This window comes from Desulfovibrio sp. Fe33 (genome assembly GCF_028532725.1).
Taxonomy (GTDB): Bacteria; Desulfobacterota; Desulfovibrionia; order Desulfovibrionales; family Desulfovibrionaceae; genus Pseudodesulfovibrio.
In genome coordinates this window covers 1-112,796 of record NZ_JAQKGU010000009.1, presented here as the reverse complement: position 1 = coordinate 112,796, position 112,796 = coordinate 1, and the positions used below count along the sequence as shown (strand labels likewise).

Sequence of the window (112,796 nt, the reverse complement as noted above, 5' to 3'; positions counted from 1 at the left end):
GTTCCCGAAGGCCAGGTTGGCGATGAACAGGGACATGGTGAAGCCGATGCCGCCGAGCATTCCCGCGCCTATGAAATGCTTGAGGGTCACGCCGCGAGGGTAGCCCTCGGAAAAGCGGACGATCAGTACGACCATGAGCACGATGCCGACGGGCTTGCCCAGGACCAGTCCGAGGGCCGTTCCCAGAGCGGCCGAAGCCGCCTCCGGGGCGATGCCGCCGGACAGGACCACGCCCGCGTTGGCCAGGGCGAAAATGGGCATGACGACAAGGTCCACCAGGGGATGCAGGGCGTGTTCCAGCCGTTGCAACGGGGTCTGGGCGCGGGTCACGATATGCTGCATGGACAGCAGGACGGAATGCATGTGCTGATTGGTCAGGACCGACCCGCCCGACTCGACGGACTCGCGATAGTCGTCCAGAAGCCTGGTGGCGTTGAAGGAAAAGGCCTCGGCGTCACAACGTGTCCGGGACGGGATGGTGAAGGCCATGAGCACGCCGGCCACCGTGGAATGAACCCCGGACTTGAGCACGAAAAACCAGAGCAGGCAGCCCGCCAGGGCGTAGAACAGCGGCGAGCGCACGCCCATGCGGTTTCCGGCGAAGGCCAGGACCAGGCAGGCCGCGCCCGCGCCGAGCATGACGAAGGAGATGTCCGCCGTATAGAACAGGGCGATGACCAGAATGGAGCCGATATCGTCCACGATGGCCACGGCGGTCAGGAAAATCTTGATCTGGTAGGGAACGCGGTCGCCCAGCAGGGCCAGGATGCCCAGCGCGAAGGCGATGTCGGTCGCCATCGGGATGCCCCAGCCCGAAATGGACGGTTCGCCAAGGTTCACCAGGGCAAAGATGGACGCGGGCACGACCATGCCGCCGATGGCCGCCGCGATGGGCAGGACGGCATGGCTGCGGGTGGACAGCTCGCCCACGAGGAATTCCCGTTTTATCTCAAGTCCCACGACAAAGAAAAACAGAGCCATGAGTCCGTCATTGACCCACAGGATGACAGGCTTGGACAGGGCGGCCGCTCCGAAGCCCACGGTGAACGGGGTCTGCCACAGCGCGATGTAGGATTCCGCCCAGGGCGAATTGGCCCAGACCAGGGCCGCCGCCGCGCCCAGCATGAGCAGAATGCCGCTGGTGGACTGGGAACGGAAAAACACCTGGAACGGCATGAGCACCTGTTCGATGGGCTCCACGCCGCAGCTTATCAAATCGCGTATGGCCATGATCCTCCTCTGTCCGGGGCGTGCCTCAGCCCAGGCGCTGTCCTTCGAGAAGGCTGTCCACCTCGGGCACGGTCAGCGGCTTGTAAAAGAAATATCCTTGGACGAAGCGGCAACCCTCGCGTTCCAGAAAACCGAGCTGGCCCGCCGTCTCCACGCCCTCGGCCACGATCTTGAGCCCCATGGACTCGCCAAGGGAAAAGACCGTGCGCACGATGGCCTGGCTGTCCTGGTCCTCGTCCACGGCGATGATGAAGCTCCTGTCCACCTTGACCACGTCGATGGGGAAGCGTTGCAGATAGGACAGCGAGGAATAGCCCGTGCCGAAATCGTCGATGCAGATGTGGATGCCGAGTTCCTTGAGCTGTTGCAGAATCTCCTCGGCCACCGAGGGGTTGTCCATGAGGGCGGACTCGGTGATCTCGATGTTCAGGGAATCTGCGGGCAGGCCGGAATCCTCCAGGGCGCGGGAAATCTGGCCCGCCAGCATGGACTGGCCGAAATGCTTGCCCGAGACGTTGATGTTCACGCTCAAAGCCGCGCCCGGCCCGTCCCCGGCCAGCGTCTGCCAACGGCGCACCTGGGCGCAGGCCTCTTCAAGCACCAGGTTGTCGATGGCGTAGATCAGCCCGGTGTCCTCGGCCAGCCCGATGAAATCGCCGGGAGCGATGATGCCGTGTTCGGGATGACGCCAGCGGACCAGCGCCTCGAAACCGCACACGCGCCGGGTCGGAACCTCCACGATGGGCTGATAGACCACCTCGAACTCCCGCAAGTCCACGGCGCGCCGCAGGTCCGTTTCGAGCTCCATGAGCTGTAGGGCCTGATCGTGCATCTTGCGGTTGAAGACCTTGAAGCGCGACTTGCCGAGTTCCTTGGCCCGATACATGGCCGTGTCGGCGTCACGCAGCAGGGCCTCGGGCCGGTCGTAGCCGTCGGTCTTGAGGACGATGCCCAGGGATGCGGAAGTGAAGACCTCGTTGCCGCCGATATTGAACGGCTGGCGCACGCCTTCGAGAATGCGCCGCGCGATGGCGATGGCGTCCTTGGGCGCGGAAATCTCCTCCTGGAGAATGGCGAACTCGTCGCCGCCGAACCGGGCGACGGTGTCCACGGAACGGCCGCACTGCTCGAGTACCCGGGCCACCCCGCGCAGCAGCTCGTCGCCCGCGTCATGGCCGAGGGAATCGTTGACCACCTTGAAGCGGTCCAGGTCCATGTACAGGACCGCGAACATGTGCTTGCGCCGCCGGGAGCGCTCCATGGCCATGCGCAGGTGGTCCAGGAACAGAGCACGGTTGGGCAGCCCGGTGAGCGGGTCGTGGAAGGCCTGGCGCTTGAGCTGATCCTCGGCCTTCTTGCGCATGGTGATGTCCTCGATGGACCCTTCGACGCAGACGACGGCGCCCTTCTCGTCCACGATCTTGCGCGCGTTCTCCGCGACCCAGATAATCCGGCCGTCGCGCTTGCGCACCTTGGACACGAAATTCTTGATCTCGCCCCTCTCCTCGAGGAGGAGCAGAAACTCCTTGCGACGGTCGGGGTCCACATAGATCTGGGTGCCGATGTCGTAGATGGAGCTCATCAGGGCCTCGGGTGTCTTGAAGCCGAGAATACGCGCGAGAGCCGGGTTGGTATCCTGGAACCGGCCGGAAATGGAGGACTGATAGATGCCCTCCACCGCGTTTTCGAAGATGGCGCGATATTTCTTCTCCGCCTTCCGCAGGGCGTCGCCGATGACCTTGCGTTCGGCGATCTCGATCTTGAGCTGCGTGTTGGTGCGCGTCAGTTCACCGGTGCGCTCCTCCACCTTCTGCTTGAGGGCGTCCCGGGCCTCCTGCAACTCGTGGGTCTTCTGCCTGACGCGTTCCTCCAGGTTGCCGACCAACTCGGAAATCTGGCCCGTCATGGCCTCCATGGCCTTGGCCAGTTGGCCCACCTCGTCATTGGAGTCGATGACCGGCACGTTGCCGAAATCCTTGACCGCCACGCGCCCGGCGTACTCGGTAAGCTCTGTGAGCGGCTTGGAGATGTTGACCACGAAGAAGAAAACGAGAAGGAGGCTGGCCCCCAACAGGATGAGCATGACCACCTGCTGCTCCAGCACGGCCTCGTGTATGTTCTTGTCGATGCCCGCGTAGTCCATGCCGATATGCACGTCTCCGGCCAGGCCGGAAAGGATGGGGCTCGACACGTGCAGGTAGCGCTTTCCGTCCAGGATCACATCCCGCAGAATATGATCCTCACGGGCTTCGAGCTTCGGCGTCTCCGCCACGAGGCGCAGGATTCTCGGAGGGATGACCGGAACGAAGGTGTGCGCCAGGACCTTGCCGTTCTCGTCGGCGATCAACACGTAGGAAACGGCGTTGATGGCGAGGTACTGGTCGATGCGCCCTTGGAGGGACCCGGCGTCCTGGCTGAGAATGGTGGCGATGTCGGATTCTGCTACGGACCGGGCCAGCGCCAGGGCCTTGGACTCGTACTCGCGGGTCAGTTCGCGCCGGAGCTGGCTCGAAAAAGTCATGGACGTGACCACAGCGACGATGCCGAAGATCACGACCATCAGCAGGAGCGGCTTGACGAAAAGCTTGGGGGCTTTCATTTCCGCCACCTCTCCCAGCTCTCAATGGCCCGGAAGCGGCCGTCCTTCACCGTGGTCAGGTAGATGGCGTCAAGCCCCTGATGGCGGCCGTGGCCGAAATGCGCGTTGACCCCGATGCCCAGATCGAAGTCCCGAATGGACTCCATCACGGCGGGAATGCGCTCACGCGACGGCTCGTCGCCCATGCGCCGGACCATTTCGCCGAGGAGAACGCCGTTGAGGAACCCCTCGAAGCTCACGAAGCTGAATCTCCTCGGGGAGTACGCCCCGTCCGAAGGCGGATTTCCACCTTCGTACCCGGCCATGATCTCGCGGTAGAAACGCACGCCGGACAGCCCGGTCTCCTCGTAGCTCGGGACCACTTGGGACTGGATCAGGTCGAAGGTATAGTCCCTTCCCCTGCGTCCGCCCTCCTCTTTGAGCAGATCGAGCATCTTGTCGCTGTCGGAGAAGGAAAGGCCCGCGATGGGCAGGGCGCAGCCGAGGTCGCGCGCGTCGCGGATGAACGCCGCCTGGGAGGCGTAGGTTCCGACGACGACGATGGCGTCAACGCCCGCATCCACGAAATGTTGGGCCTCCCGGGAAAAATCCTGCACGAAGGCGGCGCCCCTGTTGTACGCGGCCTCGGCCTCGATGGGCAGCCCACGCTTCTCCAGGGCCCGGCGCACGCCGTCCCAACCCGTGCGGCCATAGGCGTCGGACTGGTAGAACACCCCGATGCGGGTGCGGCCCACTGCCAGGAAGTGGTCCACCAGCGCCTTGGTCTCATCGAAATAGGAAGCCCGCAGATTGAAGACGTACTTGCCGAAGGGCTCGGTCCGCAGCGGCTGTGCGCCGGTGAAGGGAAAAAGCAGACAGATGCGCCGATCCGAAAACCGCTGCAAAAGGGGAAGGACATGTGAAGTCGTGGGGGTGCCCACATAGGCGGCCAGGGCGAAGACATCGTCCTGGACGACGAACTTGACCGTATTCTGAAAGCAGGGGGCGGGATTGTAGCCGTCGTTGGCGGGCTTGACGCGAATGGCCCAACCGTTTTCGCCCACCCTGGCGTTGTAGTATTCGAGGTAGGCCATGAGCCCCCGATAATACTCGATGCCCAGTTCGGCGTTGGCGCCAGTGAAGGCTGCGGACATGCCAAAGACCAGCTCCCGCTTCCCTTCGGCCTCGGCCCTGCCGGGGCAGAGACAAAAGACGGTGGAAAGCGTGAACAAAACGGCAACAAACAGTTTTTTCCTCAGTTTATCCACGGTAGGTTCATGCCACTCCCCAGGCAAAAGTGCAACAGCCGCACAAGATTCTTCCGCCTCTCGAAGCGAAAAAGAGCACTTCGTAAACGAGGCGCGTCCAAGAGGCGGCATGGAGAGGGAACCGAGAGTTAACGAGCGTCGACAAACTCGCACCGAAGCCCGCCGCCGTCATCGACGCGGACAAGGGCCAGAGAGCCGCTTTCGCCAAGGGAACCGGGGTTGACGAGGCGGACACCCTCGACCACGGACCAGTCCCGGATGTGAGTGTGTCCGTAGCAGACCAGATCATAGTCCGGCCCGAAAGCCTGGGCCACCTTGACCGAAACCTGGGAGCGCGGCCCCCAGCCGTGGGTCACGCCCACCCTGAGCGGCCCCACCTGGGCGGAAAGCATGGGCTCCAGCCGCTCGGCCAGTTCCGGGTCCCAGTCGCAGTTGCCTCGGACGCAAAGGAAATTATCGTGTTGCAGAAAGTAGGACCAGGTCGACGCCGAGGTGATGTCTCCGCAGTGGATGAGCACATCGGACGGCCCGAGCCAACGGGCATAGACCTGGTCGAGCCAGGCCGGCGGAGTGCCCATGTGGGTATCCGAGATAATGGCGATCTGCATGGGCTGAAAACGGGGAAAGGTTACTCGGAGACCTTTTTGGCCCGGAAGCGGATGTAGGCATCCCGGACCGCGGCGTACTTGTCCACCGCGCCGGTGGTCAGGGTCTCGTACTCGTTGCCCTCAAGCTGCAGGGAAAGCTCGTTCAGATTCTTGTACGCCCGAATGCCCATGAACTCGACAAAGGTGAACCGGCCATAGGTCAGCGGGTCACAGTAGGCGTCGGCCAGCCAGCCCACGGAGCCTCGGATGGAACTGGGTCCGACCAAAGGCCAGACCAGGTAGTAGCCCGTGCCGAATCCGGCTTTGCCCAGGGTCTGGTCGAAGCCGTCCGCGGTGGGCCGCTCGGGCTCCCAGTTGCGGGGCATCCCCGCGGTGACGTCGCCCAGGCCGAACACTCCGAAGGAGGTATTGGCCACGAACTTGGAAGTCTCCATGTAGGCGGCGTCGAACTTGCCGGTCAGGATGTCGTTGAGGAACCGGACCGGAAAGAGCAGGTTGGTGAAGAAATTGGCGACCCAGGTGCGGGGCCGGGGCGGGACCACCCAGGCGTATCCTTCGGCCATAGGCCGGAACACGCCCCGGTAGAGAATGTCGTTGATGTCGAACCAGACCCGGTTCCATCCTTCGAGGGGATCGCTGACCAGGTGCTGATCCGCGTAGGCGGCGTCGAACTCGTCGAAATCATCAAGACCGTCGGCGTTTTCGTCCGCAGCCGCGGGCTCGCCGCCGAACTGGGCCACGCTGACAGGCTCCCCTTGAGCCTGGGAAGCGGAACAGACCCCCGCGACTCCAAACAGGAGCACGGCGGCCAGCAGTATGGTAATAAGGCGAAAGCCTGTTTCTTCAACCCTCATCACGACGCCGGTTGTCCCTCTTTGCCTTGATTGATCTGCATGATCCGATCCTGGATCGCTTTCAGCAGGTCTTCGCCGGTCCCCTTGTTCAGGACCTCTGCGAACTGGCTTCTATAATTCATCACCAGGCTCACGCCTTCGGCGACGACATCATAAATCATCCATTTCCCTTGAACGAATTTCAAACGAAATTCAACGATTATTTTCTTATCCTTGTCCGTGATGGCCGTCTGAACCTTGGCGTTGCCGCCGGAAACATCCTCCCGCGTGTACTCCACGTTCTGGCCGCCGTAGGCCGGGATGCTCTTCAGATAGGACTGCTCAAGGAGCTGCATGAAGGCGTCCTGCAACTTGACGCGCAGGTCGTCGGACATCTGAAGCCAGGGCCGTCCCACCGCGAACTTGGTGACCAGTTCGAAGTCGATGTAATCCTCGGCCACGCGGAGCAGCCGCCCGAGCGCCTCGTCATGCCGCGCCGGGTCCTGCATGACGGGATCGGACAGCGTTTCGACAATACGGTCCACCCCTTCGCGCACGCGGTCGGTCGGGGACTGCCCGGCCACGGCGGCGGAAGCGCCGGCGGCCGCCAGGCAAATCAGGACAAAAGCCAGTATGGTTCTCTTCAAAGACATGTGCGTTACCTATCCCCGACGGGCGTTGATGCGCCCTAGACCGAACCGAAAGCGAACTTGCTTATCAGGTCTTCAAGGTCAACCGCGGGCTGTGTGTCAAACAACGTATCGCCCGGCTTGACGGGTTCGCCAAGTCCCCCGGGCACAATTTTCACGTATTTGTCGCCGATCAGGCCGTTGGTCTTGATCGCGGCGATGGCGTCATCCGTGAGTTCCACTTCCTTCAAAACCATCATGGAAACCTCGGCCACGCCCTTTTCCTGGTTCAGGCCGATTTTGCTGACAAACCCGATGTCCACGCCGTACATCTGCACCGGGGCGTTGACCTTCAGCCCCGAGATGTCGGTAAAATTCGCCTTGACCACGTAGTACTTGTCCGAAAACAACTGCACGTTGCCCAGTTTGACGCTCATGTAGACAACGGCCAGCAGTCCCATGATGACGAAGATACCCACTGCGGTTTCTTTCTTTATTTTAAACATCGGTCATCCTTCCGAATGGTGTTTTTCTTGCCCAGGACGCTGGAGCAATCGATCTTCATCATGGCCGGGTCGATGGGCGGCAGGGTCAGTCTCGGGGCGTCGCGGTCTTCGGCCGCCCGGTCGAGGAACCGGCGCAGGTACGGGTCCTCGGTCCGCTCCAGCTCCTCGATGGTTCCCTGGAACAGGCACCGCCGTTCGCCCAGGATGACCACGAAGTCGGCCAGGCCGCGCATACTCGCCAGATCGTGCGTGACCACGACCATGGTCATGTCGAAACGGCACATCATCTCCAGCAGGAGCTGATCCAGCTCGGCCGAGAGCACCGGGTCCAGCCCGGAGGTGGGCTCGTCGCAAAAAAGCATCTGCGGGTCCATGACCAACGCGCGGGCCAACCCCGCCCGCTTGCGCATACCGCCGGAAAGCTCGTTGGGGAACAGGTCCAGGGCGTGCCCCAGGCCGACCATGTCGAGCCGGTCCTGGACGATGCGCATGATCTCCGGCTCCTTGAGCCTGGTATGCTCGCGCAGGGGCAGGGCCACGTTGTCCTTGAGCTTGAGCGAGCCGAGAAGCGCGCCGTCCTGGAAGAGCACGCCGGTGCGCTGACGCATGCAGCGGGCCTCCCTTGCGGTCATCCGCCCCAGGTCGAGATCGCCTATCAGCAGGCGTCCGGCCATGGGCGAATGCAGCCCCAGGATGTGCTTGAGCACGGTGGACTTGCCGCATCCGGAGCCGCCCACGAGCATGGACAGCTTGCCGCCGGGAAATTCTATGTTCAAGTCCGAGGCCACGGGCGTCTTGCCGTATCCCACGGTCACGTTTTCCAGTCTTATGCTCGGCGCCGTGCTCATGTCGGTTCCTACCACAGCAGCGAAGTCAAGATGTAGTCCGCCGCCAGGATGACGACGCAGGATTTGACCACGGCGTTGGTGGTCGACTGACTCACGCCCTCGGGCCCGGCGTGCCCGGACCGCAGGTGAGTGTAATAGCCTTCGAAACAGCAGATGGTGCAGACCAGCAGGCCGAAGACGATGGACTTGATGAATCCGCCCTCGATATCGTCCCAGTCGAGCGATCCCTGGACCCTCGACCAGTACACGCCCGCGTTGGCCCCCAGCAGCTTGACGCCCGTCAGCCAGCCGCCCCACAGGGCGATGAGGTTGAAGAACGCCGTGAGGATGGGAAAGCTTATCAGACAGGCGGCCATTTTCGGGGCCACCAGGTAGCGCATGGGGTTGACGTCCATGATGGAAAGGGCGTCGATCTGCTCGGAGATGCGCATGACCCCGATCTCGGCGGTCATGGCCGACCCGGCCCGGCCGGTGAGCATGATGGCGGTCAGCACGGGAGCCAGTTCGCGGACCATGGACAGGGCCACGCCCGTGCCCAGGAAACCGTCCGCGCCGAACACGGACAGCGCGTAATACAGCTGCATCCCCATGACCATGCCGGTGAACAGGCCGATCAGGGCGATTACGGACACGGACTGCACGCCTATGAAATAAATCTGGCGGACGATCTTTGGGAACTGCCCCAGCCCCGCAAAGACAAGCCGCAACGAGTCGACGAGAAAGAGAGTAAGGCTCCCGACCTCGTCCGCCACATCGCGGAATATCTTCCAGGGAAACAGGCGCAACGCCTTCCCGTGCGTCTTCTCCGTCATGCGAATGACTCCAAGCCCTGGGGAATTGGCCCGGCCGTTTCCCCCTTTCGATCATATCCGCCGCCCGAAAGCGACCGATAACCCATTATCCAATTTGGAATCTTTACCTAATATAAATATAAACGGCAAGACCATTAGAAAAACTAATCATTGTGCCGGACCTCATTCCCGGACCGGCCCGAACTCACTCCCCGGACTTGCCGTTCTTGCGCGCCCACCAGTCCCTGTCCGGGCCGAGAAACCACCAATCCTTGTGATCGGTTTCCACTATGGTTTCGGCCAGCTCCCGGCCCCACTGCGTGCGTACCCGCTTCACCGCGCTCTTGAGCCATTCCCCGGCGTATTTGTTGCCCTGGTCCTGCTCCTCCTTTAGGTTCAGGATGAAGTCCAGCTGGTCCGCGTCCTGGGCAAGCTTCGCCTCCAGGGTTTCGGTCTCCTCCAGCTCATTCCAGTAGCCGAGGATGTCCTCGGTCAGCCCGGTTCCCTCGGTGGCGTGCTCAAGGACCCGGGTGCGCTCGGATTTGTTGTAGATGTGGGCCACATAATTGAAATCGCCCGTGCGCGCCTCGTGCAGGTCGTGGAAAAGGCACATATACGTGGTCCGGGGCACGTCCGCCCCGGCCATCAGCGCCAGCACATGGCCGATGACCGCCGTGCGGAACGAGTGCTCGGCCACGTTCTCCGAGCCCGACCCCAGAAACTGGTAACCGGTCCTCGGCGTCTTGCGCAGCATCCCGCATTCGTTGAAGAAGTCCACAATCCTGGTCAGCCTGCCGCGCTCTTTCATTTCAGACATATGCCGCCCCGGCCCAACACCTCTCCCCTCCTGATCCTTTCAGGCCGCCTGCGGCGTCGGGAACGGGTATTCGGCGCGTTGTCGTTAGCTGCGGTAATCCGCGTTGATGGACACGTAATCCTTGCTCAGGTCGGAGGCCAGCAGCATGGAGGAACCCTGGCCGTCGCCCACGTTGATGTGGATGACGATGTCCCGCTCCTTCATGATCGGCTTCAGCAGATCGTCCATGTCGCCCGGTTCGGGAGCGCCGTTGCGGAAGACCAGCACGCCGCCGATCTTGAGAACCAGGTCCTCGGGCTTGAAGTCCGCTCCCGAATAGCCCGCAGCGCAGATGATCCGTCCCCAGTTGGGGTCGGAGCCGAAGAGCGCGGTCTTGACCAGGGGCGAATTGCCCACGGCCCGGGCCACCTTTTCGGCGTCGGCGTCGTTCTTCGCCCCGGAGACCTCTATGAAGGCCACCTTGGTGCCGCCTTCGGCATCCATGACTATCTTGTACGCCAGCTCCTCCAGCACGGAAAGCAAATGCTTGCGCAGCAGGACGTAGTCGTCCTCGGTCTCGATCGCCACCTCGGACTCGCCGTTGGCCAGGGCCATGACGCAGTCGTTGGTGGACATGTCGCCGTCCACCGTCACCCGGTTGATGGTCAGGTTCACGCAGTCGGTCAGCATGACCTGCCACGCCTCGGCCGAAATGTCCGCGTCGCAAACCACGAAGCAAAGCATGGTGGCCATGTTCGGGGAGATCATGCCCGCGCCCTTGCACAAGCCGAGCAGCCGCACCTCGCCTCCATTGAGCTTGAAGGAGCTTTCGGCGAGCTTGTGCACCGTGTCCGTGGTCATAATCGCGCGGGCCGCGTCCTCGGGGTCGGTCTTGCCGAAACTTTGCGCCAGCGCGGGCATGGCGTCGGCCCACTTTTTCATGTCGAACTGCGCGCCGATGACGCCGGTGGAGGCGGGCAGCATCTCGTCGGGGGGAACGCCCAGCGCGCGGGCCACAAGGTTCAGGGTCTCGCGGCAGTTGGCGCGTCCCTCCTCGCCCGTGCAGGCGTTGGCCTGGCCAGAATTGATAAGAAAACCGGACATCCTCCGGCGGTCGGCCAACATATCCTTGCATTGCAGCACGGGCGCGGCCTTGAATTTGTTGGTGGTGAACACCCCGGCGGCCACGGCCGGAGTCCGGCTGACGATGGCTGCAAGATCCAGTTTGCCGGGTTTCTTGAAAGACGCCGACGTGGCGGCGAAGCTATATCCTACGGGTATTTTCATCGGATTCTCCGGATGCTGAGCTTGAATTGCACCCAGCCATAACGCAGAGTCGCCCCTCTGAAAAGGGGGAAGTGGTTGCCTCGGCCCGACGCAAGGAGTATGCCGAACCGCATGGACTCGCTCACCCTCGCCCTCGTCTTCGCCACGTTCTTCTTCGCAGCCTTCCTCAAGGGGACCGCCGGGCTCGGTTTCGCCACCAGTTGCCTGGGCATCATGGCCGCCTATCTCGACATGCGGCAGGCCATTCCATTGGTCATCATCCCCTCCGTGCTTTCCAACGCGCTGGTCATGATCGACGCGGGCGGCTTCCTCCCCATCCTGCGCCGGTTCAGGTTCATGCTCCTGGCCACCCTGCCGGGCCTGGCCCTGGGGTTGTGGATTCTGGGCGGCAGTTCCAGTTCCGTGCCCAGGCTGGTCCTCGGCACGGCCATGTTCCTCTATGGAGGATGGGGACTGTGGGGCGGCGTGCTGCAACTGCGCCAGACACCGCTCCTCGACACCGCGGTGGGCGTCGTCACCGGCGCGGTCAACGGCCTGACCGGCTCGCAGATCATGCCCATCCTGCCTTATCTCATGTCCCTCGATATCACCAAGGACCAGCTCGTCCAGGCCATCAACACCTCCTTCACCCTGTCCTCGGTCATCATGCTCGTGGGCCTCAACCGGCTCGGCCTGGTCTCGACGGAAACCCTCATCGTGTCGGCGGCGGGACTGGTTCCCGTGTTCCTGGGCATCTACACGGGCAGCAAAATCCGACGCAGGCTTCCCGAACCGGCTTTCCGGCAGATCGTCTTCGCCCTCATCGGGCTGCTCGGCCTTGGACTGATCGTCCGCGCCTTCGCATAGCTCTTGCCATCCGCTCCCGAACCGGCATATTCTAGTTGAAATCGGATATCCAAGGAGTCCAAGCCATGCGCACAACGTCCCTTCGCCTGATCACGGCCGTCCTGGCCGTGGCCGTGTTCAGCCTGCCCGCTTTCGCCGGACGCAAGCTCTTCGTCTCGAACGGACAAACCGTGTACGTGCCCATCTACTCCCACATCTACCAGGGTCCCAAGGGCAAACCGTACAACCTGTCCGCCCTGCTCTCCATCCGCAACGTGGACCGCAACCAGACAATCACCGTCACCTCGGTCAAATACTTTGACAGCAAAGGCTCACTGGTGAAGGACCACTTCGCCCAGCCCGTTTCCATCCCGCCCATGTCCACCAAGGAGGTCTACGTTTCGGAACGCGACTCTTCCGGCGGCTCAGGCGCGAATTTCACCGTCAAATGGGAATCCGCCGCCAAGACGGCCGTCCCCATCATCCAGGCGGTCATGATCGGCACGGCCTCCGGGCAGGGAATCTCCTTCACCTGCGACGGCGTCGTGGTCGAGGAGGAATAGCCGCAAGGACGGGGAAACGCATCCGAAACCAAAAAGGGCCGCTCCCCCGGTGGGAACGGCCCTTTTCACATTCAAATAAAGAAGAGATCAGGCTTCCAGTTCCTTCATCAGCCACTCCTTGATGGGCGGAGTCAGCTCAAGAATGCCCTTGATGCCCTTGATATCGTCGAGCAACTGCTTGGCCAGGTCGTCCGGGATATTCTTGGAACACAGGATGGTGGAGCCGTAGTTGTCCATGCGCATGAGCACGACCTTGGGCGCGGCCCAGGTGTCGATGGCGAAATACACGGAATACTCGCCGGAAGTCGTCACCGGCGAACGCATGGCGTCGCGATAGTTGTTGTTGCCCCATTCCAGGTACAGGGTGACGGCATCCTCATGGATCATGTCCCAGTTCACTTCGTTCAGCCACTGCTTGCAGGTGTTGGTGTCGTCGCTCATATTTCCTCCGATGGTGTTCATTACGTCTCGTGATAATAAGTCTCAATTGTACTTCTGTCCACCCTTGGCCTACGGATCGATGCCGCTCTTTCGATTTTCCCGCATGACCCGCACCAAAACGGCGAAGCCGGCCAGCAGCATCAGGGTCGCCAGCTCCCGGACCCACAAGGCCCAGACGGACAGCGAGGCAAGGGCGGCGAAAATCAGCAGGCGGGTCCATTTCACCCGGTTCCATGGGGCGGCGGCCCAGTTCTTCTCCCATTCCACGCCGCGCCGGGCCAGCCGGAACCAGCGGTTGTCCGGCTGATCGGGGAGCTTCAGTTCGAAGAAACCGACGCCGAGCAGCACGAACGAAGCGGCCAGCAGAAGATAGCCGTGCGTCAGCAACGCCAGACAGAACAGGACCAGGGCCGCCACATGCAGGCTCCAGTTCCACGGCTGCCGATGTCTCGACACCGCTAGCGCGAACAACGACGAAGGCGTGACGGTCATGGTCTCTCCTGCCCGACCATACAAACGACCTCGCCGTCATTGCAACCCATTACGGCTTTTTGTAAAAGCGGGGCACGGAGGATCGACATGGACACCTATCTCATTTCAAGAGCCGTCGCCGAAGTGGGCGAATGCCTGCGCGCGCAGGGCCACTTCCTGGCGACTGCGGAATCATGCACCGGCGGGCTGCTTGCCAGCACCCTAACCGACACTCCCGGCAGCTCGGAATGGTTCGCCGGGTCCGTTGTGGCCTATTCCAACAAGGTCAAGAACAGGCTCCTCGACGTGCCCGAAGCCACCCTTGAGGAGCATGGCGCGGTCTCGGAGCCCGTGGTCCTGGCCATGGCCCTGAACGTGCTCAAGACCATCGGCGCGGACGTGTCCGTGGCCATTTCCGGCATCGCCGGGCCGGGCGGCGGCACCCCGGAAAAACCCGTCGGCACCGTCTGGATCGCCTGGGCCTGGCCCGGCGGCTCGCGTGCCCGCCAATACAGCTTCCGGGGCACCCGCGATCAGATCAAGAGCCAAACCGTCATGACCGCCATCAACGGGCTGCTGGGCGTGACCAAGTAGCCTGCGCCCAAGGGTTCATCCCGGACGCCGCATAAAGTAATGAGCCCCCGGCCGTCGATTGCCGGAGGCTCATTGAGAGGAGGTTGGATGGTTTCGGAAAGCGTCACGCCGCGGGGGTCAGCACGACTTCCTTGTTCTCGCCGAAACTCAGCGAATATTTTTTGCCGTATTTGGTGAGAAAGTCCTCTTCGGCGATAAAGGGAACATCCGCCACTTCGATACGCGCGTCTTCATCCTCATCCGGTTCATCGATGCCCAGACCGAGCACGATCTTGGCGTGTCAGCCTCCGCCGACCTGGTATTCACGAAGACGAATGCAGCTTTCCTCGTCCTCGTCCTCCAGCATGTCCCGGAGCTTATCCAGCATCTCTTCGGGAACGGTCAGTTCAAACATGTCGATATCCTCATTCTTGTTGTCCCGGTCGCATCGGGGCCTACCCGCCCGATGACCGGAAATGATGTCGTTCTTTCACCGCGCCGGAATCCGTGCGGCCTGAGCGCTATTCGCCCGCGGGCGTCAGCACGACTTCCTTCTTGTCGCTGAAGCTCAGCGTGTACTTCCTGCCGTGTTTGAGGAGGAAGTCCTTTTCGGCGATGAAGGGCACATCCTCCACTTGCACGCGTTCGTCCTCATCCTCGTCAAGTTCGTCTATGCCCAGACCGAGCACGATTTTCGAATGGCAGCCGCCGCCCGTCTTGTATTCACGCAAGCGAACGCAGCTCTCTTCGTCGTCCAGCATGTCGCGCAGCTTTTCCAGCATCTCTTCGGGAACGGTCACTTCAAACATATTCTTATCCTCACGAGTTCTTGATTCGATTACATTATTGCGGGCTTGAGCCCGCTTCCGCAGGTTCCTTCTGCGCGGCGGCCGTGAATCGCCTCGCCATCCCGCCGCTCGGAGGACTCCAGCAGGAGGCGGACACACATCCCCGCCGCGGCCTCCACGTAATCGAGGCACACTCCCTTGGAATCCGAATTCGGATCGCGCTCCCTGCTCAGTACGCGGCAACAGACGCTGCCGTAGCGGGCGAGAAATCGATCGTGCAATTCCTTGGACGCCTTCCGCACCTGATCGTCGGAAACGTTCCCGGAATCCTTGCCCAGAATCAGGCTTTGAGCCATGACCGCTCCCGAGAGCGCCCCGCAGAGGCACCCCGCATCGCCGATGCCGCCGCAGAATCCCTTGGCAAGGGCCGTCACCAGGTCCGTGGACAACCCGCCGTCGAATTCCCGGTTGATTACGGCGAGCACGGCCTCGGAACAGCACATGGGGCCGTTTCCATAGAGCTGCCGGGCCGCCAAACCGGATTCGGCGACAAGCCGTTCCTCATCGGGGAGAAGATGCATCATGGCCGAGCTCCTTAGACGATCACGGACTTGAGGCCGTGGTCGACAAACCGCTGCCGGACCGCTTCCAACTGTTCCGGCTCGTATTCGCCGGACATGCGGTACTGCCAGCCGAGAGCCGCGTACTTGTTGCGCCCGAAGGCGTGACACGGCATTATCTCGATCTCGTTGCGGCCGAATTCCTTGAAGAAATCCGCCATGGCCGCGATATTTTCATCGGAGTCGTTGAGGTTGGGCATAAGCGGCATACGGATGCGCACTTCCTTGCCGGACGTGAGCGCGGCGCGCATGTTGCGCAGGATGATTCCGTTGTCCACGCCGGTCAGCGCCTTGTGCCGCTCCGGGTCCATGTGCTTGCAGTCGAACAGGAACAGGTCCGCCAGCTCGATGGCCTTGTCGAAGCGCTCCTCGGGACAGTAACCGCAGGTGTCCACGGTCACATGATAGCCCTCGTCCTTGGCCGCCCGGACCATGTCGAGGAAGAATTGACCGCCCGCAGTGGGCTCGCCGCCGCCGAAGGTCACGCCGCCGCCGGAATTCTCGTAAAACAGGGAGTCCTTGCGTACGACCTCCATGACCTCATCCACGGTCATGGTCTTGCCGGACAACTCCCGGGCCTTGCTCGGGCAGGAGTCCACGCATTCGCCGCAGTTGGTGCATTTTTCCAGGTCCCGGCCGAACTTGCCGTCCTTTTCCACCACGGCCCCGTTGGGGCAGGCCTGGGCGCAGGCTCCGCAGCCGATGCACAGGTCCGCGAAAAGCAGCATTTGCGGAGTCGCCTTCTGCGACTCCGGATTGCTGCACCACAGGCAGCTCAGGGGACAGCCCTTGAGGAAAACAGTGGTGCGCAGGCCGGGCCCGTCGTGAATGGACATGCGCTGTATGTTGTAAATCATTCCCTGGCTCATTTTTTTCTCTCCGCAGGTATTTTCCGTTTCGCGATTCTCGCAGAGGGCCTGGAGGTCCCCTGTGGGAGAGGGAGACGCGGGGCGAGGGGTTGGGACCCTCGCCCCGCTTTTTGCCTACCCTGTTCAGGAGCTAGTTCTTGTATTCGGTGCGCTTGATGATCTCGTTCTGCACGCCGCAGTCCAGACGGGTGAAGTAGGCGCTGAAGCCTGCCACGCGGACGACCAGATCGGGGTATTCCTGCGGATGGGCCTTGGCGTCCTTCAGGGTCTCGGAGCTGACGCAGTTGAACTGGATGTGGGAGCCGCCGAAGTCGCAGTAGGTCTTGATGAGGGAGATCAGGGTACGAGCCCCGGCCGGGCCCTCGATGACCTGCGGGTTGACCTTCACGTTGAAGTGGTTCGCGCCGTAACGGACGGTGTCGATGGCCTCGGCGCCGGACTTGATGAGGGCGGTGATGCCTTCATGGTCGGTGCCGGGCATGGCGGAGACGGAGCCGTCGGTCAGGGCGACGCCCGCCTTGCGGCCGTTGGGCAGCGCGCCCATCATGGAGCCGAAGTAGTTGTGGTAGGACAGGGAGTACGCGTCCAGCGGAGTGCGCTGGCCGAAGCAGTCCGGACCCTGCGAGCTGTGGATGGTGTCCACGTCGCGGTAGAACCGCTGCACGAACTTCTCCACCTCGGGGTAGTCGTTGCCGTGCTTGGGCGCGTCGAAGCACATCTTGCGGATATCCTCGTACCCTTCGAAGTTGGCCTTGATGGCTTCGAGGAGCTGCTCCATGGTGATCTTCTTCGTGTCGAAGACCAGGTGCTTGACGGCCAGCAGGGAGTTGGCGGCGTCGATGCCCGCGGTCATGATCGGGTTGACCTGCGGGTAACGGGTGCCGCCCGCCTCTTCGCACATGCCCTTTTCAATGCAGCCGTCGTACATGGCGGAGCGGAAGACGCTCGGGACCACCTGGAGGCGGGCCATCTGGCTCAGGTCGGAGTGGGCGCGGGAGATGTGGAACAGGTTGTCCAACTGCTTCTTGGTCGCGTCGTAGAGGTCTTCGAAGGTCTCGAAGGTGGTGGGATCGCCGGTCTCGACGCCGACCTGCTTCTTGGTGACCGGGCACTTGCCGTTGTTCAGCACGAGTTCGATGACCTTGGCGAGGCAGGGCTGGTCTTCCTGGGTGATGAAGCTGCCCTTGCCGCAAACGCCGGTGGACACGCAGCCGTAGTTGCCGCAGTTGCGGGCGTCTTCCAGGGTGATGCCGTCGGGATACTTGGCGAAGCGGGCCAGGGTGCGCTGGATGACCACGTTGTTGTTCAGGATCTGGGGCTGGCCGGAACCGCCGCGGATGCACTCAACGACCTTCTGCATGTAGGAATCCTTGATCTTGGGATGGTACAGCAGGGTCAGGGTGGGCTGGATGCTCCGCATCTGGATCTGGGTCTCGAGGAGCAGTTCCTCCAGCTCGGTGCAGGCGTCTTCGCCGTTGGCGTCCACGCCGCCGATGGTGATGGACTGGCCGGTGTGGCCGGACAGGGTCAGGGCGTAGGAGTTGCCCTGGTACTCACCGAGTTCGAGGTGGCGAATCCACTGGAACTTGAGCAGGGTCACGACCTGCTCGCGGGTCAGGTTGCCTTCGTCGATGTCCTTCTTGAAGAAGGGATACATGTACTGGCCGTAACGGCCGGGGGACACGGCGCAGGCCATCTGCTCGGTGGCCACGCAGAGGTGGATGAACCAGAAGGACTGGATGGCTTCGCGGAAGTTGCGGGCCGGATGCTCGGGCACGCGGCGGCAGATTTCGGCGATCTCAAGCAGCTCGGCCTTGACCTTGGGATCGGATTCCCCGGCTGCGGTCTGCTCGGCCAGATCGGCGTAGCGATGGGAATGGGCGATGACGGCGTCGAAGGTGATGAGCATGGAGCGGTACAGGTCGATCCGGTCCCTGTCGGCCAGGGTGGTCGGGCACTCGGCCAGACGCTTCTTGACGTCGTCGATGAGGTAGCGCAGGCCCTTGTTCAGAACCAGGCCGTAATCGGCGATGCCGGAACCGGAAGCGACGGAGACGTTCTCGTAGTACATGCCGGCCTTGGCGTACTGCTTCGCGTTCACGCCGTACTTTTCCTTGTACATCGTGTTGTTCTGGTCGACGCAGGTGCGGCCCTTCCAGAGCTTGTAGGTCTTTTCGAGCAGTTCCTGGGTCTCGGCGGGAATCTTCATTTCGCCCAGGGAGGCCATCTTGGCCATCTGCATCTCTTCCTTGATCCAGGAAACGTTCCACTCGGGGTAGGCGTAAACGCCCGCGCGGACACCGGTCAGGGTGCCGACCAGGGGGTTGCCGTCCAGGAAAATCTTCTTGCCGGTCAGGACGCGCTCCAGCAGCTTGGCGCGGATGTAGACAACCGGCTCGCCCTGATGCTTTTCGTATACTTCAAGGAGGAACTTCAGACGTTCCGGATCCATCACCTGCGGCGCGGCCATCAAGTAGTCCTTGAGTTCCTTGGCCCGCTTTTCGGCGGTATCCCAATTGATGCCGTAGCCCTTGGCCTCAGCCTGATTGTCGGTCTTATTCACAACGGAAAGAGTCGTCATTTCCATCTCCTGTTCTCTTGATGATGTTCTGAATCGGATTAATATGTGAAGTTCGTTCGCTTGTTCTTTTTCGCACTAGCACGGGGTGTGCCAGAAGACGCACTTCTCTTTGATTTGTGAATAACGTACTGAATTATTAAATTTTTTAGTTTTTACAAGAAGTGAAATCCGGAGTGAAAAAATTAATTAATAGAAAAATAATTTTCTATTTGTAAAAAAATTTTTCTCTTTCTAAGGTGCTGCCAATGAGTTTATAGGCGAGCATGACAAGCCGCAGACGTTTTTGCGGGGGGAGGAAAATTTGCTTTTTTCCGAAGAGAAATTCACCGATGTCAGCCGGGCAAGCGTCCTGACCCCGGCCATGACCGCCATATGGGACGACCTCGGAGTCGGCGTAGCCGTTGTCGACGCCAACGGCATTTGTGAATATATGAACCCCATCCAACGGCGCGCCGACAGCTTCACCAGCCTGCCGGTGAGGGGACAGCACATCACAAAGCTGTATGTGCCCCATGAACTGGAATGCATCCCCACCATCGAATGCCTGCGAAGCAGCAGGCCGATCCTGAAAAAAAGCTACTTCTACAAGACCACCAACAACTACCTCGCCAGCACGGTCTCGGATTTCTTCCCCCTGTACGATCACGGCAGGAAGGACGGGGTCATCGCCTTCACCATCTGGACCGGCTCGGCCACCCTGAACGACTCCAAGCGGCGTCCGAAAAAACCGGCCGAGCGCTCCTACTCCTACTACACGTTCGACAGCATCATAGGTAAGGACGACAGCCTGGCGGACGTGCTGGCCGAAGCCCGGACAGCGGCGAGAGCGTCGTCCCACGTCATGATCTGGGGTGAAAGCGGCACCGGCAAGGAACTGTTCGCCCAGGCCATCCACTCCGGGAGCGACCGGCGCGACGAGCCTTTCGTTGCCGAAAACTGCGCCGCCATCCCCCAAAATCTGCTTGAGGCGATCCTCTTCGGCACCTCCAAGGGGGCGTACACCGACGCCCCGGAAAAGCCCGGCCTGTTCGAAGCGGCCAACGGCGGCACGCTGCTCCTGGACGAATTGAACTCCATGCCGCTGGGGCTCCAGGCCAAGCTGTTGCGCGTACTCCAGGAAAAACGGGTGCGCCGCCTCGGCTCAAGCAAGGAAATCCCGGTGGACGTGCGGGTCATCAGCATCCTGAACGAAGCTCCGCTGACCGCCGTGGGCAACGGCATCCTGCGCAGCGACCTGTATTACCGGCTCGCCGTGGTGGGCCTCGCCGTGCCGCCCCTGCGCGACAGGAAAGGGGACATCCCCCTGCTGGTCCGCACATTCATCGAGCGCTCAAAACAGGCGCAGGACGGCGCGCCCATCGAAGTGACCCCCGAAGTGCTCCGGATATTCCAGGATTACGACTGGCCGGGAAACATCCGGGAGCTGCAACACGTCATCGAAGGCGGCCTCGCCATGCTGGGCGATCAGCATTCCATGGACTGCCGGACCCTGCCGCGCCACTTCCGCGAGGCGTGCGAGACCACCTGCGTGGCGGAGTCCGCGGAACCCATGGCGGAAACGCCCGGGCCGGACGAAAACGCCGGGCCAAGCCAGAATTATTTCGATTACCGCACGGTCAAACGAAACAGCGTCATCCCGCTCAAGCAATGTATGCAGCGGTACGAAGCGGAATGCCTGTGCAATGTTTTGCGGGTCACTGGAGGCAATGTGGCAAAGGCCGCCCGCATCCTGGAGATCACCGCGGCCGGATTGCGCTACAAGATCAAGCAGCTCGGCATAGAAGACAGATTTTAGGGCGAATCCTGAAAACACGACCGGCCCGCGACATGGCGGACCGGCCGTGCCGGATCAGAACAGGGAGCGCACCAGGCAGACCACTCCGGCCAGCAGGATGATGGCCAGAAGCACTCGCCGGAACGTGTCCTGGTTGACGTGCCTGGTGATCGGAAAGGCGCACAGGGTTCCCAGCATGGTCGCCGGAATCCCGTACATTGCGTACTCGATAACGGCGGAAGTGTAGAGTCCCGCTCCGGCCTGCAGCACGCAGGTCATGGTGCCCCGGATCACGAAGAATACGCCCAAGGTGCCAAGAAAGGTCCTGGGGGACCAGCCCACATACAGCCCATACGCGCCGACGGGCGGACCGTCGAAGGATATGGCCGTGCCGAGCAGGCCCGCGCCGAATCCGGCCGCCCCGCCGTGCGACCACGATTCCCGATGCACCTCGGTGACGCGAAAGGTCCGCTGCCAATATACATAGTAAAGCAGCAACGCGCCCACAGCCCCCTGCAATATGGCTCCGGGAACGAATTTGAGGATGAATAGGCCGACGAATGCCCCGGGCAGGGAACCGGCGAGCATGGGCCAGAGCGCGGACACGCGGCAGTGGCGGAAATGTGCGGCGGCGATGCAGCCGTCCATGACCACGTTCAGGATGCAACTGAGCGGAATCAGCTCATGCATGGGTATGAACATGGCCGCCGCCGGAACCGCGACCATGGCCCCGCCGATGCCGCTGACGCCGGAGACGAATCCGCCGACGAGCCACAACCCGAAGACAAGGAGATGAGTGGGATCGAACATGGGAAGAAACCCGCGTCGAATCAGCGGTGCGCGAGTCCGGCCTCGCACGCCGCCAGAGACTCGTGACCCAGCTTGCGCATCAACAGCTCGTAGCGCTCCCGCACCAGATTGCGGTGTTCCCGCTGCGCGGCTTCGACGCACGCGCAATAGGCTTCGAGAGTGGCCGAGGAATAGGTCTGGAGTTCGCAGCCGAGATAGAGGCAAAAGCCCTGATGCCCCTCGGGATGAATGCACCGCGGGAACTGGGCGGCCACTTCCTTGCGCCACTCGCTCTCCGCGGCAACGATATCCCTGATGACCGGGGAATCGCTGAGGGGAGGAATCAGCCCTTCCATGAGCGCGTATTTCTCGGTCATGAAGTTTCGCCCCTGTTCCGCGGCGGCCTTCAGATCGCCCAGATAGGATTCCAGAAAGGCGTCGGACAGGACCCCATGGGAGATTTCCCGCATGAGGCGAAAGGATTCCGGGCGTTCCTGGCACTGCGATGTGCCGCCCCGGTTCTTGACCGCGAGAAACATCTCCAGTTCGCGTTCAATGATGTCGCCGATAAGATTCTCACGATATTGTTCGTTCATCATTCCTCCTATTGTAATCGTTGGGGAAAGCACCGCAACTGGGCAAAAGCCATGCCGTTTCGGCAAATGAAAAAAAGAACGAGCGGGACATTGCAAGGGCGATGCCGATTCCAAAGGCTGTGGACGCTAATGATAAACGGGTGCACTTACTATTTAACTCACTAGATTTAATGTATAATTCATTTTATCACAAATCATGGAGCACCATGCATTTCGGTCCTGAGCACCGAAGGCCGACACAAGAGAATTTTAAAAAAATGAAAATTTTTATTGGAAAAGAAAAATTTCTATCTGCCTAAAACATCAGCTCATCAGCAAACACACTTTGGATCATCAGCTATTTTAATGGGTTGTTTAGATGGTGAAGATTTTCACGTATTGGCACCCAATTTGCTTTTCTTTGTGACAGCAACACGTGAGGTTGTTTTTAGGAGGTTCGGATTAATAGCGCAGAGGTTTCGTTCGCCCTCTGTAGTTGCGGAAAAAGCCGCGCTCGGCCTGATAGGTTTCAGGATAGGCGCGGCCCGACAGGCACCGAGAACTCACGATCCGGAGCCATCGGCAGGGGCCATGCGGGCAGACGCTACGAGGAAGAGCGCGCTGCCGGAAAGCTGGCCCGCCCCCCAAAAAAACGGGGTCAAGGCTGTCGAAAACTCATTAAATCTGAGAGATGATCTATGTCACAAGAACAGTTGGAACTGAATAAATCCCTTTCCCCGGCCCAGGTGTGGGCATTGGCCCTCGGGTCCATCGTCGGTTGGGGATGTTTTGTACTGCCCGGAGACATGTTCCTGCCGCAGGCCGGCGTTCTCGGCACCCTCATCGGCTTCACCGTCGGAGCCTTTCTCATCTGTTTCGTGGCTGTCTGCTACAGCTATATGATCAAATACGCCCCGGTCGCCGGCGGCGCCTTCGCATATGCCTATGTCGGCTACGGCCCGACGGCGGCCTTCATCTGCGGATGGGCGCTCGTGCTCGGCTACGTCGCCATCATCGGCATCGACGTCGCCGCCCTGGCCCTGATTTTCCGATTCCTGTTCCCGGGCGTTTTCGAATTCGGCCCACTGTATTCGATCGCCGGATGGGATGTGTACACCGGCGAGGTCCTGCTCATGACAGCGGCCACGCTCCTGTTCGGCTGGATGAACTACCGGGGCACCAACTTCGCGGGTAAATTCCAGGTGATTCTCACCTTCCTGCTCGTCATCGGCATCGCCTCCCTGTTCACCGGAGCCGCATCCCTGGAAACCGCGCAACCCTCCAACCTGCTGCCGCTGTTCGCCGAGCACCGCTCCGCTTTCTCCTGCGTCCTCATCATCTTCGCCATCTCCCCCTTCCTGTTCGCGGGATTCGACACCGTGCCGCAGGCCGCCGAAGAGTTCACCTTCGAACCTTCCCGCGCCCGCAACCTCATGATTATCGCCATCCTGTGCGGCATGGTGCTGTACGCCCTGGTGACGCTGGCCGTCGGCATCGCCATCCCCTATCCCGAGATGCTGGCCAAGATGGAAACCATGCGCGCCGCGGGCGGAACCGCCTGGGCCACCGGCGAAGTCGCCGCCATGGCCTTTGGTAAAATGGGCGCCGTCATCCTTGCCTGCGCCGTCATGGGCGCGGTCTGCACCGGCATCAACGGCTTCTACATCGCCACCTCCCGCCTGCTGCTCAGCATGGCCCGCGGCCGCATCCTGCCCGCATGGTTCGGCGAAATCCATCCCAAGTACCGTTCCCCCTACAAGGCCATCCTGTTCACCATCGCCATCGTGCTTCTGACGCCTTTCGCCGGCCGCTCCGTCATCGTCTGGATCGTGGACATGAGCTCCGTGGGCACCGGCATCGGTTACCTGTTCTCCTGCCTTGCCGCCCGCCGCGTCATCCTCGGCAGCACGGGCATCGAGAACCGGGCGCTGAGCCTGTTCTGCTGCGCCATGGGCACCGTGGCCTCCGTTCTGTGCATCGTGCTGCTCCTCATCCCCGGCTCCCCCGCCTACATCAGCGAAGCTTCCCGCTGGTGCATGGTCTCCTGGGTCGGCATGGGCGTCTTCTTCTACTTCTCCAACAGGAGCGAGTGGGCGAAGCTGTCCGAATCGGAGCTGCGTGCAAGCATCCTCGGCCGCAAGGACATCCCCGTCTTCTTCAAGAGCCGCTCCCCCGAAATCGAGGTTCCGGCCCAGGCCGACTAACAACAGCTTCATCGGCAAGCCTCTACCGCCCGCCGAACAATATCGCCCCCGTCTGCATACGCAGGCGGGGGCGTCGTCGTTTGTCCCGGCCGCTTCCTCGAAGCGGCGTCACAACACGCAGGATTTTTCTGAATATATCGATGGACAGCCCCCGCCCGGAAGGGAGGGGACGCGAAAATCAGCCCCGGACCGAGGCGGCTCCTACTCCATACCCTCGTCCTCAAGCAGGTCCCTGCCCGAGGCGGCATTTCTGGCCAGATCGTCCACACGCTCGTTAAACAGGTGCCCGGCGTGGCCCTTGACCCAATGAAAATCGACGTCGTGCTTTTCGATAAGAGGCAGGAGCCTCTGCCAAAGGTCCTGATTCTTGACCGGCTTTTTCGCGGCGGTTTTCCAGCCGTTCCGCTGCCAGTTCTTGAGCCAGCGTTGGGTGATGGCCTGCTGGACGTATTTGGAGTCGGTCCAGAGGTCCACGGAGCACGGCCTGGTGAGGGCGGTCAGCCCCACGATGACGGCGAGCAGCTCCATGCGGTTGTTGGTGGTCCGCTTGTAGCCCTGGGCGAACTCCTTGTAGTTGTCCGCCTTCTCGCCCTTGTATTCGCCGTGGATGAGGACCGCGCCGTAGCCGCCGGGGCCGGGGTTGCCCAGGCAGGAACCGTCCGTATACATGGTCACGCGATCACTCACTACTGTTCTCCTTGTTCAATGAATCGAGTTTTTTGAGGATTTCCACCAGCACTTCCTGAATGGCCATGGGCCAGTCGCCCGCCTCGAAGGACGGGAGCAGGAAAGTGGTTTTGAGAGACTCTATGAATTGCGGCCCGAGGGCCTTGCGCATGAGCGGGGGAAACCGCAGCTCGGCCACGCCGATGGCGGGCGCAAGCCCCATGTACATGGTCTTGTCGTCCAGGTCCGGCACCACGAAGTCGCCGCCGTAGACCTGTATCCGGCACTCCATCCCCCACTTGTCCCGCAAGGCTCCCGTGAACGACACGATCATCTTCTTTTGGTCCTTGGTCAGGACGCCCGTCTCGTCGTAAACGGCGCTCGCCTGATTGAGGACTTCGACAACATGCTCGTTGTTCTTCATGAACGCCCATATCACGGCGGCGAAGACGAGGATCAACGCAAGGGTTCGAACAAGTTTTTCCTTGGGCGTGGAACCGTGCACTCTGGGGATGTTGATGCGCATGGCTGCTCTCTATCGTCTGGGCGGAATTGAGGCAAGCCCGGAAGCCGGGCCCAGCCTACCCCTCGCCGCGAAGCGCCTGAATGGGATCAAGCGACGCAGCCTGCCGGGCGGGCTTGAGGCCGAAGACCAGCCCCACGGCCTGCGATCCGGCCAGGGCCATGAAAAAAGCCTTCCAGGAAAACTGTATGGTCAGGATATCCAGCCGCGACAGGAATTGACCAAGCCCCAGCCCAAGGAACAGCCCAAGCACCCCGCCGAGCATGGTCAAAGCGCACGCCTCCACGAGGAATTGCATCATTATCGCGGAATTGCGCGCGCCCATGGCCTTTTTCAGACCGATTTCCTCGGCCCGTTCCGAAACCGAAATGGAAAAGAGATTGGCCAGGACAAACCCGCCCACCAGCACGGCGATGCCCGCCGTCACACCCAGAAATATGGTCAGGCCGCCCTTGAATATAGCCAGGAACTTGAGCACCTCGTCGGCCGTCAGAATGGTGAAGTCGTCGTCTTCCTCAGGCTGGAGGTGGTGCAGATGCCGAAGCAGGGAACGCAGGTTTTCCGTGTGCGCGGCCATATAATCCGGCTCCGCGAACTTGACCCGCAACGCCCTGAAATACTTGCGGTCCAAATTGTACCTCTGGACCATGGTGGACAGGGGAATGATGATCCGGTTGTCCACGTCGCCGCCTCCGCCCGAAGTCACGCCCCGGTAGGACAGCTTGCCCACCACCTGGAACGGGATGCCCGAAACGTACATGACCCGCCCCACCGGCGACTCGTCCCCGAACAGCTCACGCGAAGGCGTCTCGCCTATCAACGCCACCTTGGCCCCGATGCGCTCGTCTTCGGCCGACAGGTCACGCCCCTCGCTCAACGGCCAGTTCCATGCCTGGGAGTAATTTTCATAGGTTCCCACAATCACCACGTCCTGACAGCTCCGGTTGCCCGCCTTCACCGTCTGGCTGCCCCTGGCGCGCATGGGCAACACCTGATACGCCCCGGGCAACGACGACCGGATGCGCTCCGCGTCGTCCCGGCTCAATATCAGCGTGCGCATCCCCACCGCGCGCTTCTGGAAATTGCCGCCGAACACCAACGCCGCGTCCGGACCGAACATGTCCACCATCTCCAGCGCCTTGCGGTTCGCGCCGTCCACCGCCGTCACGATCAGCGTCAGCGAAGCGATGCCGAACGCCACACCCAAAATGACGAATATGGACCGCAACTTGAAAGCCCATACAGCCTCCAAGCCCATGCTCACTACCCTGGTTATGGTCCGCATCATTTTTTTATGTGCCTCCGGCGGCCGGGGGAAGGGGAAAGGGAACCCCTTTGAAAAGGGCTTTCCCTTTCCCCTTCCCCCGAACCCCCATCCCCTTTCCCTTCCTAAACTTTTCGGGCCGCTTCGCGGAGGGAATCGCAGGGTTGGTCCCGTTCAAGTTACAACGTTCATCCGTTGAAATAACATTTATTTTGAAAGGTTGCCTCTCCCCCCGCCGAAGGCGGCACAAAAAGTTTTGGAGGGTCCAGGGAACCTTTTTCAAAAGGTTCCCTGGCGGGGTCCGGGGCAGCGCCCCGGCCGCCGGAGGCACACCTTTCCCCGTTACACGGCCACGTCCTCGGCGATGCGCCCGTCGTGCAGACGGATGATACGGCCCGCTTCCCGGGCCACGTCCTCATCGTGGGTGACGAGAACAATGGTCTGTCCCGCGTCGTGCACATCGTGAAAGAGCTTCATGATATCGCCTGAAGTGGTGGAATCGAGCTGGCCGGTAGGCTCGTCGGCCAGGAGAATCTGCGGCTTGTTGAGCATGGCGCGGGCCATGGCCACGCGTTGCTGTTGCCCGCCGGACAGGCGCGAGGGCTTGAAGTTCATGCGGTCGGACAGCCCAACGCGGTCCAGAAGCTCCTCGGCGCGGGCGACCAGCTCGCCGCGCGGCCTGCCGGAATAGAGTCCGGGCAGGATGACGTTTTCGAGGGCCGTGGCGTAGGAGATGAGGTAAAAGGACTGGAACACGAACCCGAGGGCCTTGTTGCGCAGATCGGACTGCTGATCGTCGTCCAGGTGCGAGGCGTCGTGTCCCAGAAGGCGATAGGTTCCCGCCGTGGGCCGGTCGAGCAATCCGATGATATGCAGCAGGGTGGACTTGCCCGAACCGGAGGTGCCTTGCAGGGCGATGAACTCGCCGGAGGCGACCTCCAGGGTGATGCCCTTGAGGACCTCGATGCCGGGCCGGGTCTCGTCGTCCTTTCCCTGGAAGAAGGTCTTGGTGATCCCGTCGAGGGAGATGGCCGAGGTCATTACAGGCCCTTTTTGCCGACCTTGGCGCCGGGCAGGACGAGCTGGGTGGCGACCACGTCGCCCTCGGACAGCCCTTCGAGAATCTCGGAATTCTCCAGGCCGACGAGACCGAGCTTGGGGGCGACCTCTTCCGGTTCCCGGGTCGGATCGGTCACGCGGAAACAGACCTGCCGGTCCTTGACCCATTTGAGGGCGTTGTTGGGAACGGTCAGCACATCGTCCTTGGTCTGGACTATGATTTTACACTGCGTGGTCATCTCCGGCCGCAGGAAGTCGGCCTGCTCGCGGGAGACTGTGACCAGTGTGCGGTAGTAGACGATGTTGTCGCGGATTTCGGGCTCGGGATAGATGCGGTCCACGACGCCTTCGAAGATCTTGTCGCGGTAGGCGTCCACGGTGTAGCGCACGGGCAGCCCCGTCTTGACGCGGCCCACGTCGGTTTCGTCCACGTATATCCACATTTCGAGCAGTTCCGGGTTGAGCACGGTGATAAGGTTGGACACGGACAGGCCGGAAACGATGGTCTCGCCCTCCTGGGCGGCCACCTGGCTGACCACGCCGTCGATAGGCGAGTAGATGCTGGTGTAGGAAAGCTGGACTTTGAGGGTGTCGAGCTTCGCCTTGGCGGCGGCCACGCTGAACCGGGCCGTCTCAGCGTCCTGGGTGGCCACGTCCAGGGAATCCTGGGCTTCGAGGCGCTTCTGTACCAGGGTGCGCTTGCGCGGGAGGTTCTTCTCCATATAGTCGAGCTTCGCCATGGCCAGGTCCAGATTGGCCTTGGCCTCCGCTATGCGCGCCTTGAGCTCGCGGGCGTCGATCCGGGCCACGAGTTCGCCCTTTTTCACATGCTCGCCCACCTTGACGGGCACGGATTCGAGCACGCCCGTGGCCTGCGCGCCGATCTTGACCTGCGCGCCCACCTGGGCCTTGACGATGCCGGTGGCCTCAAGGACCTTGGAAACGCTGCCCCGTTTGACCGTGTCGGTCTTGAGGACCTTGATTTTTTCGGCGGTCTGGCCCGCAGTGAAGTACCAGACGCCGCCCCCGGTCAGAATCGCCGCAATGAGGATGAATATGAGCTTTTTCATTTCCGGTTGTCTTGTTCCTGTTCGATTTCCCGGCGCAGTTCGGCGGAGAAATCGGCGGGTTTGAGAGGTCTGCGGCCCAGCAACACGTCGCGAAACGTCACGGCCCTGAAAGTGTAGCCGCAGCCTTTGAGAGTCCGGCCGCCTTGGTAATATAGCGATTTCGACGGATAATTTCTACATAAAGAGAGACGGGACCCGTGACGGATGCAAAGGTTGTCCTCGCCGAGCATGGAGCAGTCGAAGGTCAGGTATCCCTCTTCGTCGCGCTCCAGGGGGATGAAACGGCCGAGCCCGGGGGCCTCTTCCACCAGCCTTTCGAAATCGGAAACATGCCGCAGCCAGCGGCCTTCCTCGGAAAGACGGATGGACCGGCAACACCGGCCGCAACAGAGACATTGCCCGACCACCTCCACCTCGCGGCGGAGGACGTAGGACCGAAAACGGCGGAAGAGTCCGGTCATGCGGTCAACAAGGGCCATGCGGGCCGACTCCTTTTTTTATCCCCGGCAGCGGTTTCAATGCTTTTTCCTTCGGCTTTTCTTGACCTGCCCACGCAATATGCCTACTTGTGTGTCATTATGAATTGGGATTGGGACAAATTACAAAAGCAGCAACAGGGGCGCCCCGGCGGCAAGCCGCCGAGCTTCGACGATTTCCAGGAGCAGTTCGACAAACTGAAAAGGTTTAAACTGCCCGGCTGGAAACTCGTCCTTCCTATCCTCGTCCTCCTCTGGATCGCCAGCGGGTTCTACATTGTCGAACCCGATGAGGTCGGCGTGGTCAAACAATTCGGCAAGTTCAACCGTGTCACCACGGCAGGTCCGAATTACCACATTCCATATCCTGTGGAAAGCGTGCTCACTCCCAAGGTGACGCAAATCCGGCGTGTGGAATTCGGTTTCAGGTCCGTGGGACGCCCCCTGACGCAAAGCTTCCAGCAGGGCGTCAGCCGCGAGGTCAAGGAAGAATCCCTGATGCTCACCGGCGACGAGAACATCGTCTCGGTGCAGTTCATCGTCCAATACCTCATCAAGGACGCCGAACACTATCTGTTCAACGTCAACGACCCCGAACAGACCCTGGCCCACGCCGGCGAGGCGGCCATGCGCGAAGTCATCGGCAACGGCAAGATCGACGACGCCCTGACCACCGGAAAGCAGGAAATCCAGGTCCAGACCCGCGAGCTGATGCAGCGTATTCTGGACAACTACCAGACCGGGCTGTCCGTCGTGGCGGTACAGATGCAGAACGTGCATCCGCCGGATGAGGTCATCGAGGCGTTCAAGGACGTGGCGAGCGCGCGCGAGGACAAGAGCCGCTTCATCAACGAGGCCGAAGCCTATCAGCGCGACATCCTGCCCAAGGCGCGCGGCGAGGCGTCCCGCATCGTCAACGCGGGCCTGGCCTACAAGGAGGCCAAGGTTCGCCGCTCCGAAGGTGACGCCGCCCGATTCCTGGCCGTGCTGACCGAATACAACAAGGCCAAGGACATCACCCGCGAGCGCCTCTACCTGGAGACCATGGAAGCACTCCTGTCCAATCCCGACACGGAAAAGCTGGTCATGTCCGACGACGCCCTGAAGCAATCAGTACCCTATCTCCCCCTGGACAAGCAGCCCCGCCGGGTTGCCCCCAAGGAAGCTCAATAAGGGGAGACTCGATATGAAGAAAACGACCATCATATTCGCCGCCGCCATCATCATCGGGGCCTTTGTGCTGACCTCCGCGGCCTTCACCGTGGACCAGACCCAGCAGGCCATCGTCATCCAGCTCGGCCGTCCCATCGGGGACAAGGCCCTCGGACCGGGCCTGCACTTCAAGCTGCCCGTGGTCCAGACCGTGGTCTTCTTCGACGCGCGCATCCTGGACTTCGACGCCAAGCCCGAGGAGATCACCACCACGGACAAGAAGTACATGAACGTGGACTCCTACACCAAGTGGAAGATCATCGATCCCCTGACGTTCTATACCAAGGTGCGCACCATCCAGGGCGCCCGCGCCCGGCTGGACGACATCGTCCGCTCGCAGCTCCGCGTGGCCCTGGGCCGCTACACCCTGATCGAGGTCGTCTCGCACAAACGGCAGGAGATCATGGACATGGTGACCGAACGGTCCAAGGAACTGCTCATGCCCTACGGCATCGAGGTTCTGGACGTGCGCATCAAGCGCACCGACCTGCCCGCCGAAAACGCCCGCTCCATCTACGGACGCATGAAGGCCGAGCGCGAACGCCAGGCCAAGCAGTACCGCTCCGAGGGACAGGAGGCGTCAGCCAAGATCAAGGCCAACGCCGACAAGGAGCGCGCCATCATCCTCGCCGACGCCGGGAAACAGGCGGAAATAATCCGAGGCGAAGGCGACGCCCAGGCGACCAAAGTCTATGCGGACGCTCTGGGGCAATCTCCCGACTTCTACGAATTCACCCGTAGCCTCGAGGCTTATCGTCAGGGATTCGATAAGAATACCAGATTCATACTGACGCCAAAAAGTCCCTTCCTGAAACACCTTCAATAAGAAAAGCACACTCCTGTTGATTGAGGATGTGGTCACATAACGGCCACATCCTTTTTCTTTTGCAAAAAATAACCTTAAACGATATCATTGACATTATCGGGAGTTTCTCCCAAAGTCCCCGGGAGATTTTCCCTATACGCAGAAAAACGGCGGAACCTATTGTCTGGTCCGGGGGATTACCCCTATTGATAAAATATACTGGACGGCATACAGATGTTACGTTACTCCGATAATAGGGGGAAAGTCACTACGTGCCGCCATCATTTGTTAAGGAGCGACTATGCCCAAGAAGAAACGGAGATGTGACGAAGCGCAGCTCAAGTGGTTCGAGGAAGCGCTTGAGCGCATAAAGAAGGCGACCGGGGCCCGCACCCAGGTCCAACTGGCCGAGGTGCTCGATGTTCGCCAGTCAAGCATATCGGACGCCAAGCGCCGCTGCTCTATCCCCGCCGATTGGTTCCTGAAGCTGTACCGCAGCCACGGATTGGACCCGGATTGGCTGTCCGAAGGCGTGGAGCCCGTCTACATCAACGCCGACAAGGCCAAGGTCCCGGCCGACACCCTGCTCCGCGAGACCCCGGCCCCTTATGGCCGGATGAACTCGCGCGGCCGTCTGGTCGCCGTCTCCACCATGGCCGGCGCGGACAAGGACGCCGCCGAGTGGGAACCGAAGCCCATTGAGGAACTTTCCGTGCCCGAATCCTTCTGCCGCCCCAAGCTGCTGGTGGTGAAGGTTGATTCCGCGAGCATGGACCCGGTCATCACGCGCGGCGCTTTCGTCGGCATCGACCGCGACCAGAGCGAACATCCCGACGGCGACCTGTGCGCGGTGCACTTTCCCCACCAGGGACTGACCATCCGCAGGGTCTTCCACCAGGGCGACACCTTCCTGCTCAAGGCCGACAACGAACAGTATTCCGACCTGACCATCCCCGCTGAAGAGATGAACGACCGCACCGTCGGCCGGGTCATCTGGGTGCTGCAGAACCTCGCCCCGATGTAAATCCGGGCCTGATCCGCACCAAGCAAAAAAGACCGCCCGCTCTCCGGGCGGTCTTTTTTTTGGACATCATATATTCAACTCACGCCGCGAAGCGGAAAAAACCCCGCGCCGAAGGCGCTTACAGGGGATGCAAGGGTGCGGGCCCTTGTCCGCCGGAGGCGAAATCACCCGACTATTGCCGCGAAGCGGCTTTCAGCGCCTGATTTTCCCCATGGCGTCCACGCGTCTTTCAAGACACATGCCCCCCCCTTGACTTGGGACCGCAAGCGGCCCTACTCTCCGGGCCATGACAACCTCAGAGAAGACCATCCCCCAGGCCAAGGCCAAGCCCGTCACCGCCCCGGTCATCCAGGGCATGAAAGGCGGAGCGAAAATCTGCTGCATAACCGCCTACGACTATCCGTCCGGGCTCATCGCCGACCAGGCAGGCGTCGACCTCGTTCTGGTGGGTGATTCCCTGGCCATGGTCGTGCTCGGCCGCGAGGACACCCTGTCCGTGACCGTGGACGAGATGGTCCACCACACCAAGGCGGCCGCAAGAGGCGTCAAGCGGGCGCTGCTCGTGGCCGACATGCCGTTCATGTCGTTCGCCACCGTGGACCGGGCGCTCGACACCGCCCATCGGCTCATGGGCGAGGGCGGAGCCAGGGCGGTCAAACTCGAAGGAGGCCAGACCGTGGCCCCGCAAATCACCGCCCTGACCGAAGCGGGCGTGCCGGTCATGGCCCATGTGGGACTGACCCCCCAGCACCTCGCCAGGTTCGGCGGTTTCAAGGCCCAGGGAAAATCCGCCGAGGCCACCCGCGTGCTCGTCGAAGACGCGCAGGCCGTCGAGGCCGCCGGCGCATTCTGCGTGGTTCTGGAGGCCATGCCGGTGGAGGCCGCCCAGGTCATCACCGAGGCCGTGACCATCCCGACCATCGGCATCGGCGCGGGCAACGTGACCGACGGCCAGATTCTGGTCTACCACGACGCGCTGGGCCTGTTCGACAGGTTCACTCCCAAGTTCGTCCGCCGCTTCGCCGAACTGGGCGATGATTCGCGCAAGGCCCTTGAGATGTATTGCGCCGAAGTCCGGCGCACCACGTTCCCCGGCGACAAGAACACCTTCTACATGCCCACCGACGAGGTGGCCCAGGTCCGCAAGATCAAGATCAAACCCAAAAAGAAGTAAATGGCCATCGACTTTTCCTGGCCGGTACTCTGGAACGGTCTTTTCTGGCCGCTCATCAGGCTGACGTTCTACATATCGATAGCCCTGATGGTCGGCATCCTGATCGAGTCCCTGCGCTGGACCCGATATGCCGCCAAGCTGGCGGACCCCCTGGCGCGGCGCGCCCGGCTCAAGGACGTGTCGGCGGCCAGCTTCACCATGGCCTTTTTCTCCGGGCTCACTGCCAACACAATGCTCGCCGAAGCCCATGAAAAAGGGGAGCTGTCGGACCGAGAGCTGGTCCTCTCCAACCTGTTCAACTCCCTGCCCACTTATTTCCTGCACCTGCCGACCATATTCTTCATCGCCAGCCCGTTCATCGGCTCCGCGGCCTACACCTACGTGGGGCTGACCGCGCTCGCGTCGGTCCTCCGAACCATGGGCATCGTCTTCGCAGGCAAATTTCTGCTCCCGCCCCTGCCGGAGGGGTGTCTGCCATGCAGGCTTTCCGAGATCGACGCGCAGTGGAACAAATCGGGGACAAAGATAACCTGGAGGGCATTCAGGCGACGCCCCGTCAAGGTGCTGCTCATCATCCGACGCCGTCTTTCGGCCACCCTGTCCAAGGCGCTCAGGCAGGCCTGGCGAAGGTTCACCAAACGGCTTCCCAAAATCCTCTATATCACCTGCCCCATCTACACGCTGTTCTTCGTGCTCAAGCAGCTCGGCCTGTTCGCCTGGATTCAGTCGGCCATGGCGGACGGCGTCCCGCTCTTCACCTTCCTGCCGCCCGAGGCGCTGTCCATCGTGGCCTTCCACATGGCCGCCGAGTTCACCGCCGGGCTGGCCGTGGCCAGCGCACTCATCGCCGACACCAGCCTGACCCAGGTCCAGGTCATTCTGGCGCTCATGCTCGGCAATGTGCTCTCCTCGCCCGTGCGCGCCTTCCGCCATCAATTCCCCTACTATGCAGGCATCTTCCGCCCGCGCATGGCCTTCAAGCTCATTCTCTACAATCAGGTCTCGCGCAGCCTGACCATCGCCCTGGTGGGCGCGGTCTACGCCCTGCTCATGAACTGATCCCCGCACACATTGTGCAACGCTGCACATCTTTTTGTGCAATGCACATCACATTGCACAAATGTTGAACATGCAACAAGTCTACAACTAGCTGAAATTACAGGCTTCAATGGTTTGGCACGGCCTATGCTAATAGCAAATCATGATTGATGCAGTTACCGTCACTCTCATCATCCTGGCCGTCGTGTTGTTGCGGCGGCCCCTCCTCACCGACCCGGACGCCGCCCCCGGCGTCCGGGAAGACGGGGAACCCAACGGCTTCGAGGCCAAAGTCCCTGTGCCCGTCCGGATGACAAACCCCCATCCCATCCGGATCAAACGGCGCAACGACCGAGCCTGACAGCATATACCATACCTCCCTTGAAAAGCAGTTTCTAACCTCAAAACCCCTCCTCAAAAGCAGACCTCCAACCCCTGAAAGGGCCGCGCAAGCGGCCCTTTCACCGTTTCCGGCGTAACGGAGTTACGGACTTCGCGCCCGCTTTTCTTGTCAGAACCATCCCAAAAGCGTACATATAAACCAAATCCGCATACTCAAACCGCCGGACGTGCGCGAATGAACAACCCCGACACCCACGCCCAGAACGAAAGCCTGCTCGATATCACCGACGAAGAGCGGCTCGCCCTCGTGGAGGAACGCATCGAGGCAAAATTCCTCGACTACGACGGGTACGACTTTTCCCGGCGGCAAAACATCGCCCTGAACATCTTCTTCGAGCTCTCGCAGGAAATGCGCGGCCGGGAAATGTTCTACGCGGTCTGCATGGCCATACCCCATGCCTTGTTCGGCCTGGAATCGACCATGTACATCCTGGAGGACGAGGAGACCTTCGCCCTGGCCGCCTGCTCTTCCGGGAAATGCGACAAGGAGTCCGTACTGCCTTGGAGCGACGTGATGAACCACCGCCTGACAATCAAGGGCGAGAACATGCACATCCCCATCCGGGGAAACCCGGAATTCAACGACATGCTCGCCTTCGAACCGCCCCACAACGTCCTGGGCTGTTTCGTCATGCGCCCCTGCTCCGGCCTACCCGGCCATATCCGCCTCTTCCTCGAAAAATACGTCAACCGCGTCGGCTACCAGCTTCACCACCGCATCATCCGCGCCCGCAACCGCGAGCATATTGCCTTCATCAAATCCATGGTCCAGGACATCGGGCACAACGTCATCGTGCCCAACATGTACTTCAAGCTCTATTTCAACCGGCTCAAGCGCAAGATCGAGGAGCTGCACCTGACCACCACATCCATCCTCACGGGAATGAACAAGAACGCGAACCCGGATCAAATCCGCGAGGGCAACAGGCTGGCGCAGATCGTCGGCGGCATCGAGGCTCAATACCAGGAAATCTACAGCCACTACGAGTCCACCTCGATGTTCCTTGAGACCCTGCTCAGGCGGCAACATTTCGAAGAGGGGCGCTACGTGCTCGACAAGCGGGACGTGAACCTGCGCACCACGGTCGTCGACCCGGTCGTCGAACGGTTCCGTCACCGCTTCGAAGAACGCAACATACGGCTCTCGCTGGCGCATGAATGCGCCGAGGATCACGTGATACGGCTGACCCTCGACCGGGGGCTCATCGCCCAGGTCCTGGACAATATTCTTTCCAACGCCCTCAAATACACGGAAAAGATGCCGGTGAAAGGCGGCGGCAAGGAACAGCGCGTATCCTACGGCTGGAAGATCATCGACGACTTCTTCGGCCCGAACAAGCCCGGCATCCGTCTGTGGGTCGCCTCCACGGGCAACCCGCTTGACCTGAAGGAACCGCTGGAAGTCTTCAAGCCGGGCTTCCGCGCCAAGAACGTGGCCAGCAGACCCGGCACGGGGCATGGTCTCTACTTCGTCAGGCAGGTGGTCGAACTGCACGGCGGCAAGGTTTCCTACGCCCACACCGAGGAGGGCAACGTGTTCTCGTTCGTCCTCCCCTTCGAGCACTCCTAAATCCGCACAGCCGCGAGGCGGCCCGGCGGCGGCGATTCCCGGGCAAGCCCGACTTGACAAGGAACCGGCTTGTCCTGTCAGATTCAAGATAGGCTTTCCCGCAACCCGGAGCCCACATGGAATTGGATACCTATCTGGTGTTTCTGGCCGCCACCGTGGCGGTGCTGCTCATCCCAGGCCCCACCGTGATGATGGTGGTGGGCAGCGCTCTGGCGCAGGGCAGACGCGCCGCCGTGCCGCTCGCCCTCGGCGTGGGGCTGGGCAACGCCGTGGCCGCCGCGGCCTCCCTGGCCGGACTGGGCGTGCTGCTGGCCGCTTCCGCCGAACTGTTCACGCTCTTCAAATGGGCAGGAGCCGCCTACCTCGTCTATCTGGGCGTCAAGACCTGGCTGGCCGAGCCGAATACCGGCTCGGGTCCGAAATCCGCCCAGCCCGCGAAAAACAGAACCCACCTGCTCAACGCCTGCGTCGTCACGGCGACCAACCCCAAGGCCATCGTTTTCCTGTGCGCCTTCCTGCCGCAGTTCATCACCCCGAGCCGCCCCTATCTGCCCCAGTTGCTCATTCTCGAAGTCACGGTCCAGATTTTGACCATGCTTGTGGCCCTGTTCTACGCCCTCCTCGCCGTCCAGGCTCGCCGCCTTGTCGCCAATCCCGGCTCCATGCGGCTCATAAACAGAATCGGCGGCACCTCGCTCATCGGCGCGGGCATCCTCACCGCCGCCCTCAAACGGGCCTAGCCGGTTTCGGAACAATCCTTTCGACAAGACGCGGCCGAGCCGCTCCATCCCGAAGCGGAATGGAGTAGACAGGACCGGGCGGCGGCGCGACGAGCCGCCCACATCAGTTTGTTTCGGAAGGCGGCTCCGCAGGAGCTTCGGCCGCCTTAACGGCCAGCAGGCGACGATAATAGGAGAGGCAGAGGCACGTCATGGGCAAGGCGATCAAAAGGCCCAAAAAGCCGAGGAGCCTGCCCCAAATGGACAGGGAAAGGAGAATGAGCCACGGGGAAAGCCCCAGGCTCTCGCCCTGGATCTTGGGGACCAGCACGGCGTCCTGGATTACTTGGACCACGGCCATGACCGCCACGGCCAGCCCGATGCCCACCCAAACGGATTCCCCCGCCTCAAGCGAATCGAGCCCGGCCAGGAAAAGAACCGGAATCACCCCGGCCACGCCCAGATAGGGGGCGATGTTCAGGATGCCGATGAGCATTCCCATGACCAGCCCCAAAGGCAGCCCGATGAGCAGAAAGCCGATGGACATGAGCACACCGACGAGGAGGCAGACGATGATCTGTCCACGGAAATACAGGCCCATGGTCTTCTCGAACTCGCCCAGAAAACCCGTCACGCTTTCGCGATACCGGGCGGGCAAATAGTCCTGCCACCCGGCCTTGATACGCCCGAAGTCGGCCAGCAGGAAAATAACGTAGAGCAGGATGACGAACACCCCGAAAATCCCGGCCACGGCATTGATCGCGCCGACGGCCACGCCCCGGATGCCCGGAACGACATTCCCGGCGACGGTCTTGGCCGCATTGAGCGCGCCCTGAGCCGTGAACAAATCCCGGACCTCCGGCGACTGCACGGTCTGACGCACCCACGCCCAGATGTCCGGCGGCAGGTGGGCGGCGACCTTGTCGGCCAGCTCGGTGTTGGAGACCAGACGCGACAACACCTGGCCCATGTGCGCGAATTCGTTTATCATCATGGGCACAACCAACAGAAACACGGCAGCCGTGCCCACGACCAGCACGAGCATGGTCAGAAGCACAGCCACGCCTCGGTTGCCCACACGCTTTTCCAGGAAACAGGTCAGGGGGTTGAGCAGATAGGCCACCAGCAAGGCCGCCACGAACGGCACGAGCACGCCCGACAAATACCCGAGCAGCCAAACCATGCCGATGAAGAAACCGGCCCCCAAAACCATCCGCACCACCGAATCCAGGGTGTATGGCTTATCATTGTCGAACATGGCCCCTCCTGCATATTCTGTCAGTATTCGAGCTCCCCTCCCGTCCTTACCAGCCCTCCCCCGTTTAGACAACGCTCACTTCCGTGACGATGCCTTCGATTCGGCCCGGCCCGCGCCCGCCACCCGAAACGCCTTCGCCGCATGGGACAACACCCCTGCGGCGGCCCGCCTCGGGGAGAGTCCTTTTCCTTTCCCCGGCTATTCATGCCTGCGCCGACGCAATGCCTTTGGGCATGACAGGCTTGTAAAGGAGAGAGGGAAACCCCTTATCCAAAGGGTTTCCCTCTCTCCTCACCAGGCGTTTTTCAACGCCTACAGCACGTCGCGGGAGCGCATACCGATGAGGAAGAGAATGGCGTCGAGGCCGAGGGTGGAGATGGCCTGACGCGCGCCCTGCTTGACCTTGGGCTTGGCGTGGAAGGCTATGCCCAATCCGGCGAGATTGAGCATGGGCAGATCGTTGGCGCCGTCGCCCACCGCGATGACCTGTTGCAGGGAGATGCCTTCCTGGGCGGCGATGGACTGGAGCAGCTCGGCCTTCTTCTGGGCGTCCACAATATCGCCAACGGCCCGCCCGGTGAGCTTGCCGTCCACGATTTCAAGTTCGTTGGCGTAGACGTAGTCGATGCCGTAGCGTCGGCGCAGGATGTCTCCGAAATAGGTGAAGCCGCCGGACAGGATGGCGATCTTGTAGCCCACGTTCTTGAGGTTGGAAATGAGCTTTTCCGCGCCCTCGGACATGGGAAGACGGTCGGCGACCCTTTGCAGCACGGATTCGTCGAGGCCTTCGAGCAGGGAAAGCCGTTTGCGCAGTGACTGCTTGAAGTCCAGCTCGCCGCGCATGGCGGACTCGGTGATGGCGACCACCTGATCGCCCACGCCCGCCTCCTTGGCCAGTTCGTCGATGACCTCGGCCTGAATCAGGGTGGAGTCCATGTCGAATGCCACCAGGCGGCGGTTGCGCCGGAAGATGTTGTCCTCCTGGAAACCGATGTCGACCATCAACTGGGAGGATATTTCCAGGAACTTGGCGCGGAGTTCCGCCACGTCCCGGGGGGTGCCGCGCACGGTGAATTCAACGCAGCCGCGCGAGCACTCGTAGTCGTTGCAGTCGAGGGGCACGCGGCCGGAAAGGCGGTATATGGTGTCGATGTTCAGCCCGGCCTCGGAGACCACCTTGGTGATGGCGGCGATCTGCGCCGCGGAGACCGAACGGGCCAGCAGGGTTATGATGTAGCGCGGCCTGTGCGCCTCGCCCACCCAGGAATTGTATTTATCCTCGTCAAGGGGATGGAGCTTCATGGTCACGCCCAGCTCGTGCGCCTTGAAAAGCAGGTCCTTGAGCACCGGCTGGGAATTGGCAGGCAGGCGAATGAGAATGCCGAGGGTCAGAAAGTTGTGGATGACCACCTGGCCGATGTCGAGCACATCCACTTCGTAGCTTGCAAGGACGTCGGACAGTTCCGCCGTCAGACCGGGCCGGTCGCCGCCCGTCACATGCACCAATATGATCTTTTCCATGAAGAGAACTCCCGTGCGAACTTGGGCGGACCTTCTCACATATCGCCCGCGAGGTAAACAGCGTTGGGACGGGCTTCGCCAGGGATACCCGGGCGCGCCCGGCTGTCAACGGCTTGAAAAACGGTCGGCCCGTCGGCGCATGTGCGTCGGCGGGCCGATCATTCGGGCAACCGGAACGAGCCGGTTACTTCTTGTCTTCTTCGGGCTTGGTTTCGCGGATGTACGCCATGCCGTCGGTGAGAGAACGGATGTGGCGCTGCCGAATCAGTTCGGCCTCACGAGCGTCTTCAGTGGTGAAGGCGACGTATTCCCTGCCCATTGTCTCGATAACTACTTCAAACATCGTAAACCTCCGTTAGGCCCCGCCGTCGTCGGAGCCGGTCTTGGCGACGTCAGGTTCGCCGGCGGCGGGCTCTGTTGCGCTGCCGCCGAAATTCGCAGACACGACCTTGGGCTTGGAGGCCATAGTCTCCGCGCCGGTCATGTGGATGGTCCCTTCGACCAGAGCGCCCTGTTCCACAACAAGGACCGATGTGTCAAGGCTGCCCTTGAGCACGCTGGTCTTTTCGAACACGGCCTTTTCCTTGACGTGGACTTCGCCGCGGATTTCACCACAGGAGTTGAGCTGTCCCACGCGGACCAGCCCCTCGATGTAGGCCTTACGGCCCAGGATGAGCACGCCGTCGGTGGTGATTTCGCCCTCAAACCGGCCGTCGATGCGGACGGTGCCGACGAATTCAAGCTTACCCTTGTATTCGGTACCCACGCCCAGGAAGGCGTTCAATTCGGAATTTTCCTTGGCTTTCTCTTGAGAAAAGAGGCCCATATATAATCTTCCTCACACGTTATCGGGCGGCAGGGCCGTCCCGTGTTGCGGTCATAGCGTCAGAGCAGATTTTTCCTATATACCCGGCCGATGCCGAACGCCACCTCTTTTTGTTACGGTGAATGTTACAGAGTCGCCCTTCCGACCCTTGCTTCCCCTTGACGCGGCCAACCGGCTCACCTAGATAGACGACATGAAACGCAGCGAAATCAACACCCTTATCCAGGACGCCAAGGACTTCTTCGCCTCCTTCCGGTTCGCCCTGCCGCCGTGGGCCTTCTGGTCTCCGGAGCAATGGAAGGGCAAGGGCGCGTCAGAAGTGGTCCAAAACCAGCTCGGCTGGGATTTGACCGACTACGGGGCGGGCGATTTCGAGCATCGGGGGCTGATCCTGTTTACCATCCGCAACGGCAACCTCGCCGCCAGACACCCCAAGAAGTATGCGGAAAAAATCATGATCGTCCGGGAAGACCAAGTCTGTCCCATGCACTTCCACTGGGCCAAGACCGAGGACATCATCAACCGGGGCGGCGGCAACCTGGTTATCGAGTTGTACGGCTCCACCCCCTCCGAAGAGCTGGCCCGGGAACCCCTGGCCGTTTCCGTGGACGGCTTTACCCGCATCGTCCAGCCCGGCGGAAAGATCATCCTGACGCCCGGCGAATCCATATTTCTCGAACAGGGCATGTACCACCGCTTCTACGGCGAGCCCGGCAAGGGCAAAGTCCTGGTGGGCGAAGTTTCGTCCGTGAACGACGACAACACCGACAACAGGTTCCATGAACCGCAGGCCCGTTTCCCTGAAATCGACGAGGATGAAGCTCCGCTTCACCTGTTGTGCACCGACTATCCGAACTATGTGTAGGTTTCTTTCCATCGGATGGAAGGGGAAGGCCGCCTGTATGGGCGGCCTTTTTATTTCTTCTTTTTGGGGCGAGGTGTAGCGCGGGTAGGTGCGCCGCGCTTCGCGTTCGACCGTGCGCGTTCTCACCACGTGTTGTTTCGCCTTTACGGCGACTTCCTTTTTTGCTGGCGCAGAAAAAAGGAAGCAAAAACTGCGCTTTTCGGCCCTTTCGGCTCCCGAAAGCAGTGGCCAAGAGCCTGTAGCGGCTTTCGCTGCCCGACAGGATGTCCGCCTACGGCGGACGCAGTCGGCCTACGCTTCGCCGCTTCAGACAGGCTCTAGGCCCCGACTTTCGAACGTCTACCGCGCAAGCGAGTTACAGTCTTCCAACTCAATAAAACTTATTCCCCGCTCTTCGTCCCCAAAGCCGCTACCCAAATCCATCCCAAAGGCGACCCTATCCAACTAGTCCGCTTACGAGCACTAGCCCTGGATCAGCGGCCTAGAAGCCGACCGCGAAGGAGCGGCGGCTCCGGTGACGAGGAAGGAAGGCCTGGCGAGAGTGGGAAGCGGAGCACCGGGAAAGGGCTTATACTTTTGCTCGGATGGAGCCGACCCGAGCGGATCGGATTCTTGCCGAAGATCCCGGGGGCGGCCGCGCTAGGAAAAGGCCCTTTTCTTTCGTCTATTTCTTTTGGGCCAGCAAAAGAAATGGACCCCGCCGGGAGGGCATGGAGGCTGAAGGGGCAAGGCCCCTTCACTGGCTCTCGCGCCAACGACGCGCTTCTTTCCTTCAAAAAAAAGCCGCCCCTTAGGGTGGCCTTCCATATTTGTTTTTTTGGGAGGAGAGCGCGTGAAGGTGTGCCGCGCTTCGCGGCAGACCGTGCGCGTTCTCACCACGTTTTGTTTCGCCTTTACGGCGACTTCCTTTTTTGCTGGCGCAGAAAAAAGGAAGCAAAAACTGCGCTTTTCGGCCCTTTCGGCTCCCGAAAGCAGTGGCCAAGAGCCTGTAGCGGCTTTCGCTGCCCGACAGGATGTCCGCCTGCGGCGAACGCAGTCGGCCTACGCTTCGCCGCTTCAGACAGGCTCTAGGCCCCGGCTTTCGAACGTCTCCCGCGCAAGCGAGATACCGCCTTCCAACGCGGGAAAACTAATTTTAGGCTCTTCTTTCTCGAAGGCCCTCCCCAAGGCGAACGCAAGGCAAATGGTCTACTACGAGCTCTAGCCCTGGATCAGCGGCCTAGAAGCCGACCGCGAAGGGGCGGCGGCTCCGGTGACGAGGAAGGAAGGACCTGCGAGAGTGGGAAGCGGAGCACCGGGGAAGGACCTATACTTTTGCTCGGATGGAGCCGACCCGAGCGGATCGGATTCTTGTCGATGATCCTGCGGGCGGCCGCGCTGAAAAAGGCCCTTTTCTTTCGTCTATTTCTTTTGGGTCCAGCAAAAGAAATGGACCCCGCCGGGAGGGCATGGAGGCTGAAGGGGCAAAGCCCCTTCACTGGCTCTCGCGCCAAAGGCGCGCTTCTTTCCATCAAAAGAAAAGCCGCCCCTTAGGGCGGCCTTCCATATTCTCTTCTCTTTCAATTTCAAAAGTGAGCTACTGAATCAAAGCTTACTTCCCGAACGGACACTTGGGGAACGAGCAGGTCTTGCAGTTCATGCAGAACCCGCCTTCGCCGAAGCGAGCCAAATCCTTGCGGCGGAGTTCCTGCCCGGCCAGGATGCGGGGCAGGACCACGTCAAAAGCCGTGGTCTTGTAGAACAGGGCGCAGGCAGGCACGCCGATGATGGCGGCATTCCGCAGCTTGCCCACCAGGGTCATGGTGCCGGGCAGCATGGGGACGCCGTACAGGTCTCCGTGCAGACCGGCGTCCACCAGGGCCGCCCGCGTGACGTCGTCCGGGTCGACAGACATGCCCGCCGTGGTGACGACAAGCTCGCAGCCGCCTTCCAGCATGGCCGTGGCCGCGCGGGTGATGGCTTCCCGATCGTCGGGCACGATATCGGTCATGTGTACCGTGCAACCGAGGTGAATAACCTTGGACGAGATAATGGGGATAAACTTGTCCTCGATGAGCCCCTGAAAGACCTCGGTGCCGGTAACGAGAATACCGACCTTGGCGGGCTTGAGCGGCAGAATGGACAGGACCGGCCCTTCGCCAAGGGCGGTCAGGGCGCGGCTGAGCTTGTCGCGCGAGATGTAAAGGGGAATGGCGCGGGTTCCGGCCACGCCCTTGCCTTCAGGCATGAGCGAACCGTCGTGCCGGGTGGCCAGCATGACGTCCGGGGAGAGGTTGAACCTGTTCAGCGCGTCCAGGTCGATGGAGAGCATACCGGCATACTCCGCGAAGAAGTTGATCTTGCCCTCTTCCGGATTCGGATCGTAGGTGATGCCGGGACCGGCCATGCGTTTGGCGAACGCCTTGACCGCGTCGTTCTCATGGACCCACTCGTCGCCGGGAACGGCGTCGCCGTCATAGACGTTGAACTTGCCGATGCGTTGCAGGCGGCAGACATCGCCTATATCGAAAACATCCCCGGCCTTGGTGATCGGGCCTTTGGACTCGCCGGGCTCGATGCCGGTCATGTCGTGCACGGCCTTCTTGCCCACGGCCTCCTCGACGGGCACGGTCTTGAGATCCGGCGCATCATCGACGCAGAACGCCCCTTCCATGGACTCGTAGGGAGCCTCACCCTGGCAACCACGGCAGATGGAGCCGTCGGAACCGGGGTACGCCTCGCCGCAGACGGGACAGACATCGATAGTGGTCATGTGCCCATGTCCCAGGTATTTCTTGGAAATGGTCACGGGCCGAATGGAACAGATGGTGTCCCCAGCCTGCTCGATTTCGGCGAAAAGCCGTTCGGTGTCCTGCTCGGCCTTGGGTTTCTCCTTCATGAACCAGGAGCGAATCTCCGGCCAATCCTTGAGCTTTTCCTGATCCACGGCCACGCGGATTCCCTTGCCGGTGTACTTGTCGTACAGGGACACGGCATATCGGCCGAGAAGCTTGACCTTCATCCAGTTATTGCCTGTGGAGCACAGGGTCAGAAGCTGGACCGCGTCCGGCAGACATTTGCCCGACTCGACCATGGCCTCGAACAGCGTACCTTCGGGAAGACGCGCCTTGGCCGCCTCCACCATGTACCCGCCTATCAACAGGCCTGGAGCTGGATATCCGTGAAATTCCTTGGCTTTCTTCTTGAACTCTTCAAAAGTGTACTGGCCAATATTCATGCTTTCCTCGCAATGCGATAAGGTGCTCGGCGCAACCGCCTCCGGTCCTTCCCCTACTCGCCGATTATTAATGGAGATGCACTATGCCACGCACTCGTCAATGTCGCAACATACGCGAACCTTGCCGATTTAAGCACAATGACTCGATTCCCGACGTCCGTAATCCCGCCGCGCTCCCCACAGACCGCCCCGGCAGCCTTGCCCTACGGCAAGTGCGGTCCGGGCAGGGCGCGCGGTCCGCAAGGCGATTTTCCCAGCCATTCAGGCAATAATCTGCGAACACAGGGCGGGGCAACGCGTCAAAGCGGCTCCGCAAAGGACGCAACGGCTTGCGGACAGGTGTTCCCATAAAAATGGGCCGCCCCGTTTCCGGGGCGGCCCTGTTTCAGCCTAGGTGCCTAGCGAGGTGACGTTACGTGGCCAGGCTGCGCCGAGGCTAGGCTTCGGCCGGGGCTTCCTCAGGAGCGCACTCGCAGGTGTCCTCGGAGGAACAACCGCAGTCCAGCTTCTGGGAATGACCCACTTCGGCCTTGACCTCGGTGGCGATCTTAAAGAGCACCGTCACCACCAGGGCGCCGATGGCGTAGACCATCATGGAAACCATGAGTTCCTTGCCGGTGGGCCAGTACGAGGTGATGGTCTCGAACGGCGTGGGGTTGAACCCGCCGATGAGCAGGCCAAGACCCTTGTCGATCCAGGTCGCGACGATCAGGATGCCGAGAGTCCAGGGCAGCAGCTTGTAGTTGTTGCGGAAGCGCGGGGTCACCAGCAGGGTGATGGAGATCGCGGCAAAGGCGATGAAGGTCCACATCAGAGTGACCAGGCCGGAGCTCGCGTGCTCGAACAGGTAAAGGATCGGGTGCATGTGGCCCGGGATGTTCGAGTAGAACGAGGTGAAGATTTCCAGCGCGAAGAAGAACATGTTCACGCACATGGCGTAGGCGATGATCTTCACGAGCGTGGAAATGGCGTTTTTGGCCATCTTGAAGCTGGTGAACTTCTCCGTGATCATCATGACGAGCAGCAGGATCGCGGGACCGGAGCAGAACGCGGAAGCCAGGAAGCGGGCGGCCAGGATGGCGGTGAGCCAGTAGTGGCGGCCGGGCAGGCCCTGGTACAGGAACGCGGTCACGGTATGGATCGAGAAGGCCCAGATGATCGAGATGTAGATGAACGGCTTGAGCCACTGCGGGTGAGGCAGGTGCTGACGGTCCGCCTGCAGGCAGGTCCAGCCCACGAGCAGGTTCAGGAACAGGTAGCCGTTGAGCACGATCATATCCCAGAACAGAATGGAGTTCGGAGTGGGATGGAAGATCATGTTCATCATGCGGGTGGGCTGCCCGATGTCCACGACGATGAACAGCAGGCACATTATACACGCAGCGATGGCCATGAACTCGCCGAAGATGACCATGTGCTTGTTGGTCTTATACGAGTGGAAGTAGTTCGGCAGCACGATCATGACGCCGGAGGCGGCCAGGCCGACCAGGTAGGTGAACTGGGAGATGTAGAATCCCCAGGACACGTCGCGGCTCATGCCGGTGATCGTCAGGCCGTTTATCCACTGGTCCACCAGGGCGGTGGAACCGATGCCAATGAGAACCAGGAGGAACGCGATCCAGCCGTAGTATCTCTTGGAGCCTTTGAGAGCTAATTCAAGCATTCGGAGTCCTCCTAGATGATGTAGTAAACACTGGGCTCAGTGCCTGCCGAGGGTTTACGACGAATGGTGAACTTCTCGCGAAGCACCTTGCGGACTTCGGAATCCGGATCCTTCAGATCGCCGAAGAACATGGCGCCGTTCGATGCCTCCACACAGGCGGGCTGCTTGCCCACGGCCAGACGCTCGACGCAGAAGTTGCACTTCTCGACGACGCCGCGCATACGGGTGGGGAACTCCGGGTTCAGGTTGGCCATATCCAGGTTCAGCCGGGGATCGCCCCAGTTGAACGAGCGGGAGCCGTAGGGACAGCCCGCCATGCAGTACCGGCAGCCGATACAGCGGTGGTAGTCCATGGCCACGATGCCGTCCGGGCGCTGGAAGGTCGCCTTGGTGGGGCAGACGCGCACGCACGGGGGATTCTCACAGTGGTTGCACAGAAGCGGGAAGACGCGCTCGTGAACCTCTTCCGCCAGATGCGGGTTCTCCTGCTCGGGGAAGGAATGGCCGTAGGTATCGTGCCACAGCCACTTCACTTCCTTCTTGCCCTCGATGGAGGGCACGTTGTGGATGTGGTGGCAGACCTTGGCCAGCTCGTCGATGGCTTCGGCAGTGTGCAGCTTGGTGGTGTCGATGACCATGGCCCAATGCTTCGCATGGGAGGCCGTGGCATTGACCTTGACCGGGGAGTGTCCGCCGCTCGAGGCCAGGACCTTTTTGGGGGCCACGGCCAGACCGGCGGCAGCGATACCGGCAAGCTTGATGAAGGTTCTTCTGCTGTTCTTCATTATTTCAAACCCTCCGGCTGAACGTGGCAATCCCAGCAGTAGGGAGAGACACCCGCGTCGTTGTGACACTTGTCGCAGAAGTCGGCCTTGCTGGTGTGGCACTTCATGCAGGTGTTCTGCAGGGAGATGGAGAACTCCTTGCCAGCGTGGTTGGTATAGGTCCTCTTGCCGTCACGCAGCGCCCAGTCGCGCCATTCGTTCAAGAGCTGCATGTGATTGGTGCGCATGTACTCGGTGGATTCGATGCACTCCTTCTCGTTCACGGGCAGCTTGAGCTCGGGTTCCTTGTACTGCTTGGTCATGGTGCCGAGCGCGAAGGGAGCGGTCAGCATCGCGAAGAAGATGACCAGCCCGGCGACGATAGCAAATCCGTTGTACATTTTCATTTATGCATCCTCCTTGCTCGGGGGCGTCCAATCGTCCTCTTCGTCCTCGAAACCGGGGAGGGGTTCCTGCCGCATGTCCATGGTGCGGACCTCGCCCTCTTCGAGAACCAGGGCGTTTGCGACCAGCTCGTGGGTACCGGCGATGGTCACGCCCGGAGCCCAGTAATCGGCCAGCGGGATCAGGGTCGCACGGTCGATAGCGCAGATGCAGGCCATCAGGTTGACGCCGTGCTTTTCCTGCACGTAGCGCAGGGCGTTGCCGCGGGGCAGGCCGCCGCGCAGACGGATTTCCATGATCTCGTCGGTGTTCAGGCCGGAGCCGCCCGCACAGCAGAAGGTCTGCTCGCGGATGGTCGCGGGGGGCATCTCGAAGAAGTTGTTGCACACATGCTTGAGCACGTAGCGCGGCTCTTCCAGCAGGCCCATGCCCCGGGCGGGGTTGCAGGAGTCGTGGAAGGTGACGCGCAGGTGGTCGTTGCGGCTGGGGTCCAGCTTCAGCTTGTTGTGCTTGATGAGGTCAGCGGTGAACTCGGTGATGTGGAGCATCTTGGTGGCCGCCGCGGTGTCGAACACGGTACCGGTGATGGGCGATTTCGGGGTGGTCATGCCGGACCACTGGTTGTCGCCGTTCATGGTGTCCATGTACTGGTGCACCACGCGCCACATGTGGCCGCACTCGCCGCCGAGAATCCATTTACAGCCCAGGCGCTCGGCCTCGGCGTACATCTTGGCGTTGAGCTTCTTCATGACTTCGTTGTTGGTGAACGAGCCGAAGTTGCCGCCCTCGGACGCATAGGTCGACATGGTGTAATCCAGGTCGAGATAGTCGAACAGGAGCAGGTAGCCCATGAAGGTGTAGATGCCGGGGTCGGCGAACACGTCGCCGGACGGCGTGATGAACAGGATCTCGTGGCCCTTCTCGTTCAGCGGGGCCTTGACCCGGCGGCCGGTGACTTCCTCGATGTCGTCGACCATGAAGTCCACGATATCCTTGAAGGCATGGGGCTGAATGCCGAGGTGGTTGCCGGTGATGTTACAGTTGGAGACCGGCTCCATGATCCAGTTGGTGTTCAGGCCGACCAGGTGCATGAGCTCGCGGGCCATCATGGTCATTTCCGCGGTGTCGATGCCGTAGGGGCAGAACAGGGAGCAGCGGCGGCACTGGGTGCACTGATAGAAGTAGATGAACCACTCCTTCAGGACATGCTCTTCCATGACGCGGGAGCCGGTGAACTTGGACAGGATCTTGCCTGCCAGGGTGAACTCGCCGCGGTAGACCGAGCGCATCAGCTCGGCGCGGAGCACGGGCATGTTCTTGGGATCGCCGGAGCCGATGAAGTAGTGACACTTGTCGGCGCAAGCGCCGCAACGCACGCAGATGTCCATGAACAACTGGAGGGAGCGGAACTTCTTGAGCCGCTCGCGGAAACCGTTGACCACGGTCTCCTTCCAGTTGGGGGGCAGCTTCCAATCGGCGTCGGAAGGCATCCATGTACGCGGCTCGCCCCACAGGCCGGGCAGCTTCTTGTCCATGTAGGCGATCTTTTCGGGCTTGGCGGGGTAACACCAATGGCCCGGCGAGAAGTCTACCGGGGTTTCCATCCATCCGGTCACGGGCGGATTGTAATCTATGCTCTTGAAGAGCTCATCTGCTTTGGGAATGTCGGACATATTCTTATCTCCTCGAATGAAGAAAGTATCACCGGATGGTGAACCCTAGGCCTCGGCCTCGTCTTTGGGCACGCCGTTCTCCGGGTTGTCCAGGGGCAGCCCGGCCTCGGCCATGGGCACGCCGAATTCCTTCTCGTAGTCGGCATAGGCGTGCGCCTTGATGTTCGGATCGTTCCAAGGGTTCACATGGTGCTTGGCGCGAGAGTCGTTCGGCAGGTTGCGGGTCGGGGACAGGAAGACGCCCGGCATGTGCATGAGTTTGCTGAACGGGAAGTACGCCATAAGTACGCTGACCAGGAAGACGTGGACGAAGAAGGAGACGGTGACGGTCTCGGGGACGACGTAGTGGAACGTCACCAGACCCATGGTCAACTCCTTGATCGCGATGATGTCGACCTTGGCGAAGTAACGCATGTAGATGCCCGACAGGGCGACGGCCAGGATCAGGAACAGCGGGAAGAAGTCGGAGACGTAGCTGATGTAGTTGATCTTGGCGTTGACGAGCCTGCGGCCCATGAGCAGGAGCACGCCGGCCACCAGGCCGAGGTCGCTCAGGTACATGACCGGAGCGCCGATCTGCAGGATGCCGTCCACGAATTCGAGCGCGCCCACGGGAATGAACGGGATCGGTTCGAGGAAGAGGCGCAGATGCCGCAGGGCGATGATGAAAAAGGAGTAGTGGAAGGTGATGGCGAAGAGCCACAGCCACTTGCTCGATTTGTAGGCGACTACGGGGTAGTCCTTGCCCTCGTGCAGGGACACGGCGGTGTTCCTGAACAGAGACCGGAACGCGAAGACCTCAAGCACCATGCGGAAGAAGGTCTGAGCGCCGGTCTGGGGACAGTCCAGCTTGTTCTGCTTGAACAGTTCGGGGTCAAAGGATTTGAACTGTCCGCCGGTTGTAGGGATGCGGAACGGCACGGCGCTCCGACCCCAGGTGACGACTTTGTATACAAAGCCGATAATGAAGATGATGAACGCCGTCGTCGGGATGCAGACACCGAAGAAAGTCCTCATGTGTGCCGCATCAACCCCGAACAACGGGATCAACACCAGGAGAAAGACGAACAGAAGTGAGTAAAGAGCATTCATCTACCGTCACCTCGCTTGAAGGTTGGACCGCAGGTACGTACCTGAGCGGCCTGCCACTTTCGGGACGCCTTCGGCGGGGCCGATGTAAAGATGCTGAAGATATGCACAGAAGACGGACCCCGGCCGCATGGCCGGAACCCCCACCCCTCGTCATAACTTCGCCCGGCTTTACACCGTGCGCCACACCCGGCGCGTCCCTAATCGGTCGACTTGTCGACCGTAACGTCCGCTACCAATCCGGCCTTCCTGAGCAGACTGCTCTGCGCGCGCTTCACTTCCTCCACGCGGAACCGGAACACCTCTTCGCGACTCTTGCAATAGATGTCGAAAGACATCATGGCCAGATTGTCCACCTTGGCCTCGAATTTGAGCAGCTCGTCCAGTGTGCCATTCTTCTTCATGGGCTGGAAAAACTCGTCGCGAAGGAGTTTTTTCAGCAGGAACACGAAGCTGATGGCCTGAGAGGGGGTGAAATCCTGCACCGCCCTGATGCGGATGAGCCTATCCAGGCTGACGGCGATCCGCCCCGCATCCTGCCACTCAATCAAATGACCGATCAGCTCCCCGGTGGCCTCGATGATGGCCGCCCCCACGGGGTTCTGAAATCGATCTTTCTGCCGGGACCACACTTTCTGGGTTTCCTTGGGGTAGGTCTTGAGGACCAGTTCCGCCCACTTTTCCGACAGCTCGGCCTTTCTTGCGGCCAACATGGATTCAAAAGTCATCATCAACCTGCAACAATCCGTGAATTGGCCCACTTGCGGCCCGACTCCACAGGGGACGGGCGGGGATTTCACGAAAAGGCTCCTGATAAGTTGTGAAAATCGTCACTTAAAACTCAGAACCATATTCCAAACCCATGGGAAAACGTCAAGGTTTTTTCAAGGAAAAACCGGCCAATGAAAAGGGTTCTCAGAGGTTGACGGCCCCCCGCCGCAAACTTCGGAAAAGCTCCCGCGTCAGCCCAGGACAACCCTGTTGCGACCCATGCGCTTGGCCTTGTACAGGGCTTCGTCGGCCCGGTTGAGGACCTCCTCGACCGTCCTGTCCTTGCCGTCCACCCGCGTAACTCCGACGGAGACCGTGAAGGAGACGCTCTGATCGCCCACCTCCACCACGAGCCCGGCCAGGGTTCGGCGCAGCCTTTCGGCCACTTCGGCCCCATCCTCTATATCGGTCTGGGGCAGTATGGCGGCGAATTCCTCCCCGCCCAAACGCCCGAAGATGTCCGAAGCGCGCAGGATGGACGAGACGGAGGCGGCCATCGCCTTGAGGACCATGTCCCCGGCGGCGTGGCCGTAGGTGTCGTTGATTGACTTGAAATAGTCAATGTCCAACATGAGCATTGTCAGCGGCTGTTCATAACGCTTGGCCCGCTGCACCTCAACCCCTCCGAGGGCAAAAAATTGATGGCGGTTGTTGGCCCCGGTCAAAGCGTCCGTAGTGGCCAGAAGTTTCATCTCCTGCTCCAGCTCGATGCGCTTGGTCACGTCGTGAATGACCGAGTACAGCCGCTGCACCCCCTGGACCATGATCGGTCCGGAATAGACCTCGACATCGCGCAGTTCGCCGCTCGCCAGGCGATGACGCACGATGAAGTAGGTCCGCCCCTCGTCCATGGAACGACGCATCTCCGCGAACATCTCATCCGGGTTCAGATCGTTGATCTGGCTCATGTTCATGGACCGCATGACGTCAAGCGGATAGCCATAGAAGTCCCCGGCCGCCGGGTTGGCGTCGATGATCCGCTCGGACTTGGGATCGGTCAGGAGCATGATGGCGTGGTTGTTCTCGAAAAAGGCCCGGTATTGCTTCTCGCTCTCGCGCAGGGCCTTTTCGGCCCCGATGCGCCGGGTGATGTCGCGGAAGGTTCCTTCCATGCCCACGGGCTCGTTCAGGGAATTGAGGACCTGGTGTGCGTTGGCCTCAATGATGATTATGCTCCCGTCCTTGCGCCGGGCGGTCATCTGCACGCCCCGGACGGCCCCCTTTTCGCACAGGGTCTTCCGAAAAACAGCCCGTTCGGAGGGCTGCCGGTACAGGACATCGAGGTTCCTGCCCACCAGCTCGGACTCCTCGTATTGAAGCAGGTTGCACGTGGCCGGGTTGACCATGAGCACGATGCCTTCCAAATCCGTGACCATGTATCCTTCCTCGATGGTCTCGAATATGCGCCGGAATTTCTCTTCGCTGCGCTTGAGTTCGGCCTCGGCGTGCTTGCGGTCGGAAATGTCGCGGATGACGTGGACCACTCCCAGCGTGGCTCCGTCATCGCCTTTGATAAGCGAAACGGATTGGTCGGCCGGAAATATTTCGCCGTTGCCGCGCTTCAGGGACAGTTCAAACAAGGCGCGCTCCCCGGCCTCGAAGACAGCCCGAATCCTGCCCTGAAATTCCTCGTAATGGGATGCGTTGACGTGCAGGTTGCCCACGGGCATCCCCTGCAACTCCGGCTGGGTTTTCTGGAACATGACCTCGGCCGCGGGATTGGCGTCAAGAATGGTCATGTCCGGCGTGAGAATGAGCACGGCCTCGCCCAGGGCCACGAACGTGCTGCGCAGCCACAGCTCCTTCTCGGCCAAAGCCTCTTCGACGGCTCTCGGCTCGGTAATGTCGATGCCCGAAAGAATCAGTCCGACGGGCAGGCAGCCATCATGTCCCAGAGGCCGCCACCGCCAGCGGACCAGCCGGGACTCCCCGTCCCCGCCGATCACCGGGAAGGTGCGTTCCTCCTCATCTTCCAACTGCCCCGAAAGGACCAGACAGAGGCAGTCCCGAATCTCGTCCCTGCTTTCCGGCCGGACCAGGGCGTCGACCCAGTCCCTGCCCAGGAGTTCCTCCTCGGCGTACCCCAATTCCCTGCAACCGGTCCGATTGACCATGGAAATGCGCCCGGCGGCGTCCAGGACGAAGACCATGCTCACGACGACATCCAGGTAGTGGGCCACCCGGTTGCGCTCGCCCGCCAGCTTCCGCTCGTCTTCAACCCTGTCGGAAATGTCGTCGAGAACCACGGCGTACCCGTCATGCCGATCGGAAAAATCCGAGGTCAGGGAGACGGACACATTGAAATGCCGATCGTCGGCCCGGCAGGCGACGGGCACGTCGAGCCTGCAACTGCCTTCGTCCTCCCGAAAACTCCCGGCCTCAAGCGCGCCCACCAGCCAGGGAGCGAGCCTGGCGAGGGGCACGGACGCATGATCGCCGCGGCACCACGCTTCGAGGCCGTCCGCTCCGGTCAGCTCGACTGCCGCGGGGTTCATGACCTCCACCTCGAAATCCGCGTTGAGCAGCAATACGGGGGTGCGCATACTGAGCAACAGGGTGCGCATCCGCGCCGCCGCGATATCCGGCAGGCATCCTTCGCCGCTGTGCGCGGCCGCATAGCGCCCGGCCAGTTCGGCCTCGCAGAAGGCCGCCCAGAACTCCACGGGATCGTCGCCGCGGCTCATGCGGGCGGCATGAGCCCGAATGCGCTTGCGGAGCAGATCGCCGGAGGTGGGGTGATGCGTCAAAGGCTTTGTCCTCGGTGGACGGCATGGACCGTCGTCGGTAGTCGTTATCCATCATCCATCAGCCTGCCGCGGCAGGCCGGATGCGGGCCGAAAACATACTTCTTCAACCCGCCGTTGTCGAGCGGGGCGCACCTTTTTCCCCTTTTCTCCCCGATAACCGCCGCCCCAAAAACACAAAAAAGGCCCGCTCCGGGAGCGGGCCTCAATAGGACTCTTGCTAAACCTCGAGGGCGTCGGGATCGTCATCCGGGAACGCCTCGCCGGGCAGTTCCTCGGAAACGGGACCTTCCGCGAAGGCGTCGTCCTCGGCGGGCACGGCCTCGGGCCGGGGGCGGGAAACGGGCGGCTCCATGTACCGGGCGAAGACCAGGAAGCCGGTGTGAGCCACCATGCGATCGTCCGGACGCAGCCGGTCGGCCACGGGCTTCCAGCGGCGGACCAGGATCTCGAGAACTTCCAGATCGGCGAAGGGGCCGTCCTCAAGGCCGCGCAGCAGATCGGAAACCTGGTTCACCGTGGGCAGCAGGAAACCGCACATGGCACCGGGGATGACCGCTTCCGGAATGGAATGGAGATATTCCCAGGGGGTGCGCACGTCCAGGAACAGGGCGTCCGCCCCGGAATGCAGGAAACCGTCTTCGATATTGCGGTTGACCTGCTCCACGCGGTCGGCCAGGCCGACCCGTTCCAGGTTCTTGCCCGCCAGCTTGTAGAAATCCGCGCGCCGCTCGTAGGTGATGACCTTTCCGGTATCGCCGACGAACCAGGCCAGGGCGGTGGTCAGGCCGCCGGAGCCGGTGCCGGACTCGATGACCGTGGAACCGGGACCGATGCCCAGCTTCATCATCAGGTAGCCGATCTCCTTGGGGTACATGATCTGCGTCTGGCGCTTCACGCCCTTGATGAGATCATGCAGGGTGGGCTTGAGCACGAGATAGGACTTGCCGAGGTGGGTCTCGACGTACTGGCCGTATCCGGCTTCGGCCACTTCGTCCATGAGCAGCTTGCCATCATGGGTGTGGACCTCGCCGCCCGCCTCGAGTTTGCGCAGGTAGCGCTTGCCCTTGTGGCTGATGAGCAGAATGAGCTTTCCCGGTTCGATCATAAATTATATGCCTCCTGAAAATGATGGCCCTGAGTACGGTTCGCGAGGCCGGAAGTCAAGGGAAAGGGGGTTCACGCGCCCGGCAGCGTCACCCGGACGGAGGTTTTGTCCTCCTCGTCCGAGACTGAAAGCCCGATGTCTCCGCCCATGGCCGAGGCCGCCAGCCGGGCCGAATAGGTCCCGAGTCCGGTCCCGCCCTTCTTGCCGCCGGTGGCGTACTTGTCGAAGAACGAGTCGCGCAGTTCGGCGGGTACGGCGCCGGAGTTGTCGATGGTCAGGACCGCGGGGTCGCCCGTCTCCGCGTGGACAGAGACCGCTCCGTCCCTCGGAGCCGCCTCCAGCGCGTTGAGCAGGAGGTTGCCGACCATGGACTCAAGCAGCAGCGCGTTGGCCGGGACGAACAATTCGCCCCCGGCGTCCGGCGAACCGTCGAGCAGGACCTCCACGGCCAGTCCCCTGCCCTCAGCCGTGGCGGCCAGATTGGCCCGGACCTGCCGCACCACGTCCATGAGATCAATGGACTCCGGCTCGTAGGCGTAGGTGCCGATCTCGATCTTGTAGAGATCCAGGGACAGGGCGATCATGCGTAACGCCTTTTCCGCCTGGAACTCGATGGCCTGAAGCATCTCGCGCAACTCGGCGTCCATGCCCTCCTCTTCCAGGAGCAGATACCGGCACACGTTGACGACACCGATGACAGGGGCCTTGAGATCGTGAACCACGATGCGGTTCACGTCCTCGCGCAGATCTTCCAGCCGCTTTTGCTCGGAGATGTCCAGCAGGCTTACCACCAGGCTCTCCCTGCCGTCCACCGTGGTGGCGACCATACTTTTGAACACCGGCAGCCGCCCGCCGTCCTTGGCCGTCAGCCAATTCTCGTCCACGCACGCGCCGCCTTCCCCATTGAACACGGGGCACAGGGAATTGTCGCCGCATAGAATCCCCCGGCAGGGCTTCCCGACCAGCTCGCCGAGAGAATATCCGCTCATGCGCAGGGCCATGGGGTTCGCACTAATCAAGGTTCGCGTTTCGACATCAACCACAAAGACGCCCACGGGCAGGGTGTCGAGGATGCTCTTCAAACGCCGCCTGGCCCGCTCCAGTCCGTCGGCGTGCTCCTTGCGTTCGGTCACGTCCAGGGCGAACGCGTAAAAATAATAGTTCTTCCCATGCCGGTCCCTGGCCATGGCTATGTCCAGACGAACCCAGCGCACGGCCCCATCCTTGCGCCGCATACGAACGACCAGCCCCTGAATGAAATCTTCGGTCCGCGTCCGCTCCACGATGAGCTCCACGTCCTCGGGCTCGACCACATGGGAAAAGGTGTCGCCTTCCAGCGCCTGAACCCGGGCCATTTCCTCGGGGGAATCGTAGCCGAGCATCCGGACGAAGGCCATGTTGCGCTCCACGAACCGTCCGCCGATGAAACCGTGGGAGATGCCCACAGGGCTGTTCTCGAACAGAATGCGGCGGCGCTCTTCCGACATGCGTCCCTCGGTCTCTGCGCGGCACCGGCGTCCCACTTCCTCCTCAAGCTCCCTGGTCCGGGCCAGGAAATGCTCTTCCAGGTCGGCCTTTGCCCGGTCCAGCCTCTCCTGGACCTCGCCCATGGTCCGGATGGACGGCAGCCAGCGCCACAGCCCGATCAGCAGCAGGACAGCCCCGCCCAGCCTGCCGCCCATATCGACCAGGTAGACGCGCAGGCCGGAACCGCCGAGCTCGGTCCAAGCCGGAATATTCAACGCTTCGGCGATCTCCAGAAAGTTCGCGAACAAAAACACCAAAAAGCCCAGTTTGATAAACAAAAAACCGCGCCGACCGTAGCTGACGCTCCTGTCGACGCGGATAAAAAGCCACAAGGCCAGGCCGATGGCGCAAAATCTCAGGGTTGAAAGGACTACTTCAAACACGACAGGCTCCTCCTGGCGACGAGAATCTGCCCCAACCTACGCAAGTCCCGCCGTGGGAACCATTATTTAATTCCAACCGGACGGATATCACCGACGCGCTTGACAGAATCGCAACGGTACTTAATAAGCTGGCAAGGGTTACGGAATACCCACTGCAAGGAACGCGACGCGACATGGCATACAAATACGTCTTCGGCCCGGTAATGAGCGGACGGCTCGGCCGCTCCCTCGGACTCGATCTGCTCGGCGACCGAATCTGTTCCATGGACTGCGTCTACTGCGAGGTGGGAGCCACCAGGGACCGGACCTGCGAACGCAGGGTGTACGTCCCGGCGGCCGACATTCTCAAGGAGCTTTCCCTGTGGAAGGAAGAAGGGCTGGAGCCGCCCGACATGATTACTCTGGGCGGCCTGGGCGAACCTTGCCTGAACTCGGACATGGAAACGATCATCCTCGGGGCCAAGCGGCTCTTTCCGGGGATTCCCGTGGCCGTGCTGACCAACGCCAGCCTGATGACCGACCCCGAAGTCCGGCGCGAACTCTGCGCGGCCGACGTTGTCCTGCCCAGCCTGGATTCCCTGGTAAGCAAAGAATTCGCCAGGGTTAACCGGCCGGACAAATCCGTTGATCCCGAGGCTGTAGCCCAAGGGCTCCTCGCCTTCAGGAAGGAATTCAACGGAAAGATATTTTTGGAAATTTTGCTTGCCGAAGGAATTAACGATTCCGACGAGAACCTCGGCAGGCTACGCATTTTCTGCCAACGGCTTGCCCCCGACCGGGTGGACGTGGTCACGCTGACCCGTCCCGGAACGGTCAAGGGGGTCCGCCCCGTGGACGGGGAGGTTTTAAGCCGGTGGCGCCTGGCGCTCGGAGGCGGGGAAACCCGCGACAAGGAGCGGCGGGCCGCAGGCGGCAAGGAGATGAGCATGGAGCGGATGACCGCTGCCGTGACCGCCTCCCTGAGCCGCAGGCCCCAGACCGCGGAACAGCTGGCCCTGGCCCTTGGGGCGGACCTCGACAAGGTCCGCCTGGCCGTGGAAGCCCTGGAAAAAATGGGCGACGTCACCCGCCGGGATGACCGGGGGGAGACATTCTACCACGGAACGGGCCATGTCATAGAAGACTAAGGGGCGCGCCGGGACCCGACACCCACATTTCTCGTCGAGAGGTTCCCCATGACCAAAAAGAAACGGCAGAAGATGTTCATCTCCGTGCTGCCGGGAGAACAGGTAGAAGTCGTCATCGCCGAAGAAGGCAAGGTCAACGAATATTACGTTGAGATGGTCCATCAGGCCAAGACCAAGGGCAACATCTACAAAGGCTACATCCACAACATCGACAACGGTCTTCAGGCCGCGTTCATCAACTACGGAGCCGAACGGAACGGGTTCCTCCAGATCGACGAAGTCCATCCCGAATACTACAACACCGAAGTGCCCACCAAGAAGGGCCAGCGCTTCCCGCTCATGCAGAAGGTGCTCAAGCCCGGCCAGGAAGTCCTGGTCCAGGTGGTCAAGGAACCCACCGGCAAAAAAGGCGCTTTCCTGACCTCCTACCTCTCCCTGCCCGGCCGCAGCTTCGTCTACACCGTGGGCCGCAGCCAGATCGGGGTTTCGCGCAAGATCGAGGACGAAAAGGAACGCGCCCGGCTCAAAGCCGCGCTGGAAGGATTCGAAACCACCGAAGGCGTGGGGCTCATCGCCCGCACCGCTGCCGTCGGCCAGTCCAAGGCCGCCCTGGAACGCGACTTCAAGTACCTGAACAGGCTGTGGACCGACATCCGCTCCAACGCCCAGAAGGTCAAGGCTCCCGCAGTGGTCTACGAGGAACTCGGGCTGGCCGCGCGCGCCGTGCGCGACTACCTGACCTCCGACGTCACCGAAATCTGGGTGGACGACAAGGAGACCTACGAGCAGGTCCACCAGTTCGTGAAGCTGGCCTTCCCGCGCAAGAACAACCTGGTCCGGCTGCACGAGGACAACGAGCTCTCCCTGCTTGAGCGGTTCAACCTGGTCAAGCAGGTGGAGGAAATCTACTCCCGCGAAGCGTCCATGCCCTCGGGCGGACGGCTCGTCTTCGACGCCACCGAGGCCCTGACCGCCGTGGACATCAACTCCGGCAAGATCGGCGGCGAAAAGAATTTCCAGAAGATGGCCCTGAAGACCAACGTCGAAGCCGCCCGCGAGATCGCCCGCCAGCTCAGGCTGCGCGACATCGGCGGCCAGGTGGTCATCGACTTCATCGAGATGAAGAACCCCAAGGACTGCCGCGAGGTGGAAAAGGTCATGCGCGCCGAGATGAAGAACGACCGCGCCCGGACCGATGTTTCGCGCATTTCCTCCTTCGGCCTCATGGAGCTGGTCCGCCAGCGGCTCGGCTCCTCCGCCATCGCCATCTCCACCGAGCCGTGCCCCTGCTGCAAGGGCACTGGAATCCGGCGCAACATGGAATGGCAGGCCCTCCAGTCCCTCAAGGACATCCACCGCGACCTGCGCAAGCCCGGCACAGAACCCGTCGAATACAACTGCGAAGAGGAACTGGCCATCTACCTGCTCAACAAGAAGCGCGGCATCCTGGCCGACCTTGAGACGCGCTACGGCAAGTCCGTGCACATCGACATCGAATACGAGTACGACGAGTAGCCGCGCTCCCGAATACGAAGAATAAAAGCCCCCGTCCCGGATCATCAGGACGGGGGCTTTTTTTCGAGAAACTCTCCCACCGCAAAACGAAAGAAGCCCGCGCCGAAGGCGCATACAGGGGATGCAAGGGTGCGAACCCTTGCCCGCCGGAGGCGAAATCTCCCGACCATTGCCGCGAAGCGGCCTTCAACACCTGATTTCCCTCTTCCGACAGTTACGAGGCAGTTCCCTTTCCAAAAGATTCTTGAACAGTCGGAGACGCCCAACCGGCGCGGCCGCCCCGCCTACTGCATGGCGGGCAGGGTGAAGATGAAGGTGGAGCCTACGCCTACTTCGGATTCGACCCAGATGCGGCCGCCGTAGTGCTCGATGATTTCGCGGCAGATGGTCAGGCCGAGACCTGTGCCCTTGGGCTTGTTGACCATGGTGTCGTCGGTGTGGGTCTGGTGGAACTTCTCGAATATCTGGGACTGGTCTTCGGGATGGATGCCGGTGCCGGTGTCCACTACCTCCACGCGCAACTGTCCGAAACGCGGGAATGCGCGCAGGGTGACGAAACCTTTTTCGGTGAACTTCGAGGCGTTGTTGAGCAGGTTGACGAAGACCTGCTGCATACGGTCGCGATCGGCGAAGATGCGCGGCAGGCCGGGCGCAATTTCGGTGCGCAGCTCCGGGGAGGTCTGTGCGAACATGCCGGAAACTGAACTGGCGGCCACCTCGATGACCTCGTTCATGTCCAGTTCCTCGTCGCGCCACCCCATGGAGCCGGACTCGATCTTGTTCAGGTCGAGAACGTCGTTGATGAGCCGCGTCAGGCGCTCCCCTTCGTGGCTGATGATGGCCAGGTTCTCGCGGATGCGCTTGCCCTTGCGGGCCAGAAGGCTCTCCGGGGCTACCAGGGGCAGGAAATTGCGGGTGAATTCCTTGTTCAGGAGCTTGGCGAAACCGAGGATGGACGTCAGGGGCGTGCGCAGCTCGTGGGAGACCGAAGAGAGGAAGGTGGACTTCATTTCGTCCAGCTCGCGAAGCCGCTGGTTGGCCTCTTCGAGTTCACGGGCCTTGTTGACCAGATCCTCGGTGCGTTCGCGGACGAGCTGCTCCAGGTGGCGGTTGAGGTCGGCCAGGTCCTGCTCGGCTTTTTTCCTGTCCGTGATGTCTTCGAGGATGCCGTCCACGAACACGTAGTTTCCCTTCTCGTTGTAGATGGCCCGGGCGTTGAGGGAACCCCAGATGGTATTGCCGTCCCGGCGGTAGTACTCGGCCTCGAACCGTTTGACCTCGCCCTGGTCGCGCACCCTGTCGAAGAACCCCTGCATGTGGTCGGGATTGACCATGATCCGGGAACTCAGGGAGCGGACGTTGGACAGGAACTCGTCCAGGGAATCGTAGCCGAAGATGCGGGCCATGGCCGGGTTGGCCCGGCGGAGCACGCCGTCCGGCGTGGCCTGGAAAATACCTTCGATGGCGTTCTCGAAGATGGACCTGTATTTTTCCTCCGCTTCCTGGAGGGTCTTGTTCATGGTCTGGAGCTTGTTTTCGCGGCCTTCGATCTCGCTGGACATGCGCCGGAACCGCTTGGCGATTTCCAACAGCTCGGCATGGTAGACCTCGCCGAAATCATAGGAAAAGTCACCCTTCGCCACGCGGGCGATGCCGGATTGGAGGACCTTGAGCGGCTTGTTCAGGAAAACGCGCAGGAGCAGGCCGGTGATGGCCAGAATGACGGAGATGGAGACGACGATGATGATGATGGAAACAAACATCTGCTCGTCGAGCCGTTTTTTCTCGCGCTCCAGAGTGAAATCTATTTCGGCCCGGCCGATGGTTCTGCCCTCGAAGACGATGGGACGAACCGCGTTGAAGTCCGCCGGCTCGCCGGAAAATTTCTCGTGGGCGAAAACCACTTCGTTACGCGAACCGTAGATGCGGATGCCCTGGACCATGTCGTCATGGGTGTAGACCGAGCCGATGAGCCGGGCATTGTCGTAGTCGAGGTTCCAGATGGGCACGGCCAGGATTTCGGCCACCGAGGAGATGGTGTCCTCACCCTTGCGCTTGGCGGTGGCCCACATCTCTTCGGACTGCTGCCAATAGATGAACCCGCCAAGAGCCGTGGCGATGAGCATGACGATGACCACCAGACTGAGAGTCAGGTCCCGAGAGATGGACCTGCTGGTCAGAAGAGGCCGTTTTCTCTTGGGCTTGTCTGCTAGCATCTGTTATCCGGGAAACGTGGACTTGGGGGAACGACTCCAGGACCTCACATCCTCCTGAAAGCCTCTACACGACTCCCCGCACACTGTCATCTCAGTTATAAGGGATACCGATTGCGCAGCCGGGTCACGGTTCCGTCTCCGTGGAATCGCTTCAGGACGCGCCTCAGTCGATTCCGCGCGTCGCGCGGCAGGCGCTTGGACACATAGACGTGCACGGGAGCTTCGCCGATGACAAGCGGTTCGCCCAGAAAGCGGCTTCGCACGCCGACCTTCTCGGCGGCGAAGGCCAGCCCCCCGATGGGACCGATCACGGCATCCACTCGCCCGGCCATGAGCATTTTGAAGCCCAGTTCGTGATTCCGGCAGGGGAAACGGACGATCCGCAGTTCTCCGCCCCGCCCGCGGTCAAGCCGCGACCCCCGGACCAAGGCCACGGTTTTCCCTGCCAGGTCCCGCTTGCTGCGCAAGGGGGTCTCCACCCGCCCCCAGGCCACTATGGTCAGGGTCTCCACCAGGCCGATGTTCTCGGCCGCCTCGTCGATCCGCTCGTCCGGCGCGACGATTATCATGTCGGCCAGGCCCAGGACGACTTCCTCCACCCCCCGCGCCAGGGGCACGAGCCGATTGACCGGCTCGAACCCGGCCTCGCGCGCAAGGGCGTTCCCGAGATCGTAGCAGAACCCGGTCGGACGCCCGTCTTCAAACCGCCCGCCCGTACCAAGCTCGATGGTGGCGATGCGCAACGTCTCGCCTTCGGCCCGCGCCTGGTACGAGAGGACGGGCAGCGACAGCACGGCGAGCAGCAGGACCGGAAACAGGTGAAAATGTGCTGAACCATGGACCATTGCGCAATCTAAAATGCATTCCAACAAAAAGCAACGCGTGCCGAGAATGCGGCGCAGTGTTATCCATCTCGCGGTCCGGTCCGGGCGGCGTCTTTCCCCTTGCGCCGCCCGGCGAACCGGTCAAAGACAGGGTTATATTCCGTTGTCAAAAAACAATTGACAACTTTTTTTACTTTTAGGTAAATCAATACTGTCACGCTTTCCAAAACGAAAACATGGACTGACAAAAATGAAAAATTCACTGGATTCCCAAGACAAGCGGCTGGTGGCCGAACTGACCCGCGACGGACAGCTCTCGCCCGGCAAAATCGGAGCCGCCACGGGCGTGACGGCGCCCACGGTCCGATCCAGGCTGAAAAACCTGATGCGGATGGGCGCGCTCAAGGTGGCCGGACTCGTGAACCCCATGCGCGTCAAGGGGCTGACCGTGGCCCTGGTCGGCATCAGCCTGATGAGCCACGAGCAGCTCGGCGAAAAGCTGGACCAGATCGGCGCGCTGCCCCGCGTGAACTGGGCCGCAGTGGTGACCGGGCGATACGACATCATCGTCGAGATCATCTGCCGGGAAGGCATGGACGACCTCTATGCGTTCCTGAACGAGGACCTGTCGCGCGTGGGCGGCATCAACGCCTCCGAATCCTTCGTGGTCATGAAATCCCGGCGCAAATGGCTGCTGTTGCCCGACGCCGTGGTCGATACCTTCACTCAATAACGTTTATCCGCCGGAGAGGGCGGGGAGTTTGCAAAGGAGCATCAGATGATTATCGGTATCCCCAAGGAAATCAAAACGCTGGAAAATCGCGTCGCCATGACCCCCGGCGCGGTTGAATCCCTGGTCCGCCAGGGCAACGAAGTGCTCGTCGAGACCGGCGCGGGTCTGGGAAGCGGGCTGTCCGACGAGGAGTACGTTGCCGCAGGCGCAAAAATGGTTTCCGCCGAGGAAGCCTGGAACGCCAAGATGGTCATCAAGGTCAAGGAACCGCTTCAAAGCGAGTTCAAGTACCTGCGCAATGACATGATTCTTTTCACCTACCTGCATCTGGCCGCCGCGGAAGAGCTGACCAAGGCCCTGCTCGACGCCGGAACCACCGCCATCGCCTACGAGACCGTCAAGTCCGCCGACGGCACCCTGCCCCTGCTCACCCCCATGTCCGAAGTCGCGGGCCGCATGGCCACCCAGGTCGGCGCCCATTATCTCGAGAAGACCCAGGGCGGCCGAGGCATCCTGCTTGGCGGCGTGCCCGGCGTGTACCCCGCCGAAGTGCTCGTCCTGGGCGGCGGCGTGGTCGGCACCAACGCCGCCCGCATCGCCATGGGCATGGGCGCGCGCGTGACCATCCTCGACCTTTCCCACCAGCGTCTCCAGTACCTGGACGACGTCTTCCAGGGCCGCATCACCACCATGATGTCCACCGAGCCCAACATCCGCCAGATGGTCCAGCGCGCCGATCTCGTCATCGGCGCGGTCCTGCTGCCCGGCGCGAAGACCCCCAACCTCATCACCCGCGACATGCTGCCGCTGATGAAGGAAGGCGCGGTCATCGTCGACGTGGCCGTGGACCAGGGCGGCTGCATCGAGACCACCCACGCCACCACCCACGACAACCCGACCTACGTCATCGACGGCGTGGTCCACTACGGCGTGGCCAACATGCCCGGCGCGGTGCCCCGCACCTCCACCTTCGCTCTCGTCAACCAGACCGCCCCCTACGCCCTGCGCCTGGCCGCCAAGGGCGTGGACGCCCTCAAGGACGACGCCGGTCTGGCCCTCGGCCTGAACACCTGGGACGGCAAGCTGACCTGCCCCGCGGTCGGAGCCGCCCTGGACATCGAGTCCATCACCCCCGAAGAGGCCCTCGCCCGCATGTAGCGGCTGCGATCACGCAATAAAAAATGCCCCGGTCAGATGACCGGGGCATTTTTTTCTAGACCGATACCTTTATCCCCGCTGCCTCAACAAAACGCCACGGAGCGAAAAAAGCCCGCGCCGAAGGCGCATACAGGGGATGCAAGGGTGCGAGCCCTTGCCCGCCGGAGGCGAAATCACCCGACTATTGCCGCGAAGCGGCCTACAACCCCTGATTTCCCCTTCAGCAAAATTAAAGAGTTAGTTCCCCAAAAAACGACGACACGGGCGGCCGCGCCAGCGGGCCGAAACACGTTTTTCTTGCCCGCTGCGGGGCAGGGTGCGATACGGAGGACGGGCCTGAAAAGGGCCCCAAACAAGGAGAAACCATGTCCAAAGATATCCTGTTCACCCTGGTGGGCGACTTCACCAGCGGCCTGCGAGGCCCGCTTTACTGACCGGAATGCGCGATCCTGGAAGGGTTGCTCCACTATTATCCTGAGGTCCGGGAAAGGCTCGACATCCGCACCATTCCCTTTGAACGCCCGAGACACGCCATCATCGCCCTGCTGGGCGAGGAGCACCAGGGCTGTCCCTGCCTTGTTGTCGGCGACCCGTCCAGGGCGGACGGCCTGCCCATGAGAACGGCGGGCGGACACGTCTTCATCGACGACCACAGGGCGATCATCGAATACTTGGCGCGCAACTACAGGGTTTCCCGGCCCGCCCACGACTGAGGAGGAATGCAGGCCTATCTGACGAGCAGTTCCTGTCCGGGGTGGATGGTCGCCCGCCTGCCGAGCTTGTTGAGCTTGCACAACTGGGCGAGGCTCATGTCGTGCTCCTGGGCGATGCCGGTCAGGGAGTCGCCCTGCTTGACCACGTAGGTCTCGGGTTTGAGGGTCTCGCGGTACTTGGCCATGAGCGGGTGATACCGCTCGGCGAATTCCCCGGCCGATCCCTCGGGCAGGAAAAGGACATGCTGCCCGGGCGGTACGACGTCGCCCAGGAACTGCGGATTGAGGTCGCGGATGAGCTTGTAGTAAGTCCCCGCCGCCTTGGCCACCAGGGTCAGGGGCGTGGGATACTTGGCCCGCAGCTTGACGCGGTCGAATTTGCCGGGACTGTAGTAGTCCTCAGGATACAAGTCGAAGCCGTAGCGGGACGGATCGGTCAGGATGAGCTTGGCCGCGATGGCCCGGAGAATGTAGCGCTCGGTCTCTGCGGGCAGGTGGAGATGGTAGTAATCGTCGACCTCCTGCTTCTCGATCTGCCGTTCCAGCCCCTGCTCGCCCATGTTGTAGGCCGCGCAGGCCAGGGTCCAGGAGCCGAACCTGTCGTGCAGATCCTTGAGATAGGCCGAAGCCGCCCGGGTGGCGAAATAGAAGTTGCGCCGCTCGTCGATGAACCGGTCTACGGTCAGGCCGTAGTTGGCCGCCGTGGAGGGGATGAACTGCCACACCCCGCGCGCCCCCCGGTTGGACCCCGCCTCCGGCTTCAGCGCGGACTCGATGACCGCGATGAACTTGAGGTCGTCGGGCATGTTCCCGGCCCGGAGCACGGTCTCGATATGCGGGAAATAGCGGCCAGTGCGTTTGAGCCAGAGAATGACCTGGGCGCGGTCCCAGAGCATGAGCAGCAATTCCTTCTCCAGCCGCTCGCGCACCTCCGGCAGATGCAGGGGCACGAATTCGCCGCAGAAACGAAGCGGTCCCTTGATGCGGATGGCCGATTCCAGCGACGGGAAGGCGGCGCTCCGCATGGGCGAAAGCATCTCCACATCCCCCGCCCGGGCCTCGGCCGTAAACGGCGAAAGACCGGACAGCGCAATGCAATGAAGAAGGATTCCCGCAAGCAGCGGGAGGGCTGTCCGCCTCATGGGCATGAAAGCTCCCGTCAAGCCCGCCGGGCGGAAAGCCGCTCCGGACGGTCGGTTACAGTTTCGATTTCAGCACAATGTCCGTGATGGGGCCCCTGGATCGGTCGCCCTTGAGAACCATGTGCGCATAGTTTCTGTACCCCTTGAGCTTGCGGACTGTCCAGTTGAGGCCGTTGTTGGCTTCGTTGAGATACGGGTTGTCCACCTGGCGCGTGTCGCCCAGACAGATGCACTTCACCCCTTCGCCCATGCGCGTCAGCAGGGCGCGGGTTTCGCCGCGCGACAGGTTCTGCATCTCGTCCACGATGACCACCGCGTTCTCGATGTTCATGCCGCGCAGGAAGGCCACGGGCTGAACCTCCAGCTTCTTGGGGTTGAACTTGAACGAGTCTCCCTGCGGGTCGAGCCAGATACGGTTGCAGGGCCGGATATCGTGCAGCTTGATGAGCAGATCCTGGATGTACTTGATGTACGGCAGCATCTTCTCCTCGATGTCGCCGGGCAGGTAGCCCATCTTGGCCCCGATCTCCACCACCGGCTTGACCAGGTATATCTTGCGGTAGGGATTGTCCTTGCGTTCGAGCATCAGATACAGGGCGGCGGCCAGGGAGAGGAACGTCTTGCCGTAGCCCGCCTCGGACTGAATGGAGACCAGGTCTATCCCGTCGCAAAGCATCAGTTCGAGAGCCAGGTTCTGATACACGCTGCGCGGCTTCACACCCCATATCTCATGGGTATAGCTGATCTCCCTGGGACCTTCCGGGCCATAGAAGATCGGCGTGCCGTTCTCCCAGCGGAAGCAGTTGCGCACAGGCTCATCCCCTTCCTCCACAAACCCGGTGTACCGCTGGGATTCGGACCGGAACGGGTCGGAATCGCGGTACTCCTCGGAGGGAATGCCGTAGCACTTGGCCTTGATCTGGAGGATGCGGTCGTTGGTGATGAGCGTGGCGTTTTCAGGCCCGACATGAAGAATTTCCTTCAGGATTCGGTCGTCCATCAGGTTGTCGGTCAGGGTGGCCGCAAAGTCGGGCGGGAAGATGTTGACGGCTTCGTCTTCGAGAATGGCCCGCACCGCCTGGGAGACGATGTGGCCGATGCGCGGGTCTTTTTTCAGTCCGTCCAGTTCATCAAGGACGGTGTAGGGGATGTATATCTGGTTTTCCGCCCCGTTTCTCAGGGCGATGATGCTTTTGGGGTTTTCAATGAGGACGTTGGTATCGAGGACAAAGTGCTTCTGGGCCATAATCCCCCGTCCGGTGGTTGAAGTTGATTCCTGGGCTTTTCACGCCTTGGCACCCATGGCCGGGAATCAGCGAATCAATTTCATTTTGAGCCTCCGTTATATGTGCATCCGGTTATCAGAATCATGACCAGTTTTCACGAGAAAGTCTAGAAGCAACATGCCCGACGCTCCCTGGGGCGTCATGGCGAACGGGTGACGATCGGGCGGCGCGGGAAAAGGCGCAACCGTTTCACGCCCCCCCTCGAAACGCGCCCGGCATGATCGCGCGTCCGCCGGGAATGGCCGCAGTCCTTGCGGATACGCGGCTCCGGCGTTCTCTCCCCGTCAAGCGCGATGGACTGAAACAGCGGAGCAACGCCAACATCGAAAATCCGTCCGTCCACCCTAAGCATTCGCGCCCCGCGTCCGATAAGAGTAGCAACTTCGTGCGCCCGGTCAGGTCCGGACGCGCGGAGAACGCATCCGCACGGTTGCGCAAACGTCGGTCGCAGGGACGCGGCCGGGGCCGGCGCGACGGATGAGGGAGACATCGGGGAAGGCTTCAAACCGCCTTCCCGCAGACTTCAATAACCCAGGGAGGGGTTAATGAAGGGTTATGAAGACAGCCGCGGACGGACCGCGGACGACATCGAGACCGAGCACATGCTCGACGCCTTCGGCGAAGTGTGCTCCGGCCGCCACCGGGACACCGCCGAAGAGCGCGCCAGCAAGATCGCCCGGCTCAAGGCCGAAGTGAATGCAGGCCGATACAAGCCCGACGTCATGGACATCGCCAGGCTGCTGACCTCGGCGATGGACCCGACGCTCTAGGCTTCAATCGACCGGCTCGCGGGGCCGGGGCAGGGATGCGCCCTGCCCCGGCCCCGCGCATTTTTGCCGTGACTCCGGGAGGTTGACCGCCCCGTGATAATCTGGTGAGTAGGGGACGTTCGTCAAAAACGCCTCAAGCCTCCCGGAGGAACGACCATGGGCTCCGAAACCAGAATGGACTGGAACAAGCTGCTCGACACCACTCGCTACGGTTATACAAGCGAGAGCAAGGATATCCGCAGCCCCTTTCAACGCGACGTCGACCGCATCCTCTTCAGCGACCACTTCCGTCGGCTGGCCCGCAAGACCCAGGTCCACCCCCTGAACGAGAACGACCACATCCACTCCCGGCTGACCCACAGCCTGGAAGTGGCTTCCGTGGGCAAGACCCTGGGCGAACTGGCGGGCGCGTTCCTCGAGGAGCGCGGCGAGCTGCCCGGCAGGCTGGAGCCCCGCGACGTGGGCGAGGCCGTGCAGGCCGCCTGCCTGGCCCACGACATCGGCAACCCGCCCTTCGGCCACAGCGGCGAGGAGGCCATCAAAGACTGGTTCAAGGCCAGAAAAGCGGATTTCGGGAACCTCCCCGAGGAGTGCCTCTCGGACTTCACCCGGTTCGACGGCAACGCCATGGCGGTGCGCGTCCTTCTGTCCACCGGCTTCCACCAGACCGGCATGAGCCCCACCCATGCGGTCCTGGGCGCCCTGCTCAAATATCCCTGGTCGTCCCTGGCCGCCGAAAAGGACAAATTCAGCTACTTCCAGACCGAGGCCGAGGCCATGGGAACGGTGGCCGCCGCCCTCGGGCTGATCCCTTTGGGCAACAGGTGGTCCAGGCCGCCCCTGGCCTACCTGACCGAGGCCGCGGACGACATCTGCTACCGCATCATCGACATCGAGGACGCCACGGAACTGGGCATCCTGGACGAATGGTTCATGTTCAAACGCTTCGCGGAACACCTGGGCCTGGAAGCGGGCCCGGGAGAGCGATACGCCTGGGTGCGGGAGTCTCATTTCCGGCAGCGCAACAGCCTGCTCCGGGCCAAGCTCATTTCCGCCGCGACCAATGAAGCCGCCGCCATCTTCCAGGCGCACTACGACGACATCATGACCGGCGCCTTCGACAAGAACTCCAGTTTGATGGAGGAGTCGAAAAACGGCATCTGCCGCCATATCCACGACGTTTACGACAACATCTCGGGCAAGATATTCTTCTCGCGCCGCAAGGCCATCCTCGAACTGGGGGCCCGGAACGCCCTGGGCAGGCTCCTCGACCAGGCCATGGTCGACGTGGGCGGGTTCTGCGATCCGAAGCTCTCGCCCGCCAACAAGAAGATCAAGACCATCCTCGGCGACGAGATCGTCGACGCCATCCCCAAGGACGACGAGCGCTGCCAATACCGCATCATGATGGCCATCGTGGACTACGTCTCCGGCATGACCGACCATTACGCCACGGAACTCTGCCGCCAGCTTCTGGGAATGGGCTACTAGACTTTCGGAGCGGGAACGGCCGGTCCGGCGTCGATAGAACCGGCCGCTCCCCGTAAGGAGGTTCGCGCCCGCCCCGGGGGGACGGACGAGGTCAGGGTATGGAACTGACTATTGCCGCAAACCTAGCACTCCCGGAGGCTGCGCGCCGTTATAATCTGCGCGGCCCCGGTTTTCTTCCGCCGCAGACGCAAAAAACGGCCCCGGGCGCGCCCGGGGCCGTTTCGTTATGCAGTTGCCCCGCCGATATTATTTGCCGGTGGCGACATACCAGCCGCTCGACTTGGTCAACAAATCCTGGACCCGACCCACCAGGGCGTGGGGGTCGGTCAGGTAGCCTTCGAGGAGCAGGGCCGATTCGAAGAGCTGGTTGGCGGCCTGCTCGATGAACGGGTCGTTCTCGTCCCGCTCCATGATGGCAAGCATGTTGCGCACCAGGGGGTGATCCGGGTTGACCTCCAGAATCTTCTTGGGGATGGAGGTGTCCTTGCTCATGACCCGCATGATCTTGTCCATGGACGAAGTCACGTTGCCGTCCGGATTGGCCAGGCAGACCGGGGATTCAGACAGCCTCGTGGACGCCTTGACCTCGGTCACGGCGTCGCCGAGCGCATCCTTCATGCGGGCGAGCAGCTTGTCCAGCTCGCTCTTCTGCTCGTCGGACAGCGGCTCGGGCTTATCCTCCTTCTCCACCGACTCGAACTTGTCGAGCTTGGCCATGTCGGCGTGCTCGGCCGAGACCAGGGAGTACCCCTCGTACTCGCGCAAGGCGTCCATAACGAACTCGTCGATGGGCTCATAGAGGTACATAACCTCCAGATGCTTGCGCCGGAACACCTCGAGATGCGGGGAAAGGCTCAGGGCCTGGCGGCTCGGGCCGTAGGCGTAGTAGATTTCCTTCTGCTCCTCCTTGGCCCGGGAAATGTAATCGGCCAGCGAGGTCAGCGCCTTGTCGTCGTCCAGCGCCGAGGAGTTGAAACGAACCAGTCCGGCGAACTTGTCCTTGTTCAGGAAGTCCATGTAGCCCGCCTTGAACAGCTCTCCGTGGGCGCGCCAGAACTCGGCGTAGCGGTCGGCGTCGTCCTTGGCCATCTTGGTCAGGTGATCGAGCACCTGCTTTACCAGTGTGGAGCTGATCTTGCGCATGAGCAGGTTGTCCTGCAGGGTCTCGCGCGAGATGTTCAGCGGCAGGTCCTCGGTGTCCACGACGCCCTTGACGAAGCCCAGATACTCGGGGAGCAGGTCCTTGTTCTGCTTCTCGATGAGCACCCGGCGCACGTACAGGTCCAGGCCCCGGTTCTCGCGGCCCAGTCCGAACGGATCACCGCCGTCCTTGGGGATGAACATGAGGGCGTTGAACTGCACCGGCGCGTCCACCGAAGTATGCAGGGTGTCGAAGGGGTCCTCGGAATCGAAGGTTAGGAACTTGTAGAACTCCGCGTACTGCTCCGGCTTGATCTGGAACTTGGGCTCGCGCCACAGGGCCTGGATCGTGTTGACCCGCTCGTCGCCCACGTAGATGGGGAAATTGATGAAGTTGGAGTGCTTCTTGACGATCTGCTTGAGATGGGCCTCGTTGGTAAACCGCGAGGCTTCGTCGTCCTTCAGGCGAAGGGTGATCTCGGTGCCGTGGGGCCGGTCCTCGTCCAGATCCTGCAACTTGTAGTCGGTGCGGCCGTCGGAGGTCCAGGACACGACCTTGGCCTCGGGGGCGAAAGCTTTCGTGGTCACGGTCACTTCGTCGGCGACCATGTACACGGAATAAAAGCCCACGCCGAACCGGCCGATGAGCGAATCGAGCGATTCCTTGCCCTCTTCGGCCAGCCGGGCCAGCTCTGCCGTGCCCGAATGCGCGATGGTGCCGATGTTCTGCATCAGTTCGTCGCGGGTCATGCCGATGCCCGTGTCGCTCACGGTCAGCGTCTTGGCGTCCGCGTCGCAGGAGATGCGAATCTCGGGAGCGAGTTCGTCGGCCTTGCCCTCGGCCTGGGTCCTGAAACGGACCTTTTCCAGGGCGTCGGACGCGTTGGAGATCAACTCCCGAAGGAAGATTTCCTTGTTTGTGTACAGCGAGTGCACAAGAATATCGAGGAGTTGGCTGATTTCAGCCTTGAATTTGTGGGTGGTTTTCGTGCCCATGAAAAAATACCTCCGGATGGAATGTAATGCGCGCCCGCCGGGTGCATCGACCAACGCACCCGGCGGGACTTTTTTCTGAGAGAGTGTGTTCGGGAATGGCCTCCCGGGAACAGGGACTAAGTAGATACGGATTTTATCTTGTCAAGCAGGTATTTTTCCATTTCACGCCGGTCTTTGCGCAAACGGACCATCTCCGCCTCCATGACCGCGAGCTTTTCCCGGAGCGCCCGGTTTTCGGCCCGCAGGGACTCGGTCTCCTCCATGGTCACGGTGATGCGCGAAGCGGCCTCCTCAAGCCCCCGGCGCACGTCGGAAACATCGGGAGCGGCCCCGCCTGAGGATTCCAGCGCGGAGCGGATGCCCTCGCCCACGGACCGGGCGATCTCAAGCCCGATGGCCGAGGCCATGCCCATGACCTGCTCCATGGCCCCCGGAGCCTGGAGAGGAGGCTGCCCGCCATCCGTCGGCGCGGGCACGGCGTCCGCCTGCAACGGGTAGTCCCGGGAAAGTTGGTCCATCACATCGCGGGCGGTGTGCCCTTCCTTGAGCAGTCGGGAGATGGCGGCGAAGACATCCACGGCCTCGGGCCGGAAACGCTTCTGGCGGCCGCGCCCCACACTGGGCAGGTGCTGGGCGAACCTGTTCTTCCAGTAATGCACCGTGGATTCGGGCAGGTCGAGTTCGCGGGCGATCTCGGCCACGGAAAGCACTTTCTTGCCGGTCATGTCACGCCCCCTTGGCGGATTGCGATCATTGTCGTTCTTTATTGAAGTACCGGAAATCCGCTCTTTCTACAAGGGATAGCATACTCCATCTAACTCATTTCACATATATTTTTTTCAACCACAACAGACTGCAACCTGTTCCGGCCGATATTCTTGATTTTTTCTAGACTTTTTCAGGAAGGATACCGGCAGCCTGTTCCCGTTTGCGCTCGGGCGCGGAAGCATTTATGGTCGACCGGCAGCCATACGCAGACCCAAAGGGAGCCCCATGAAATCGCCGCTCGCGTCCAAGCCGATCTACATAGCAATCCGCGTGATTCTCGGCCTGCTCTTCGTCTACGCCGGGATGCTCAAGCTCATGAATCCCGGCGGTTTCGCCGTGACCATCAACATCTACGGCCTGGTTTCCTGGCGCATGGCCGGATTCCTGTCCTACGCCATCCCCACAGTGGAAGTCCTCTCCGGGCTCGCGCTCATTTTCGACCTTCGCGGTGCGTTGTCCGTCATTGTCGCACAGTTGTTGGTGTTCATGGCGATCCTGGTCTACGCCCTGCACATCGGACTCGACGCGGACTGCGGCTGTTTCGGCACTCCGAAGAACACCGACAACGCTCCTTCCGGCCCCCTGTTGGCCCTCGTTCGGGACGGCTTCATGCTCGCCGGTTGCGGACTGCTCTATCTCCAGCGCCGCGTGGCAGGATTCCGGCCCAACTCCCTCACGGGGCTTTTCAAGGCAAAACGGTAAGGCCCCCCTGCCGTTTCTAACGGGCTTGGCCTGACGCCCGATACGGTATAAATACGGCTATTGGATATCCGAACACGGGCGGGAGTCTGCAATGGGCCGCCCCGTCCCAGGACATCGACGCCCCCGGGACGCAGCGGCCGGGAATTCTCACGCACGGATCATCGTTCGTGGATTCGCGCCGCCGCCGGAAAACCGAAACGAGGACGCATGAAGAGAGTGACAAACGGCTTTCCGTTCATCGCGATCATGGTGTTGGCGGTCCTGGCCGGGTGCGCTTCGCTGCCCAAGGATTTCGACCGGCCGGATTCATACGCCCTGCCCGACACGGGATGCACCGAACTCGGCAAAGCGGCGCAAACCCTGACCGCGCCCCATGCCGGGGAGTCGGGGCTTCTCCTCCTCGCGAACGGGCTGGACGCCTTTGCCGCGAGAATCCTCCTCGCCGAATCCGCCCAAAAAAGCATCGACGCCCAATATTATCTCCTGCACGACGACATGACCGGCCAACTGTTCACCGATGCGCTCATCAAGGCCAGCAAACGGGGCGTTCGCATCCGCCTCCTGGTGGACGACATGGATATCGTGGGCAGGGACATCGCCGCCACGGCCCTCGGTTCCCTCCCCAATTTCGAAGTCCGCCTGTTCCACCCCTTCGGACGGAACCTCGGCAAATTGACCCAGATCATCACGCGATTCGGGGACGTCACCCGCAGGATGCATAACAAAAGCTTCATCGCCGACAACCGCTTCGCCATCATCGGCGGGCGCAACATCGGCGACCAGTATTTCAGCGCCGGGGCCGCCGTGGCCTTCTACGACCTCGATGTGCTGAGCGTCGGAAGCGTCGTGGACGACGTCTCCGTGGCTTTCGACGAATATTGGAACAGCGACCTGGCCTATCCCGCGCAGGTCCTGGCCAAACACATACCGACACAGCAGGAGCTGGACGCGAAATTGAAGCGGTTCCGTGACACCGTCAACGATGAAACGCACAGGGCGTACCTCGACAAGGTCCGAAGCGCCGATCTCATGAAAACGAAAAATATCGCCGACCTCCCCTTCGAGTGGGGACACGCAACGGTCCTGTACGATCTGCCCGAAAAACTGACCAACACGCGGGACAGGCGGGATCTGCATCTCATCTCGCAACTGACGCCGAAATTCGACGCACTCACCAGGGAGCTGTTCCTGGTTTCGCCCTACTTCGTCCCCGGCCGCTCGGGCGTGAAATATCTGGCCGCACTCTCGAAAAAAGGCGTGAAGGTCCGCATCCTGACCAACTCTCTCGAATCGAGCGACGTCCCCATCGTTCACGCCGGATATTCGCGCTACAGGATGGCGCTCCTCAGGGCAGGCGTGGAGCTGTTCGAACTGAAACCAACCTTCGACGACAGGGACTCGCACGCCACGGGGATATTCTCCGGCTCATCGAGCGCAAGCCTCCACTCGAAAACATTCGTACTCGACCGCGAAAAAGTTTTCATCGGGTCCATGAATTTAGACCCACGCTCCTCCATCGAAAACACCGAAATAGGAATCGTATTCCACTCCCCTTCCATGGCGGAAACCATATGCGACGGTGTGGACTCCGCCCTGTCCTCCAAAGCGTACAAGGTGGAGCTCGTCACCGAAAAAAGCGGCCATGAACGGCTGCGGTGGCGCACGGTGGTGAACGGCGAGGAAAAGACGTATCGGTCCGAGCCGAACGCCTCGCTCTGGAAACGGTTCTCGACCTCGGTGCTGAGCCTGTTTCCCATTGAATCGCAATTGTAAACACCGGGCCGGGAACGGCAATAACGCGAAAAAAGGGCGGGACCACCGTTGGCGGTCCAGCCCTTTCGTTTCGTTTTTTCTACTGTACGAGTTGCCAGGAGCCGTCAGGCTGACGGTAGGCCTTGCCATAGACGGTCTGCGTAGAACCGTCGGCCATGCGGGCGTTGATGGTCACGTCGCGCTCGACGCGGCCGTCGGCGTACTCGCGGGGCGGCTCGGGAATGGCTTCGTAGCGGGTCCGGGTGTCGGGGTTGACCCACTCGGTCGCGTAGCCGGAAGGCGAGGTTTCCAGGGTGTCATACAGACGCGCCTGGTCGGCCTTTTCCATCTCGTTGCCGACGATGTACCCGGCCAGCAGGCCGACACCCGCGCCGATGGCCGCTCCGGACACCTTGTTCTTGAAGGTCAACGCGCCCAGCGTGGCCCCGGCCAGCGTGCCGATTCCGGCAGCGTTCTGCGTCCGCGTGGTCTGGCAGCCCGCCAGCAGGGAAAGCATCAACACCAGGGATATGGCGGTCGTCCAAATGGTTCTCTTCATGATTTCATCCTCCTTAAAGCCTCACGGCAAATTCGGGTTACAGGCCGCTCGGCCTTGCTCTCGATCAGATATGAGCATAGCCCGTGCCACACAGGATGGACTGAATTCATTGGCGATTTCATGTAGAGCGCAAGGATGTGCGCACACAACGTGCGCACAGGGATGCAAGAATTGTCCGGTCGGGGGAGCGCTTACTCGTTTTTTTTTGGGGGAAAGGGGAGGCGTGGCGCGGAGAAGTGTGCCGCGCTTCGCGGCAGACCGTGTACGTCATCCCTACTTTTTGTTTCGCCTTCACGGCGACTTCCTTTTTTGCTGGCGCAGAAAAAAGGAAGCAAAAACTGCGCTTTTCGGCCCTTTCGGCTCCCGAAAGCAGTGGCCAAGAGCCTGTAGCGGCTTTCGCTGCCCGACAGGATGTCCGTCTGCGACGGACGCAGTCGGCCTACGCTTCGCCGCTTCAGACAGGCTCTAGGCCCCGGCTTTCGAACGTCTCCCGCGCAAGCGAGGTCCGTTCTTCCAACTCGATAGACCTTATTCTCTGCTCTTCGCTCCCAAAGCCGCTACCCAAATCCATCCTAAAGAAGACTGCACGGGGTTCGCCCCCCTACGAGCTCTAGCCCTGGATCAGCGGCCTAGAAGCCGACCGCGAAGGGGCGGCGGCTCCGGTGACGCGGAAGGAAGGGCTGACGTGAGTGGGAAGCCGGACACCGGGGAAGGGCTTATACTTTTGCTCGGATGGAGCCGACCCGAGCGGATCGGATTCTTGCCGATGATCCTGCGGGCGGCCGCGCTGGGAAAAGGCCCTTTTCTTTCGTCTATTTCTTTTGGGCCAACAAAAGAAATGGACCCCGCCGGGAGGGCATGGAGGCTGAAGGGGCAAAGCCCCTTCACTGGCTCTCGCGCCAACGGCGCGCACGGCTTAACGAACAAGCACAACATACGGCGCGAAGCTAGCCGCAACCATCCATTATCAATAAATAAAAAGGCCGCCCTTCGGGGCGCCCTTTTCTACAGGACCTTCAACTCGTCGGGCATCTCGGGCATGGCGCCCGGCTGTCCGCAGACATGGGCCGCAACCCTCGCGGCGTGCCTGTTGATATCGTCCAGGGGGTGCCCCTTGAGATAACCGAGCACGAGGGCGGCGGTGAACGCGTCGCCCGCGCCGATGGTGTCCACGACATCCACCGGCTCGCCCGGCAGGTCGGAAACGGCGTCGGTCGAGACGATCAGGCTCCCGGCCCCGCCCCTGGTGAGGACCGCCAGATCGAGGCCGTATCGCTCCATGAGAGCCCGCAGGGCGGGTTGCTCGCCTTCGGGCAGGGAGAACAGCCGTCTCACGATGCCGAGTTCTTCGTCGTTGAGCTTGAGGACATGGGCCGCTTTCAGGGAAGCGATGAGGATCTCCGGGGTGTAGAAATGTTGGCGCAGGTTTATGTCGAAAACCTTGAGCGCCTTTTCCGCGACAGCCAAAAACCGATGGATCGCCCGGCGCGACACCTCGGCGCGTTGCGCCAGCGAGCCGAAACAGACCGCGTCGGCGTTGGCGGCCAGGGTCAGGGCGGCATGATCCAGGGCAAGAAAATCCCAGGCCACGTCGTCGGGAAAGACATAGGCGGCGACGCCATGCTCGTCCACGCGGGCGTCCACCGTGCCGGTGGGATGCTCCGGGTCCAGGGACACCCCGTCGATATTCAGCCCCCGGAGGACCAGCAGGGACAGAGCCTCGCGGCCCAGATCGTCATTGCCCACACGGGACACGGGCACCCCGGCCCCGCCCAGCGCGTTGACCTGGTAGGCGAAATTGGCGGGAGCCCCGCCGAGCAGGCGCGCATGGGGCAATACGTCCCAGAGGATTTCCCCCAACCCGACGGCAAGTATCGGCTTCATCAACGCCCGGCCTTTTCCACGATGAGCCTGAGCCGCGCCTCGGCACGTTCCCGCAGAGGCGAATCCGAAGCCGCGGTCCGCTCCAGAAAGGCGACGAGATTGTCCAGCGCGGACTCCATGTAGGGGTGATCCGGTCCCAGAGCCGCCTCATAGGCCGCGAAACCGCGCTCGAAACAGTCGAAGGCCTCTTCGGCCGCTCCCTGCCCGTCCAGGAACAGGGCCAGATTGCACAAGGCCTGGGCGGTCTCGGGGTGATCCTCGCCAAAAGTCCGGCTGCGAATGGACAGGCTTTTGCGGAAATGCGCCTCGGCCTCCGGAGCCTTGCCCAGACGCTCGAAAAGCAGCCCGGCCAGATTGTGGCTCGCGGCGGTCTCGGGGTGATGCTCACCGTACAGGGCGGCGGTCATGTCCAGGCTTTCCAGGGCGAGGCGCAGCCCGTCCTGCGGACGGTCGAGCGCATCCATGAGCAGAGCCAGGTTGTGCAGGCAGGAGGCTGCGGCCGGATGACGCTCTCCCCCCGAGGCCCGCAGGACGGCCAGGCAATCGTTGAGCGCGGCCTCGGCCCCGGACAGATCGCCGCGCGCCTGCCGGACCATGGCCAAACCGTTCAGCACCGGGATCATGGCCGGATTGTTTTCGGTGAGGATTTCGCGTTGCAGGTCCAGACAGGCGGAAAAGGCCGCTTCGGCGCGGGCCAAATCTCCCCCCGCCTGATAGACCGTGGCCAGCCCTTCCAGATCGGCGGTGATGTCCGGATGACGATCGCCCTTGAGGGCAACATCCACGGTCATGGCCGCTTCCAGCAGTCCGGCGGCTTCCTGATGGCGCTGTCCGTAATAAAGTGTGAAACCGGCCTGATGCATGACCCGGTTGGCGGCGGCGGTATTCACGCCGAGGTCGGCGGCCGCGTCGCGGCAGGCCAGGACGTGGGGAAGAAGCCATTCCACAAGGGGCAGGTTCTGCGGATCGGCGTCGGGCAGGGACAAGTTCAGGGCGTAGATGGCCCGCCCGGCCCATTCGGCCGCCTGATCCCGGTCCATGGCCTCGCGCAGGGTTTCGCGCACATCCCTCGGCAGGGTGAAGACCTGGGCGTCCGGGTCGGCGACGACCAGCCCGCGCTCGATGAGCGGGGTCATCATGGCCGTGGCCGCAAAAAAAGCCGCGGCGGGGTTGACCAGCGCCGGGTTGTGCATGGTCCCCTCCACGGACAGGGCGAAATCGTAGGGCAGGGGCGCATCGGCCAGCATGGCGGCCATGTACAGGGATTCCGCCCCGCCCGGGGCCTCCCGTTCCACCTCCCGGACCAGGGCCATGACGGCCTCCCGGCTGCGGGCGTCGCTTGTCTCCGTCACGTGAAACTCCTTGTTGGCGGATCACGTTCTGACTATCCGCTTTATCCGGGAAATTCAAGGCGGGGCGCGAAAAAGGGCGTCGCCCGGACCGACCGGACGACGCCCCGCGTTGCGATGAAAAAAAGGACTAGCGCTTGATCGAAATGAGGGTGTTCAAAATCGAATCCGAAGTGGTGATGACCTTGGTATTGGCCTGGTATCCGCGCTGGGTCACGATCATATTGGAGAACTCCCTGGCCATGTCCACGTTGCTCTCTTCCAGGGTATTCTGATTAATGAGCCCCCGCCCACGGTCCCCGGCCGTGCCGAGAATGGCTTCGCCCGAGGCCTCGGTGGCAACGAAATTGGTGCCGCCGTCCCGCTGGAGCCCCCACGGGCTGTTGAACTTGTATACGGCCACCTGATACAATTCCTCGCTCTGCCCGTTGGAGAAGTGGCCGCTGAGCACACCCTCCTCGTCCACGCTGACGTAGTTGAGATACCCCCAGGAGTAGCCGTTCTGGAGACTGAACAGGGTGGAGGACGGCAGATCGTAGCTGGTGGTCACGCGGGCGTCGCGGTTCATGGAGTCCATCTCCGGAAGCAGGTCCGCGTTGGTCCCGATGTCGGCGGCCGATGTCACGGCCCCGCCCGACCAGGAGGCCGTGTCGGAGTTGATCCCGAAATCGTAGGAAATATTTCCGGTTCCGCCGTTGCTGGCGAACGTGTAGTTGAACTGCGCCAGGCCCTCCTCGCTGAATTCGGCCGGGACCCAGGCCGCCGGGTCCGTGCCGCCTTCTCCCGATGCGCTCGCGCGGTCCAGAGTGAAGGCCGACTGGTTGATCAGCGCGCCCCTGTCGTTGAAGGTCAAAACCCCCATCCCGGCCAGTCCGGCCGCGGAAGTGCCCTGAGCGGCCGACCCGTCCGAATCGCCCGGCATGGCGATGAGGTATTCCCAATAGGTGTAGCCGGGCACGGCGTTGGAAAGACCCGCCGTGGGCACCGGATCGAAATAGACGGTCATCTCGTGGCTGTTGCCGTTCTCGTCGAACACGTTCACGGCCGTGGAATACTGCGCCTGCGCATCGCCGAAGGGGGAGTCCGAACCGGTCCTGTTGGCGGAATACGCCCCGAGCATGGCGAAAAAGGGATTTTCCTCGTCGGATATCTGGCTCAAAGCCGAATGATCCAGCCGCGTGACGACCTCAACCGAAGAGGTGGCCAAAGGCGAGGACCTGACCACGCGGGCGGTCTGGCCGTCCACGGTCACGTCTTCGAAAGGCAGTTGCACGTCGGACACGCCGCCCGCCAACTGCCCGGTCTCCCGGTCATAGGCGAACCCTTGCAAACGGTATCCCTGGGCATTGACCAGATAGGCCTCGTTGTCGAAACGGAAATCTCCGGCGCGCGTATAATGGGACGCCCCGCGGATGGTCCCGGAAGGATCGTTGACGCCGAAGAAGCCCTCGCCAGAAATGGCCAGGTCCGTGGCCGTGGTGGTCCCGGACAAAGCGCCCTCGGTAAAATCGCCCCGGATGGACGACACGCCCACGCCCTTGCCCAACTGGCTGGTTCGGACCGAGCCGGATTCATACAGAGCGCCGCCCGAAGCCACCTGCTGGCTGATGAGATCGCCGAACAAGATGTCCGAGCGCTTGTAGCCGATGGTGCCGACGTTGGCCAGGTTGTTGGCCAGGACCTGCATTCCCTGGCTGTGGGCCACCACGCCGGTGGCTCCCACGTACATGCTGCTGAAACCCATACTTCCTCCGATTCGGCGCAGGCCGAACTCGCGGGAACCGCCGGAATACCCATTTCCCGGCAAGAAGTTCCCGATGCCTTCTCGATGGGATATACAGCAAGGGGTGTGCCAGCAGGAATCCGCCATGTTTTCAAGAGGAAAAGAGGAATGGAACGGCGGAACTTCCTGCCGCGCCAGCTTCGTCCGAACCTTGCCGCCGCAACCGGCTATTCGATGTTTCCCTTGCCAGATATCCCCGGCGCGAGTAGTCTTGCGCGACTTTAAGATCCAACCGACTTCAAACGAAACAATGGAGATATGGCAATGAAACGGATTCTTCCCCTGTTCCTCGTCGCGGCCCTGGTACTCGGCCTGAGCGCCTGCAACCAGGAACCGTCGGTCAAGATAGGCGTCGTGGACGAGGCTGCCGCCTTCAAGGACAACAAGCTGGCCACCGAGGCCATGGCCCACCTCCAGGAAATGGGCAAGCCTCTCCAGGCAAAGGCTGAGGCCGCCTACAAAGCCATGCAGGCCGAACAGACCGAAGAGAACGTGGCCGCCTACAAGTTGGCCATGGGCGAACTGCAAAACACCATGACCGCCGAACAGCAGCGCGTCGTGGGCCTGGTCGACGCCAAGTTCAACGAAGTCCTGGACAACTACCGCAAAGAAAAGGGACTGACCCTGATCCTGAGCAGGCAGGCCATAATCTCGTCCAGCGAAAGCGTGGACATCACCAAGGATATCGTGGCTGCCATGGACAAGGTGCAGGTTGACTTCACCCGTCCCGAAGCGCCCCAGGCCGAAACCCCGGCCCCGGAAGCCGCAACGGCTCCGGCCGAGGAACCCGCCAAGACCGCTCCCGAGGGCGGCGAGGCCACGAAATAGCCGGCCACCCGTTGACAAAAAAAGGCCTGTCCAATGCGGACAGGCCTTTTTTTTTGAACTATTCCGTTCGCTCCCTGCAAAAAAATCAGGGGTGAAAGCCGCTTCGCGGCAATTGTCGGGTGATTCCGCCTCCGGCGGGCAAGGGCTCGCACCCTTGCATCCCATGTATGCGCCTTCGGCGCGGGCTTACAGGTCTCAACAGCGGCTTGTGAAATCCTCCATGAGCGCCATGGCCTGATCCAGTTCCTCGATAAACATCCCGAGCCTTTTCCGCACACTGTCCAGATCGCCGTCCTGCGCTGCGAACTCCATCGCCAGGGCCAGCCTGCTTAACGCACCGGCGCGGACCACTCCGCACATCCCTTTCAATGAATGAGCCAGTTTGCCCGCCTTGTCCGTGTCATCCTCGGCCAGAGCCCTGGTCAACTCGGCCACACGTTTCGGGCAATCCTCGATGAAGGCTTCGACAAGGACGACGGCCAGTCCCCTGTCTTGGACAACGCTGTCCAGGAAATGATCCACATCGAACAAATCCTTCATTGTCCCCCCCCCTCTCGTTTTATATGGCCACTTTTAATACCATTCCGCATACAAATTGGGAAGAGGGGCCCACAACGGCAGAACGAAGAACGCCCCGACGCGGCTAGGGGCAGGTGCAAGGGCCTCCGGCCAGATGACGCCACCGGCCCCGATCGAAGACGAGCAGTATTTCCTGCATCGTCCGATTCCGGCAGTTGCGCAGACAATAACGGATCGGCTGCCTCAAAAAGCCCTCGGCCACCCGCCGGGACCGGAAGCCATTCGCTCGCACCCAAACGTCGGCCCCCGGATCGGCGGACCGAATCCGGCCGTAAGCGCCTTCGCCCCCGGAGTCTCCCTGCTGCGGAGCCGCTATGACCGTGGGCCGGGCAAGCGAGAGGAACCCGCGCCGTCCCAAAAAGGATAATCTTGAGCTGCCGCACACCAGGACGCCGCAATCCGCGTCTCCGTATCGAAAGACCAGCCCGTTCCCGGATATGGAAATGCGCCGGGCCGCCTGAAGCATGGCCGAAGCCGAGACCCGCAACGGCTCCGTCCTTATCTCCCGAGCTTCCACGCCATTCAGGCACATGACGGGATGCCGCGCTACCAGATGTTCCTCCAACCGCCCGGTCTGCCTGAACCAGCGTACCCGGATGTCGCCGCGCGCCAGCAGCCCCTCGGCCATAACGGCCAGAGCGAGCGTCATTCCAGCCTGTCTGGCCACCCGGCGCGTCGACGGAGCCAGCCCCTCGGCGCGATCGGCCAGCAGCCTGCCGCAAAGCACGGCGCACGCCGACAGGTCCTGCCCCCCCTTGCGGTCCAGAGCATCCAGGCACATTCGCACCAGGCCGTCGTTCCCGGCCGCTTCCCGGGAAGACAAAAGCATTCTCGACACGGCCGGAAACGTCTCCGCCGGAGAGAGCGGTCGCGGCTCGGCAGGCAGACGGCCCGTGCAGGCGGCCGCTCCGAGCAGCGCCAGCTCAGCGCACGCGCTCAACGGATGTCCCCCTTGAACCGGTGACATGGTGTTAGGCATGGGAAAGGACGCCTCCACCGGCACGGACCAGCCGCACCGGACGAACCAGTCCGGGAACCCGCCGTCGAAACCGCGGGCCGCTTCCGCCAGGGCGCGCAGGCTGTCAGGCAGCCAGTACTCACCCACCGGATAACCGCTCTCCATGAGTTCGAGAATGCCGCCAAGCCTCTCCGGCGACGCGGATGTGCACACCGCGACACGCAATTTGCCCACTCGCCTCTCGCGCAACATTCCGGACAGATCGCCTCGCAGAGTCCCGCCGTCGAAAAGATACGTTCCCCGACGGGTGGTCAGCAGGCAAGCATCCCCGCTGGATGCGGGGAGCATTCTGAATATCGTCAAATCCATTATTATCCTTGATAAAATTCTGACCACGCCTTCTGTTCGTCAACACTATATTGAAAGCGATATTCTATATCAAGAAATAATTTCACCCAAAAAAATAACGGCGCTCTAACCGCCCGAAAATACGGGCCGCTTTCTTGACGCCATCCGGCAATCACAGAGACGTTATTTTTTTATCATCTATGATATCAGCTTGTTACGACAAAAAGGCCTACGTCTTGCATCGAAAAAGCTTTGACGTTGACAAGATTTTTTTGGGTCATTATATGCCACAAACCAAAATCGACAACGGAGCACTCCCTATATGCGAATACTCTTCAACTACACCTTCACCCCGGTCCTTTGCGCGACCCTCGTGATCCTGGCGGTAGTCGTCGTCGTGAAACAACAGAAAATCGACGACCTGACACACCGCCTTGAGCTGGTCCAGAAGACCGCCGAGGCGCGCAGGATACTGGTCGAGGAGGCCCGCCTCCTCCAGAAGGCCAAAAACCGATCCCCGGTGCGTACGGTCACCGTGACCGCCTACAACCCCTCCACCGATCAATGCGACGAAGACCCGCTCATCGCGGCGTCCATGCGCAAGGTCCGCTCCGGCACCATCGCGGTGTCGCGCGACCTCTTCGATCAGGGATGGGTCTTCGGCCGCAAGGTCCGCATCGAAGGCTACGGCATCTTCGAAATCAACGACCTCATGAACAAGCGCTACCACCAGCGCATCGACATCTTCATGTGGGACGAATCCCGGGCCCGCGAGTTCGGGAGGAAGAACATCAAGGCCGCGCTCCTCGACATCTAGCCGACGGAACGCGAGAGAAAGGCCCCGCTCGATTGCTTCGAGCGGGGCCTTTCTCATGGGATTTCGCGTCATCCGAGCCCAAAGCGGGCTTCGGAGGACGTTCCCATCAATCCAGCCAGCCTATCTCCACGGGACGGCGGGTGGGAATTCGTTTGTAGCGGTACTTCGGATAGCCGAGCATCAGGGCGGCGTATACGCCATGCCCTTCGGGAATGCCCAGCTCGCGGCGGATGTTGCAACATCCTTCGGCCACCTCCATCAGGAAGCCCGCCCAGCAGGCCCCCAGGCCATGGGCATGGGCGGCCAGCTCAAGGTAGGCGGCGGCCAGGGCGCAGTCCTCGGCCGGGTTGAAGCCGTCTTCGGGCGCATGGGCCACGGCCACATGGGGAGCGCCGTGGAGTATCTTGTCCACGCCGCGCGCCCAGTTCTTGACCACGCCGGGCATAATCGAGTTGGTGGCCATGTAGTCCACGGTCATGCCCGCCAGGCGGCGGGTGGCCTCGGGCGTGCGGGTGACGATCCACCGCGCGGGCTGGCCGTTCTTGGCGCTGGGCGCGAACCCGGAGACGGAAAAAAGATGCTCGAGGACCTCCCCGGGCACGACCTTGTCCTTATAGGTACGCACCGAGCGACGCCCGCTGAGGAACTGGTCCGCCTGTTCGGGCGTCATCTTGAGCTCACGGTCGAGCGGTGCGCATTGGGCCGGGGACAGCCCGGCGGTCACGGGCATCTCGGGCAGCGTTACGGCCCCCACAGGACAGACGGCCACGCAGTGGCCGCAGTTGATGCAGGTTTTTTTGGCGGCGGGGCGAAGCTTGGGAAAGCCCTCGCGGTCCTCGACGATAAGGTCGAAGGGACACTCGTCCAGACACGCGCCGCAGCGCTTGCAGATATCCTTGTCGGCAAACATGATTGCTCCTCGAAGGGGCTTGCCCGGCGAACCGGGAGGAAAGGGAAGGCGGGCTACTTTTTCGCCGCCGCGGCAATGGCCGGAATGGCCTCGTACATGACCCCGCGAAGGGCCTCGGCCAGGATGTCGGCCTCGGTGGAATATCCGGGCACGACCACGTTCTCCACCTCGCTGGTGTACTTCTCCGAATGGACGATATTGCCGCTCCGGGACACCACTATTCTGACCGACACGCGGCCCTTGTAGGTGGTCATGCCGGTCTGATCCAAGGCCAGGTCGAGGACCTCGCCGGTAACGACCAGGTCATCGGCTGGAGTGAGCGCGGTGGCCCGATACCGGGCCTTGCACCCGGCGTTCTCCAACTCGTCGAACAGGGCCCAGCCTACCCAGTCGGCCACATCGGACAGGGTCGTGATGGCCTCCTTGTCGGCGGTCTTGCCCAGCACGGTTGCAGGCCGCTTGTCCTCGAAACGGAAAACCGTCACTTCGCCCGAACACGGAGAGTCCGTGCTGATGAGCGCGTATTTCAGTTTGATGGCGTTGCCAGCGGCACATCCCCCGGTCAGCAGGGCCAGAGCCAGGGCCGCGAGCGGCAGCCATTTCATATATGTCTTCATTGAATTGTCTCCGTCAGATTTCATCGCCCTTGGCGGGCGGTTCCCCGGCTTCCCGAGGCTTGTTGTCCAATTCGGATTCCATCTTGTCCAGGAGCTTGCGGGTCAACGCCATGAGCCGGTCGAGATTTTCGCTCACAAAGGACTTGGCCTTGGCGTCCAGCTCCTCGTCCGAAGGAGCCGCGCCGGGGACTGCGCCCTCGCGGTCCGTATCCCCGCCCTGCCCACTTTCAAGCAGCGCGCGAATGGCGTCGAGGTTCCGGCGCACCTGGGCAAGCTCCTCGCGAAACGCCTTGTCGCGCGTTCCGGCTTCCTCCTTGAGGGTTCGGACCTCGGCTTCCAAAGCGTCGAGCCGACCGGCATCCGGGCCGGGGCCGCCGCAGGCGGACAGGAACAAAACAAGGGCGAGTGCCGCGAATCGTTTCATGAGCGCCTCCTTCGCTTGCCCTGCGATACCACAACCCCCATCGGGCTGACAATGCGCAAGCGGCCCTGCGGCCGTGCGCGATGCCGCCGCCGTCTTGCGTTTCGCCCATAAATCCGTACAATGCGTCCATTCTGGATGCTTCCATATCCTATGCCAGAGAGAGAATACCGGCCATGAACAAACTGTTCGCCCTGACACTGCTGATCGTCCTGATGATCGCGGCCGCGCCCGCCGCCGCTTCCGACTACGTCCAGACTCCTCGCCCGGACGGCTTCCGGGGACTGGCCTGGGGAACGCCCCTGTCCGAGATCGTGGACCTCGTCCCGGTGCAGGAGCCGGGCTTCAAGAATACCTATTTCAGGCGCGACGAGGCCAAGACCTTCGGCAAGGCCGAAATCATGTCCGTCGCCTACTATTTTCACGCCGACAAGCTCTACCGGGTGGGCATCGCCTTCAAGGGGCGGGTCAACCAGTTCTTCCTCAAGGACATGCTCATGCAGCGTTACGGCGCCGGACGGGGCATAGGCTTCCGCTACGGCTGGATGTGGCCCGACTTCTCCATCGAATTGAATTACGACAACGACAAGGACACCGGCAGCCTCTACTACACCTTCGAAGGCGCCCAGAAATAACCGCGCCCGGCCGAGCATGACCATGGACCGTAACGCCACTCCCGGAATCAGAACGCGCTACAAGGTCCTTTACCTCGCGGGTGCACTGGCCCTGACCGCGCTTCTGTGCGTCCATGTCGGCGTCGTCTTCGCCATGCGCGCCGATCCGGGCGGGGCCCACGACAACCTCATATTCCTCTCCGGGCTTTGCGCGGCGGCCGGGATTCTGGTGCTCGCGGCCCAGGCCCTGCTCATGATGAAGCGAATCATCCCCATCCTGGGCCGGGATGCAGCCAGGGCCGACGAACTGGCCGCGGAACTGGAACGGCTGACGGTCCTCGATCCCCTGACCCGCGCCTACAACCGGGCCAAGTTCGAAGAGGTCGCCACCAGGGAGCTGGGCCACGTCCGACGGTACGGCCCGGACCTGTCCGGCATCATTTTCGATGTGGACGGCCTCCGGGAGATCAACCAGATCCATGGAGACCGCGCCGGGGACCGCGTCCTGGCCGATCTTGCCCGCGGCCTCGACGCCCAGCTCCGCTCCAACGACTTTCTCTTCCGCTGGCACGGCGGCAAATTCATCGTCCTCTGCCCTTACACCGACATCGACAAGGCGGCCGTCGTGGCCGAAAAAATTCATGTTTTCGCGGGGCACAAGCTCTTCGGCGGGAAAATACGCCTGTCCATCTCGCTCGGCGTGGCCCAGGCCGAGGAGGACGACACGGCGGAATCCTTCCGGCAACGCCTCCAATCGGGCCTGACCGCGGCCAAGAACGGCGGCCGCAACCAGGTGGCCGTATCCCGGCCCTTGATTCCGGCGCGCTGATCGCCCGCGCGCGAAAATCGCGTCGACACTTTGGAAACAATAATTGTATGCCGTTTCCTTTTTCCCCATTCTCGCGCTATATGAAGGATGCGATCGCCAGACACTTCGAACAGGACAACCGCGACGATGCCGAAGGATAAGACCCCACACTACCTGAGATTCGCCCCGATCCGCATCCTGTTGCCCTCGGTGATCATGCTTCTGCTCATCGCGGGGTCCGTCTTCCTGTATCTGCTCCCCTCCATGGAAAAGGCCCTGCTGGAGGCCGAAAAGGAAAAGGTCGTCGAGATCACCGATACGCTGGTCGACGCGCTGGCGCATCTTGACGGCATGGCCGCCCACGGCGAGATCTCCCGGGACTACGCCAAGCGGCTCGGCGCGGAGATCGTCAAGAACACCCGCTACGGCCCCGATTCCAATGATTATTTCTGGATCACCGACCTGACCCCGCGCATGATAATGCACCCCTACAGGCCGGACCTGGACGGCCTGGACCTGACCGACTACCGGGACCAGGAGGGCAAGCGGGTGTTCATGGAGTTCATCCGCGCCGCCCGCAAGGGCGGGGACGCCTTTGTCGAGTACCATTGGCAATGGCAGGACCACCCCGAGCGCATCGCCCGAAAGCTCTCCCACATCCGTCTGTTCGAACCATGGGGCTGGATTATCGGCACCGGACTGTACGTGGACGACGTGCGAGCCGAAATCAACGAATACCGCGACGACGTCGCCCTCATCTTCCTAGCCGTCCTGCTCATCATCTCACTGCTCTCCCTGTACATCATCCGCCAATCGGGCATCACGGAAAAGAAGAAGACGCAGATCCAGGGCCAGCGGGAAAAGCTCGTGCGCGTCCTCCAGGAGAGCGAGGAACGCTACCGGACCATCGCGGACTTCGGCTACGACTGGGAATTGTGGATCGGCACGGATAATGCCATCCACTATTGCTCGCCCGCCTGCCAACGAATCACCGGCTATCCGCCCGAACGATTCTTCGAAGCGCCGTCCCTGGTCAGAGAAATCGTCATCGAGGACGACCGTGACGCCTGGGACGCCTATCTGATCGAGGCCAACTCCGACAGGGGAGACACCCTGGACTTCCGCATCCGGACGGCCGACGGCAGCAACCGCTGGCTCGGCGCGGTCGGCCGCGCGGTATCGGGCATCGGAGGCAAGCCGCTCGGAATGCGGCTGAGCTTCCGCGACATCACCGAACGCAAGAACATGGAGGAGCAGCTCAGGCATCAGGCCCTGCACGACCCTTTGACCAACCTGGCCAACCGGACCCTGTGCCTGGACCGCCTCGCGCAGGCGATGCGCCGGGCAAAACGGCGGGAAAACTACTTCTTCGCCGTGGTATTTCTCGATCTCGACCGATTCAAGATTATCAACGACTCCCTGGGCCACAGCTTCGGCGACATGGTCCTGAGCGAAACGGCCAGCCGGCTGGGGGGAGAGATGCGCGGCCTGGACACGGTCTCCCGGTTCGGCGGAGACGAATTCGTCCTGCTCCTGGACGAGCTGTCCAGCCCGGCCGAGGCCATCCGCATCATCAAACGCGTGCGCCAACGCCTGTCCGAGCCGTTCCGTCTGAACGGAAACGAGGTCCAGACCTCGGCCAGCTTCGGCATCGTCCTGAGTCCCGTCGGAGACCGCAAGGCCGCCGACGTGCTGCAACACGCCAACATCGCCATGCACTGCGCCAAGGAGGCCGGGCGCAACCGCTTCAAGGTCTTCACCGAGCGGATGCTCGAAACCGCCGTGGACCAGATGACCCTCGAAACAGACATGCGCCGCGGGCTGGCGGACGACGAATTCTACGTGGTCTACCAGCCGATCATGGACCTGGACGGGTCGGACGTCATCGGCTTCGAGGCCCTGGCCCGATGGGAACATCCCGAACGGGGCGCCATCCCGCCCGCGGAGTTCATTCCCAAGGCCGAGGAATCCGGGCTCATCGTCCAGTTGGGTGAACGGGTTCTTCAGCAGGCCCTGCGGACCCTGGCCGGATGGCGCAACGAAACAGACGGCGTGGACGACATCTTCATATCCGTAAATTTGTCCAGCAAGCAGTTCTCCCGCATCGAACTGGACAAGATCGTGGTCGCGCTGCTCGCCAAGTACGGAATCCCGCCCTCCTGCCTGAGGCTTGAAATCACCGAATCCTCCATCATGAAGAACCCGGAGTCGTCCCTGCGCATCCTCAACCGGCTGAGGGACGCCGGGGTGCGCTTCTCCATCGACGACTTCGGCACGGGCTATTCCTCCCTGGCTCAGCTCCAGCAACTGCCCGTGGATACCCTCAAGGTGGACCGGACCTTCATCGCGCGCATGAGAAAGGACCCGGAGGACATGGAAATCGTCAAAGCGGTCATCGCCCTGGGCCGCTCGCTGGACCTCGACGTCATTGCCGAGGGAGTGGAAAGCCCGGAACAAATCTGCCTGCTCCTCGACCTGAACTGCAACCGCGTCCAGGGATTCTACTTCCATGAGCCCATGAGCGCGGCCAAGGCCAGGGAACTTCTCAAACTGCGCAACGGCGATACGGCGGAACGGACCAGGGAAAAGCTGCAAGCGGCGCGCCTGACCTGCCCCCGGAAAAAGAACGGCTGATCCGGCACGCGAAAAAGCCCCGCGCGACATAGTCGTGCGGGGCTTTTTCGCGTTTTCGAAACGAATGGGGACGTGGATGGAGGCCTCTACTCGGCTCCGCCATCCTTCTTCGGCCCGTATTTCTCCACGAACCAGCGCACTTGGCGGCAGACGCCCATGAGCAGGTTGAACTCGTTGCGCTTGAGGTTGACCTTGCTGAAGAAGCGGCGCACCGGAAGCATCCAGTAGTCCGGATTGTCGTTCTTGAGGAAGTCGATGGCCAGAAGGGTGTCCTGGAGGTTGGAGAACAGGGCTTCCTGTTCGCGTACCGTGGTGGGACGCTCCTCGGGCGGGCCGCCAGGAACGAAAGGATGATCCAGTGAACGCTTGAAGCATTCATACAGGACCACCAACACGGCCTGGGCCAGGTTCAGGGAGGTGCCGTCGCGGCTGGTCGGAATGGTCATCAGCCCGGAGCAGATGGACGTCTCCTCATTGGTCAGTCCCTTGTCCTCGGGGCCGAAAACGACGGCGACCTTGCCGCCTTCGCGCAACCGTTCGTCCACGACGTTCGCCAGCGTGTCCGGGTTCATTATCCCCTTACGCCATCCGCCGGTGCGGGCGGTGGTCCCGAAAATCGCGGTGCAGCCGTCCACGGCCTGTGCCAGGGTGTCCACGATGCGCGCGGACTCCAGGATATGCCGGGCGTGGGCCGTGGCCAGGGGCAGGGCCTTGTCCATGTCGAAATTGTACGGATCGACCACCACCAGCTCGGACACCCCCATATTGAGGCAGGCGCGAGCCGCGGAGCCGATGTTCTCCGGATATTTGGGACGGAACAGAACCACCACGAGATTGTCGAGCATGGGAACCCTCCTTGGGCGTTGACGACGACGCATGTACCACACAGCCGGGTGATGTCAAAAGCCGTCTTTCGCGCATTTCCCGCCGGGACACATCCTGATTCCCTCTTCTGCGATTATAAAAACCGATTATATAAAAGATAATTAATTCAGGCAGTGGGACCCATGTTGTCGGAGAATTGCGTTGAAATAATCGCCATTCTGTGCGACAACTCGGATACCGAGTGGAATAGTCTTCCTCTCGGGGGTGTGTTTTACCGCCCGTGCAATGCGGGACAGGTAGAAAAAGTTGCGGTCCATATTAACTTCTGTGGTTCCCTAGGAGGAAACATGAAACGGATTTACATCCTGGCCTTAGCTCTTGCCGTAGTTTTCGGCATGTCTTTCAGTGCGCACGCCAAAAAACGTTACGTCTTCGGCGGCGGTCCGGCCGGCGGCACCTTCCAGATCGTCGCCAACGCCATCCAGGTCTTCGGCCCCATCAAGGACAACCCCAATTTTTCCATCAAGGCCCAGTCCTCCGGCGGCTCCACCGAAAACCTGCGCACGGTCAACGCCGGCCGCTGTGCGTTCGGCACCGTGTACGCGGGCGAAGTCTACCTCGGCCGCAACGGCAAGCTGACCGGCGATCCGAACAAGTATGAGAACGTCCTGGCCGTGGGCTACCTCTACGGCGCGCCCGCCCAGTTGGTCATCCGCAAAGGCTCCGGCATCAAGTCGGCCAAGGACCTGGCCGGGAAGAAGGTCGGCGTCGGCAACGCCGGTTCCGGCGCGTTCGCCAACTGCGAGCGGTTCTTCACCCATCTGGGCATCTGGGACAAGATCGAGCGCAACGCCATGGGCTACAACGACGCCGCCCAGGCCTTCGGCAACGAACAGCTCGACGCCTTCTGGCTTCTCACCGCCTTCCCGTCCGGGGCCGTCATCATGGCCGCCCAGACCAACGACATCGACCTGGTCGACGTCGGGGCCGACGCCGAGAACTCCGGCTACTTCAAGGCCTATCCCTACTTCGGCAAGCTGACCATCCCGGCGGGCACATACCGCGGGGTGGATCGCGACACTCCCTCCTTCTTCGATTCCGCGCTGCTGGTAGCCAATGCCGACGTGCCCGCCGAGGACGTGTACGCGCTCCTCAAGGCCGTCTGGTCCGAGGAAGGCCTCAAGCACATGGTCGGCCAGAAGAAGACCTTCAAGGCCATGAGCATGGCCGACGGACTCAAGGGCATCAACCCGGCCGCGACTCCCCTGCATCCGGGCGCGGTGAAGTTCTGGAAGGAAATGGGCGTCCTGAAGTAGGCCCCCGCTCCCGACAACGTGTGCGGGCGGGCCCAAGGTCCGCCCGCGCAGCGCGTTCCCGGCGGCCCGGGCCACGTCCGCCGGGAACACGCGCACAGCCCCGATCCGCCCCGCCCGGCCGAACGGCCGGTCTCCCTTCACGGGCGCCCGGCACGCGGTCGGCCCTGGTGGCGCGGCACATTCTCCAACCGCTGCCCCGCAGCCGAGAGCGCGCTACAATGTACGAGAAATTAAACAGATACGAGAGATTCCTCTTCGACTTCCTGTCGGTCTCGATGGTCCTCTTCTACTCCTGGTCGGCCATCTTCGAACCGGCGGCAACCCAGTACCACCGGGGCATTTACGTAATCATCACGTACATGCTCGTCTTCCTGATCTACAAGTCCAGGAGCCGCCTCATGCGGCTGCTGGACTACCTGTTCATGGTGGCCTCGCTGGTCTCCGTGGGCTACTGGATATTGAACTTCGAAGCCATCAACTACCGGACCGGCATTGAAAACGACATGGACAAGGCCATGGCCATGATAGGCGTCCTGCTCGGCATAGAGCTGGCCCGCCGTGTGGTCGGCAACGTCTTCGTCATCATCGGCGTCATCATGATCCTCTTCGGCATGTACGGCGCACACATGCCCGAGCTCATCGCCCACGCCGGGGCGAGCTTCCCGGACCTGTGCACCTCGATATTCTACCGCTCGGACGGGGTGTTCGGCATCATGGCCAACGTGCTGGCCACCTACATCATCCTGTTCGTGCTCTTCGGAGCGTTCCTGGAAAAATGCGGGGCGCAGCGGTTCTTCATCGACTTCCCCCTGGCCGCCGTGGGCCACAAGGTGGGCGGCCCGGCCAAGGTCTCGGTCATAGCCTCCGGCCTGTTCGGGTCCATCTCCGGCTCGGCCATCGCCAACACCGTGTCCACCGGCACCTTCACCATCCCGATGATGAAGAAGGCCGGATTCAAGCCGCATGTGGCGGGCGGCATCGAGCCTGCGGCCTCCATCGGCGGCATGTTCATGCCCCCGATCATGGGCGCGGGCGGGTTCATCATGGCCGAAATGACCGGCCTGCCCTACTCCCACATCATGCTTGTGGCCCTCTTCCCGGCCATCATGTACTTCTTCTCGGTCTTCGTCATGGTCCACTACGAAGCCCGCAAAAACAACATCGTGGGCGAGCGGTACAAGCTCGGGGCCATGGAGATCCTGCGCAAGGAATGGCTCTACACCCTGCCGCTCATCCTCATCACCATCTTCATGCTCGCAGGGTACTCCCCCGGCTACTCCGCCATCGTCGGGCTGGCCGCGTGCATCGGCCTGTCGTTCAAAGACGAAGGGGAGCGGATCGACCCGACCCTGCTCCTCATCATGACCTTCATGGTCCTCTGCCCGTGGGTAATCAAACTCATCGGCAAGGCCGCGGGGCCCGAGGCGGCCGCAGCGGTCAGGCCGTTCCTGTCCGGCCGCATCCTGCTCCTGTACGGACTCATCGCGGCGGCGGCGGTCTACGCCTGGCGCAGGCAGACCGTGGCAGGTCTCAAAAACGAACTCGGGGCCTTTGTCGTCGCGTCGCGCTACGGGACCATCAACTCCCTCAAGATCGGAGCCACGGTGGGCGTCATCGGCGTCATCATCGGCGTGCTGACATACTCCGGGCTCGTCCTGACGTTTGCGGACATCGTCATCGAACTGGCCCACGGCAACCTGATCCTGACCATCCTGCTCGTGGCCCTCGCCTCCCTGGTGCTCGGCATGGGCGTTCCCGTCACCGCCGCCTACCTGATTACGGCAGTGGTCGCGGTCCCGGCCCTGACCCATCTCGGAGTCAATGAAGTGGCCGCGCACATGATCGTCTACTGGCTCTCCCAGGATTCCAACATCACCCCGCCGGTCTGCATCGCAGCCTTCGCCGGAGCGACCATCGCCGGGGCAAACATGTGGCGTACCGCCTTCACCTCGTTCAAATTCGCCAAATTCCTCTACCTCGCCCCGTTCCTCTTCGCCTACGTCCCGGCATTCTCCCTGAACGCGCCCACCCGCGACATCATCATCTGGTTCGCCATCATCGCAGCGATGGTGTTCGCCTACGCATGGTTCCTTAGCTTCATCTGGGTCAAACCCCTCAAACGCATCCTCGGCATGGCCACGGCCTGATCCGGCGGCAAGGCAACGCATAACGAAAGGGGCGGTCAACCGCCCCTTTTTTTAGGGGGAATCATACCGTTGCTCCATGAAGAAAGAAATCAGGGATGAAAGCCGCTTCGCGGCAATTGTCGGATGATTTCGCCCCCGGCGGGCAAGGGCTCGCCCCCTTGCATCCCCTGTATGCGCCTTCGGCGCGGACTTTTTCGTTCCGCGACGTTCCGCGGCGAAACACGGCATGGAGACCGGGGATAATTCACGCGCAATATTATAATATTCGAATGCGAAGCGGACACGCGTTGTCTTCGGTGCAGTGGTATGGCAAAAAACGGGCTGTCCGGGTTGGTGCCGCATGGGGCGGCGCATCCCACCCACCGACCGGAGGCCCGATGCCGCGTTTCGTCCACATCCTGCTCCTTCTTTGCTGCCTGGGCTTTTCCCCTGTAGCGGGCTGCATGTCGGAAACCGAAAACGGCCCCGAAGCGCCCAAAACAACGACGCGAACCCTGACCTTCTACGGCGGCCCGCGCGGCGGCACCTTCAACCACTTCGCCAACAAGATGGCGACAGTCATATCCCACGACGCGCCCGGCCTGAGCGTCCTGACAAAACCGTCCGGCGGCTCCGTGGAAAACCTCCTCGCCCTGTGCTCGGGGAAAGCGGACATGGCCCTGGTCAACGCGGGCGACGCGTTCCTTGGACGCACCGGCAAGCTGCGCTGCACCAACAAGAAATTCGCCGATGTCCAGGCCATCTCCTTTCTCTACGAAACCCCGGCGCAACTCGTGGTGCGCATGGACTCCGGCATACGTTCGGTCCTGGACCTCCGGGGCAAGACCATCGCCGTGGGCAACCCCGGCTCGGGCGCGGCCCTGTCCGCCGAGCGGTTCTTCCGCCATCTCAAGCTCTGGACCAACTTCAACCACCTGCCGACAGGCTACGCCGAAGCCGCCGAAGGCTTCGCCCGAGGCGAGGTGGATGGGTTCTGGGCCCTGGCGGGCTATCCCAACGCCTCGGTCATGGAGGCTGCCGCGCAAACGCCCGTCCGCATCCTGAACCTGCACGAGCCCGCCATGGCCTCCGGCTTCTACCAGCTCTATCCGTTCTACTCGCGGGCCTCCATCCCGGCGCACACCTACCATGGCCAGATCGACGCCGTGGCCACCTTCCAGGACGCCGCCCTGTGGTGCGCCCGCTCCGGCCTGGACGGGCACGCCGTATACGACGGCCTCAAAGCGGTTTTCAGCGACAAACGGCTTGAAGAACTGCGGCGCTTCCACGGCGCGGCCGCTGACATGAGCCTGCAAAACGGCATCCGCAACCTGTCCATCCCCCTGCACCCCGGCGCGCTCCGCTTCTGGTCCGAGCACAAGCTGGACATTCCGCCCATCCTCATGCCGTAGCTCCCGGCCCCTCCGGAGCGGGACCGCCTCCGCCAGGTTCAACCCCGCCCGGGCCGATACTGCTTGACGGAAAGCGAAAAACCTCTTTAGGACATTGGACAAACTGTAAATTTCAGGAGGTTGAATTTATGGCATTGTTCACGAAGGAAGAAGCTCTCGACTATCACTCCGCCAAACGAAAGGGCAAACTGGAGGTCATCTCCATCAAGCCGTGCAGGAACCAGAAAGACCTGTCCATGGCATACAGCCCCGGCGTCGCAGAGGCCTGCCGCGCCATCCATGCGGATACCGAAAAGGTCTACGATTACACCAACAAAGGCAACCTGGTGGCAGTTGTCTCCAACGGCACCGCCGTGCTCGGCCTGGGCAACATCGGCCCCGAAGCGGGCAAGCCGGTCATGGAAGGCAAGGGCGTTCTGTTCAAGATTTTCTCCGATATCGACGTCTACGACCTGAACATCAACGCCAAGACCCCCGACGAAGTGGTCGCGTTCTGCAAATGCCTGGAGCCTACCTTCGGCGGCATCAACCTCGAAGACATCAAGGCCCCGGAATGTTTCGAGATCGAAACCCGCCTCAAGGCGGAAATGGGCATCCCCGTCTTCCACGACGACCAACACGGCACCGCCATCATCTCGGCGGCAGGCATCATCAACGCCCTGGACATCTCCGGCAAGAAGATCGACGAAATCAAAATCGTGGTCTCGGGCGCGGGCGCGGCCGCCATCGCCTGCTCCAACCTCTACGTGCACATGGGCGTCAGGCGCGAAAACATCTTCATGTTCGATTCGCGCGGCCTGATCCACGCCGGACGCACCGACCTCAACGAATTCAAGCGCGCATACGCCCAGGCCGAGGACAAGGGCTCCCTGGCCGACTGCATGGTCGGAGCCGACATGTTCCTGGGCCTCTCGGTCAAGGACGCCATCAACCAGGACATGGTCAAGACCATGGCCCAAAACGCCATCATCTTCGCCTGCGCCAACCCCGATCCCGAAATCCCCTATCCTGACGTCAAGGAAGTTCGCCCCGACATCATCATGGGCACCGGCCGGTCCGATTTCCCCAACCAGGTGAACAACGTGCTCGGCTTCCCGTTCATATTCCGGGGCGCGCTCGACTGCCGCGCCACCACCATCAACGAGGAAATGAAGCTCGCCGCCGCCAACGCCCTGGCGCGCCTGGCCAAGGAGCCGGTCTCCAAGGAAATCTGCGAGGCCTTCGGCGTGGACAAGCTCGAATACGGCATCGACTACATCATCCCCAAGCCGCTGGACCCGCGCGTCCTGACCTGGCTCGCCCCGGCCGTGGCCAAGGCCGCCATGGACACCGGCGTGGCCCAGGTCGAACTCGACCTCGCCCAGTACGCCAAGGACCTGGAAGCCCGCATGGCCGCCTCCAAGGCACGCACCAAGCTGGTGGTCGACTCCTTCGGCTACGACATCTAGGCCCCGCCCTGATCGAAACGAACCGCCCCGCTCCGAGACTCGGAGCGGGGCTTTTTCTTGGAGAGGGTATCCCGGTGGCTCCCTGAAGAGGGAAATCAGGTGTTGAAAGCCGCTTCGCGGCGATAGTCGGATGATTTCGCCTCCGGCGGGCAAGGGCTCGCACCCTTGCATCCCCTATGTGCGCCTTCGGCGCGGGCTTATTCCACTCCGCGGCGTTCCAACTCGAAAGCGGAAAGTTAAATATAGAGGTTCATTTTTTTTGGGGGGGACTATCCTTTGACTCCTTGGATGCGTAAAATCAGGTGTTGAAAGCCGCTTCGCGGCGATAGTCGGATGACTTCGCCTCCGGCGGGCAAGGGCTCGCCCCCTTGCATCCCCTATGTGCGCCTTCGGCACGGACTTATTCGCGAGGTTGCAAACGTATCCGCAACAGCGGCGTTCAAGAGCCGCGCATCCATCGCGTTGCCTGCGCGGCCTATGTCGTCTATGCTTGAACCCATGGACGAAACAACCCTCGACGAACTGCGCGAACTGGCCGAAAAAAAAGGCATCGATCCGGAGCGACTGCTGGAAATTGCCCGGGCCGACGGGCTGCCCGAAGAGCTCGGCGCGGCCATGGCCGATGTGCTCGGTGACCTGACGATTTTCGGCCTGGCCCTGGAAGAAAAGGACAAATAAACGTGCCCCGGCTGTTCATCGGCATCGGATTACCGGACATTTATCGACAATCACTCAGCCCTCTCATAGAGGACGTTTCAGGACTTACCGATGCCAGCGTGAACTGGTCCAAACTCTCCTCTTGGCACCTGACCCTGAAGTTTCTCGGCGAGACGGACGAGGCACATATTCCGGCCATCCGGCACGCCCTGGCCGCCGTGGATTTCACCGCCTTCACCATGCGGGCCGGAGGCGCGGGCGCGTTTCCCGACGCCGGACGCCCCAAGGTTCTCTGGCTCGGCTTGACCGAAGGCCGCGAACAATGCGCGGCCCTGGCCCGATCCATCGAGGACGCGCTGGCCGCCATCGGCGTACCCCGCGAAAAAAAGCCTTTCCGCCCGCACCTGACGCTCGGCAGAGTGCGCAAGCCCGGCCCCGGCGATTGGAAAACGCTCCTCGACCATGCCGCCGCTACGAACTGGCCAGCCTTCCCCGTAAACGAATTCATTCTCTGGCAAAGTGTCCTCGACCCTGCCGGAGCCATCCACACGCCCCTGGTTCGGTATCCGCTGGGATAGGAATGCCTCCGGCGGCCAGGGGGAAAGGGGAGAGAGGGCACCCTTTGAAAAGGGTTTCCCTCTCTCCCCTTTCCCCCTGGACTCCCTATCCCCTCTCTCCCTCCGAAACTTTTTGTATGCGCATCCGCGCGGGTGCGGGTACGCGAAAAGATAAACCTCTGCCCGAAACAACTTTCGAGCTAGATTGTTTTTTTTAGACGGGAAAAGAATTAACTCGCCGCCAACCCCGCGAAGCGGCGACAAAAAGTTTAGGAAAGGAAGGGGTTGGGGGTCCGGGGGAAGGGGAAGGAAAACCCTCTTCAAAGGGTTTTCCTTCCCCTTCCCCCGGCCGCCGGAGGCGCCCTAAACGTCGATTTCGACGCCGATGGGGCAGTGATCGGACCCGAGGATGTCGGGTTCGATCCAGGCGCGGACGACGCGGTCCTTCAGTTCTTCGGAGACGAAGAAGTAGTCGATGCGCCACCCGGCGTTGTTTTTGCGGGCGTTGAAGCGGTAGGACCACCAGGAGTAGTGGTCCGGGCCGTCTTCAAAGAGGCGGAAGGTGTCCACGTATCCGGCGTCGATGAACTTGTCGATCCAGGCGCGCTCCACGGGCAGAAAGCCGGAGCGTTCGCTGTTGGCCTTGGGATTTTTGAGGTCGATTTCCCTATGGGCGGTGTTGAAATCGCCGCCGACCACGATGGGCTTGGTCTTGCGCAGGCTTTCGGCGTGGTCGAGAAAGGCGTCGTAGAAGCCCATCTTGAAATCCAGACGCTCGTCGGACATCTGCCCGTTGGGGAAATAGATGTTGAAGAGATGGAAGTCCGGATATTCGAGATGGAGCACCCGGCCCTCGTCTCGGAAGCGGTCATCGGGCAGGCCCGTGTCCCAGGCGAGGGGTTCGGGGTTGGCGAAGCAGGCCACGCCGGAATAGCCCTTCTTTTTCTTGGACCAGTTCCAATAATGGTTGGAAAAGGAGTCCGGTTCGCGCTCTTCGGAAGAAAGTTGTTCGGGATGGACCTTGGTCTCCTGAAGCATGACCACATCCCCGCCGCAGCCGTCCAGCCAGTCGCGGAAGTCCTTTTTGAGCACGGCCCGGTAGCCGTTGACGTTCCATGAATAAATAATCATCGCGTCTCCTGGGAAAAAGGAGGGGGAACCGGCTGGGCCGATTCCCCCTTCATGCCGCATTTGCGGCGAAAACTACTGCTCGTTGGGGGTGCTGATCTTGATCATGACCAGTGCGGCGATGGTCAGGAACAGTCCCAGGAAAAACCAGAAGAAACCCATCATGTTCGCATCCTCCACAAATTTAAACCATTGTGCATACGCCCATAACAAAAACTTCGGCGGATGGAAAGGGATAGCGGCCCGGAAACGACTTCCCGGGCCGCCTGTTTTCGCTGACGGGGAGCGGCCGCTTACGGCTCGATGGTGGAACCGAGCACCTTGAGAAACTCGCGCATCCATTCGGGATGGGCTGGCCAGGCCGGTGCGGTGACGATATTGCCGTCGGCGCAGGCGTTTGAGGCCGTGGCGTTGACCGGGCACCACGAGGCTCCCGCCGCGTCGATATCCGGCTTGACCGCCGGGTAGGCAGTGCAGGTCTTGCCCTTTATGACGTCGGCCGCGGTGAGCAGTTGCGGGCCGTGGCAGATGGCGGCGATGGGCTTTCCCGCCTCGGCGAAGTGGCGCACGCACTGGATGACATCCGGATTGAGGCGCAGGTATTCCGGGGCGCGCCCGCCGGGGAGGACTAGGGCGTCGTAATCCTCGGCCCTGATTTCTTCAAAGGCGGCGGTGATCCCGAAATTGTGTCCCGGTTTCTCGGAATAGGTTTGATGGCCCTCGAAATCATGCACGGCGGTCGCCACAGACTCGCCCGCCTTCTTGCCTGGGCACACGGCGTCGACATGGTGGCCGACCATCAGGAGCATCTGAAAGGGAACCATGGCTTCGTAGTCTTCGACAAAGTCGCCGACCAGCATCAGTATTTTCTTGGCTGCCATTTGCTTCCTCCAAGGTAGAGTTTTTCGGATTGTAAAAATCATATCCCCACCCGTTTTTTTGTCAACACGGTCAGGTGACAATCCGCGCCCCTTGCCGTAGAACCGGCGCATGAACCGATTCGATGCTGTTATTCTCGGGGCCGGGGCCTCTGGCCTGTGGTGCGCCATGACCGCCGGGGCGCGCGGGCGCAACGTCGCCGTGATCGACCACGGGACCAAGGCCGCCCGCAAGGTGCGCATTTCCGGCGGGGGCAAGTGCAACTTCACCAACCTGAACGCCTCGCCCGCGCACTACCTTTGCGCCAATCCCCACTTTGTCAAATCCGCCCTGGCCCGGCTTTCGCCGTGGGACGTGGTCGGATTCCTGGGCGAGCACGGGATTACCTTCGAGGAACGCGATCACGGCCAGCTCTTCACCCTGGAAGGCGCGGGCCGGGTAGCGGGGGTGCTGCTCGACCGATGCGCGCGCACGGGCGCGGCCATGCTGACCGGGCAGGACGTCGGCAAGGTCTCCGGCTCCGGCCCGTTCGCGGTGGAAGTGGGCGGCCAAACCGTCATCGGGGACAAACTGGTCCTGGCGCTGGGCGGGCCGTCCTGGCCTCAGGCGGGAGCCACGGACCTCGGCTTCCGGCTGGCCCGACAATACGGACTGGAACTCGTCCCGCCCCGTCCCGGTCTGGTGCCCCTGGTCTTCCCGAAAAGACTCCGTCCGCTATGCGTCGAGATGGCGGGCAACTCCCTGCCCGCTACGGTGGAGACCGGCTCCGCGAGCTTCACCGATCCCCTGCTTTTCACCCACCGGGGCATATCAGGCCCGGCCGCGCTCCAGGCGTCCAGCTACTGGCGCGAGCACCAGCCCGTGAGCATCGATTTCCTGCCCGGCCAACGGCTGGAGGACTTCATCGCGGAACACCGGGCCTCCAACCAGCAGTTGCGCAACCTGCTCGCCCGCATCCTGCCCAAACGGCTGCCGCCCCTGCTTCTGGACGCCGCGCTGGCCGAAACATCGGTCAGCCAGTTGTCCAAGGCCGAGATCGAAACGGCGTGCGAGCGCATCCACCGCTTCACCTTCACGCCGTCCGAGACCGAAGGCTACGCCAAAGCCGAAGTCACCGTGGGCGGCGCGGCCACGGACCGCATCTCCTCAAAAACCATGGAATGCCGCGACGTGCACGGCCTGTTCGTCATCGGCGAGACCCTGGACGTGACCGGCCACCTGGGCGGATTCAACCTCCACTGGGCGTTCGCGTCGGGCCAGGCCTGCGGCGAAGCGCTCTGATCCCGCCGCTCAAGCAAAAAGCCCCGCCGCTTTCGCGACGGGGCTTCCGTATTTCCTGTCAGGACCGGTTAGGCCCGGGCCTTCTCCCAAAACTCGGGCCACTGCGCCAACAGCTTCTTCATGGCCTTGCCGCGATGTGAACGGCCGTTCTTGACCGCGGGGTCCATCTCGGCCACATGGCAGCCGAACTCGGGGTCGATGACGATGACGTCGTAGCCGAAACCGCCGGCGCCTTTGTAACCATGTCCGACCACGATCTCGTAGGCCCCGTCCGCGCTGATCTCAGTGCCGTTGGGGGCGGATGCGGCCATGACGCAGCGGTAGCGGCCCGTGCGTTTCTCGTCGGGCACGTCCTTCATCTCGGCCAGCATTTTCTCGTTGTTGTCACGGTCGTTGTGCTGCTCGCCCGCATAGCGTGCGGAGTACACGCCGGGGCGGCCGTCCAGAGCGTCGATCTCAATGCCGGAGTCGTCGGCCACGGCCACCAGGCCGGTGATCGCGGCCACGGCGCGCGCCTTGATGAAGGCGTTCTCCAGAAAGGTCTCGCCGGTTTCCGGGATGTCGCCGATCTCCGGGAACTCGGCCAGGCTCTTGACCGCCACCCCGAAGGGCTCGAGCATGACGGAAAGCTCTCTGATCTTGCCCTTGTTGTTGGTCGCCAGAACGATGGTGTCCATAAAGATTTCTCCCTGAGGTGGTTTGCTTCAGGGGGCTGAACCTACGCGGACTCGGCCGAATCTTCAACCGCCAGGATGGGCGGCAGGAAGAGCGTCACCTTGGTGCCGACCCCTTCCATGGACGCCAGGTCCACCCGGCCGCCCAGCTCGCCCACGATCTTGTGTATCTGGGCCAGTCCGAGTCCGACGTTCTTGTCCTTGGTGGAGAAGAACGGGCTGAATATCTTGTCGCGTATTTCCAGTGGGATGCCCGTCCCGGTGTCCTCCACGGTAAGCATGGCCATGTCGTGGTTCATGGAGGTGGTCACGTAGAGCTTGCCGCCGGAGGGCATGGCCTCCAGGGCGTTCTTGACCAGGTTGATGAGGCATTGCTTGATGAGGTCCGGGTTGGCGTGGACCTTGGCCAGGCCTTCGTCCAGGGTGACGTATGGCTCCACATTCTGATTGGAGCAGGGCAGTTGCATGACGTCCATGGCGGTCCGGACCATCTCGTTCAAATCCACCTCGGCCACCTCGGCCTCGGTGGGCCGGGCGAAATTGAGCAGACTCCGCAGGACCTCGTCCAAGCGCCTGGATTCGTCCAGGATGATGGACAGCTTCTCCCGCGCCTTCTCGTCCACTCCCCGGCCGCGCATCAGCGAATTGGCGAAGCCGCTGATGGAAAAAAGCGGATTGCGGATTTCGTGGGCCATGTAGGTGGACAGCTCGCCCACCGAGGCCAGCCGCTCGGCCTGCTGGAGGCGGTTCTCCATGGACCGCCGCACGGTGATGTCCCTGCGAATGGCCACCACATGATTCACCTCGCCGTCCTCGTCCGCCACGGGGCTGGTGTAAATGCGGAAATACTGCACACGGCCGTCGCCGCCCACCAGGCTGGTAATGGTCTCGGCCGGAGTTCGGGTCTTCATGGTCCTGGCGAAGGGGTCCTCCCACTCCTCGCATTCCCCTTCGACAGTCCGGGTGAATATCTCGCAGTAATGCCTGCCCACCAAGACCTTCTTGGGCAGCCCGGAGCGGTTCAGCACGGTCTGGTTCATGTCCAGCACCAATCCGGCCCGGTCCAGGAAGAGAATCTCCTGATCCATCTGGTCCACGATGGTCTTGAGCATGTTCTGGGTGTGCAGCAGGTCCACTTTGCAGGCCACCCACATCTGATTCGAAGTCAGCAGCCGGATGAAGAAACGGGCCGCGCCGCGCTCCACCAGGGTGACGGAAGGAGGCAGGAAGTTGCGCAGTTCGTGGACAAGGCCCGGACGGCCCGTGGCCTCGATGACCATGTTGATCTCGGGGTGACTCCCGAGCATGGCCTTGTAGCCAGCGTAGGTGGGGATGATCCGGCCCGAGTCGTTCGCCTCGGGGAGCACGGATTCGCCGGGCAGCGCCACGGCCACCACACCGATCTCCTTGAGGATTTCATCGTTGCTCCGGTCCTTGAACATCTCCCAGAAGGCAAGCAGGGCCGGAATGTCGCCGATCACGCCGATGACATACCGTTTGTCGTCCAGACCGGAACCTTCGAACATTTGACCTCCTCCCCATTCCTGTGCTCATGTGGCGCGCGCCAGGACTGGACTTTGCCACGACACAAGATTACCCCATTCAGGAAATGTTATCAAAGGAAATGACATGGCGAAAACAGCAGGAACTCCCGTGAGAACATACACCGTAAGCCTGGGCTGCCCCAAGAACAGGGTGGACACCGAGCGGCTGCTCGGCGCGCTGGGCTCCAACATGGTCCCGGCGGATTCGGTGGCCGACGCCGACCTCGTGCTCATCAACACCTGCGGCTTCATCCAGCCCGCCATCGAGGAATCCGTGGCCACCATTCTGGACGCCGTCGGCGAGGCGGCGGACGCCCTCGAAGGAACGGGCCGCAAGCCGCTGATCTGCGTGGCGGGATGCCTTGTCTCGCGCTACGGCCAGGACCTCAAGGACGAACTGCCCGAAGTGGACCTGTGGCTGAACACCGAGGAGATCGAGCAGTGGCCCGCCATGGCTTCCCGCGCCCTCCAGGCCTCCCTTCCCGGCGGCACCCCGCGCAACCTCTCCACCGGTCCGGCCTATGCCTACCTCAAGGTTTCGGAAGGATGCTCGCACAACTGCCGGTTCTGCACCATCCCGTCCATTCGCGGCCCGCACAGGAGCTGGTCCGTGGATTTCCTGCTGAACGAGGCCCGGCTTCTGGCCGACCAGGCGCCCGAGCTCATCGTCGTGGGCCAGGACTCCACGGCCTACGGCTCGGACCTCGGCCAGGGCAATGACCTGTCCGCCCTGGTCAAGGGGCTGGCCGCCATCCCGTCCCTGCAATGGCTGCGCATCATGTATCTCTATCCCGCAGGGCTGACCGAGTCCCTACTCTCCCTGCTGCGCGGCATCGGCGCGCCGTTCCTGCCGTATTTCGACATCCCGCTCCAGCACGCCCACCCCGACGTGCTCGGCTCCATGGGACGCCCCTTCGCCCGCAACCCGGAGAAGGTCATCGAGCGGGTCCGCCGCTTCTTTCCGGAAGCCGCCCTGCGCACCACCTTCATCGTGGGCTATCCCGGCGAGACCGAGGCGCACTTCCAGACCCTCAAGGACTTCGTCCGCCGCACCCGCTTCCACCATCTCGGGGTCTTCCCTTATTGGGCCGAGGAGGGCACCCCGGCGGCGGCCATGGACAACCAGGTTCCGGACGAGGTCAAGCTCGCCCGGCGCGACGAGATCATGGCCATCCAGGCAGAAATCAGCGCCGACATCATGTCCGGGTACGTCGGCGAGACCCTGCCCGTGGTCATCGAACGGGAATCCGACGAATGGCCCGGCCTGTACGTCGGCAGAGCGTGGTTCCAGGCCCCCGACGTGGACGGCGTGACGTATGTGGGCGCGCCCCCGGACGAGACGCTGGAGCTCGGCTCCATCGTCGAGGTCGAGATCGAGAAGGCCGAGACCTACGATCTGTCCGGGCTGGTGTAAGCCCGGCCCGGCGCGCGCCGCGCCAATGATAGATAACTCCAATGGCTGATGCGCCGATGATGCGCATTATGAGTTTGTTACGGCCGTGTGACCAGGCTATGCTTCTCGCATTTGTCCCGGACGGCCGTCGGCCGGTCCTCTTCCATCAAGCCAGCAGGAGCATTCAATGAAACGTCTTTCCCTTTTTCTCTGTCTGACCGTGTTCAGCCTCGCATTCGGCATCCAAGCCGCTTGCGCGGACGGCCTGGACGCCTTCAAGGGCAAGGAAGGCAGCATTTCCATCGCGGGCGGCACGGCCCACATTCCCGTCATGAAGGACGCCGCCAAGGCCATCATGAGCGCCAACCCGAACATCAGGATCACCATCGCGGGCGGCGGTTCCGGCGTGGGCATCCAGAAAGTGGGCGAGGGCCTCGTGGACATCGGCAACTCCGGCCGCAAGGCCAGCGACGCCGAAGTGTCCAAGTACGGCCTGGTCATGTTCCCCTTTGCCGTTGACGGCGTCGCCACCGTGATTCACGCCGAGAACCCGGTCCAAGCCCTGACGGGCGACCAGGTCCGGGCAATCTTCGCCGGCCAGATCACCAACTGGAAGGAAGTGGGCGGCAACGACGGCGTCATCAACGTCTATGCCCGCGACGAATCCAGCGGCACCCGCGAGGTCTACTGGAAGAAGCTTCTGAACAAGGGGGCCGTGGTCGCCTCGGCCAACGTGGTTCCCTCCAACGGGGCCATGAAGCTGGCCGTGTCCAAGGACCCCAACGCCATCGGCTACGTGTCCATCGGCCATCTCGACGGAAGCGTGAAGGCCCCCAGCCTCGACGGCGTGGAAGTGAACCAGGAAGCCGCCAAGAGCGGCCAGTACCCCGTGGTCCGCAAGCTCTACATGAACACCAAGGGCGAGCCCCAGGGCATCGTGAAGAGCTTCGTGGAATACATCACCGGCCCCGACTGCGTCGAGTTCATCAAGGCCGCGGGCTACATCCCCTTCTAACCATCCGAAAGGGCGAAGCGATCCGAGCTCAGGAGCGCTTCGCCCCGTTTTGATTCATGCATCGCACAGCAGACAGAAGAACCGGCTCCGTCTGGCTTCCGGCCTGCCGATTCTCGGCGGCCGTCACGGGAGCGGCGGTCCTGGCCATCCTTCTTTTCCTGCTCTGGTTCAGCTTGCCGCTTCTCGACGCGGACACGCTGTCGAAGCTGCTGTCCTGGGAATGGCGGCCGTTCCAGGGAGGATTCGGCATCCTGCCCATGGTCGCCGGTTCGCTGCTGCTCTCCCTGTCCGCGCTCCTGCTCGCCTTTCCCGTATCCGTCGGAATCTGCTGCTTCGCGCACGGCATGGGACCGTCCGGCCCGGCCGCATACCTGCTGCGCCTGGTAAAGTTCATGACCAGCGTGCCCACCGTTGTCTACGGCTTCGTGGGCGTGTTCGTCCTGGTGCCGCTCCTTCGGGAGGCGTTTCGCAGCGGAAGCGGTTTTTGCTGGCTGGCGGCCGCGGTCGGGCTGGCCGTCCTCATCCTGCCGACCATCGTGCTCATGCTGCACAGCCAGTTCATGCTCATCGAGCCGCAGGTCACGCTCACGGCCGCGGCCCTGGGCATGAGTCCGGCCCAGCGCCTTCTGCACCTGGTCATACCGATCTCCGGCAGGGGCTTCGCCGCAGCGCTCGTGCTCGGTTTCGGGCGCGCCCTGGGCGACACCATGATCCCGCTCATGCTCGCGGGCAACGCGGCACAGGTCCCCGGCTCCCTTCTCGAATCCCTTCGGACCATGACGGCGCACATCGCGCTGGTGGTCGCGACGGACAGCCAGAGTCTGGCCTATCTCTCCCTTTTCGCCTGCGGGCTCATTCTTTTTCTGAGCACCACGCTGGTCAATCTCGGCCTGCAACTGCTCAAACGGTCCGGCGAGGACAACGGATGAAGACCCGCTACCGCCTTTTTTCCCTCTTCTGCTGGGCCTGCGCGCTGCTGCCCGCAATCGGCGTGATCGGACTCGTCGTCTTTCTCCTCCGGCAAGGCTGGGGAGGCCTCGGCCTCGAACTGTTTTTCGGCGACACCCCGCCCCTGGACGCCATATTCCGGTTCGCGCCGGTCTGGGACGGCATCTGGCCCGCCTGTTTCGGGACGCTGGCCGTCACCGCGCTGGCCGCCCTCACGGCCATCCCGCTCGGATTGTTCTGCGGCATTTACCTGAACGAATTCCCGCGAGGCCGCTTTTCCGGCATCCTGGATTTCTGCGTCAACCTTCTCGCGGGTATGCCGTCCATTCTCATGGGTCTGTTCGGGTTCGCGCTCATCCTCTTTCTGCGCCACACGCTGGCTCCCGAGGCGGGCACCGGCCTGCTGCTTTCAGGGTTCTGCATGGGGCTGCTGGTCCTGCCCTACATGATAAAATCCACCCAGTCCTCACTGGGCGGCCTGCCCGAGGACCTTCGGCTCATGGGAGCGGGGCTCGGCTTCTCCCAAAGCCAGACGATCCGATATATCCTGCTGCCGTCCGCGGGCAGGGGGATCATGAGCGGCGTTGTCCTTTCCATAGGGCGGGCGGCGGAAGACACCGCCGTCATCATGCTCACCGGGGCCGTGGCCAACGCCGGACTCCCGCGAGGGCTCTTCGACAATTACGAGGCGCTGCCCTTCTTCATCTACACGGTGGCCGCCGAATACCAGTCGCCGGAGGAATTGCAGCACGGATTCGGCGCGGCGCTGGTGCTGCTGGCCCTGACCATGGGATTGTTCCTGGCCGCGCACGGACTGCACCACGCAATGGAGAAACGATGGAAACGGGGATGAACACGGTCATTTCAATCCGGGACCTCACGGTCTCATTCAAGGATAAAAATGCCCTGTCCAGGGTGAGCTTCGACGTCATGCCGAACGAACTGACCGTGCTGGTCGGCCGCTCGGGATCGGGAAAATCTACACTGCTCAGAGCCGTGAACAGGCTCAACGAATGTTTCGAGGGATGCGAAACCAGCGGCGGCATATCCGTCCGCCTGGGCGGGGAAACGCTGGACGTCTATGCTCCCAGGACCGACCCGGAGCGGCTTCGCAGCCGCGTGGGCATGGTCTTCCAATCGCCCAACGTCCTGCCCATCTCCATCGAACGGAACCTGCTCCTGCCGCAAAAACTGGTGTGCGGCGTCGGAGGCCCCAAGGCGCGTGAGATCATGGAACGGGTGCTGGAGGACGTCGGCCTGCTCGACGAGGTGAAAGACCGGCTCAAACAGCCTGCGGGCACCCTGTCCGGCGGCCAGCAACAACGGCTGTGCCTCGCCCGAACCTTGGCCCTGGAGCCGGAAATCCTCCTGCTCGACGAACCCACGGCGTCAGTGGACTACAAATCCGTGGAGCATATTGAACAACTGCTCCTGCGGCTCGCCCCGACGCTGCCCATGCTGGTGGTTTCCCATAGCCTGGATCAGACGCGCATACTGGCCGACCGAGTCATTCTCATGCGGGAGGGAAGTGTGGCCGGAACGTGGAGCCGAACCGACCTCGATGCGAAAACAGCTTTCGACGAGCTGCTCTCCACGACGTTCTAAGGCTGCGCCCGGACAGCCTTTCCTGTTGCCGGGCGCGCCGCGTGAAACGTCTTATTCGGGTTTGACCACTTCGAGGCCGCCCATGTACGGACGCAACGCCTCGGGAATGACCAGCGAGCCGTCGGCCTGCTGGTAGTTTTCCAGCACGGCCACCAGGCAGCGGCCCACGGCCAGGCCGGAGCCATTCAGGGTGTGGGGATACAGCTTCTTCTTGGAATCCTTGGGCTGGAACCGGATGTTGGCCCGGCGCGCCTGGAAGTCCTCGCAGTTGGAGCAGGAGGAGATCTCGCGGTACTTGCCCTGGCCGGGCAGCCAGACCTCGATGTCGTAGGTCTTGGCCGCGCTGAAGCCTATGTCGCCGGTGCACAGGGCGATGGTCCGGTAGTGCAGCCCCAGCAGCTCAAGGATGCGCTCGGCGGAGCGAGTCATATCCTCCAACGCCTCGTAGGAATGGTCGGGATGGGCGAAATTGACCATTTCCACCTTGTAGAACTGATGCTGGCGGATGAGGCCCTTGGTGTCCTTGCCGTAGGAACCGGCCTCGGAGCGGAAGCACGGGGTCTGGGCGCAGAACTTGATCGGCAGCTTCTCTTCCGGAATGACCTCGTCCGCAAAAATGTTGGTCAGCGGCACTTCGGCCGTGGGAATGAGGTAGAACTCGCGCTCGTCGGTGAGTTTGAACAGGTCCTCCTCGAACTTGGGCAACTGGCCCGTGCCGGTCATGGTCTTCTTGTTGACGATGAACGGGGGCAGGACCTCGGTGTAGCCGCGCTCTCCGGTCTGGGTATCCAGCATGAGCTGCGCCAGGGCGCGTTCGAGCCGGGCGCACCAGCCGAAGCTGATGGAGAACCGGGCCCCGGCCAGCTTGGCCGCGCACTCGAAGTCCAGGCCGCCGAGGTCGGCGCCTATCTCCCAATGCTCCTTGGGCTTGAAGTCCATGACCGGTTTCTCGCCCCAGTAACGCAGGACGGGGTTGTCCTCCTCGCCCGCGCCCTCGGGCACGGATTCGTGGGGAATGTTCGGCACGGCCATCATCCAGTCGTACTCGGCCTTCTCCACCTCGGCCAGCTCCTTGTCGAGCTCCTTGGTGCGCTCGGCGACCTTGCTCATCTTGTCCAGCAGGTCCGAAGCGTCCTCGCCCGCCTTCTTCCGTTTGGCGATTTCAGGGCCGACGGCGTTCTTCTCGGCCTTGAGGGCTTCCACATCGCCGACAAGGCGCTTCCGCCGGTCGTCCAGATCGGTGAACTCGCTCACGTCGATCTTGGAATGGCGTCTCTCAAGGGCCTCGCGAACCAGTTCCGGGTTCTTCTGCATCAGTTTGAGATCAAGCATGGCAATAATATCTCCTCAGTGGCTTAGATATCGGATGTATCCTAGGCCACGGCTTCTTTCAAGACGGCCAGGACCTGGTCCCGGTCCAACTCCGTGGTGTCGATGACGATCGCGTCCTCCGCCGGTTTGAGCGGGGCCACGGGCCGATTGCGGTCCTGGGCGTCGCGTCTGGCGATCTGCTCCTTCAACTCGTCGAGGTCGGCGGGCTTGCCCATCCCCTCAAGCTGGAGGAAACGACGCCGGGCACGTTCCTCCACGGAGGCGTCCAGGAAAAACTTGTACGGTGCGCCGGGAAAAACCACGGTGCCCATGTCGCGCCCTTCGGCGACCAGGGAAAACCGCTCCCCCAACGCCTGCTGGGCTTTTTTCAAAAAGGTTCGAACCACCGGCAGCGTGGCGATGTTCGAGGCCCACATGCCCACTTCCTCGGTGCGGATTTCGTTCCCGATGGGCTTGCCGTTCAGGGACAGGACCGAATCCTCGCCCACACCGGAGAGGCTGTACGCAATGCCGTCGAGCGCCTCCTCAAGGCTTCCCTCGGACCATTCCCAGGCTCCTTCCCCAAGCTTCCAGGCCACGGACCGAAACATGGCCCCGGTGTCCAGGTAGGGGATGGCAAGCAGCCGGGCCAGCCTTTTGGCCATGGTGGACTTGCCCACCCCGGCCGGGCCGTCGATGGTCACGATCAGCGGACTACCCATTGAGGATATCTCCAAGCGCCTCGATGAACTGCCGGTTCTCCCCGTCCGTGCCCACATTCACGCGGATGCAGTCGCCCAGGCCGAAACTCCCCAGATGGCGAACGATGATCCCCCGCTCCAACAGCGTCTGGAATATGGTCTTGGCATCCATGGGAGGACGGAACATGACGAAATTGGACTGGCTCGGCCAAACCTTGCAGCCGAGCTTGCCCAGCTCCTTCGTGAAATACTCGCGGCCGCGCATGACCACGCTCAGGGTCTCGTTGAAAAAGACCTCGTCCTCAAGGGCGGCCAGTCCGGCCTCCTCGGCCAGCAGATTGACCGTGAACGGGATGCGCGCGTTGGCGAGCAGCTTGGCGAGGTGCGCGGGCATGATGCCGTATCCCAACCGCATACCCGCCAGCCCATACGCCTTGGAAAAGGTCCGCAGACAGACGAGATTCTCGAACTTGTCGAACGCCTGCACCGGAGAATAGGACTCCGGCGGCCAGGCGAATTCGATGTACGCCTCGTCCACCACCAGCAAACAATCCTTGGGCAGCACGCCCGCAAGCACGCTCAGGTCCTCGACACCGGCCGCCAGTCCCGAAGGGTTGTCCGGGCTGGTCACGATGACCATGGCCGTATTCTCGTCCGCGGCCGCGGCCATGGCGTCCAGGGGCAGCTCATATCCCTCGCCGCGCGGGACCTCGCGATACTCCAGCCCGCACAGCTTGGCGCACATGCGGTACATGGCGAAGCTGTGCTCATAGCAGACCACGTTCGACTTGCCCGGGATGCCCTTCATGCGGAAAAGCATGTCGATGATCTCGTCGGAACCGTTGCCGACCAGCACGCACTCCGCGGGCACCTCCACGTTCGCGGCAATGGCCTCGACCAGACGGGGCGTATGGTTCTCCGGATACCGGAAAGCCCGGGCCGCGTTGCGCTCGATGGCTTTTTTCACCAGAGGCGACGTGCCCAGCGGGTTCTCGTTGCTCGCCAGCTTGATGACCGAGGTCAATCCGTAGCGGGCCTGAATCTGCTCGATGGTCAGACCCGGCACATACGGGGCGAAATCCAATATCTCCGGACGAACGGTAAATTCTCTCATCATGCTCTCCTCAGAAAGGGTGGCCTCGCCGGGTGGGCGGGCGGGCGGGCGTCTCCGACGGGGGGGGGGGGGGGGGGGGGGGGGGGGGGGGGGGGGGGGGGGGGGGGGGGGGGGGGGGGGGGGGGGGGGGGGGGGGGGGGGGGGGGGGGGGGGGGGG

At 61.9% G+C, this 112,796-nt stretch carries 105 protein-coding genes (1 of these 105 running past the window's edge); 42 read left to right on the top strand and 63 right to left on the bottom strand.

From position 1 onward, the window contains the following. The 11 genes from nhaA to argJ all read right to left on the bottom strand — a co-directional run. On the bottom strand, nucleotides 1-1,230 hold the 5' portion of the coding sequence (gene nhaA / locus PSN43_RS12350) for a Na+/H+ antiporter NhaA (RefSeq protein WP_272701034.1). The gene continues 117 nt to the left of window position 1, outside the view; only the first 1,230 of its 1,347 coding nucleotides appear in the window; it begins with the start codon at nucleotides 1,228-1,230; its stop codon lies off the left edge, out of view. Between the two features lie 25 nt (nucleotides 1,231-1,255). Beyond that, entirely contained in the window at nucleotides 1,256-3,829 is a 2,574-nt protein-coding gene (locus PSN43_RS12345; protein WP_272701033.1) for an EAL domain-containing protein, read from the bottom strand. Beyond that, nucleotides 3,826-5,076 (bottom strand): ABC transporter substrate-binding protein, encoded by a 1,251-nt coding sequence (locus PSN43_RS12340; protein WP_272701032.1) that lies wholly within the window; start codon nucleotides 5,074-5,076, stop codon nucleotides 3,826-3,828. The genes PSN43_RS12345 and PSN43_RS12340 overlap by 4 nt, the downstream gene beginning before the upstream one ends. A 128-nt stretch (nucleotides 5,077-5,204) precedes the next feature. Beyond that, nucleotides 5,205-5,684 carry a metallophosphoesterase family protein gene (locus PSN43_RS12335; protein WP_272701031.1) on the bottom strand — a complete coding sequence of 160 codons (480 nt, stop codon included), beginning with the start codon at nucleotides 5,682-5,684 and terminating at the stop codon, nucleotides 5,205-5,207. Nucleotides 5,685-5,704: 20 nt separating this feature from the next. Continuing rightward, the gene (locus PSN43_RS12330) at nucleotides 5,705-6,538 is read right to left on the bottom strand and encodes an MlaA family lipoprotein (protein WP_272701030.1); all 834 of its coding nucleotides are present in this window, start codon (nucleotides 6,536-6,538) and stop codon (nucleotides 5,705-5,707) included. Continuing rightward, complete coding sequence (locus PSN43_RS12325) at nucleotides 6,538-7,170, bottom strand: Tgt2/MlaC family protein (RefSeq protein WP_272701029.1); 633 nt, start codon at nucleotides 7,168-7,170, stop codon at nucleotides 6,538-6,540. Before PSN43_RS12325 ends, PSN43_RS12330 begins: the two co-directional genes overlap by 1 nt. Before the next feature lie 35 nt (nucleotides 7,171-7,205). Beyond that, nucleotides 7,206-7,652: an outer membrane lipid asymmetry maintenance protein MlaD gene (gene mlaD / locus PSN43_RS12320; RefSeq protein ID WP_272701028.1), complete on the bottom strand. Its 447-nt coding sequence runs from the start codon at nucleotides 7,650-7,652 to the stop codon at nucleotides 7,206-7,208. Next, the gene (locus PSN43_RS12315) at nucleotides 7,640-8,500 is read right to left on the bottom strand and encodes an ABC transporter ATP-binding protein (protein ID WP_272701027.1); all 861 of its coding nucleotides are present in this window, start codon (nucleotides 8,498-8,500) and stop codon (nucleotides 7,640-7,642) included. Before PSN43_RS12315 ends, mlaD begins: the two co-directional genes overlap by 13 nt. An 8-nt stretch (nucleotides 8,501-8,508) precedes the next feature. Then, nucleotides 8,509-9,312 (bottom strand): MlaE family ABC transporter permease, encoded by an 804-nt coding sequence (locus PSN43_RS12310; RefSeq protein WP_272701026.1) that lies wholly within the window; start codon nucleotides 9,310-9,312, stop codon nucleotides 8,509-8,511. Between the two features lie 184 nt (nucleotides 9,313-9,496). Then, nucleotides 9,497-10,108 carry an HD domain-containing protein gene (locus PSN43_RS12305; RefSeq protein WP_272701025.1) on the bottom strand — a complete coding sequence of 204 codons (612 nt, stop codon included), beginning with the start codon at nucleotides 10,106-10,108 and terminating at the stop codon, nucleotides 9,497-9,499. A gap of 84 nt (nucleotides 10,109-10,192) precedes the next feature. After that, nucleotides 10,193-11,374, bottom strand: a complete 1,182-nt coding sequence (gene argJ / locus PSN43_RS12300) for a bifunctional glutamate N-acetyltransferase/amino-acid acetyltransferase ArgJ (protein ID WP_272701024.1) — start codon at nucleotides 11,372-11,374, stop codon at nucleotides 10,193-10,195. A 111-nt stretch (nucleotides 11,375-11,485) separates the two neighbouring features. On the opposite strand from argJ, the gene PSN43_RS12295 reads away from it, so the two are divergent. Both PSN43_RS12295 and PSN43_RS12290 read left to right on the top strand, forming a co-directional pair. Continuing rightward, nucleotides 11,486-12,220, top strand: a complete 735-nt coding sequence (locus PSN43_RS12295) for a sulfite exporter TauE/SafE family protein (RefSeq protein ID WP_272701023.1) — start codon at nucleotides 11,486-11,488, stop codon at nucleotides 12,218-12,220. Nucleotides 12,221-12,285: 65 nt separating this feature from the next. Then, nucleotides 12,286-12,762, top strand: coding sequence for a DUF3124 domain-containing protein (locus tag PSN43_RS12290; RefSeq protein ID WP_272701022.1), 477 nt, complete (start codon nucleotides 12,286-12,288; stop codon nucleotides 12,760-12,762). Between the two features lie 87 nt (nucleotides 12,763-12,849). On the opposite strand, the gene PSN43_RS12285 is transcribed toward PSN43_RS12290, so the two are convergent. Beyond that, complete coding sequence (locus tag PSN43_RS12285; protein WP_272701021.1) at nucleotides 12,850-13,203, bottom strand: DVU0772 family protein; 354 nt, start codon at nucleotides 13,201-13,203, stop codon at nucleotides 12,850-12,852. 69 nt (nucleotides 13,204-13,272) lie between these two features. Beyond that, on the bottom strand, nucleotides 13,273-13,659 hold the full coding sequence (locus PSN43_RS12280) for a hypothetical protein (protein WP_272701020.1): 387 nt from the start codon (nucleotides 13,657-13,659) through the stop codon (nucleotides 13,273-13,275). A gap of 123 nt (nucleotides 13,660-13,782) precedes the next feature. Between PSN43_RS12280 and PSN43_RS12275 the strand changes: the two genes are divergently transcribed. Continuing rightward, nucleotides 13,783-14,268: a CinA family protein gene (locus PSN43_RS12275; protein WP_272701019.1), complete on the top strand. Its 486-nt coding sequence runs from the start codon at nucleotides 13,783-13,785 to the stop codon at nucleotides 14,266-14,268. A gap of 103 nt (nucleotides 14,269-14,371) precedes the next feature. Here the strand turns inward: PSN43_RS12275 and PSN43_RS16000 are convergent, their stop codons facing one another. The 5 genes from PSN43_RS16000 to PSN43_RS12250 all read right to left on the bottom strand — a co-directional run bounded on the left by PSN43_RS16000 (nucleotide 14,372) and on the right by PSN43_RS12250 (nucleotide 19,105). Further along, a complete protein-coding gene (locus PSN43_RS16000) occupies nucleotides 14,372-14,536 on the bottom strand; it encodes a hypothetical protein (RefSeq protein ID WP_272701018.1) in 165 nt (54 codons plus the stop codon). Between the two features lie 232 nt (nucleotides 14,537-14,768). Next, on the bottom strand, nucleotides 14,769-15,056 hold the full coding sequence (locus PSN43_RS12265) for an ErpA-related iron-sulfur cluster insertion protein (protein ID WP_272701017.1): 288 nt from the start codon (nucleotides 15,054-15,056) through the stop codon (nucleotides 14,769-14,771). A 29-nt stretch (nucleotides 15,057-15,085) separates the two neighbouring features. Beyond that, complete coding sequence (locus PSN43_RS12260; protein ID WP_272701016.1) at nucleotides 15,086-15,619, bottom strand: C-GCAxxG-C-C family protein; 534 nt, start codon at nucleotides 15,617-15,619, stop codon at nucleotides 15,086-15,088. Between the two features lie 11 nt (nucleotides 15,620-15,630). Further along, nucleotides 15,631-16,524 (bottom strand): glycyl-radical enzyme activating protein, encoded by an 894-nt coding sequence (locus tag PSN43_RS12255; RefSeq protein WP_272701015.1) that lies wholly within the window; start codon nucleotides 16,522-16,524, stop codon nucleotides 15,631-15,633. A gap of 130 nt (nucleotides 16,525-16,654) precedes the next feature. Next, complete coding sequence (locus PSN43_RS12250) at nucleotides 16,655-19,105, bottom strand: glycyl radical protein (protein WP_272701014.1); 2,451 nt, start codon at nucleotides 19,103-19,105, stop codon at nucleotides 16,655-16,657. Nucleotides 19,106-19,406: 301 nt separating this feature from the next. Here PSN43_RS12250 and PSN43_RS12245 point away from each other — a divergent pair, with 301 nt between their 5' ends. Further along, on the top strand, nucleotides 19,407-20,900 hold the full coding sequence (locus tag PSN43_RS12245) for a sigma-54 interaction domain-containing protein (protein ID WP_272701013.1): 1,494 nt from the start codon (nucleotides 19,407-19,409) through the stop codon (nucleotides 20,898-20,900). Nucleotides 20,901-20,954: 54 nt separating this feature from the next. Here the strand turns inward: PSN43_RS12245 and PSN43_RS12240 are convergent, their stop codons facing one another. Both PSN43_RS12240 and PSN43_RS12235 read right to left on the bottom strand, forming a co-directional pair. After that, nucleotides 20,955-21,689, bottom strand: coding sequence for a sulfite exporter TauE/SafE family protein (locus tag PSN43_RS12240; RefSeq protein WP_272701012.1), 735 nt, complete (start codon nucleotides 21,687-21,689; stop codon nucleotides 20,955-20,957). A 20-nt stretch (nucleotides 21,690-21,709) separates the two neighbouring features. Then, nucleotides 21,710-22,264 (bottom strand): DUF4125 family protein, encoded by a 555-nt coding sequence (locus tag PSN43_RS12235; RefSeq protein ID WP_272701011.1) that lies wholly within the window; start codon nucleotides 22,262-22,264, stop codon nucleotides 21,710-21,712. 270 nt (nucleotides 22,265-22,534) lie between these two features. Here PSN43_RS12235 and PSN43_RS12230 point away from each other — a divergent pair, with 270 nt between their 5' ends. Further along, nucleotides 22,535-22,966: a hypothetical protein gene (locus tag PSN43_RS12230; RefSeq protein ID WP_272701010.1), complete on the top strand. Its 432-nt coding sequence runs from the start codon at nucleotides 22,535-22,537 to the stop codon at nucleotides 22,964-22,966. After that, nucleotides 22,942-24,447: an APC family permease gene (locus tag PSN43_RS12225; RefSeq protein ID WP_272701009.1), complete on the top strand. Its 1,506-nt coding sequence runs from the start codon at nucleotides 22,942-22,944 to the stop codon at nucleotides 24,445-24,447. Before PSN43_RS12230 ends, PSN43_RS12225 begins: the two co-directional genes overlap by 25 nt. Before the next feature lie 201 nt (nucleotides 24,448-24,648). Here PSN43_RS12225 and rnhA read toward each other — a convergent pair whose 3' ends face one another. The 6 genes from rnhA to PSN43_RS12195 form a co-directional block, all read right to left on the bottom strand. Next, nucleotides 24,649-25,116, bottom strand: a complete 468-nt coding sequence (rnhA, locus tag PSN43_RS12220) for a ribonuclease HI (protein WP_442874875.1) — start codon at nucleotides 25,114-25,116, stop codon at nucleotides 24,649-24,651. A gap of 10 nt (nucleotides 25,117-25,126) precedes the next feature. Further along, nucleotides 25,127-25,639, bottom strand: a complete 513-nt coding sequence (locus tag PSN43_RS12215) for a hypothetical protein (protein WP_272701007.1) — start codon at nucleotides 25,637-25,639, stop codon at nucleotides 25,127-25,129. 55 nt (nucleotides 25,640-25,694) lie between these two features. Then, nucleotides 25,695-26,924, bottom strand: a complete 1,230-nt coding sequence (locus PSN43_RS12210; RefSeq protein WP_272701006.1) for an ABC transporter permease — start codon at nucleotides 26,922-26,924, stop codon at nucleotides 25,695-25,697. A gap of 318 nt (nucleotides 26,925-27,242) precedes the next feature. After that, nucleotides 27,243-27,941, bottom strand: a complete 699-nt coding sequence (locus PSN43_RS12205) for an ABC transporter ATP-binding protein (protein WP_272701005.1) — start codon at nucleotides 27,939-27,941, stop codon at nucleotides 27,243-27,245. After that, nucleotides 27,941-29,029, bottom strand: coding sequence for an efflux RND transporter periplasmic adaptor subunit (locus PSN43_RS12200; RefSeq protein WP_272701004.1), 1,089 nt, complete (start codon nucleotides 29,027-29,029; stop codon nucleotides 27,941-27,943). The genes PSN43_RS12205 and PSN43_RS12200 overlap by 1 nt, the downstream gene beginning before the upstream one ends. After that, on the bottom strand, nucleotides 29,026-29,508 hold the full coding sequence (locus PSN43_RS12195; protein ID WP_272701003.1) for a YkgJ family cysteine cluster protein: 483 nt from the start codon (nucleotides 29,506-29,508) through the stop codon (nucleotides 29,026-29,028). Before PSN43_RS12195 ends, PSN43_RS12200 begins: the two co-directional genes overlap by 4 nt. Before the next feature lie 99 nt (nucleotides 29,509-29,607). On the opposite strand from PSN43_RS12195, the gene hflK reads away from it, so the two are divergent. The 8 genes from hflK to PSN43_RS12155 all read left to right on the top strand — a co-directional run bounded on the left by hflK (nucleotide 29,608) and on the right by PSN43_RS12155 (nucleotide 37,470). After that, nucleotides 29,608-30,678, top strand: a complete 1,071-nt coding sequence (gene hflK / locus PSN43_RS12190) for an FtsH protease activity modulator HflK (protein ID WP_272701002.1) — start codon at nucleotides 29,608-29,610, stop codon at nucleotides 30,676-30,678. A gap of 13 nt (nucleotides 30,679-30,691) precedes the next feature. Further along, nucleotides 30,692-31,543 (top strand): protease modulator HflC, encoded by an 852-nt coding sequence (gene hflC, locus PSN43_RS12185; protein WP_272701001.1) that lies wholly within the window; start codon nucleotides 30,692-30,694, stop codon nucleotides 31,541-31,543. A 280-nt stretch (nucleotides 31,544-31,823) separates the two neighbouring features. Beyond that, nucleotides 31,824-32,546, top strand: coding sequence for a LexA family transcriptional regulator (locus PSN43_RS12180; RefSeq protein WP_272701000.1), 723 nt, complete (start codon nucleotides 31,824-31,826; stop codon nucleotides 32,544-32,546). A 286-nt stretch (nucleotides 32,547-32,832) separates the two neighbouring features. Next, on the top strand, nucleotides 32,833-33,720 hold the full coding sequence (gene panB, locus PSN43_RS12175; protein ID WP_272700999.1) for a 3-methyl-2-oxobutanoate hydroxymethyltransferase: 888 nt from the start codon (nucleotides 32,833-32,835) through the stop codon (nucleotides 33,718-33,720). Continuing rightward, a complete protein-coding gene (locus PSN43_RS12170; protein ID WP_272700998.1) occupies nucleotides 33,721-34,779 on the top strand; it encodes a hypothetical protein in 1,059 nt (352 codons plus the stop codon). 142 nt (nucleotides 34,780-34,921) lie between these two features. After that, nucleotides 34,922-35,119, top strand: a complete 198-nt coding sequence (locus tag PSN43_RS12165) for a hypothetical protein (RefSeq protein ID WP_272700997.1) — start codon at nucleotides 34,922-34,924, stop codon at nucleotides 35,117-35,119. A 216-nt stretch (nucleotides 35,120-35,335) separates the two neighbouring features. Next, a complete protein-coding gene (locus PSN43_RS12160) occupies nucleotides 35,336-36,730 on the top strand; it encodes a sensor histidine kinase (protein WP_272700996.1) in 1,395 nt (464 codons plus the stop codon). A 116-nt stretch (nucleotides 36,731-36,846) separates the two neighbouring features. Further along, nucleotides 36,847-37,470 carry a LysE family translocator gene (locus PSN43_RS12155; protein ID WP_272700995.1) on the top strand — a complete coding sequence of 208 codons (624 nt, stop codon included), beginning with the start codon at nucleotides 36,847-36,849 and terminating at the stop codon, nucleotides 37,468-37,470. Nucleotides 37,471-37,573: 103 nt separating this feature from the next. Here PSN43_RS12155 and PSN43_RS12150 read toward each other — a convergent pair whose 3' ends face one another. From PSN43_RS12150 to PSN43_RS12135, 4 genes are all read right to left on the bottom strand, one after another. Continuing rightward, nucleotides 37,574-38,707: an AI-2E family transporter gene (locus tag PSN43_RS12150; protein ID WP_272700994.1), complete on the bottom strand. Its 1,134-nt coding sequence runs from the start codon at nucleotides 38,705-38,707 to the stop codon at nucleotides 37,574-37,576. A gap of 312 nt (nucleotides 38,708-39,019) precedes the next feature. Beyond that, nucleotides 39,020-40,228, bottom strand: a complete 1,209-nt coding sequence (serB, locus tag PSN43_RS12145) for a phosphoserine phosphatase SerB (protein WP_272700993.1) — start codon at nucleotides 40,226-40,228, stop codon at nucleotides 39,020-39,022. Nucleotides 40,229-40,412: 184 nt separating this feature from the next. Then, on the bottom strand, nucleotides 40,413-40,571 hold the full coding sequence (locus PSN43_RS12140) for a hypothetical protein (RefSeq protein WP_272700992.1): 159 nt from the start codon (nucleotides 40,569-40,571) through the stop codon (nucleotides 40,413-40,415). A gap of 12 nt (nucleotides 40,572-40,583) precedes the next feature. Then, the gene (locus PSN43_RS12135; RefSeq protein WP_272700991.1) at nucleotides 40,584-41,054 is read right to left on the bottom strand and encodes a bactofilin family protein; all 471 of its coding nucleotides are present in this window, start codon (nucleotides 41,052-41,054) and stop codon (nucleotides 40,584-40,586) included. 193 nt (nucleotides 41,055-41,247) lie between these two features. Between PSN43_RS12135 and PSN43_RS12130 the strand changes: the two genes are divergently transcribed. Next, nucleotides 41,248-41,919 (top strand): D-lyxose/D-mannose family sugar isomerase, encoded by a 672-nt coding sequence (locus tag PSN43_RS12130; RefSeq protein ID WP_272700990.1) that lies wholly within the window; start codon nucleotides 41,248-41,250, stop codon nucleotides 41,917-41,919. A 1,350-nt stretch (nucleotides 41,920-43,269) separates the two neighbouring features. Beyond that, entirely contained in the window at nucleotides 43,270-43,452 is a 183-nt protein-coding gene (locus tag PSN43_RS12125) for a hypothetical protein (protein ID WP_272700989.1), read from the top strand. 58 nt (nucleotides 43,453-43,510) lie between these two features. Here the strand turns inward: PSN43_RS12125 and PSN43_RS12120 are convergent, their stop codons facing one another. The 10 genes from PSN43_RS12120 to PSN43_RS12075 form a co-directional block, all read right to left on the bottom strand. After that, nucleotides 43,511-45,136 (bottom strand): FmdE family protein, encoded by a 1,626-nt coding sequence (locus tag PSN43_RS12120; RefSeq protein WP_272700988.1) that lies wholly within the window; start codon nucleotides 45,134-45,136, stop codon nucleotides 43,511-43,513. 436 nt (nucleotides 45,137-45,572) lie between these two features. Next, nucleotides 45,573-46,799 carry a sulfate reduction electron transfer complex DsrMKJOP subunit DsrP gene (gene dsrP, locus PSN43_RS12115; protein WP_272700987.1) on the bottom strand — a complete coding sequence of 409 codons (1,227 nt, stop codon included), beginning with the start codon at nucleotides 46,797-46,799 and terminating at the stop codon, nucleotides 45,573-45,575. A gap of 11 nt (nucleotides 46,800-46,810) precedes the next feature. Then, nucleotides 46,811-47,584, bottom strand: a complete 774-nt coding sequence (dsrO, locus tag PSN43_RS12110; RefSeq protein ID WP_272700986.1) for a sulfate reduction electron transfer complex DsrMKJOP subunit DsrO — start codon at nucleotides 47,582-47,584, stop codon at nucleotides 46,811-46,813. Further along, nucleotides 47,584-47,964: a sulfate reduction electron transfer complex DsrMKJOP subunit DsrJ gene (gene dsrJ, locus PSN43_RS12105; RefSeq protein WP_272701092.1), complete on the bottom strand. Its 381-nt coding sequence runs from the start codon at nucleotides 47,962-47,964 to the stop codon at nucleotides 47,584-47,586. The genes dsrO and dsrJ overlap by 1 nt, the downstream gene beginning before the upstream one ends. 6 nt (nucleotides 47,965-47,970) lie before the next feature. Continuing rightward, a complete protein-coding gene (gene dsrK, locus PSN43_RS12100) occupies nucleotides 47,971-49,641 on the bottom strand; it encodes a sulfate reduction electron transfer complex DsrMKJOP subunit DsrK (RefSeq protein WP_272700985.1) in 1,671 nt (556 codons plus the stop codon). A gap of 45 nt (nucleotides 49,642-49,686) precedes the next feature. After that, complete coding sequence (dsrM, locus tag PSN43_RS12095) at nucleotides 49,687-50,733, bottom strand: sulfate reduction electron transfer complex DsrMKJOP subunit DsrM (protein ID WP_272700984.1); 1,047 nt, start codon at nucleotides 50,731-50,733, stop codon at nucleotides 49,687-49,689. A gap of 197 nt (nucleotides 50,734-50,930) precedes the next feature. Then, nucleotides 50,931-51,443 (bottom strand): RsbRD N-terminal domain-containing protein, encoded by a 513-nt coding sequence (locus tag PSN43_RS12090; RefSeq protein ID WP_336314038.1) that lies wholly within the window; start codon nucleotides 51,441-51,443, stop codon nucleotides 50,931-50,933. Between the two features lie 249 nt (nucleotides 51,444-51,692). After that, nucleotides 51,693-54,248 carry a PAS domain S-box protein gene (locus PSN43_RS12085; protein ID WP_272700983.1) on the bottom strand — a complete coding sequence of 852 codons (2,556 nt, stop codon included), beginning with the start codon at nucleotides 54,246-54,248 and terminating at the stop codon, nucleotides 51,693-51,695. Between the two features lie 217 nt (nucleotides 54,249-54,465). Further along, nucleotides 54,466-55,353, bottom strand: coding sequence for a tRNA (adenine-N1)-methyltransferase (locus tag PSN43_RS12080; protein WP_272700982.1), 888 nt, complete (start codon nucleotides 55,351-55,353; stop codon nucleotides 54,466-54,468). Between the two features lie 71 nt (nucleotides 55,354-55,424). Next, nucleotides 55,425-57,263, bottom strand: coding sequence for a PAS domain-containing sensor histidine kinase (locus PSN43_RS12075; RefSeq protein ID WP_272700981.1), 1,839 nt, complete (start codon nucleotides 57,261-57,263; stop codon nucleotides 55,425-55,427). Nucleotides 57,264-57,436: 173 nt separating this feature from the next. Between PSN43_RS12075 and PSN43_RS12070 the strand changes: the two genes are divergently transcribed. Beyond that, nucleotides 57,437-58,390: a radical SAM protein gene (locus tag PSN43_RS12070; protein ID WP_272700980.1), complete on the top strand. Its 954-nt coding sequence runs from the start codon at nucleotides 57,437-57,439 to the stop codon at nucleotides 58,388-58,390. Between the two features lie 48 nt (nucleotides 58,391-58,438). Then, nucleotides 58,439-59,905: an Rne/Rng family ribonuclease gene (locus PSN43_RS12065; RefSeq protein WP_272700979.1), complete on the top strand. Its 1,467-nt coding sequence runs from the start codon at nucleotides 58,439-58,441 to the stop codon at nucleotides 59,903-59,905. Between the two features lie 284 nt (nucleotides 59,906-60,189). Here PSN43_RS12065 and PSN43_RS12060 read toward each other — a convergent pair whose 3' ends face one another. Next, on the bottom strand, nucleotides 60,190-62,121 hold the full coding sequence (locus PSN43_RS12060; RefSeq protein ID WP_272700978.1) for a sensor histidine kinase: 1,932 nt from the start codon (nucleotides 62,119-62,121) through the stop codon (nucleotides 60,190-60,192). A 95-nt stretch (nucleotides 62,122-62,216) separates the two neighbouring features. Further along, complete coding sequence (locus tag PSN43_RS12055) at nucleotides 62,217-62,966, bottom strand: substrate-binding periplasmic protein (protein ID WP_272700977.1); 750 nt, start codon at nucleotides 62,964-62,966, stop codon at nucleotides 62,217-62,219. Nucleotides 62,967-63,195: 229 nt separating this feature from the next. On the opposite strand from PSN43_RS12055, the gene PSN43_RS12050 reads away from it, so the two are divergent. From PSN43_RS12050 to PSN43_RS12040, 3 genes are all read left to right on the top strand, one after another. After that, complete coding sequence (locus tag PSN43_RS12050; RefSeq protein WP_272700976.1) at nucleotides 63,196-63,678, top strand: Lrp/AsnC family transcriptional regulator; 483 nt, start codon at nucleotides 63,196-63,198, stop codon at nucleotides 63,676-63,678. A 45-nt stretch (nucleotides 63,679-63,723) separates the two neighbouring features. Beyond that, the gene (gene ald, locus PSN43_RS12045) at nucleotides 63,724-64,836 is read left to right on the top strand and encodes an alanine dehydrogenase (protein ID WP_272700975.1); all 1,113 of its coding nucleotides are present in this window, start codon (nucleotides 63,724-63,726) and stop codon (nucleotides 64,834-64,836) included. Nucleotides 64,837-65,282: 446 nt separating this feature from the next. Then, nucleotides 65,283-65,549 (top strand): DUF3088 family protein, encoded by a 267-nt coding sequence (locus PSN43_RS12040; protein ID WP_336314040.1) that lies wholly within the window; start codon nucleotides 65,283-65,285, stop codon nucleotides 65,547-65,549. 14 nt (nucleotides 65,550-65,563) lie between these two features. Here the strand turns inward: PSN43_RS12040 and PSN43_RS12035 are convergent, their stop codons facing one another. Both PSN43_RS12035 and PSN43_RS12030 read right to left on the bottom strand, forming a co-directional pair. Next, the gene (locus PSN43_RS12035) at nucleotides 65,564-66,691 is read right to left on the bottom strand and encodes a lytic transglycosylase domain-containing protein (protein ID WP_272700974.1); all 1,128 of its coding nucleotides are present in this window, start codon (nucleotides 66,689-66,691) and stop codon (nucleotides 65,564-65,566) included. A 55-nt stretch (nucleotides 66,692-66,746) separates the two neighbouring features. Further along, nucleotides 66,747-67,937 (bottom strand): PhoH family protein, encoded by a 1,191-nt coding sequence (locus PSN43_RS12030; protein ID WP_272700973.1) that lies wholly within the window; start codon nucleotides 67,935-67,937, stop codon nucleotides 66,747-66,749. Between the two features lie 585 nt (nucleotides 67,938-68,522). Here PSN43_RS12030 and PSN43_RS12025 point away from each other — a divergent pair. Together PSN43_RS12025 and dgt are read left to right on the top strand one after the other, a co-directional pair. After that, on the top strand, nucleotides 68,523-68,747 hold the full coding sequence (locus PSN43_RS12025) for a flagellar biosynthesis anti-sigma factor FlgM (RefSeq protein ID WP_272700972.1): 225 nt from the start codon (nucleotides 68,523-68,525) through the stop codon (nucleotides 68,745-68,747). Nucleotides 68,748-68,903: 156 nt separating this feature from the next. Continuing rightward, nucleotides 68,904-70,238 (top strand): dGTP triphosphohydrolase, encoded by a 1,335-nt coding sequence (gene dgt / locus PSN43_RS12020; protein WP_272700971.1) that lies wholly within the window; start codon nucleotides 68,904-68,906, stop codon nucleotides 70,236-70,238. 246 nt (nucleotides 70,239-70,484) lie between these two features. On the opposite strand, the gene htpG is transcribed toward dgt, so the two are convergent. Together htpG and PSN43_RS12010 are read right to left on the bottom strand one after the other, a co-directional pair. Beyond that, entirely contained in the window at nucleotides 70,485-72,374 is a 1,890-nt protein-coding gene (htpG, locus tag PSN43_RS12015; RefSeq protein ID WP_272700970.1) for a molecular chaperone HtpG, read from the bottom strand. Nucleotides 72,375-72,490: 116 nt separating this feature from the next. After that, on the bottom strand, nucleotides 72,491-73,099 hold the full coding sequence (locus PSN43_RS12010) for a MerR family transcriptional regulator (RefSeq protein WP_272700969.1): 609 nt from the start codon (nucleotides 73,097-73,099) through the stop codon (nucleotides 72,491-72,493). 268 nt (nucleotides 73,100-73,367) lie between these two features. On the opposite strand from PSN43_RS12010, the gene PSN43_RS12005 reads away from it, so the two are divergent. Both PSN43_RS12005 and PSN43_RS12000 read left to right on the top strand, forming a co-directional pair. Next, complete coding sequence (locus tag PSN43_RS12005; RefSeq protein ID WP_272700968.1) at nucleotides 73,368-73,844, top strand: DoxX family protein; 477 nt, start codon at nucleotides 73,368-73,370, stop codon at nucleotides 73,842-73,844. A gap of 207 nt (nucleotides 73,845-74,051) precedes the next feature. Beyond that, complete coding sequence (locus tag PSN43_RS12000) at nucleotides 74,052-75,617, top strand: phospholipase D family protein (protein ID WP_272700967.1); 1,566 nt, start codon at nucleotides 74,052-74,054, stop codon at nucleotides 75,615-75,617. Between the two features lie 79 nt (nucleotides 75,618-75,696). Here the strand turns inward: PSN43_RS12000 and PSN43_RS11995 are convergent, their stop codons facing one another. From PSN43_RS11995 to PSN43_RS11980, 4 genes are all read right to left on the bottom strand, one after another. Beyond that, complete coding sequence (locus PSN43_RS11995; protein ID WP_272700966.1) at nucleotides 75,697-76,155, bottom strand: glycine zipper domain-containing protein; 459 nt, start codon at nucleotides 76,153-76,155, stop codon at nucleotides 75,697-75,699. Nucleotides 76,156-77,160: 1,005 nt separating this feature from the next. Further along, nucleotides 77,161-78,039 (bottom strand): carbohydrate kinase family protein, encoded by an 879-nt coding sequence (locus tag PSN43_RS11990; RefSeq protein WP_272700965.1) that lies wholly within the window; start codon nucleotides 78,037-78,039, stop codon nucleotides 77,161-77,163. Continuing rightward, a complete protein-coding gene (locus tag PSN43_RS11985; protein WP_272700964.1) occupies nucleotides 78,039-79,391 on the bottom strand; it encodes a tetratricopeptide repeat protein in 1,353 nt (450 codons plus the stop codon). Before PSN43_RS11985 ends, PSN43_RS11990 begins: the two co-directional genes overlap by 1 nt. A 127-nt stretch (nucleotides 79,392-79,518) precedes the next feature. After that, nucleotides 79,519-81,132, bottom strand: a complete 1,614-nt coding sequence (locus tag PSN43_RS11980) for a flagellar hook protein FlgE (RefSeq protein ID WP_272700963.1) — start codon at nucleotides 81,130-81,132, stop codon at nucleotides 79,519-79,521. 303 nt (nucleotides 81,133-81,435) lie between these two features. Between PSN43_RS11980 and PSN43_RS11975 the strand changes: the two genes are divergently transcribed. Further along, nucleotides 81,436-81,999, top strand: coding sequence for an OmpH family outer membrane protein (locus PSN43_RS11975; protein ID WP_272700962.1), 564 nt, complete (start codon nucleotides 81,436-81,438; stop codon nucleotides 81,997-81,999). Nucleotides 82,000-82,194: 195 nt separating this feature from the next. Here PSN43_RS11975 and PSN43_RS11970 read toward each other — a convergent pair whose 3' ends face one another. Then, nucleotides 82,195-82,539, bottom strand: a complete 345-nt coding sequence (locus tag PSN43_RS11970) for an Hpt domain-containing protein (protein WP_272700961.1) — start codon at nucleotides 82,537-82,539, stop codon at nucleotides 82,195-82,197. Nucleotides 82,540-82,642: 103 nt separating this feature from the next. Further along, complete coding sequence (locus PSN43_RS11965; protein ID WP_272700960.1) at nucleotides 82,643-83,905, bottom strand: hypothetical protein; 1,263 nt, start codon at nucleotides 83,903-83,905, stop codon at nucleotides 82,643-82,645. Nucleotides 83,906-84,206: 301 nt separating this feature from the next. Here PSN43_RS11965 and PSN43_RS11960 point away from each other — a divergent pair, with 301 nt between their 5' ends. Further along, a complete protein-coding gene (locus tag PSN43_RS11960) occupies nucleotides 84,207-84,701 on the top strand; it encodes a 3D domain-containing protein (protein WP_272700959.1) in 495 nt (164 codons plus the stop codon). A gap of 106 nt (nucleotides 84,702-84,807) precedes the next feature. On the opposite strand, the gene PSN43_RS11955 is transcribed toward PSN43_RS11960, so the two are convergent. The 3 genes from PSN43_RS11955 to PSN43_RS11945 are packed head-to-tail and all read right to left on the bottom strand — an operon-like array spanning nucleotide 84,808 to nucleotide 86,652. Further along, complete coding sequence (locus PSN43_RS11955; RefSeq protein ID WP_272700958.1) at nucleotides 84,808-85,611, bottom strand: nitroreductase family protein; 804 nt, start codon at nucleotides 85,609-85,611, stop codon at nucleotides 84,808-84,810. 53 nt (nucleotides 85,612-85,664) lie between these two features. Beyond that, nucleotides 85,665-86,228: a hypothetical protein gene (locus PSN43_RS11950; RefSeq protein WP_272700957.1), complete on the bottom strand. Its 564-nt coding sequence runs from the start codon at nucleotides 86,226-86,228 to the stop codon at nucleotides 85,665-85,667. A 13-nt stretch (nucleotides 86,229-86,241) separates the two neighbouring features. Next, nucleotides 86,242-86,652, bottom strand: coding sequence for a hypothetical protein (locus tag PSN43_RS11945; RefSeq protein ID WP_272700956.1), 411 nt, complete (start codon nucleotides 86,650-86,652; stop codon nucleotides 86,242-86,244). Nucleotides 86,653-86,825: 173 nt separating this feature from the next. Between PSN43_RS11945 and PSN43_RS11940 the strand changes: the two genes are divergently transcribed. The 3 genes from PSN43_RS11940 (at nucleotide 86,826) to PSN43_RS11930 (ending at nucleotide 90,705) form a co-directional block, all read left to right on the top strand. Then, nucleotides 86,826-87,284 (top strand): hypothetical protein, encoded by a 459-nt coding sequence (locus tag PSN43_RS11940; protein WP_272700955.1) that lies wholly within the window; start codon nucleotides 86,826-86,828, stop codon nucleotides 87,282-87,284. 16 nt (nucleotides 87,285-87,300) lie between these two features. After that, nucleotides 87,301-88,092: a GGDEF domain-containing protein gene (locus PSN43_RS11935; protein ID WP_272700954.1), complete on the top strand. Its 792-nt coding sequence runs from the start codon at nucleotides 87,301-87,303 to the stop codon at nucleotides 88,090-88,092. Nucleotides 88,093-88,218: 126 nt separating this feature from the next. Continuing rightward, nucleotides 88,219-90,705 carry an EAL domain-containing protein gene (locus PSN43_RS11930; RefSeq protein WP_272700953.1) on the top strand — a complete coding sequence of 829 codons (2,487 nt, stop codon included), beginning with the start codon at nucleotides 88,219-88,221 and terminating at the stop codon, nucleotides 90,703-90,705. An 86-nt stretch (nucleotides 90,706-90,791) separates the two neighbouring features. Here the strand turns inward: PSN43_RS11930 and PSN43_RS11925 are convergent, their stop codons facing one another. After that, nucleotides 90,792-91,550, bottom strand: a complete 759-nt coding sequence (locus PSN43_RS11925; RefSeq protein ID WP_272700952.1) for an RNA methyltransferase — start codon at nucleotides 91,548-91,550, stop codon at nucleotides 90,792-90,794. Nucleotides 91,551-91,877: 327 nt separating this feature from the next. Between PSN43_RS11925 and PSN43_RS11920 the strand changes: the two genes are divergently transcribed. From PSN43_RS11920 to thpR, 6 genes are all read left to right on the top strand, one after another. Continuing rightward, nucleotides 91,878-92,846 (top strand): TAXI family TRAP transporter solute-binding subunit, encoded by a 969-nt coding sequence (locus tag PSN43_RS11920; RefSeq protein WP_272700951.1) that lies wholly within the window; start codon nucleotides 91,878-91,880, stop codon nucleotides 92,844-92,846. A gap of 218 nt (nucleotides 92,847-93,064) precedes the next feature. Beyond that, entirely contained in the window at nucleotides 93,065-94,993 is a 1,929-nt protein-coding gene (locus PSN43_RS11915) for a TRAP transporter permease (RefSeq protein ID WP_272700950.1), read from the top strand. Between the two features lie 377 nt (nucleotides 94,994-95,370). Continuing rightward, nucleotides 95,371-96,384: a TAXI family TRAP transporter solute-binding subunit gene (locus PSN43_RS11910; RefSeq protein WP_272700949.1), complete on the top strand. Its 1,014-nt coding sequence runs from the start codon at nucleotides 95,371-95,373 to the stop codon at nucleotides 96,382-96,384. A gap of 128 nt (nucleotides 96,385-96,512) precedes the next feature. Continuing rightward, nucleotides 96,513-97,832 (top strand): malic enzyme-like NAD(P)-binding protein, encoded by a 1,320-nt coding sequence (locus tag PSN43_RS11905; RefSeq protein ID WP_272700948.1) that lies wholly within the window; start codon nucleotides 96,513-96,515, stop codon nucleotides 97,830-97,832. Nucleotides 97,833-98,330: 498 nt separating this feature from the next. Continuing rightward, nucleotides 98,331-98,510, top strand: coding sequence for a hypothetical protein (locus tag PSN43_RS11900; protein ID WP_272700947.1), 180 nt, complete (start codon nucleotides 98,331-98,333; stop codon nucleotides 98,508-98,510). Between the two features lie 2 nt (nucleotides 98,511-98,512). Continuing rightward, nucleotides 98,513-99,067 (top strand): RNA 2',3'-cyclic phosphodiesterase, encoded by a 555-nt coding sequence (gene thpR, locus PSN43_RS11895; protein WP_272700946.1) that lies wholly within the window; start codon nucleotides 98,513-98,515, stop codon nucleotides 99,065-99,067. A 342-nt stretch (nucleotides 99,068-99,409) separates the two neighbouring features. Here the strand turns inward: thpR and PSN43_RS11890 are convergent, their stop codons facing one another. Both PSN43_RS11890 and PSN43_RS11885 read right to left on the bottom strand, forming a co-directional pair. Beyond that, nucleotides 99,410-100,177 (bottom strand): exodeoxyribonuclease III, encoded by a 768-nt coding sequence (locus tag PSN43_RS11890; RefSeq protein ID WP_272700945.1) that lies wholly within the window; start codon nucleotides 100,175-100,177, stop codon nucleotides 99,410-99,412. 290 nt (nucleotides 100,178-100,467) lie between these two features. Continuing rightward, the gene (locus PSN43_RS11885) at nucleotides 100,468-101,055 is read right to left on the bottom strand and encodes a DJ-1/PfpI family protein (protein WP_272700944.1); all 588 of its coding nucleotides are present in this window, start codon (nucleotides 101,053-101,055) and stop codon (nucleotides 100,468-100,470) included. Nucleotides 101,056-101,164: 109 nt separating this feature from the next. On the opposite strand from PSN43_RS11885, the gene PSN43_RS11880 reads away from it, so the two are divergent. Beyond that, on the top strand, nucleotides 101,165-102,334 hold the full coding sequence (locus PSN43_RS11880; RefSeq protein ID WP_272700943.1) for an aminoacetone oxidase family FAD-binding enzyme: 1,170 nt from the start codon (nucleotides 101,165-101,167) through the stop codon (nucleotides 102,332-102,334). A gap of 68 nt (nucleotides 102,335-102,402) precedes the next feature. Here the strand turns inward: PSN43_RS11880 and rdgB are convergent, their stop codons facing one another. Both rdgB and PSN43_RS11870 read right to left on the bottom strand, forming a co-directional pair. Beyond that, nucleotides 102,403-103,011, bottom strand: a complete 609-nt coding sequence (gene rdgB, locus PSN43_RS11875; protein ID WP_272700942.1) for an RdgB/HAM1 family non-canonical purine NTP pyrophosphatase — start codon at nucleotides 103,009-103,011, stop codon at nucleotides 102,403-102,405. A gap of 41 nt (nucleotides 103,012-103,052) precedes the next feature. Continuing rightward, nucleotides 103,053-104,534: a two-component system sensor histidine kinase NtrB gene (locus PSN43_RS11870; protein ID WP_272700941.1), complete on the bottom strand. Its 1,482-nt coding sequence runs from the start codon at nucleotides 104,532-104,534 to the stop codon at nucleotides 103,053-103,055. Nucleotides 104,535-104,637: 103 nt separating this feature from the next. On the opposite strand from PSN43_RS11870, the gene rimO reads away from it, so the two are divergent. The 5 genes from rimO to PSN43_RS11845 all read left to right on the top strand — a co-directional run bounded on the left by rimO (nucleotide 104,638) and on the right by PSN43_RS11845 (nucleotide 109,513). Then, nucleotides 104,638-105,966: a 30S ribosomal protein S12 methylthiotransferase RimO gene (rimO, locus tag PSN43_RS11865; RefSeq protein ID WP_272700940.1), complete on the top strand. Its 1,329-nt coding sequence runs from the start codon at nucleotides 104,638-104,640 to the stop codon at nucleotides 105,964-105,966. Between the two features lie 166 nt (nucleotides 105,967-106,132). Then, on the top strand, nucleotides 106,133-106,960 hold the full coding sequence (locus PSN43_RS11860) for a phosphate ABC transporter substrate-binding protein (RefSeq protein ID WP_272700939.1): 828 nt from the start codon (nucleotides 106,133-106,135) through the stop codon (nucleotides 106,958-106,960). 56 nt (nucleotides 106,961-107,016) lie between these two features. After that, nucleotides 107,017-107,889, top strand: a complete 873-nt coding sequence (locus PSN43_RS11855; protein WP_272700938.1) for a PstC family ABC transporter permease — start codon at nucleotides 107,017-107,019, stop codon at nucleotides 107,887-107,889. After that, nucleotides 107,886-108,761 carry a PstA family ABC transporter permease gene (locus tag PSN43_RS11850; RefSeq protein WP_272700937.1) on the top strand — a complete coding sequence of 292 codons (876 nt, stop codon included), beginning with the start codon at nucleotides 107,886-107,888 and terminating at the stop codon, nucleotides 108,759-108,761. The genes PSN43_RS11855 and PSN43_RS11850 overlap by 4 nt, the downstream gene beginning before the upstream one ends. Next, complete coding sequence (locus PSN43_RS11845) at nucleotides 108,746-109,513, top strand: phosphate ABC transporter ATP-binding protein (RefSeq protein WP_272700936.1); 768 nt, start codon at nucleotides 108,746-108,748, stop codon at nucleotides 109,511-109,513. Before PSN43_RS11850 ends, PSN43_RS11845 begins: the two co-directional genes overlap by 16 nt. A 51-nt stretch (nucleotides 109,514-109,564) precedes the next feature. Here PSN43_RS11845 and serS read toward each other — a convergent pair whose 3' ends face one another. From serS to hisC, 3 genes are read right to left on the bottom strand one after another with little or no spacing between them, the layout of a single operon-like run. Further along, nucleotides 109,565-110,845, bottom strand: a complete 1,281-nt coding sequence (serS, locus tag PSN43_RS11840) for a serine--tRNA ligase (protein WP_272700935.1) — start codon at nucleotides 110,843-110,845, stop codon at nucleotides 109,565-109,567. A gap of 41 nt (nucleotides 110,846-110,886) precedes the next feature. Further along, complete coding sequence (gene cmk, locus PSN43_RS11835) at nucleotides 110,887-111,546, bottom strand: (d)CMP kinase (protein ID WP_272700934.1); 660 nt, start codon at nucleotides 111,544-111,546, stop codon at nucleotides 110,887-110,889. After that, nucleotides 111,539-112,639: a histidinol-phosphate transaminase gene (gene hisC / locus PSN43_RS11830; protein WP_272700933.1), complete on the bottom strand. Its 1,101-nt coding sequence runs from the start codon at nucleotides 112,637-112,639 to the stop codon at nucleotides 111,539-111,541. The genes cmk and hisC overlap by 8 nt, the downstream gene beginning before the upstream one ends. Between the last annotated feature and the right edge of the window lie 157 nt (nucleotides 112,640-112,796).

Bases quoted from the DNA above. Each gene is read 5' to 3' on its own strand.
- PSN43_RS12345 (WP_272701033.1), bottom strand. From the start codon at position 3,829: ATGAAAGCCCCCAAGCTTTTCGTCAAGCCGCTCCTGCTGATGGTCGTG.
- PSN43_RS12335 (WP_272701031.1), bottom strand. From the start codon at position 5,684: ATGCAGATCGCCATTATCTCGGATACCCACATGGGCACTCCGCCGGCC.
- PSN43_RS12330 (WP_272701030.1), bottom strand. From the start codon at position 6,538: ATGAGGGTTGAAGAAACAGGCTTTCGCCTTATTACCATACTGCTGGCC.
- PSN43_RS12325 (WP_272701029.1), bottom strand. From the start codon at position 7,170: ATGTCTTTGAAGAGAACCATACTGGCTTTTGTCCTGATTTGCCTGGCG.
- mlaD (WP_272701028.1), bottom strand. From the start codon at position 7,652: ATGTTTAAAATAAAGAAAGAAACCGCAGTGGGTATCTTCGTCATCATG.
- PSN43_RS12315 (WP_272701027.1), bottom strand. From the start codon at position 8,500: ATGAGCACGGCGCCGAGCATAAGACTGGAAAACGTGACCGTGGGATAC.
- PSN43_RS12310 (WP_272701026.1), bottom strand. From the start codon at position 9,312: ATGACGGAGAAGACGCACGGGAAGGCGTTGCGCCTGTTTCCCTGGAAG.
- PSN43_RS12305 (WP_272701025.1), bottom strand. From the start codon at position 10,108: ATGTCTGAAATGAAAGAGCGCGGCAGGCTGACCAGGATTGTGGACTTC.
- argJ (WP_272701024.1), bottom strand. From the start codon at position 11,374: ATGAAAATACCCGTAGGATATAGCTTCGCCGCCACGTCGGCGTCTTTC.
- PSN43_RS12295 (WP_272701023.1), top strand. From the start codon at position 11,486: ATGGACTCGCTCACCCTCGCCCTCGTCTTCGCCACGTTCTTCTTCGCA.
- PSN43_RS12290 (WP_272701022.1), top strand. From the start codon at position 12,286: ATGCGCACAACGTCCCTTCGCCTGATCACGGCCGTCCTGGCCGTGGCC.
- PSN43_RS12285 (WP_272701021.1), bottom strand. From the start codon at position 13,203: ATGAGCGACGACACCAACACCTGCAAGCAGTGGCTGAACGAAGTGAAC.
- PSN43_RS12275 (WP_272701019.1), top strand. From the start codon at position 13,783: ATGGACACCTATCTCATTTCAAGAGCCGTCGCCGAAGTGGGCGAATGC.
- PSN43_RS12265 (WP_272701017.1), bottom strand. From the start codon at position 15,056: ATGTTTGAAGTGACCGTTCCCGAAGAGATGCTGGAAAAGCTGCGCGAC.
- PSN43_RS12260 (WP_272701016.1), bottom strand. From the start codon at position 15,619: ATGATGCATCTTCTCCCCGATGAGGAACGGCTTGTCGCCGAATCCGGT.
- PSN43_RS12255 (WP_272701015.1), bottom strand. From the start codon at position 16,524: ATGAGCCAGGGAATGATTTACAACATACAGCGCATGTCCATTCACGAC.
- PSN43_RS12250 (WP_272701014.1), bottom strand. From the start codon at position 19,105: ATGACGACTCTTTCCGTTGTGAATAAGACCGACAATCAGGCTGAGGCC.
- PSN43_RS12240 (WP_272701012.1), bottom strand. From the start codon at position 21,689: ATGTTCGATCCCACTCATCTCCTTGTCTTCGGGTTGTGGCTCGTCGGC.
- PSN43_RS12235 (WP_272701011.1), bottom strand. From the start codon at position 22,264: ATGAACGAACAATATCGTGAGAATCTTATCGGCGACATCATTGAACGC.
- PSN43_RS12225 (WP_272701009.1), top strand. From the start codon at position 22,942: ATGTCACAAGAACAGTTGGAACTGAATAAATCCCTTTCCCCGGCCCAG.
- rnhA (WP_442874875.1), bottom strand. From the start codon at position 25,116: ATGTATACGGACGGTTCCTGCCTGGGCAACCCCGGCCCCGGCGGCTAC.
- PSN43_RS12215 (WP_272701007.1), bottom strand. From the start codon at position 25,639: ATGCGCATCAACATCCCCAGAGTGCACGGTTCCACGCCCAAGGAAAAA.
- PSN43_RS12210 (WP_272701006.1), bottom strand. From the start codon at position 26,924: ATGATGCGGACCATAACCAGGGTAGTGAGCATGGGCTTGGAGGCTGTA.
- PSN43_RS12205 (WP_272701005.1), bottom strand. From the start codon at position 27,941: ATGACCTCGGCCATCTCCCTCGACGGGATCACCAAGACCTTCTTCCAG.
- PSN43_RS12200 (WP_272701004.1), bottom strand. From the start codon at position 29,029: ATGAAAAAGCTCATATTCATCCTCATTGCGGCGATTCTGACCGGGGGC.
- PSN43_RS12195 (WP_272701003.1), bottom strand. From the start codon at position 29,508: ATGGCCCTTGTTGACCGCATGACCGGACTCTTCCGCCGTTTTCGGTCC.
- hflK (WP_272701002.1), top strand. From the start codon at position 29,608: ATGAATTGGGATTGGGACAAATTACAAAAGCAGCAACAGGGGCGCCCC.
- hflC (WP_272701001.1), top strand. From the start codon at position 30,692: ATGAAGAAAACGACCATCATATTCGCCGCCGCCATCATCATCGGGGCC.
- PSN43_RS12180 (WP_272701000.1), top strand. From the start codon at position 31,824: ATGCCCAAGAAGAAACGGAGATGTGACGAAGCGCAGCTCAAGTGGTTC.
- panB (WP_272700999.1), top strand. From the start codon at position 32,833: ATGACAACCTCAGAGAAGACCATCCCCCAGGCCAAGGCCAAGCCCGTC.
- PSN43_RS12170 (WP_272700998.1), top strand. From the start codon at position 33,721: ATGGCCATCGACTTTTCCTGGCCGGTACTCTGGAACGGTCTTTTCTGG.
- PSN43_RS12165 (WP_272700997.1), top strand. From the start codon at position 34,922: ATGATTGATGCAGTTACCGTCACTCTCATCATCCTGGCCGTCGTGTTG.
- PSN43_RS12160 (WP_272700996.1), top strand. From the start codon at position 35,336: ATGAACAACCCCGACACCCACGCCCAGAACGAAAGCCTGCTCGATATC.
- PSN43_RS12155 (WP_272700995.1), top strand. From the start codon at position 36,847: ATGGAATTGGATACCTATCTGGTGTTTCTGGCCGCCACCGTGGCGGTG.
- PSN43_RS12150 (WP_272700994.1), bottom strand. From the start codon at position 38,707: ATGTTCGACAATGATAAGCCATACACCCTGGATTCGGTGGTGCGGATG.
- serB (WP_272700993.1), bottom strand. From the start codon at position 40,228: ATGGAAAAGATCATATTGGTGCATGTGACGGGCGGCGACCGGCCCGGT.
- PSN43_RS12140 (WP_272700992.1), bottom strand. From the start codon at position 40,571: ATGTTTGAAGTAGTTATCGAGACAATGGGCAGGGAATACGTCGCCTTC.
- PSN43_RS12135 (WP_272700991.1), bottom strand. From the start codon at position 41,054: ATGGGCCTCTTTTCTCAAGAGAAAGCCAAGGAAAATTCCGAATTGAAC.
- PSN43_RS12130 (WP_272700990.1), top strand. From the start codon at position 41,248: ATGAAACGCAGCGAAATCAACACCCTTATCCAGGACGCCAAGGACTTC.
- PSN43_RS12120 (WP_272700988.1), bottom strand. From the start codon at position 45,136: ATGAATATTGGCCAGTACACTTTTGAAGAGTTCAAGAAGAAAGCCAAG.
- dsrP (WP_272700987.1), bottom strand. From the start codon at position 46,799: ATGCTTGAATTAGCTCTCAAAGGCTCCAAGAGATACTACGGCTGGATC.
- dsrO (WP_272700986.1), bottom strand. From the start codon at position 47,584: ATGAAGAACAGCAGAAGAACCTTCATCAAGCTTGCCGGTATCGCTGCC.
- dsrJ (WP_272701092.1), bottom strand. From the start codon at position 47,964: ATGTACAACGGATTTGCTATCGTCGCCGGGCTGGTCATCTTCTTCGCG.
- dsrK (WP_272700985.1), bottom strand. From the start codon at position 49,641: ATGTCCGACATTCCCAAAGCAGATGAGCTCTTCAAGAGCATAGATTAC.
- dsrM (WP_272700984.1), bottom strand. From the start codon at position 50,733: ATGAATGCTCTTTACTCACTTCTGTTCGTCTTTCTCCTGGTGTTGATC.
- PSN43_RS12090 (WP_336314038.1), bottom strand. From the start codon at position 51,443: ATGTTGGCCGCAAGAAAGGCCGAGCTGTCGGAAAAGTGGGCGGAACTG.
- PSN43_RS12080 (WP_272700982.1), bottom strand. From the start codon at position 55,353: ATGATCGAACCGGGAAAGCTCATTCTGCTCATCAGCCACAAGGGCAAG.
- PSN43_RS12070 (WP_272700980.1), top strand. From the start codon at position 57,437: ATGGCATACAAATACGTCTTCGGCCCGGTAATGAGCGGACGGCTCGGC.
- PSN43_RS12065 (WP_272700979.1), top strand. From the start codon at position 58,439: ATGACCAAAAAGAAACGGCAGAAGATGTTCATCTCCGTGCTGCCGGGA.
- PSN43_RS12060 (WP_272700978.1), bottom strand. From the start codon at position 62,121: ATGCTAGCAGACAAGCCCAAGAGAAAACGGCCTCTTCTGACCAGCAGG.
- PSN43_RS12055 (WP_272700977.1), bottom strand. From the start codon at position 62,966: ATGGTCCATGGTTCAGCACATTTTCACCTGTTTCCGGTCCTGCTGCTC.
- PSN43_RS12050 (WP_272700976.1), top strand. From the start codon at position 63,196: ATGAAAAATTCACTGGATTCCCAAGACAAGCGGCTGGTGGCCGAACTG.
- ald (WP_272700975.1), top strand. From the start codon at position 63,724: ATGATTATCGGTATCCCCAAGGAAATCAAAACGCTGGAAAATCGCGTC.
- PSN43_RS12035 (WP_272700974.1), bottom strand. From the start codon at position 66,691: ATGAGGCGGACAGCCCTCCCGCTGCTTGCGGGAATCCTTCTTCATTGC.
- PSN43_RS12030 (WP_272700973.1), bottom strand. From the start codon at position 67,937: ATGGCCCAGAAGCACTTTGTCCTCGATACCAACGTCCTCATTGAAAAC.
- PSN43_RS12025 (WP_272700972.1), top strand. From the start codon at position 68,523: ATGAAGGGTTATGAAGACAGCCGCGGACGGACCGCGGACGACATCGAG.
- dgt (WP_272700971.1), top strand. From the start codon at position 68,904: ATGGGCTCCGAAACCAGAATGGACTGGAACAAGCTGCTCGACACCACT.
- htpG (WP_272700970.1), bottom strand. From the start codon at position 72,374: ATGGGCACGAAAACCACCCACAAATTCAAGGCTGAAATCAGCCAACTC.
- PSN43_RS12010 (WP_272700969.1), bottom strand. From the start codon at position 73,099: ATGACCGGCAAGAAAGTGCTTTCCGTGGCCGAGATCGCCCGCGAACTC.
- PSN43_RS12005 (WP_272700968.1), top strand. From the start codon at position 73,368: ATGAAATCGCCGCTCGCGTCCAAGCCGATCTACATAGCAATCCGCGTG.
- PSN43_RS12000 (WP_272700967.1), top strand. From the start codon at position 74,052: ATGAAGAGAGTGACAAACGGCTTTCCGTTCATCGCGATCATGGTGTTG.
- PSN43_RS11995 (WP_272700966.1), bottom strand. From the start codon at position 76,155: ATGAAGAGAACCATTTGGACGACCGCCATATCCCTGGTGTTGATGCTT.
- PSN43_RS11990 (WP_272700965.1), bottom strand. From the start codon at position 78,039: ATGAAGCCGATACTTGCCGTCGGGTTGGGGGAAATCCTCTGGGACGTA.
- PSN43_RS11980 (WP_272700963.1), bottom strand. From the start codon at position 81,132: ATGGGTTTCAGCAGCATGTACGTGGGAGCCACCGGCGTGGTGGCCCAC.
- PSN43_RS11975 (WP_272700962.1), top strand. From the start codon at position 81,436: ATGAAACGGATTCTTCCCCTGTTCCTCGTCGCGGCCCTGGTACTCGGC.
- PSN43_RS11970 (WP_272700961.1), bottom strand. From the start codon at position 82,539: ATGAAGGATTTGTTCGATGTGGATCATTTCCTGGACAGCGTTGTCCAA.
- PSN43_RS11965 (WP_272700960.1), bottom strand. From the start codon at position 83,905: ATGGATTTGACGATATTCAGAATGCTCCCCGCATCCAGCGGGGATGCT.
- PSN43_RS11960 (WP_272700959.1), top strand. From the start codon at position 84,207: ATGCGAATACTCTTCAACTACACCTTCACCCCGGTCCTTTGCGCGACC.
- PSN43_RS11955 (WP_272700958.1), bottom strand. From the start codon at position 85,611: ATGTTTGCCGACAAGGATATCTGCAAGCGCTGCGGCGCGTGTCTGGAC.
- PSN43_RS11950 (WP_272700957.1), bottom strand. From the start codon at position 86,228: ATGAAGACATATATGAAATGGCTGCCGCTCGCGGCCCTGGCTCTGGCC.
- PSN43_RS11945 (WP_272700956.1), bottom strand. From the start codon at position 86,652: ATGAAACGATTCGCGGCACTCGCCCTTGTTTTGTTCCTGTCCGCCTGC.
- PSN43_RS11940 (WP_272700955.1), top strand. From the start codon at position 86,826: ATGAACAAACTGTTCGCCCTGACACTGCTGATCGTCCTGATGATCGCG.
- PSN43_RS11935 (WP_272700954.1), top strand. From the start codon at position 87,301: ATGACCATGGACCGTAACGCCACTCCCGGAATCAGAACGCGCTACAAG.
- PSN43_RS11930 (WP_272700953.1), top strand. From the start codon at position 88,219: ATGCCGAAGGATAAGACCCCACACTACCTGAGATTCGCCCCGATCCGC.
- PSN43_RS11925 (WP_272700952.1), bottom strand. From the start codon at position 91,550: ATGCTCGACAATCTCGTGGTGGTTCTGTTCCGTCCCAAATATCCGGAG.
- PSN43_RS11920 (WP_272700951.1), top strand. From the start codon at position 91,878: ATGAAACGGATTTACATCCTGGCCTTAGCTCTTGCCGTAGTTTTCGGC.
- PSN43_RS11915 (WP_272700950.1), top strand. From the start codon at position 93,065: ATGTACGAGAAATTAAACAGATACGAGAGATTCCTCTTCGACTTCCTG.
- PSN43_RS11910 (WP_272700949.1), top strand. From the start codon at position 95,371: ATGCCGCGTTTCGTCCACATCCTGCTCCTTCTTTGCTGCCTGGGCTTT.
- PSN43_RS11905 (WP_272700948.1), top strand. From the start codon at position 96,513: ATGGCATTGTTCACGAAGGAAGAAGCTCTCGACTATCACTCCGCCAAA.
- PSN43_RS11900 (WP_272700947.1), top strand. From the start codon at position 98,331: ATGGACGAAACAACCCTCGACGAACTGCGCGAACTGGCCGAAAAAAAA.
- PSN43_RS11890 (WP_272700945.1), bottom strand. From the start codon at position 100,177: ATGATTATTTATTCATGGAACGTCAACGGCTACCGGGCCGTGCTCAAA.
- PSN43_RS11885 (WP_272700944.1), bottom strand. From the start codon at position 101,055: ATGGCAGCCAAGAAAATACTGATGCTGGTCGGCGACTTTGTCGAAGAC.
- PSN43_RS11880 (WP_272700943.1), top strand. From the start codon at position 101,165: ATGAACCGATTCGATGCTGTTATTCTCGGGGCCGGGGCCTCTGGCCTG.
- rdgB (WP_272700942.1), bottom strand. From the start codon at position 103,011: ATGGACACCATCGTTCTGGCGACCAACAACAAGGGCAAGATCAGAGAG.
- PSN43_RS11870 (WP_272700941.1), bottom strand. From the start codon at position 104,534: ATGTTCGAAGGTTCCGGTCTGGACGACAAACGGTATGTCATCGGCGTG.
- rimO (WP_272700940.1), top strand. From the start codon at position 104,638: ATGGCGAAAACAGCAGGAACTCCCGTGAGAACATACACCGTAAGCCTG.
- PSN43_RS11860 (WP_272700939.1), top strand. From the start codon at position 106,133: ATGAAACGTCTTTCCCTTTTTCTCTGTCTGACCGTGTTCAGCCTCGCA.
- PSN43_RS11855 (WP_272700938.1), top strand. From the start codon at position 107,017: ATGCATCGCACAGCAGACAGAAGAACCGGCTCCGTCTGGCTTCCGGCC.
- PSN43_RS11850 (WP_272700937.1), top strand. From the start codon at position 107,886: ATGAAGACCCGCTACCGCCTTTTTTCCCTCTTCTGCTGGGCCTGCGCG.
- PSN43_RS11845 (WP_272700936.1), top strand. From the start codon at position 108,746: ATGGAAACGGGGATGAACACGGTCATTTCAATCCGGGACCTCACGGTC.
- serS (WP_272700935.1), bottom strand. From the start codon at position 110,845: ATGCTTGATCTCAAACTGATGCAGAAGAACCCGGAACTGGTTCGCGAG.
- cmk (WP_272700934.1), bottom strand. From the start codon at position 111,546: ATGGGTAGTCCGCTGATCGTGACCATCGACGGCCCGGCCGGGGTGGGC.
- hisC (WP_272700933.1), bottom strand. From the start codon at position 112,639: ATGAGAGAATTTACCGTTCGTCCGGAGATATTGGATTTCGCCCCGTAT.